Below are 114,427 nucleotides of genomic sequence, written 5' to 3'. Positions count from 1 at the left end.
AATTTCTTCCAGCGATACACCGGCTCGTTCAGCTAAAGCTGCACCGTTTACCACCTCTGCAGTGGTTTGTTCCATTGAGACTACCGCCTCATTGGTATCGTTCTGAATGGTCTTTACCAGACCCTCAATCTGCTTCGTTGCGTTTGCTGAACGTTCTGCTAGTCGCTGAACCTCATCCGCAACAACCGCGAAGCCTCGACCGGCTTCACCCGCCATCGATGCCTGAATAGCAGCGTTCAAAGCCAGAATGTTCGTCTGATCGGCAATGTCGTTAATCAAGGATACGATATCACCAATTTCCTGCGACGATTCACCAAGGCGCTTAATACGCTTCGATGATTCCTGAATCTGCTCACGAATGTTATCCATCCCGGAGATAGTACTCTGTACAACCTCAGCACCGTTCGCTGCGATCGATACCGATCGCTCCGCTACACCAGCAGACTCTGCCGCGTTCGCAGATACCTGATCAATGGTAACGGCCATCTCATTTACCGCCGCAGATGCACCCGCAATCTCTTGGGCCTGGTGGTCCGATGCCTCGGCTAGCGTCAAGGCGGTAGCTCGAGTGGTCTGCGCCGCACTGGTTACTCGGGTTGCCGTGTTGTTAATCCGCGTGACAAGTTCGCGTAATTGGTCAATGGTATAGTTGATCGAGTCCGCAATGGTACCGGTAAAATCCTCCGTTACCGTTGCTGTAGTGGTCAAATCACCTTCTGCCAAATCCGCAAGCTCATCAAGTAAACGCAGAATCGCGTTCTGGTTTCGCTCGTTTTCACGCTCCACGGTTGCGGTGCGATCCGCGCTTCGGCGGTTATAGAGCAAGGCGATCAGCATCATCAAACCAACTGCAACGGCTGCAGCGATGGTAACCATCTGCTGGTTGATGGCTCGCATACCACCTAACTCATTAATCGTAGCGTTCAACTCATCGAGCTGGGTCTGGAAAGTTGGCGATGTATTCAATACGTCAGTGCCTGCTGCTCTCGATTCAAGCAGTGCAGGTGTTGCGGCAAAGATCTCATCAACTGATTCATCTACGAATGAGAACAAGCTAAGAATCTCAACCAATGACTCGCGTGCGAACTCATCTTCGATAGGCGCAATACCCAAGGCGATACTACCATCTAGCTGGGCGTTAAGAACCTCTCCAAACAAGCTGGCATCGTAGTTAAATACATCAGCTGCCTCATCGGCATCGGCGGTACCCGCGAGCATTTTATCAACGTTACGAGCAATACGCTCCGCACGCCAAGACTGCATCTGAGCCAGAGCAACCTGTTGAGCGTCATTTCCCTCTTCAAGCAGAGACTCAACGACGTTGTTGTACTCTTGCTGAAGAAGCGGGATTGTTTCATTCAAGCGCGAAGCAACCTGATGAAGGAACAAAATAGTGTCCCGGTTAGCATCCAAGGATGTGGCCGCAGAATAAATTGTATCGGAATTCTGTGACACTAACGCTAACTGCTCGGCATCCACTCGCTGTGCTGCCAATTTATCTCGCAAGCCCTGCCAGTTACGATTAAGCGACTGAGAGGAGCCAGACAAACGCAAAAATGCATCTTCCTGACCCGCCAATGAGTCCTGAGACGCCACAACCAGTGCCAAAGAGTCAGCGCGTAAATCCGCTAACTGCTGACGCGCTGCAGCATCTTGACGTTCATACTCACTCAGCATGAAGAAGCCAAAGCCTACCCCACCTAAGACAATCACTAGCAGGAAGCTTACTAAGCCAATTAATTGACCCTTACCTGCTCCAGTACTCTGTTTCCTCATTTTTAAGCTCCTGGCTTCGCCTCGCCTTTACTTAACACCTTGCACGCCTATTACGACGGCTCGTTATTATTAATGGTTAACATAGAGCGCTGATCAGCACTCATAAAATTGGACTTACTGAGAATCTCTCTCATTGAACACACCGACCAAACATTGTCTTTTGCCGCATAAGCACCAATTACGTAGGGTTTTAGATGCTCATTCTCACATGCTTCGCCGAGGATCTCGTCCTCCGGAAAATGCTGAATGCCAAACACATCATCCACTAACAGCCCTGCAAACAACTCGCCTTGCTCGACGACCAACACTCGATTCTTCGCACCTTTTCTGCGCTCGCCACCCAACAATTTTGCAATATCAGTAATTGGTAGCAAGCGACCGCGAACGTTAGCTACACCGCGAACCCAAGGCTGAACGCCTGGTAGGCGCGTAAGTGTAGGTAACTCAAGCGTTTCAACCACGTCATCCAAGGCCACGACAACTCGCTCACCCATTAGCTCAAAGCCAACCCCACTCCAGTAGGTTCGACGCTCAATCTGAGCGGGCAAACCTGCTGCGTGCCGGAGGCTGTGCTGCGCTACAGCGAGAAGATTATCGAAAGCGATAGTGTCTGTGCTCATTAGGTGACCTTATACCAGCACTTCGCCAGAAAGCACGCGCTCGACGGCTTTGAGTAACACGGTATCGGTAACAGGCTTAGTTAAGTAACCCACCGCGCCTTGGCGTTTGCCCCAGACGCGATCCGTTTCTTGATCCTTGGTGGTCACAATAATTACCGGCACCTCAGAAGTCGCCGCATCCTTTGATAGTTGACGAGTAGCCTGAAAGCCATTTAAACCAGGCATTACAACATCCATAAGAACCAAGTCTACGAAGTTCGCCTTGGTCATCTTCACGCCATCTTCGCCGGAATGAGCTTCGAGCACTTCATGCCCAGCCTTCTCCAAGATCTGACGGAACTTGTAAGTTTCTGTTGGTGAGTCATCTACAATTAAAATCTTAGCCACAATGCAATTCTCTTATCGGTAAAACAGGTCAACTTAAGCTGACTTCTCGGTTGGGTTGATGTGCGATTGTATCGCATTCATCAATTCACTCTTGCCAAATGGCTTGGTCAAATATTCGTCCGAGCCAACAATCCTGCCTTTGGCTTTATCGAACAGGCCATCTTTGGATGACAACATAATCACAGGCGTTCCTTTGAACTCACTGTTATTTTTGATCAAGGCACAGGTTTGATAGCCGTCTAAACGCGGCATCATAATATCGACAAAAATGATATCGGGGCGGCTATCGGCAATCTTGGCAAGTGCGTCAAAGCCATCGACCGCAGTAATCACCTCACACCCAGCTTTAGCAAGCAGGGTCTCCGCGGTACGGCGAATGGTTTTACTATCATCGATGACCATGACCTTAACGTTTTCTAAACTTACGCTCATGGTAAGATCCTTGTTTTCTATAATGCTAGAACTGAGGGTTTTTACTAACCTCTTATGATTACCTATCTTTTAACAGATTTTTCCGTGTTAATCTAGAAACAAGCTACTCAATTACTAAACAGCACCAAGATTGCCTCACTTTTCAGCATGAAAGTGAGCACTACTTAACAGTGAGGACCGCATGAGTCTAAATATCGCCATCGTCATGGACCCAATTGAAAGCATCAATTACAAGAAAGATACCAGCCTGGCAATGCTCTGGTCAGCGCAAGCGCGCGGCCACAACCTCTGGTACCTTACACCCGAAGACCTGTTTCTAGCCGACGGCCGCGCCATGGCAACCATGCAGCCACTCGAAGTATTCAAAGACCCTAATCACTTCTACGAGCTGGGGAATGAAGTCACCCGCCCACTGGCAGAGGTGGACGCGGTGCTGATGCGCAAAGACCCACCGTTCGATATGAACTTCATCTATGCCACCTACCTGCTCGAAATGGCCGAGCGAGAAGGAACGCTCATTGTGAACCGACCGCAGAGCCTAAGGGACTGCAACGAAAAACTCTTCGCCACCTGGTTCCCGCAGTGTTGCCCGCCGGTAATGGTGGCTTCTAGCGCCAAACAGCTCCGCGCCTTCCACCAGCAACACGGCGACACTATTTTCAAGCCCCTCGACGGCATGGGTGGCAGCGGCATCTTCCGGATCAAAGAGGGTGATTCTAACATTGGCGTGGTACTTGAAACCCTCACCGAACATGGCAAAACTCCGATTATGGCGCAACGCTACCTGCCGGAGATCAAGCAGGGCGACAAACGCATTCTCATTGTTAACGGCGAGGTTATTCCATATGCTTTGGCTCGACTACCCAGCCAAGGCGAATTGCGGGGCAACTTAGCCGCCGGCGGAACCGGCGTAGCACAACCACTTTCGGAAAGAGATCTCTGGATTGCGAGCCAGGTCGCGTCGTCGCTTGTTGAAAAAGGGTTATTATTTGTTGGCTTGGACGTGATCGGCGATTACCTCACCGAGATCAACGTGACCAGCCCAACTTGCTTACGCGAAATCGAAGCCAGCTATGACATCGATATTGCTGAAAAGCTGATCATTGCAATTGAACAAGACCGAGACAACTAGGAGCAAGATGGCAGCAACAGCCCCTCAAATTGGTGCCGGCGACCGCCTGGGATTTACCGTTTTTATCGCTGCGATCATCCACGCTGCACTGATCTTCGGTATCCACATTAGCGCTCCAGAACACTCACTTGAGACCAGCCAAATGCGCGTTACCGTGGCCGTCAGAAACGAGGAAAACCCTGACGAGGCGGATTTTCTCGCTCAGTCCTCGCAACAGGGTGCCGGTTCCGAAGACGAGGCCCTAGAGCTGAATGCGGCGCAATTGCAACAAATTGCCGAGCAAGGCCGTGCGAACGACCAACAGCTGGGACAACGGGCCAACGACTCCGCACAACTCGCTAATGCTTGGCGGCAGAGCAGTAGCTTCGTTATGCTGCTGCCAGCTCAAGCACCCACTCCCCTTAGCGCTGAGCGCATTCAAATTGGTGAAGGTTCACTATCTCCGCAAATAGCCATCCTCGAGGCTCGCGTTCACGAGCTCCAACAGCTTTACGCTCAACGCCCGCGCGTCAGGACCCTGACTTCGGTCTCCACCAAAGCGGCGGCCGATGCGGCGTACCTTGAACGCTGGCGCCAGCAGGTGGAAGATTACGGAAACGCCAACTACCCTCCAGAAGCAAGGGCAAGAAGACTGTTCGGTAATCTACGCTTAAAAGTGAGCGTATTAGCCAATGGCTCACTACAAAAAGTCGAACTATTACAGTCCTCCGGAGTCCAAGTGTTAGACCGAGCAGCCATGGATATCGTTCGCGAGGCAGCTCCTTATCCACCATTCCCGGATTCAATTCGCAGTTCAACGGACCAACTTGATATTATTCGAACTTGGCGTTTTGAACCCTCAGGACGTTTGGGGACACAGTAAGTTTTAGTAGGTAAATTTGTGAGAAACTCATTTGCACAACAGTTTTTAGTTGCGACACCCAAAATTAGCGACGGTATCTTCCACAATGCCGTCGTCCTAGTTTGTGAACATAATGACGATGGGGCATTCGGTTTGATTATCAACAAACCGTCGAATCATACTTTAGGCGAATTATTGGTCGACCTTGATTTATCGGCCGACAATACCAGCGCCGAAAAGCCCGTCTATCAGGGCGGGCCGCTCGGTCTTGAGCGAGGCTTTATCCTTCATTCTGGCGGCAAAAACTGGGAACATACTATCGACTTGGGAAAGGAGGTTTTTCTCACCACCAGCCAAACCATTCTCGACGATATTTCTCGCGACCTTGGCCCGCGACAGACTCTCGTCATTCTTGGCTATGCCAGCTGGGAATCGGGGCAACTCGAAGCGGAAATCCTTGCCGATGACTGGATGTGCCTACCGCTCAATCGACAACTACTGTTCAACACCCGTTCAAGTGAACGACGCAAACGAGCTGAAACATTGCTCGGAATCGATATGAATCTGTTAACTAGCAACAAGCCACTTCAATGACTAACAAACTGGTTCTCGCCTTTGATTTCGGCATGCGCTCTATCGGCTGCGCCGTAGGTCAGACAATTTCCGGGACCGCTAATGAGCTGAAACCCATTAATGCCGTAAACGGCGCGCCACAGTGGGCCGAAATGCAAGCGCTTATTGAGGAGTGGAAACCCCACGCGTTAATTGTAGGGCTACCTCTGAACATGGATGGCTCAGAGTCGGAGATGTGCCAATCGGCAAGACGCTTCGGCAACCGCCTCAACGGAAGATTTAAACTCCCGGTTGAAATGGCTGACGAACGACTCACGACACGCGAAGCCAAGCATGAAGCCCACTTACGAGGTCGGCGAGGTAGCTACAAAGACAACCCCGTCGACTCCATCGCCGCCCGAATGATTCTTGAGGGCTGGCTGGCTCAGCAACAGTAATCAGAACTGATTGTTCGTGTCATCGGTGTGAAGCAGGCTGAATTCGCTCGCAGCGGAGTTAAGATCTTCGGCACTAGATTCCGACTTCAGCTTGATCAACAGACGAAGATCGTTCGGACTATCCGCGCAGGCGAGTGCATCTTCGTAGCTAATCTCACCTTCATCGTAGAGATCGAACAGCGCCTGATCAAAGGTCTGCATACCCAGCTCGCGAGATTTACCCATTACAGGCTTGAGCTCAGCAACTTCTCCCTTGCGGATAAGATCCGCAACAAGCGGTGTATTCAACAACACTTCAAGTGCTGCTCGACGTCCCGTACCATCAGGTGTTGGCACCAATTGCTGCGCAACGATACCGCGAAGATTTAGACTTAGATCCATCCACAATTGGCTGTGACGATCAGCGGGGAAAAAGTGCAAAATTCGATCTAACGCTTGGTTGGCGTTGTTGGCGTGCAACGTGGCCAAACAGAGGTGCCCCGTTTCGGCAAACGCAATAGCATGATCCATCGTCTCGCGTGAGCGAATCTCACCAATCATAATCACGTCAGGCGCTTGCCGGAGCGTGTTCTTCAGCGCCACTTCATAGGACTCAGTATCAATACCAACTTCACGCTGGGTCACGATACAACCTTTGTGTGGATGGACAAACTCAATAGGATCCTCAATAGAGATAATGTGGCCATAGGAGTTTTCGTTTCGATGGCCAATCATTGCTGCCAACGACGTTGACTTACCCGTGCCGGTAGCACCAACAAAGATAACCAGACCTCGCTTGGTCATCGCCAGATCTTTGATGACTGACGGTAGATTGAGCCCGGCCACCGAGGGAATCTCAGTTTCGATACGCCGCAGCACCATCCCTACGTCGTTGCGCTGATAAAAGGCGCTGACGCGAAAACGACCGATATCCTCTCTTGCTATGGCGAAGTTCAACTCCCGGTGCTCAAGGAACTCCTCGCGCTGCTCTTGGTTCATCACACTGAGCACCAACGCCTTCGACTGTTCAGCTGTTAAGATCTGCTTGGCAATGGGTGATAACTTACCGTTGAGTTTCACTGACGGCGCACACCCTGAGGTAATAAATAGATCTGAGGCCTTTTTCTGTGTCATGTAGGCCAACATGCGATCAAATTCTGTCATACGTCTACCTTAGAAGTTTTCAGGCACTTTCGCTTTTTCGCGCGCGTTTTCACGGGTGATCAGATTACGCGCAACTAGGTCCTGCAAGCCTTGATCTAAAGTCTGCATGCCAATTGATCCGCCCGTTTGAATCGCCGAGTACATCTGTGCAATTTTATCTTCACGAATTAGATTTCGAATAGCCGGTGTGCCGCGCATGATCTCATGACAAGCCACTCGACCACCGCCCACTTTTTTCAACAGCGTTTGCGAAATGACCGCCTGCAATGACTCGGATAGCATTGAGCGAACCATCGATTTTTCTTCGGCCGGGAATACATCAACAATTCGGTCAATTGTTTTCGCCGCCGAACTAGTGTGGAGCGTCCCGAAAACCATGTGCCCGGTCTCAGCCGCCGTCAAGGCCAAACGGATAGTTTCTAGATCTCGCATCTCACCAACCAGAATGATATCAGGGTCTTCTCGCAACGCCGATCGAAGCGCTTCGTTAAAGCCGAGAGTATCTCGATGAACTTCACGCTGGTTTACCAGACACTTTTTAGATTGATGAACGAATTCGATGGGATCTTCGATAGTGAGAATGTGCTCGTATTTGTTGTCATTAATGTAATCCAACATCGCCGCGAGTGTGGTTGACTTACCTGAGCCAGTAGGGCCTGTCACCAAGCAGATGCCACGAGGAATCATTGAGATATCGCGGAACACTTGGCCCATCCCAAGGTCTTCCATGGTGAGTACCTTCGATGGAATAGTACGAAACACCGCACCGGCACCACGATTGTGGTTAAAGGCGTTAACACGGAATCGCGCCACACCTGGAACCTCGAAGGAGAAGTCGGTCTCGAGAAACTCCTCGAAGTCCTTGCGCTGCTTGTCATTCATTATTTCATAGATCAAACTATGAACTGCTTTGTGATCCATTGGCGGAAGATTAATACGGCGAACATCGCCGTCTACGCGGATCATCGGCGGCAAACCCGCCGACAGGTGTAAATCAGATGCCCCTTGCTTGTTGGAAAAGGCGAGGAGTTCAGTAATGTCCATTGATAAAGACGCCCTAAATTATGACTATGATTGCCACCAATATAGCCACTGTGAGGCATCGAGTACAACTTGCATCACAAAATAGCGGTCGAAAAGACGACTCAGTCCTCATTCTCGCGGTCAGCAAGACCAAACCTCAAAGTGCTATTCGCGAGGCCGCGCGGTGTGGCTTGACGCATTTCGGCGAAAACTATGTGCAAGAGTTCGTGGAGAAGGTGGATGCGTTATCGTCACTGCAGCTGTGTTGGCACTTCATTGGCCCGCTTCAAAGTAACAAGACCCGTCCGGTTGCCGAGCGGGCAGACTGGGTGCACACCGTAGATCGGCTGAAGATTGCCACGCGACTGAACGATCAGCGCCCGAATGAGCTCCCACCACTCAATGTTTGCATTCAGGTTAACATTGACAGCGAAACCACCAAGGCGGGCGTAGATGTAGCCGATATCGAGGCCTTAGCCGAATTGATCATCTCCATGAAACAACTAACACTTCGTGGGCTTATGGCCATCCCCTCTGTCAAGGCGAGTCAGGACCAGACCTTAGCTAGCTTTACTCAACTGCGTGATCAGCTAGCGCGGCTTCGACAGCGCTTCCCCAGCGAAGCCCACCACCTAGATACTCTTTCAATGGGCATGTCCGCCGACCTAGAGGTGGCAATTAGTGCGGGGAGTAGTATGGTTCGAATTGGTACCGATATTTTCGGTGCGCGTAATTACCCTGAGGTGACACCATGAACAAAATTGTATTTATCGGCGCCGGCAACATGAGCGGTGCCATTATTGACGGTATGCTCTCTGCAGGAACCCCTCCGGCCTCACTTTGGACCACGAATCGAAGCGAAGACGCACGCGCAGCTTGGGCGGCCAAAGGCGTCAATGCTAGCGCCGACAACGTTCAGGCTGTGGCAGAGGCAGACGTCGTTATTCTGGGCGTTAAGCCTGTGCACATCAACGAGCTGTTGGCTTCGCTCGCCTCACACATCCCTAAAGACGCGCTAGTGATCACCGTTGCGGCTGGTGTCCCACTTGAAAACTACCAATACTTTCTCCCGGAAAATGCAATTTGCCGGGTGATGCCAAATACCCCCTGCCTGGTGAAGACAGGTGTTTCCGGAGTCTTCTTTAGTGATCATTGCGGTCCCGCGGACCACGAGACGGTAACGGAACTATTCCAACCGCTTGGTCTTGTCCACCATTGCCAAACCGAGGCGGAGATTGACTTAGTGATTGCCGCGGCAGGTTCCGCTCCCGCCTACTTCTTTTTGTTTATGGAAGCCATGATTGCTGCCGCCATAGCACAAGGACTCGATCCGAGTGACGCCGCGGCGATGGTAAAACAAACTGCGCTGGGGGCGGCCCGAATGGCTAACGATAGCGAACATGAACCAGCCGAGTTACGCCGCCGTGTGACCAGCCCTGGCGGCACAACCGCCCAAGCAATTGAACGATTTACTTCGGAAAATCTGCACGGTATCGTTGCCTCAGCCATGGTAGACTGCACCGAACGCGCCCAAGAGATGGCCGCGTTGTTTAAACTTAAGCACGGAGAATAATCATGTCCTTCGCAGACATCATCACGTTAATTGTTCATACCCTTGGCACACTGTTTATCGGCCTAGTTGTCGTTCGTCTGCTAATGCAATTAGCGAAGGCGGACTACTACAATCCGCTGGCACAAACGGTGATGACGGCCACCAGCCCCTTGCTCACGCCACTGCGCCGACTAATCCCACCGGTTGGCCCAATTGATTCTGCCTCAGTGGTTCTAGCGTTGCTGTTAACCTTGGCAATGGCTTGCGTCGTTAGCTTAGTCAACGGCTTCGGCTTAGATATTGCGCAGCAGATAGCCTGGTCCGCCGTTGCGCTGCCACTGCTTATTGTGAAGCTGCTCTGGTGGATTCTACTCATCACTGTCATTCTCAGTTGGATTCCTGCCGCCCACAGCCACCCTGCCGCGCAGCTTGTTATGCAGATTGGCCATGGCCTCACGGCGCCTATTCGTCGCTTTATGCCCGCTACAGGAGGGCTAGATCTTAGCCCCATCATCGCCTTTCTAATTATCATTATTAGTGAAGGCCTGCTGTATAACGTGGCAGCTGGTGTAGGCATGATCGGCGGCGTTTTTGGCTGGATTCGTTAAATATCAATCTAGATTGAATTAATTAGGGTTAAGCTTTGACAACTCAAACGCTTATTGTTCACGACCAGTTCTTCGAGCATCGGGATACGCTCACGCTTGCCAATGGCGGCGAGCTTGCGGGTTATCGCCTTGCCGTTCAGACGTATGGCGAACTCAACGAATCCGCGACTAACGCAATTTTGATCTGCCATGCTCTAACTGGCAATCAGCATGTTACCGGGAAGTATTCGGCAGACGATAAAAAGTCCGGTTGGTGGAGTGATTACGTGGGCCCTGGGAAAGCCATCGACACGAATCATTTCTTTGTTGTGGGCGTTAATAATATTGGCGGCTGCAACGGCAGCACTGGCCCAGAAAGCGAAAACCCGGACACAGGCGAACCGTGGGCTGAGCAATTCCCCAGTCTTCGCGTTCGCGACTGGGTTAAATGTCAGCACTGGCTAATGGGTGAACTAGGGGTTCGTCAATGGGCCGCCGTGGTGGGCGGAAGCTTAGGCGGAATGCAAGCCATGCGCTGGTGTGTCGACTACCCTGAGGCGCTGCGCCATTGCATCGTCATCGCGTCGGCGAGCCACCTCACGGCCCAGAATATCGCTTTTAATGAACTGGCTCGACAAGCCATCAAAGCTGATCCGGCGTTTCATCAAGGTCAGTTTAAAGCGAAGGGGACCATTCCTGAGACCGGTGTGGCCCTCGCTCGGATGATTGGTCATGTCACCTACCTTTCGGGCGACGGCATGAATGAACGCTTCGGCCGCGAACTTCGTAAGGGTAGTTTCGCCCTGGGGCAGGGGGATGACATCCAATTTCAAGTTGAAAGCTATCTCCAACACCAAGGAAGCGGCTTCGCCAATCGCTTCGACGCTAACAGCTACGTACTGCTAACCCGCGTTCTCGATTTCTTCGATCTAGCACGAGATTTTAACAATCAGTTGGAACTCGCTTTCGCCGAAACGCGCGCAAAGTTTCTAGTATTGGCATTTTCTACGGACTGGCGGTTCTCGCCACAGCGCTCCGAGGAAATTGTCGACGCCTTGATCAAAGCAGGTCGCGAAGTCAGCTATGCCGAGATTCAATCGGACAAGGGGCATGACGCTTTCCTTATACCGAATTCGCGTTATGAAGCCATTTTATCTGCCTATATGTCGAGGGTTTTACATGACTAATATCCGTCGTGATTTCGCCTTAGTTGGCGAATGGCTGAATAGCGGTGATCGAGTGCTGGATCTAGGTTGTGGGGACGGCGTATTACTTCACTACCTCAGTCAGCAGAAGCAAACTCGCGGGCTTGGCCTAGAAATTGATGAACAGAATATACAAGCGTGCGTCCAACGAGGAATGTCGGTAATCGAGCAGGATCTTAACAAAGGACTCGCGCGCTTTGATGACGAAAGCTTCGATGCGGTGGTGATGACTCAAGCACTTCAAGCCGTTAATCGCCCCGACAAGCTCGTGGCTGATATGCTGCGAGTAGGTAAGCGCTGCATCATCACTTTCCCGAACTTCGGCCATTGGCGACCTAGACTATACTTAGCGTTGAAGGGAAGGATGCCTGTATCAGATTATATGCCTTACTCGTGGTACGACACACCGAACATTCACTTTTTCACGGTCCGTGACTTCGAGGACTTTTGTCAGCAAAACGGTTATCGCATCTCCGCCAAAGCGATGATTGCAGGTGATGGGACAACTAAGACCGGAGGCATTCTTTCTCGGCTCTGGCCTAATCTTTTCGCTGAAACGGCGCTTTACCAACTAGAACGTTGAGATAACTATGACTCGAATTTTTGTACTTTTACTGTGCTTTCTTGCCGCGCCTGCGTTGGCCCAAAACAATCTCTACAGTGATGGTAATGGCATTCGCATTTACCACACCCTGTTCAATTCTCAGATGATGGATGTCAGCGCGGCGCGAGCGCTAGGCTTAGTTCGCGCGCCGAATATGGCTACACTGACCGTTGCGCTAACGAAACCAGAAGGGGTTGATCAATTCTCACTGGGTAAGCCTGGACTGCTTCGTGCCCACATTCTCAATATCCTAGGGCAGCGAACCGAGCTCGAGTTCACCCCCGTCAACGAGGGCGACGTTACCTATTATATTGCCCAAATTCGCTACACCGATCGCGAGACGCTGCGCGTGTTCATCTTGGCCGGTTTCGAAGATGGCAGTCGTGGCGAAGCAACCTTCCATCAACAGATGTATATCGAAGATGAGTAAACTCGTTCTCGCCAGCAGTAACGCTGGCAAACTGGCCGAACTCAACCGTCAACTTGAACATCGCGGTATCACTGTCATCTCTCAGGGCGAACTTAATATCCCTGACGCAGTGGAAGACGGCCTTAGTTTCGTGGAAAACGCCATCAAGAAAGCCCGCCACGCTGCAAAGCTCAGCGGGCTCCCCACGCTTGCCGATGACTCGGGCATTGCGGTTGACGCCCTAGGGGGCCGCCCGGGCATCTATTCGGCACGTTACGCCGGCTCGTTTGGCGACGCGGCCAACAATCAAAAGTTACTGACCGAGATGGACGGTGTGGTACATCGGCAGGCACGATTCCACTGCTGTTTGGTACTCATGCGTCATGCTGAAGACCCTACCCCCGTGATCTGCAATGGCGTTTGGGAGGGGAGTATTTTAGCTGCCCCCCAGGGAGAGAATGGCTTTGGCTACGACCCAGTTTTTCTGCCCACTGGCGCCGACCGCGCCGCCGCTCAGTTCAGTCCTGCGGAAAAGATGGCTGTGAGTCACCGTGCTCAGGCACTGAGCCTGTTACATGATTTTCTGAGCACCAACCCGGAGTGGCTGGCGAGTGACTAGTGCTAGCCGGGCTATCTACGTCCACCTGCCCTGGTGTGTTCGCAAGTGCCCCTATTGCGACTTTAACTCGCACCAACGAGACCCTAATGCCATTCCTGAAGCAGACTACATTGCTGCACTCATCCAGGATATCCGGACCGAAAGGTCACTGCTTGGCGAGATAGCTGCGCATTCAGTCTTCTTCGGTGGCGGCACGCCGAGCCTATTTTCCGCCGACGGCATCGCTCGGATTCTAGCGGCATTGAATGACGCCTTTCCATTTACCCTGGATGCAGAAATTACGCTGGAGGCCAATCCAGGCACCTTCGAGCAAGCTAAGTTTCGGGGGTATGCTCAGGCGGGTGTTAACCGGCTATCGCTGGGCATTCAATCCTTCGATGATGAAAAGTTAACGGCGCTCGGTCGAATTCACGGCTCCCTTGAGGCTAAGCGGGCAATAGGCTCCGCTCGCGAGGTTGGCTTCGATAATTTCAACATTGATATAATGCATGGCTTGCCGCAGCAGAGTGTTGAAGAAGCCCTTGCCGATTTAGCGTGTGCCGCCGAGTTCGCCCCCACACATTTATCCTGGTATCAACTAACGATAGAAACGAATACTGCCTTCTATTCAAACCCGCCTGAACTGCCCGACATCGACGCCCTTGATGATATTGAGGTAGCCGGTTTCGAACTGCTGCGTTCGCATGGCTTTGAGCAATATGAGGTGTCAGCGTGGGCGCGCAATGGTGCTGTTTCAAGGCATAATTTAAGCTACTGGAATTACGAAGACTACATCGGCGTGGGCGCCGGCGCTCATGGCAAATATACTCAGGGTAATGAAATTAGACGCCGACAGAAGACTCGCCGCCCAGAAGACTATATGGCGGGCCCAAAGCTTAAGGACGTTATCGTTCCCAACGAAGATCGTATTTTCGAATTCTTTTTAAATCGCTTGCGGCTCTTTTCTCCAGTCAGTCAAACTCAGTTTGAGCAATCGACCGGTGCCGCCTACGAGTCCATCAACCACAAGCTAATTCAGCTCAGGGACCAAGGTTTAGTCACACTAAGCCCAGGCGGATTTGAATTAAGCTATCGAGGCCAGCGCTTCCTCAATCACGTCCAATCACTATTTCTTCCTAGTGAGGAATAGCCCTAGTGCAATTAGGTATAAATATCTTGAAACAGGGGGTTGAAAAAGCCCCGCCCAACCCTCACATTTAAGCTAAATGAATTCGGGAGTTACCCTCCCTCTATTGGAGACTATTTCATGAGCGAGCACATTGTTAACGTCAGCGATGCATCATTTGAGAATGATGTACTAAATTCTTCAGCGCCAGTATTGGTTGACTACTGGGCGGAGTGGTGCGGTCCATGCAAGATGATAGCTCCTGTATTGAACGAAATCGCCGATGAATTTGTCGGCCGTGTTACCGTTGCTAAAGTGGATATCGAAGCAAACCCTGAAACACCAGCAAAGTTCGGCATCCGCGGTATTCCTACCCTGATGATCTTTAAGAATGGTGAAATTGCGGCTACCAAAGTCGGCGCCGTTTCTAAGGCTCAGCTAGCGCAGTTTATCGAAGAAAACCTATAACACCGAAAAGCCGGCTCCTCATCGAGCCGGCTTTTTTATTGGCATAGAGTAGCCTAGGCTGCACTCGCCTCCAGCGTATCGAAGCATCGATACAACAACAATAATCCGATGGTGATAAGATTTTTTCGCTTTGACCTTTCATATTTGCCATTGCGTGTTTATACTGAAGTTCAGCATTTAGATGTAGCAGTGCTGTTAACCATCCCATCGGGATTCCAAAACCACCTTTTTAACGCTTCCTTTGTTTTCGACACACCTGTCGATGTTAGCCGTTTCTAACAACTCAATAAAAAAATAGTAAGCCTATGAATCTAACTGAAATGAAACAAAAGCCGATTGCCGAGCTTTTAGAGATCGCCGCAGAAATGGGGCTCGATCATCTTGCTCGCTCTCGCAAACAGGACATTATCTTCTCAATCCTCAAACGCCATGCCAAGGGCGGTGAAGACATCTACGGTGACGGAGTATTAGAAATCCTCCAAGATGGTTTTGGTTTTTTACGCTCAGCAGAAGGATCGTATCTCTCGGGCCCAGATGACATTTACGTCTCCCCAAGTCAGATTCGACGCTTCAATCTGCGTACCGGCGATGCGGTAGCAGGTAAGATTCGCCCACCAAAAGACGGTGAGCGCTATTTCGCGCTGTTGAAAGTTGCGGAAATCAACTTCGACAAACCCGAAAATTCTCGTAACAAGATTCTGTTTGAAAACCTCACTCCCTTATTCCCTGATGACCGTCTCACCCTAGAAGCGGGTAACGGCTCTTCGGAGGATTTAACGGGCCGAATCATTGATCTTGTGAGTCCTATCGGTAAGGGTCAGCGTGGTCTAATCGTCGCGCCGCCAAAGGCCGGTAAGACCATTATGATGCAGAATATCGCGCAGTCGATCATCCGCAATAATCCTGAAACGCATATCATGGTATTGCTGATCGACGAGCGTCCAGAGGAAGTAACGGAAATGCAGCGCTCGGTGCGCGGCGAAGTTATTGCGTCAACCTTTGATGAGCCGCCTGCGCGTCACGTACAGGTCGCCGAGATGGTCATTGAGCGCGCCAAGCGTTTGGTGGAACACAAAAAAGACGTGGTCATCCTGCTGGACTCCATTACTCGCCTAGCTCGTGCTTACAACACTATCGTGCCGAGTTCAGGTAAGGTGTTAACGGGTGGTGTTGATGCCCATGCACTGGAACGTCCAAAGCGCTTCTTTGGTGCAGCTCGTAACATCGAACACGGTGGCTCATTAACCATTATTGCTACGGCCCTAGTTGATACCGGCTCGAAGATGGATGAAGTGATCTTCGAAGAGTTCAAAGGCACCGGCAACATGGAACTTCACCTCGATCGTAAGATCGCTGAGAAGCGCGTTTACCCAGCTATCAATATCCGCCGCTCCGGCACTCGCCGTGAAGACCTTCTCATGAAGGAAGACGAGCTACAGCGGGTTTGGATTTTGCGTAAGCTACTCCACGACATGGAAGATCTCCCGGCGGCTGAGTTCTTAATCAGCAGGCTCAAAGACTTCAAAACGAACGATGAGTTCTTTATGTCAATGAAGCGAAAGTAGACACGATAATCAACGGAGCCTAATGGCTCCGTTTTTCCCTCTGCAAAACAATCCAATTAGCATCCACTCAGCGTAGAAAAGCCATGTATAAAGACTTACGTGAATTCATCGATTACCTCGAATCCTGCGGCCAGCTAAAGCGTATTAGCCACCCCGTTGATCCCGTTTTAGAAATGACCGAGATCTGCGATCGCACTCTTAAAGCGAAGGGTCCAGCTCTGCTGTTTGAAAACCCAGTTGGCTATGACACTCCCGTACTAGGAAATCTATTCGGAACCCCCCAACGTGTCGCGATGGGCATGGGTACCGACGATACCTCGAAGCTTCGGGAGATCGGCGAGATCCTCGCTTACCTCCGCCAACCGGAGCCACCCAAGGGTTTCAAAGATCTGGTAGATAAAGCGCCGCTGCTCAAAAAATTAATGAACATGGGGCCAAAAACAGTGCGCAAACCCGCCTGTCAGCAGGTGGTGGTTGATGAGGTTGATTTAGACCAACTCCCCATCCAAACCTGTTGGCCTGGCGATGCTGGCCCACTGGTAACATGGCCGCTGGTCATTACCCGAGGGCCCAATAAAGAGCGACAGAATCTCGGCATCTATCGAATGCAAAAGATTGGCAAGAATAAGCTGATCATGCGTTGGCTCGCCCACCGCGGCGGGGCGCTGGATTATCAAGAATTCCAACGTCTAAATCCGGGCCAACCGTACCCAGTTGCGGTAGCACTCGGCGCAGATCCGGCGACGATTCTCGGCGCGGTAACTCCCGTCCCCGACTCACTATCCGAGTATGCCTTTGCCGGACTGCTGCGCAATGCCAAGACTGAAGTCGCCAACGCCCTGCTATCGGACTTATCAGTTCCAGCCAGCGCTGAGTTTGTCCTTGAAGGCTTCCTCTATCCCGATGAAATGGCCGACGAAGGGCCCTTTGGCGACCATACGGGCTATTATAATGAAGTTGAATCGTTCCCTGTGTTCACGGTTGAGAAGATTACCCACCGTAAAGACCCCATCTACCACAGTACATACACTGGGCGTCCACCAGATGAACCCGCCATTTTAGGCGTGGCGCTGAACGAAGTTTTCGTACCCTTATTCCAAAAGCAATTCCCAGAGGTGGTTGATTTCTACCTGCCTCCGGAGGGTTGTTCCTACCGCATGGCAGTGGTCAGCATTAAGAAAGGCTATGCTGGGCACGCCAAACGTGTGATGTTGGGAGTATGGAGTTATCTACGTCAGTTTATGTACACCAAGTTCATCATCGTTGTCGATGACGATATTGATGCGCGCAATTGGGAGGATGTCGTCTGGGCGATGACCACTCGAATGGACCCTGCTCGAGATATGACGGTCATCGAGAACACCCCCATTGACTATCTCGATTTTGCATCACCCGTGTCCGGGCTCGGCTCAAAGGTCGGCTTCGACGCCACCAATAAATGGCCCGGTGAGACCACGCGGGAGTGGGGAGAGCCCATTGAAATGGACCAGCAAATCAAACAGCGCGTTGATGAAATCTGGGCTGACTTAGGGATTGATGACGAGTAGAGCGCTAGTTATGAGCAAGCGCCACTAGCGCGCTTCGCTCAACCTCAAGGGCGCCAGTCTCGTCCTTTAGTTTACGTAGAACGGAAGCTAATTCCAGTGCGACCTTAGCACTCATTGTTAGCCCTATCGCGCGCTGGTAGTAATCCTTCGCCTGACCCCACAGCTCGGCTCCACAACTCAAACGAGCGAGAGCGATCAGCGCAGTGCGATCAGTGCGATCAAGCCCTTGCAGTTTCTTTAGCTGCTTCATGGCATCACTACCCTTAAGCTGCCCGTACATCTCAATGAGTACATCGGGAGACTGCCGTTCAAGTAGCGGCCGAAGAAGTTTCTCCGCATCACTTTCCGCTGCACGCTGTTTTAATATCGAAGCGTAGTGAGCTGCCAAGCTCGCGTTACGACGATCTTGTTTAGCCAGCGAGCCCCAAATAGCCGCTAACGAACTGTTGTCCGCATGGCCCTTCTCAATATCATTCATGGCTCTATCTAACTGGCCGGTGGCGGCCGCAAGATGTAACGCGCTAAGCTTTTCTGCGTCGAATACGCGATATTTTTCTAACTTCGGCAGTAGTTGGTAGAGCGACGCGAAATCCTTCAGTTCCTCGTACGCCATCGCCAGCAGCCTTAGTGCGGAATTATTGTCGGTATTCTCAAGGCGCTGCAATATGGCAATACTCTGCTCCCAGTGTCCCTGCTGCTGATAGATCTCGGCCTGTACCATTATGATGGCCGCCTGAGCGTTTTCGTCGGCTAGCTGTGCTTCTTCCAACAATTCTAGCGCGCGATCATTCTCCCCTAGATACTGTGAAGATCTGGCAGCAAGCAGGTAGTTCAGCATCGGCGAATCAACATTGCCCACGGAGGCCAGCAACTGCTGTCGAGCTTTCGCAAAATCACCCATCAGATAGGCAATGAAACCGCGATTGGTTCGTCTCGTCGCCCGAGTTTTCGATCCAGCTAGTAACTGTTGCCTTGCCCATCGCCCTGGCATCCACAGGATTGCCACTAAGCGAATCATCACCAGCACAGCGGCGATAGTTAGTACCAGTAAGCCTATGGCCGTGACCATTGACATTTGCACCATCACTTCGCCGCGCGCCAGCGCGACATAACCAGGGTCTTCTAGTGCCCACATTGCTAAGAGCGTGCCGGCAACCGCGGCAACCATCAACCAGATAATCATTCGCTTCACGGCGTCTGCTCCTCCGAGACATTCTGCTCACCTAAACGAAACCGCTGGAGCGCCTCCTCGGCGGCACCGATATCTAACTGACTGATGGAAATGGCCTGCTGTTGAAGGCTGATCAGTTCCGCACTGAAAGCACTCCTTTCTGGACCTTCCGCGAAGTGAGTCTGCAGCCAGCTATCGGCACGCTCAAGATTGGCCACCCAAAGGGTCTCATTTTGCTGCAATAAGGCGAGTAATGACTCTTCGAGCATTAGTTCGAGATTTCGCGTGACGAAATAGCGCTCCTCAGGGGCGAGTACCGGCGAGACGGAACGATCAAATTCTCGTATATCCACCAGCGCAATAAGGCGATCGAAGGTGCTCATTTCCTCCGAAGGAAGCGCTGTGGGCTGCTCAGCCAGCAAAATATCTGGGCGCAACGCTAGCTGTTCAATTAAGTTTGCCAGCGCCCGAATTCTGGCAAACACACCCGCTGTATCGATTTCAGCCGCCGCGTTCACGGCGATAAGATCACGAGCTAGCGCAGCTCGGATGGGCTGAAGATCCAGATTATTCATTTCCTGGAGTTGGCGATCTGCCGAGCCGAGTAGCGCCCGTGCTCCCTGCACGTCGTTACTTAGCAAGATTCGCTCCCGCGCCATCCGTAGGAGAAATTCCAACTCCTCTAGCTGCCAAACCAATCGGTCAGCACTACTAACTCCCTTCAAGTCAGACTCAACGCGGTTAATCTGATCTTGCAGCACTGTTAGATCACCCAGCGCACGCTCCAGCTGGGCCTGTCTTTCAGCGAGTATGTCCAACGTATTTTCGGCACCTTGGAGTTGCGAATGGAGCACCTCATTGGCAGCTTCGACCTGATGAATCTCCGCGATGATAGCCTGATGCTCAACAAACCGCTGTTGCCACACCCAGAAGACAAAAAGAGCCACGACAATAATCATCAACAAGTTGAAACGAGCAAGCAGCGAACCGCGCGTGGCTGATTTACCACGTTTAGCCTGCTTCGGCTTTTTAGCTTCAGCGGATTCCTTTTGAGGCGCCTCGGATTGAGCCTCTACGGTGATTGCTTTGTCCGACATTCCCTTACCCCTTTGCGCCACACCAAGCGGCGACCAAATCATTTTCGGCAGCCGATGCCGCCTCTATTACACTGCGAAAACCAAGCGACAGGGCCTTTAAGGCAGCACGCTCACCTGGGACCACCAGAGTGGGGGCCTGTGCTCGCTTAGTTTGAAATAGCTCAGCAACCACATTTAAGGCCTGAGTACTTGATATAAAGATACCATCCAATGGCGAATTAATCAGCCGTTGAATCTCAATGTCGAATGCTCGGCTTTCGCGTTGATAAAGCTCCAAGTACTCCACCCGCGCTCCGCGAGTTTGAAGCGCTTCGCGCAATAGCTCCCGGCCACCCTCGCCGCGCACAATAAGCCAGCGTTGATCCGCTACGTCCTGCAGTGCCCGCTGAGTTAGCAAGCCCTCGGTCGTGGGCGGGGTTGCGGTGACAACTTCGTGATCCACAGCCCTGATCAGCTCCGCAGAACCCTTGCCCATCGCACACCAATGCTGACGGGTAGGCCATTGCGGCCAAAACTGTTCGAAATACGGAAGGGCAAACTGAATAGCCGTTTGGCTCACGAAGACCACGCCGGCGTATTCATCAAGCGCCATAATCTGCGTGCGCCCCTGAGGCGTTAGCGGTAGCTTGGTGATTTCAAAGAGTGGTTCATGAATCCAATCGGCGGAAACGGCACGCCGAGCAGAGTCACTGAATTCAGTGAGCTTGGTATTCCACAGCCGCGGCGGCTTAGTCACCATAAACTGCCGCCAGGATCTCGCCAGCACCCTGCTCAAGTAACGCCTCAGCCACCTGAACACCCAGTGCTTCGGGGTCCGTCCCACGGCCCTCAGCACGCAGGAGTACGCTACCATCTAGACTGCCAACTCGGCCACGCAGCCATATTTGCTCGTCTTCCCAAATGGCATAGCAAGCAATGGGAACTTGGCAGCCGCCCTCGAGATGCCGATTCAGCGAACGTTCGGCTAAAACACATGGCGCCGTTACGGCACAATTCAATACGGCTAAATGCGCTCGTGTTGTCGTGTCATCAGTTCGCAATTCAATGCCCACTGCGCCCTGACCACCCGCTGGGAGGCTCATTTCAATATCAATGTGCTCGGCAATTCGATCATCAAAGCCCAACCGTTTTAGTCCTGCCGCAGCAAGAATAATGGCGTCAAAATCACCTGCGTCCAACTTTGCGAGACGAGTATTCACGTTTCCTCTTAGGTCTTTGATGACTAAGTCAGGACGCGCGAACTTTAGCTGGCAGCTGCGACGAAGCGAGCTGGTTCCCACCGTTGCTCCCTCTGGAAGATCATCTAACGAAGCGTAGGTATTGGAGACAAAGGCGTCGCGTGGATCTTCGCGCTCACAGATGACACCCAGTTCCAACCCCTCCGGAAAGTGCATGGGAACATCTTTCATGGAGTGCACCGCAATGTCTGCTCGATGCTCCATCATGGCGACTTCCAGTTCCTTCACAAAGAGGCCCTTTCCGCCAATTTTGGCCAGCGGGGTATCAAGGATTTGATCACCCTTGGTAGTCATACCAAGAAGCTCTACGGAAAGATCAGAGTGAGCCTTTAATAGGGCACCCTGAACATAGTTTGCCTGCCAGAGCGCAAGCGCACTCTCACGGGTAGCAATGACGATGGCATGATTGGGCATGATGATTCCACATTCAAAAATTTAGTGTGGCGATTATAGTAACACGAGGATATGAACTTCTACATGGAAGAGAGGCGCTTTCGCACTTCACTGAGATGACGCCGTGAAACAACTGGTCCGCCGTCAATCCCCTGCAGCTCTACCTGGTATTGTCCGGAACCTAAACGTTTCAAGCCCATTACATGCTCTATGGTCACCAGCGCATTACGGTGAACGCGCAGGAGTGCGTCACTGTATTCGGTTTCGAGATGTCGCAGCGCTTCATCAAGCACTCGCTCACCCTCCTCAGTCACCGCCATGACGTACTTCTGATCAGCGTAAAAGTAGCGGACATCTTCAATAGGTAATACGGTTAAGCCTCGCCGGCTCTTAATGGTCAGAAAGCGACGCTCACCGTTGGGCACAGACCCCGATCGCAAGGCTCGACTGCCCTTGGAGACCTTAGCTAATGCATCACGAAGAAGATCTGGGCGAACCGGTTTCAGCAGATACCCATCGCCACCCGAACGAAAGGCTTCGAGCGCATGAGACTCATAGGCACTCGAGAAGATAACCGCAGGCGGGCACGGCAACTCACGCAATTCCTTAGACCAATCCAAACCACTGGTGCCGGGCAAGCGTATATCGAGAATAATGACTTCCGGTTGTAAGCGCTCATATAACTCTCTTGCTTCCACCACATTTGCGGCTTCACCAACGAGCAACATCCCGCCAACTTGCTCAGCGATATGCTTAAAATGCTTGCGACTCAACGCTTCATCATCAACGATGATCGTTCGCAACATAGGCTTTCCTTTCCTAAATTTGTCCAACTACAGTCTAAATGACCGCTCATAGCACTAAAACGTGCCGACTAGTACTCTTAGACTAGTAAAGCTGCCGTGCTTTGCACAATTTATTTACTGAATTTCGCTGCTACTATGCCGAAACAGATCGTGTTCTATTCCGTACGTGGATTGCAGGGGAGGCCCGCGCCACCTAATATACCATCAGAATTTTCTATTTTCGGTTAGGGCAGGCATTCAGATGAGTCAAAACAAGCTTTGGGGCGGACGTTTTCAAGAACCTACGGATGAATTTGTAGAGCGATTCACCGCATCAATTACCTTCGATCAGCGCTTTTATAAACAAGACATACGCGGCAGCTTGGCGCATGCAGCGATGCTGGAAAAAGCGGGGATTCTGAACGCCAGCGAGCTCGCTGATATTCAACGCGGTCTGCAGGAAATCGAAGCCGAAATCGAAGCAGGTGACTTCGCGTGGTCAATAGGCCTCGAAGATGTGCACATGAATATTGAAGCCGCGCTGACTGAGCGTATTGGCATCACTGGGAAGAAGCTCCATACCGGGCGCTCACGAAATGACCAGGTGGCTACCGATATCCGCCTGTGGCTGCGTGATGAGATAGACCGCATTGAACAGCAGTGCATCAGAGCACAGGCTGGCATCGTAAAGCTGGCGCAGCAAGAAGCCGAGACCATTATGCCGGGCTTCACCCATTTACAGACTGCCCAGCCTGTCACCTTTGGTCATCATCTTCTCGCTTGGTACGAAATGCTCAAGCGTGATCACTCGCGTTTGATTGACTGTCGCAAGCGTTTAAATGAATCACCGCTGGGCGCCGCCGCCTTAGCGGGCACTACTTACCCTATTCAGCGTGAGTTGACGAGCGACATGTTGGGCTTTGATCGCCCCACCGCTAATAGCCTAGATTCCGTTTCCGATCGCGACTTTGCGATTGAATTCTGTGCAGCCGCTGCGCTGTGCTTAACCCACCTTTCTAGAATGTCCGAAGAGTTGGTTATTTGGACTTCGGCGCAATTTAACTTCATTAAGCTACCCGACCGCTTTTGTACGGGCTCGTCCATCATGCCGCAAAAGAAAAACCCAGACGTTCCAGAGCTCATTCGCGGTAAAACCGGACGGATGAATGGGCACCTTATTGCGCTACTGACGCTAATGAAGAGCCAACCATTAGCTTACAACAAAGACAACCAGGAAGATAAAGAGCCGCTCTTTGACGCCGTAGACACCTTACATGACTGCCTTCGCGCCTTCGCTGATATGGTCCCCGCTATTCAAGCAAACAAGGACGAGATGCGAAATGCCGCGCTCAAGGGCTTTGCTACCGCAACCGACCTTGCGGATTACTTGGTGGTGAAGGGAATGCCGTTCCGTGACGCACATGAAGTGGTCGGCAAGGCCGTCGCGTTTGGCGTGGATGAGCAACGAGACCTTAGTGAAATGAGCTTGGCAGAGCTGCAACGCTTCAGCGACATTATCGGCGCAGACGTTTTTGATGTGCTGACGCTAGAGGGTTCGGTGGCTGCAAGAGACCACTTGGGCGGCACTGCGCCAAATCAAGTTCGCGCCGCAACTGAGCGCGCACTCACCCACTTACAGTCATTCTCAGCTTAGGAGCAAGCTATTATGTTTAGCCGCCGTAACATTACTATGTTCATTCTCCTCGGTCTTTTGGCTGCTTGTGGTCAAAAGGGGCCGCTGTACCTTCCCGAAGAAGATGCTAGCCATATTACAATTGAGGATTGATCGAGCATTATGTCTCCCATCAACACAAACTTCTCGTCAACGGTAATCCGAGAAGCTGCGAACACCTTTGGTACGCCGCTGTATCTCTACGATGAGGCGGCGATTCGCCACGCTTTTTTAGCCTGGCATGAGGCGCCCTCGCATCACTCAGTACTGACTTGTTATGCGGTCAAAGCTAACTCTAATATTGCGGTACTTCAGCTGCTAAGCCGTTTAGGCGCTGGCTTTGATATTGTTTCCCAAGGTGAACTTGAACGCGTGCTTCACGCCGGCGGACTACCCGAACGCATTGTTTTCTCAGGAGTAGGCAAATCAACCGCGGCCATCGCTAGAGCACTAGAAGTAGGCATTAAATGCTTCAATGTAGAGTCGATTCGTGAGCTAGAACACATCAACAGTGTGGCCGCTGAGCGCGGCTTAAGCGCCAAGGTTTCATTGCGTGTAAACCCGGACGTAGACGCCAATACCCACCCTTATATTTCCACTGGCTTAAAGTCCAATAAATTTGGTATTAGTCACGAGGAGGCGGTTAGCGCCTATCGCTATGCAAGCTCGTTAGCGCACTTAGACGTAGTGGGTATAGACTGCCACATTGGATCACAAATTACCGAGCTAGAGCCATTTTTAGCCTCCTTGGATAGACTCCTTGAGCTAATTGACCAACTCGCTGAGGATGGCATTCACCTTAGACACTTGGATTTGGGCGGTGGATTAGGCATCTGCTACACCGACGAGCAAGTGCCATCGGCGCAGAGCTATATTGCCGCGGTCAGCGAAAAGCTAGGAAGCCGATCATTAGAGCTGGTGTTTGAGCCAGGAAGATCCATCGTGGCCAATGCCGGAATTTTGATTACCGAGGTTATCCTGAGCAAAGAAAACACCGGTAAACATTTCGCCATTGTCGACGCCGCCATGAATGATTTAATGCGCCCGGCGCTTTACCAAGGCCATCACCATATTGATGTGGTTGCCGGCCCTCGCATTTTGGCTGCAACAGAGCAAAGCTGGGATATCGTTGGACCCGTTTGTGAAACCGGCGATTTTTTGGGGCTAAATCGACAGCTGAGCATTGCCGAACGAGATTTACTTGTAATTCATTCGGCAGGTGCTTATGGTTTTACCATGTCAAGCAACTACAACAGCCGCCCTAGGTGTGCCGAAGTTCTGTTGCGCAAAGATCAGCTCGTTGAAATACGTAGCCGCGAAGTGATCACGGATCTCTTTGCCCACGAGCAACTATTGGCGGAGTAAGTATGCTATTGAAATTTACCAAGATGCACGGCCTTGGCAACGACTTCATCGTTGTCGACGCAGTGAGCCAACGAGTGCGCCTAACTAACCAACAAATTGCTCAACTTGGTGACCGTCACTTTGGCATCGGCTGCGACCAGCTACTCATCGTGGAAGCCCCAACTCGTCCCGAGATGGACTTTAAGTATCGAATATTTAATGGCGACGGCTCAGAAGTTGAGCACTGCGGTAATGGCGCACGCTGCTTCGCCAAGTTTGTTCGCGACCAACGCCTAATTCACCGTGACACCATCCACGTAGAAACGAAGTCTCGTGATCTAACCCTCCACATTCGGGACGACGGTCAGATTCGCGTTGATATGGGCGCGCCGTCATTCGAGCCTACGGAGCTAAAGTTTGATCGGGACAAAGCGGACGTCTACTCACTCAAAGCCGGCGATAGACACTTCAAGGTTTCCGCTGTCTCAATGGGCAATCCGCACATCGTGACGCGAGTCAGCCAAGCCGAACGCTACCCGGTAGAAAAATATGGGCGATTACTCACTAAGCATCGCGCCTTCGCCGAAGGCGTGAATGTCAGCTTCGCAGAATTCGTTGACCGTAACACCGTGCGTTTAAGAGTCTACGAGCGCGGCGCTGGCGAAACGCTTGCCTGCGGAACGGGTGCCTGTGCCACTGCGGTAACAGCAATTCGTAATGACTGGTGCGACACAAAGGTGAATTTATTGCTAAAAGGTGGCACACTCGAAGTTGAGTGGGACGGTCAGGATGGCTCTGTATTCATGACTGGACCAGCAACTACCGTATTTAGTGGGCAAATAAGAATATGACCATCGAAAAGGTCGAGGATTCACCGTTAACTCCCGAAGCCGTGCGCAATTACTTGCGCAGTAATCCAGAGTTTTTTATCGAAAACTCGGAGCTATTGAATACCTTGAAGGTGCCCCATCAAAGTGGCGGCGCTATTTCTTTACTCGAACATCAAGTCCATGTGCTCCGAGACCGAAACAAAGAGTTTCATACCCGCTTAGATCGCTTACTTGAACACGCCCGTGATAATGATCACAAGTTCCAACAAACCCGTCGTTTTGTCCTTAGTGCGCTGGAGTCACAAGACCTCGCTGAACTCAGTGACGCCGTAGAGCGGAGCCTTTACGATGACTTCGGGGTAGAAGCCTGCTCTCTGATTCTGTTTTCTGAGACGCCCATTGATGGTTGTCGTGCCGAGCGAGTTATCGATGCTAACCGATACATTGGCACCATCCTTACCAGTCAAAAGGCGATCTGCGGCGAGTTTCCCGCCAACGAGATGAACTGGCTATTCCAGCGCAATGGTATTCGCTCGGCGGCAATTGCGCCGTTACAGCAGCTGCAGTTACTCGGCGTATTAGCCGTTGGGCATAGTGACGCCAACTTCTACCGCAGTGGTATGGGAACCCTGTTCCTAAATTACGTGAGTGAAGTACTACAGCGACTCATTCCCGACTTAGCGAATCGCGGTGCATAGCGCCGTTGCTCGTTGGCTTGAGCACCTGACGGTTGAGCGTCGTCTCAGCTCGCACACCGTTCAAAGTTATCGCCGAGATATCCAACGCTTCGTTGATGACAGTGCCTCACCGTTAACAGAAAGCCTCTCCGTAAGCGCCCTGCGTACGCAAATTGCCACGATGTCGAAGTCCGGTCTTGCGACCCGCTCCATTTCGCGGGCACTTTCGAGTTTACAAACCTTCGTAAAGTGGGCTCGCCAGCACAATGAGCTACCGGAGGAATTTGCACTGCCAGCGCTGAAGCGTCCCAAACAAGCTAAGCCCCTGCCTAAAGTTCTCGACGTGGACGCCACTGTTGCGGCGGTTGTGGTCAAGGGCGATGAGGATGCCGACCTCCGCGATAGAGCACTGCTGGAATTATTGTACAGTAGTGGCCTTCGCCTGGCAGAACTCGCCAGTTTAAACGTTAGTGATCTCGACCTCGGGCAACAGCAAGTGAGGGTGATGGGTAAGGGCGCTAAGGAGCGAATCATCCCCATCGGTGCACACGCCAAACAGGCGCTGATACGTTGGCTTGAACGTCTTCAGCTCACACCTTCCTCGGCGCTATTTATCAACCTTAAGTCGAACGCTAGGTTAAGCCATCGCGGCATCCAGTATATTGTCAACAAACGTGGTCAACAGGCTGGGCTCGATGTTCGACTACACCCCCATCTTTTGCGCCACGCGTTTGCCTCACACCTCCTTGAAGGCTCCGGAGATCTGCGCGCCGTTCAGGAGCTTTTGGGGCACGAAAACATCAGTACAACTCAGGTCTATACTCACTTAAACTTTCAACATTTAACCGCGGTGTACGATAAAGCACATCCGAGGGCCAAGAAGAAATGAATAGCATTAAACTCGTCGCCTTTGACCTCGACGATACTCTATGGGATGGCGCAGCAGTGCTCGCTCACGCCGAAACAAAGACCTTCGAGTGGATGCAAACGCACCACCCCGACGTGGCGAGCTGCTGGTCTATTGAGTCGCTCAAGTCGCTACGCAAATCGATGATTAGCCCACAACTCGATTACGCCTTGCAACTCACCGAATCTCGGCAACGGAGCTTCGCTTCAGCGGCCGCGCAAGTGGGTTACAATCAAGGCGATGCAACCGATTTTGCCGCCATGGCGATTGAGGTGTTTTTGCAGGCCCGCAGCGAGGTCGAGCTGTTTTCGGGGGTGGAGGAGCTATTAAACGATCTGTCCACTTCCTTCACGCTAGCGAGTATCAGCAACGGCAATTGCCGTGTTCATACTACGCCTATTGGCAAATATTTTGACCTGAGCGTTAGCGCTGAAGAAATCGGCGCGGCAAAGCCGGATAGTGGCATGTTAAGTCACTGTCAACAATCCCTTAACTTAAGCCCTAGCGAATGCATTTTAGTGGGCGACAGTGATTTTTATGATGGACAAGCAGCACGCGCGGCGGGGTGGCACTTCATTCATTATGATGTAAACGGCTTGCCACTAGAGCGAACCATCAACAACTTGGCGCAATTACCCGAGGCCATCGGGACATTTTGTCATTCAGACGAAACCCGTTGATACCACACCCGCGTACTCGAGCTAGCTTATTCGGCCATGGGCTCGAGTGCCGCGAATGTCAACGAGATAACTATCCTAGATTGGTCTACTACCGTAGTTAGAGGCTGGCTTTCGTGGTGGGTCTGCCATGAGGTTTTTCTCAACTTCGACAATCTCGCCACCACTTTGGAGAAATTTAGCAACGTCGTCACTCAGCTGATCTCGCACCGAGCGGTTAGATGTCATAGTGCGAAGTTCACCGCCACCATCATATGTTGCATCATTAGCGCTTTTATCTTCAGTAACCTTTGACTTCTTTTTAGCCATCAGAGACTCCTTTATTTAGCAAATTACTCAACCGTCTCTATTAAAATGGTTGCTTATTCCATAATTTGCCAATTTTTTTTCAAAAAAGTCCCACCAGAAACAGACTAATCAGCGCAGGCTCGCCGATTCACACCACTCAACCACGGCGTTGAAGTCACCGCGAAACTCCACTTCACCCTCGCGCTTACTCTGCTGCCAGTTGTACATAGGGTCATAGTATTCGGTCAAAATCGTAGCGATCCACGCGCGGTGCTCGGACGGGTCACGACTCAACTCATAGGCATCAAAGGCCGCCTCAATTTGCGTTTGCAACTCACTATGTCTTAGCCCACCTAAGCGCTTTTTGATCCGTGCAAACTGCGCCAGAACTCGCTCTCGGTATGGCGTGACATAATCTTCACCGTAACAAGCCTGATAATCACTGACGCGATCAACCACATAATCTCTCAACAAACGATCAATTCGTTCATCTTCAGTGGCCACAATTTCCACTCGGGGATAGTGCTGCATAGCCTGTTGAAGCGTTGCCGGGACGCAGCATTTACCAATAAGCCGACCCTCATCTTCCAGCCAGTAGCGAACATCGACTTCACGCTGTAATAACTTAAGTGATACCGCGTTCTCAAAGCTTGTCTGTGCCGGTTGCTCGGCAATACCCTGACCGAATACCGAACCCTTATGGCGTGCAAGACCCTCTAGATCGATAGCATGCGACAATTTGAGTAGTACATCTGTTTTTCCAGAACCTGTTGCTCCACTCACTACCGCTAGGTTGGCGGTGGGCGTTTCTTCCATTTGCTGCAAAAGGACATGGCGCAGCGCTTTATAGCCGCCCTCAACGCGAGGGACCGAATGGCCCAGCGAGGAAAGAGCTGCTTGAGTCAGCCTTGAGCGAAGTCCTCCGCGCCAGCAATAGAGCACGCCTTGCGGATTCTCCTTGGCCCATAGGTCCCATGCCGCCATCCGCTGCGCCTTGATCTCACCCGATATCAGTTGATCGCCAAGCGCCAGCGCCGCCTCTTCGCCCTGTTGCTTATAGCAGGTACCCACCTGGGCTCGTTGCGCATCGTCCAGCAGCGCGATATTGGTGGAATTGGGCAATGCCGACACCGCCACTTCCCCGGGCGACCGAAGATCGAGTAACGGCGTCCCCGCGCGAAGCAGCGCAGGCAGGTCCTTCATGACCGCAAAATCCTTCATATACCCGCCTCGCTAGCGTTAACATTGAGTTGAAGACGTTGCTGAGTTTGTAGAGCCAAATAAATCGCGGCGATCGCTCGCCCCTCACTAAAGTCTTCGCAGGCTAAAAGTTGGTCTAGCTCGGCAATTGGCCAGGCAACAACCTCTAACGGCTCAGGCTCATCACCTTCAAGCGAAGCAGGGTAAAGATCCCAACAGAGATAGCAGTCAATAGCATATTGCATATATCCAGGAGCCAAAGTCATCCGCTTTAAGTGCTTCAGCTTTCGCGCATCAACGCCTACTTCCTCGCGAAGTTCACGGTGCACCGCGTCTTCCGATGACTCACCTTCATCTACAGCGCCTTTAGGCAGCGAGAGCTGATAACTGTTTGTTCCCGCGCTATACTCTCTGATTAGCAGCAGCTTATCGTCGGCGGTGATGGGGACCATCATCACTGCAGGCGGCCCACCCGAGGTGATGAGCCGTTCATAGGTTCGCTTCGTACCATTTGAAAACTCGAGCTCAAGCTGCTCTACCGAAAATAGCGTTGACTGAGCAACTCGCTGTCGAGCTAAAATTTTTGGCGCTGATGGCATATCACAAACCTTTGTAGTGGATAACCTATGATACCCGACTGGGACAAGATCGACACCGTTTTACTGGACATGGACGGCACCTTACTCGACCTAAGCTTCGATATGTATTTTTGGGGACAGTTAATCCCCGAAGCCTACGCTGACAAGCATGGCATAAGCTTCGAGGACGCTTACCGCCATCTAGAGCCCATCTTCATGGGCGAGCAGGGTAATCTAGCCTGGTACTGTTTAGATTATTGGACCAATGCGTTGGATATGCCAGTCGCGGAAATGAAGCGGGCCGTGAAAGATCGCATTGGCGAACGCCCCGGCACACAGGCATTCCTCTCTTGGCTCAAAGAACAAGGTAAAACCATCGTGATGGCAACCAACGCTCATCGTGAAACGCTGTCAATTAAGCTGGCCGAAGTGGACATTGAGCACTACTTTGATGCGCTGGTGAGCTCCCACGACTTCGGCCATCCCAAAGAAGACCAAGCGTTCTGGGAAGCCCTCATCAAACAGCAAGGCTTTAACCGGGAGCGTACACTTTTCGTGGATGACTCCTTCGCCGTACTCACTTCGGCCGAGCAATTCGGAATTGGCCACCTATTGTGTATCACCCAACCATCTAGTGAGCATCCGGCTCGAGACGTCACTCAATGGCCGGCCGTGAATTATCTCGACGAGGCGCTGCCAAATGGGTAGCCCATTAACTGCGGTACGCGCAGACAAATGGTTGTGGTCGGTGCGGCTTTTCAAGACCCGCTCACTAGCAAAGTCAGCGATTGAGAGCGGTAAGGTGCTAGTAGGGGGTCAGCGTATCAAACCAAGCAGAGACCTACACCTGGGCGACGAACTGAAGGTCACCTTAGGTTATGACGATCGGATCATTATCGTTCGAGGTCTTATTGAAAAGCGGGTTGGCGCGCCTATTGCTGCCGAGCAATATGAAGAAACAGAAGCTAGTATCAAAGCAAGAGAGAAGGCGGCGGAGCTTCGTAAAGCGCATCGCGGCGCGGATATCTTGAGCGAGCACCGGCCAACCAAGAAACAGCGCCGTCAAATTCATCGCTTTAAACGAATTGATACGGCCGATGGTTGAGTTTTGTAAGATCGACCCCATTTAAGGGCTAAGCCCCAAGACTAGGTAACGCAACTATGAGCACCCAAGACCAAATTCAACGTTTTTTGTTTGATGAGGCGGACATTCGCGGCCAATTCGTGCAAATAGACGATGCCCTAAACGCCGCCCTCAAGAGCCACTCGTACCCAGAACCAATCAAAGCACTCTTAGCTGAGTTCCTGTGTGCAACGGCAATCCTTTCAACCACGCTCAAGTTTGAGGGGGTGGTAACGCTTCAGGTGCGTTCGAATGGCCCACTCAAGACCATTATGGCTGAGTGTAGCAATCACACTGACCTGCGTTGTATCGCACAATATGATGAAGCGGCTGACCCAGCGGTATTTGATCAACCGCTAAGTGAACTACTCAATGACAGCGCGCTGACTATCACCATTGACCCAACCGTTGGCAATCGCTATCAGGGAATTGTTGCCTTTGAGAAGGAAGATTTGGCTGGTGCGCTAGCCGATTACTTTGAGCAGTCAGAACAACTACGTACGAAATACTGGATGCATTACGGCAATAATCGCGCCGCTGCATTGATGTTGCAGATCCTTCCCGGTGAAAATGTACTACCAAAAGATGACAACGAAGCCTTTTTTGACCGTTTGAGTGTTTTCGGCGATACCGTCACTACCAACGAGGCAACGCAGTTGGAAGCAAGCGAACTTCTACACCGTTTATTCCACGAAGAGCAGGTCAGTATTTATGACCCCCGCGCGGTCCGTTTTAAGTGTACCTGTTCATTCGAAAAGATCGCCCGAGCATTAAGCTCTGTCCCTAGAGCCGAGATAGAACAGGCGATTGACGAAGAGGGCGGCGCCATTGATGTGGATTGTCAGTTCTGCCGAGAGCGTTATCAATTTGATCGAAACAGCTTAGATTTCGTATACGAAAAGAGCGAACAACAGCTTCACTAAACACTAGAAAACGGGCCTCGAAAGAGGCCTTTTTTATCCCTATACAGCCCGCCAAAAACAACCCTGAAAGCCGCATAAAACCTGTAGTTTTACTACAAAATTGGTGAAAAAAAATACTGTTTTCAGGTAGCGCTTTAGCTACAATAATCGTTGTGAAAAAAACGTTCCCCGCCGTCCATCGAGCACACTTTTTGTACTCGATTTTTCGTATAGGAAGCAGCGTTTTTCACTGGCAGTATCGCTGCCCTAACACTCCACACGTTTTTCGCCAAGGGCGACTAGGAATTTACATGACACAAATGATTGATACCCAAAAGGCTCACATCGATCTTACATCGGCTCAATTCATTCAGCACGCTGTTCGTCGTGGTGAGGGTGAGCTCGCAGCCACTGGCGCACTATCGGTAATTACAGGCAAACGCACAGGTCGTTCACCTGCCGATCGTTTTATCGTTGAAGAGCCCTCTACTAAGAGCGCTATCAACTGGGGCCCAGTCAACCGTCCGTTCCCGCAGGACAAATTCAACGCACTCTGGCAGCGCGTTGAGGATTACCTAGTACAGAAGGATGAGTTCTTTGTTTCTAGCCTCCACATTGGCGAGCACGCTGAGCACTACCTGCCAGCAAAAGTCATCACTGAAACGGCGTGGCAAGGTCTCTTCGGCCTAAACATGTTCATTCGCGCCGATGAATTCAACCCAATCAATAAAGAAGAGTGGCAGATCCTTAACGTTGCCTCTTTCCAGTGTGACCCAGAGCGTGACGGCGTTAACTCTGATGGCACGGTTATCATCAACTTCGCACAGCGCAAGGTGCTGCTTGCTGGCATGCGTTACGCCGGTGAGATGAAGAAAGCCATGTTCTCAGTGCAGAACTTCCTGCTTCCTGAGAAGGACGTGATGCCAATGCACTGTGCTGCTAACGTAGGCGAAGAGGGCGACGTGTGCCTATTCTTCGGCCTTTCTGGCACCGGTAAAACCACACTTTCAGCTGATCCCGAGCGTTACCTGATTGGTGATGACGAGCACGGTTGGGGCAAAGGTTCAGTCTTCAACATCGAAGGTGGTTGTTACGCGAAGACCATCAACCTATCGCAGAAGAACGAACCGGTGATCTGGGACGCTATCCGCTTTGGCGCGATCATCGAGAACGTCAAACTCGATGACGCTGGCGTAGCCGATTACGATGACACCTCATTAACAGAGAACGGTCGTTGTTCGTACCCACGCAGCCACGTAGAAATGCGCGCACCAACTAATAACGGTGGTGAGCCAAAGGCGGTAATTTTCCTAACCTGCGATGTATCGGGCGTTCTTCCTCCAGTATCAATGCTGAGTAAAGAAGCCGCTGCCTATCACTTCCTAAGTGGTTACACTGCCCGTGTTGGCTCTACCGAGCTAGGTGCTGCAGCAGGAATTAACCCCGCTTTCTCAACCTGTTTCGGCGCGCCGTTCATGCCACGTCCAGCGGGTGATTATGCTGAGTTGCTTATGAAGCGCATTGAAGACTTCGATTCCCGTGTTTACCTCGTTAACACGGGCTGGACCGGCGGTTCAGGTGCACCAGGTGGTGAAGGCAAGCGCTTCCCAATCCCAGTCACCCGTGCAGTGATTGCAGCCATCCAAAGTGGTGCGCTGGAGAATGTCGCGACAACTCAAATCGACTCGCTAAACCTCACTATCCCGAACGAAGTGCCTGGTGTTGATGGTGTTTACTTGAACCCACGTAATACTTGGAGCGATCAAGCCGCCTATGACGAGCAAGCAAATAAGCTAGCTAAGTTGTTTGTTGAGAACTTCAAGCAGTTCGACGTGAAGGACGAGATTATCGCGGCTGGTCCGAAGGGTTAAACGGTAAAATACGTTATAAAAGAGCGCTCTGGCGCTCTTTTTTTTGCCCGCAAGTTAGCTATTCTGCCTTGGATCATGGCTACGACCTTAAGGTGCAAAGTAGGGCAAAAAAAACCCCAGTTAACTCAGTAGCCTGGGGTTTTCTGAAGCATCAGGCTTGCGGCACTAAGACCGGCCCAACGATAATGCTTCGGCTATCGCTTTACCTCAGCCTCATCATATTCTTCGCTATTTAACCAAGCTCCGGCCTTGGCCTTCGCCTGCTTGGTTCTTGCCAATACAATGTAGAGGCTTGGCGTTAACAGCAAAGTCACCACGGTAGCGCTAAGAACACCAAACGCCAGTGAGACTACCATTGGCTTTAGGAACTGCGCCTGAGGCGAGTGTTCAAAGAGTAGGATAGGAGCCAAACCAACAAAGGTGGTAATGGAGGTTAGGACAATAGGTCGAAAGCGATCAACACCCGCTTGCATAACACTTTCATACAAGTCTCCGCCTTGGCGATAGAGCTGGTTAATTCGGTCCACCAATACCAAGTTATCGTTCACAACAATACCTGCCACTGCCAGGATTCCCAATGCCGAGAACATGGTCATATTAATACCAAAGACAATATGGCCAATAAGCGCTCCAACAAAACCGAAGGGGATAGCCGAGGCAATCAAAAGCGGCTGACTGTAGCTCTTAAATGCAATCGCCATTAGCATTAGGTTGATCAAAATTGCCATGGTAATCAGGCTTACAAAGCTGCTAAAGAACTCTTGCTGTTCACGCATATTACCTGAGCGATCAATAGAAGCCGCTGGATTGGACGCTTGCCACTGCGGAGCATAGTTATCCAAGATATCCTGAACAATGATATTTGGATCGCTGGTGCCTTCCAGCACCTTGGCCGTCACCGTAGCCGCTCGGCGACGATCAATACGCTGAATCATGTTATAACCCGGCACTATCACCGCTTCCGCAACGGAGCTGAACGGCACTTCTGCGCCGGACGGGGTACGGACGAACATGGTATCAAGGGTGTCAACCGTTCGACGTGCTTCCTCTGGGTAGCGAATCATCACTCGGACATCTTCGTTACCGCGTGGGATTCGCTGCGCTTCCTCACCATAGAAACTCTGGCGCACCTGACGGGCTACCGTCCTTAGCGTTAAGCCAAGGTGCTCGGCCTGAGGCTTGAGGCGAATCTCGATTTCATCGCGCGACGCCTCCATCGAGTCTTCGATATCAATCACACCGGGATACGTTGCCAACTGATTGCGAACATTGCGTAACATATTGTCAAACTGCACGGGATCGGTGCCCGAAATATTCACACTGACGTCAGGGGTATCGCCGCCAAAGGAACAATCGAGTCTAAACTCTTTCACCGGTGGCATATCAGTAATACTACGGCGCCATTCATCAGCCAAAGAACAGGTATCTACACTGTAGGTGGGGTCATCAATTTCAATGACGACCACCGAATTATTTCGCCACGACCAACGCATGGTTCTACCTAAGACGTTGTCACCATTCTCATTCAGCACCACGTCAGTGAGTTCCATTCGGTCTAAGCCAGCGCGAATACTGTCCGATACTTCTCGGGTTTGCGAGAAGGGCGCGCCTGACTCAAGTGTTGCTCGCGCAACGAGTGTGTCCGAATTAATTTCGGGGAAGAAGGAGGTACGCACGTAACCAAACGCATAGACCGAGGTCAGTACCAAGAAGGTGATCAAGAAACTCGGAATGGTTACCCGTTTAGCATTGATACTCTTCTTTAGCAGCGGGAGATAAACCTTATTCGCGAAGGTCATCAGGCTTTCAGCGGTGGCATTACGCCATCTACCCACAAACGTTCTAGGGGGTTTCTCAGGCCCAATATGTGCCAAGTGAGCTGGCAGAATAAGCAGAGACTCAATGAGCGAGAAAGTTAGCGTAATGATAACTACCATCGCAATCGGACGCTGGAAGGCCGCACTGTTCCCTGGCAGGAACAACATTGCCGCAAAGAACACCATGGTGGAAAGCACCGCAAAGATGACTGGACCTGCAACACGCGAAGCACCTGCGATAGCACCGGCCGTCCCCTTCATACCTGCTTTCTGCTCCGTGTAGATGGATTCACCACTAATGATGGCATCATCTACTACGATTCCCAGAATCATGAGGTAGGCGAACATCGACACCATGTTGAGCGTGGTATCGGTGATGGGCATGAACCAAATAGCCCCCATAAACGAGACACCAATACCCGCAGCAACCCAGAAGGCTAGGATGGGGCGCAAGAACAGCATCAGAATGATAAATACGAGAATGAGACCTTGGAACGCGTTACTTAAAAGGAGGTTCATTCGGCCTTCGAAAGCTTCTGAACGATCACGCCAGGTCATAATAGTGAGGCCACTCGGCAGCGTCTGTTGCGCCTGCACAACATATTCCTTCACTGCAGCCGTTACCGCAGGTAAATCAGGATCCGCCCCAGTAGCTACTTCAATGGATGCACCTCGGACACCGTCGACGTCAGCGTAGAGGTCAAATTCCTCGAAGCCGTCGGTAACTATGGCGACATCTCGAACTCGAACCATCGTCCCATCGGGTAGCGCTCGGACTACGAGCTCTTCAAAATCAATGGCAGTGTAGGCTTGGCCTCGCGTTTGCACCTGAATGTCACCACTCGCTGATCGAATGGTGCCGGCTGGCAAGTTCAGCGAGGAGCTGCGAACCGCGTTGACGACGTCATCAAAGCTCAATCCAAAACGACGAAGCTGCGCATCAGAAATTTCGATACTCATCTCGTTCGAGCGGATTGCCTCAAGATTCACTTTGCTCACACCAGGAAGCAGCGATAAATCGTCGCGAACTCGCTCTGAATAAAGTTTTAGTGTTTGCTCTGGAACGTCACCTACTACCAGCACGTCAATCACGTCAATGTTAAACGTCATCTCACGAACAAGTGGGCGCTCTGCTTCAACCGGCAAGGTGATGACACTGTCCACTGCACCCTTGACGTCCGCCAGCAAACGCTGAATGTCATAGCCAGCGGTTCCTTCAATTTGTACTCGGCTGCGAGACTGCTGAGAGAATGACTGAATCTCCTTCACACCTTCGACGTTGCTGACCGCATCTTCAAGTCGGCGGGTGACGAGCTCCTCAACCTCTACGGGCCCCGCACCTGGGTAGGAGGTCTCTATCACTACCACATTTAACGGGATAGACGGAAATACCTCTTTGCCAAGCTTTCCGACAGAGAAGAGGCCGCCGACGATGATTAAAATCATCAACAGGTTGGCAGCAACACTATTTTCAGCGAACCAGCGAATAATTGGGCGCATGACTTAAAATCCTTCTCTTGCTGCAATATCCATTCCTGGAACCGCATAAGGCATTTGCGCGGTAATCACCTGCTCACCTTCATTCAGTTGCGCTATCACCAAAGCACCATCGCTATTTGACTGCAGTAGCTGTGCTTCTACAAACTCTAGCTTTCCGTCGCGAATGACGTAAATGACGTTACCAGGCTTAAGCGCTTCGCGTGGCAAGAGCACTGCGTTATCGATGACTGAGCCTTGAATGTGAGCTTCAACGAACAGCCCCACTGGAAGGGGCGTTTTTCCTTCGTCCACGACTGAATAGGGATCTTCAACCTCTACCACCGCGAAAACTGTCTGTGATGCAACGTTAATAGACGCCTCAATACGGCGAATCTGGCCCGTCCAAGCGTGCTCGACACCACCGAACACCCCTCTAACTTCAGCCTCAATATTGCCACCTCGATCACCAATCATTGGCAAGTTCACTAGGCGGACCTGGCGATCCGTCAGAGGTACCCTAACCTCAACGGATTCGGTAGAGTAGATATGTGCTACTGGCTGCCCTGCACTAATAAACTGACCAACCTCAACCTTTTTATCGGCAATGACTGCGTTAAACGGGACGATAATAGTGGTGCGCTCGAGGTCTAGCTGAGCCTGCTCAACTTCCCCCTGCGCGGCACGAAGGGCCGCTTCCGCAGCTTCCAGCTGAGGCTTACGTAGCGCCAGAGCATTGGCGTCATCGTCACCTAAATCACGCCATTCGCGTTGCGCTTGGCGAGCCTGACCACGCTCTTGAGCAACCGCTCGCTGCGCTTCCGACAGCCTTGATTGAGCTCGCACTAGGGCGAGTTCATAGTCGCTCTTCTCAATCTGAATCATCATATCACCGGAAGAGAAGAAGCCACCGGCGTCGAAATGGTCGGAAACCGCTAAGATCTGCCCAGACACCCGCGAGATCACATCAATCTTCTTAGACGGCTGAACGGTGCCTTGGGCGATGATAGTGGCCGCTCTAGGTTCTGTGCTGACCGTTACTACCTCCACAAGTGGCACGGGCGCTTTAATATCGTCTCGCTGCTCTGGAACAGGTTTGCCCATAACTAACGCGATGAACAACGCTGGCGTCACAATAAAAAGAAGGATTAAAAGAATAATAGATTTGGGTTTCATTCAGCAGGCTCTTTAAGGTAATTTAGCAGCAACCTAGTAACGGTTTGGCCACAATCGCTGGAATCTTAACCTAAGCGAAAGCAATCGCCATCCGTCATTACCGAAGGTCCGAAAAGACGACTAATTTATTCTCTGTTGGCGGAAGTTAAGCATGATTATCAACCAAGTATCGAAAACTATCGCCGCTGAACTCGCGGTTCGCCCTGAGCAGGTTCACGCCGCTGTCACTTTACTAGACCAAGGTGACACCGTACCGTTTATCTCTCGCTATCGAAAAGAAGTGACAGGCGGCCTTGATGATAGCCAGATGCGCCAGCTCGAAGAACGTCTTCGCTACCTACGCGAACTTAACGATCGCCGTGCGAGTATTATTAAATCCATCGATGAGCAGGGGAAATTAAGTCCCCAGCTGGAGAAAGCCCTACTCGACGCCGATACCAAATCGCGGTTAGAGGACCTCTACCTCCCGTTCAAGAAAAAACGAAGAACCAAAGGACAGATCGCGATTGAAGCGGGCTTAGCGCCGCTTGCTGATCAGCTGTTGGAAGACCAGAGTGCCTTTCCAGAGGACGCAGCCGCCGCATTTCTATCTGCAGAACACGGCATTAACTCGGCGAAGGACGCCCTCGACGGAGCGAAGTTCATTCTAATGGAGCGCTGGGCCGAACAGGCCGGCTTAATTGATAGCGCGCGACAATTCATGCGCAAGAATGCCATTATCCGCAGTCTAGTGGTTCCCGGACAGGAACATACCGGGGCTAAGTTCAGTGATTACTTTGATCACCACGAACTACTTGAGAAAACGCCATCCCATCGTGCCCTCGCCATGTTGCGCGGTCGTAACGAAGGTATTCTCGCACTGACCTTAGTGCTTCAGGATGAGTTAGATGACACGCCGAAAGCGGCGCATCCCTGTGAGGCACTGATTCGACAATTTGCCTCCGTGCACGAGCATAGCAACGCGGCAAAATGGCTGGGCGAAGTGGTTCGCTGGTGTTGGCGTATCAAACTGGCGCCACATATCGAAACTGACCTCATGAATACTCTGCGTGAACGCGCTGAACTCGACGCTATTGGGGTCTTCGCCAACAACCTTAAAGATCTGCTGCTAGCTGCTCCAGCTGGACCAAGGGCCACACTGGGTCTTGATCCAGGCCTGCGCACCGGAGTCAAATGTGCAGTGATTGATACCACCGGAAAGGTCCTCGATCACGGCGCTATTTTCCCCAATGCACCACAGAATCGCATCGCAGATGCCGCCGCGCAGCTTACCCGGTGGATTAAGCAACATGGCGTTGAACTCATCGCGATTGGCAACGGTACCGCTAGTCGTGAAACTGAGCGCTTTGTTCGCCAGCTACTTAAAGCCGCTCCAGAGTTAAATGCCACACCTGTTATCGTGAACGAATCGGGCGCCTCTATTTACTCTGCCTCCGAGTTTGCTTCCCGGGAACTACCGGATTTGGACGTCACTATTCGTGGCGCGGTGAGCATCGCTCGACGTTTACAGGATCCCCTTGCCGAGCTTGTGAAGATTGATCCGAAGTCCATTGGTGTAGGTCAGTATCAACATGACGTTAGCCAGCTACAACTCGCTCGCCAGCTTGATGCTGTAGTAGAAGATTGCGTAAACAGCGTGGGCGTTGATTTGAATACGGCCTCTGAAGCACTCCTCGCCAGGGTTGCTGGACTAAATACCACCATTGCCGCCAATATTGTGACGTATCGCCACGAAAACGGCTCGTTTGATCAACGCAATCAGCTCAAGAAGATAGCTCGCCTTGGGCCCAAGGCCTTCGAGCAGGCGGCTGGCTTCCTACGGGTAAACGGCGGCAAGAATCCACTAGATCGTTCTGGGGTTCACCCTGAATCCTACGGTGTGGTTAAAGCAATGGCCGCAGCAAATGACACCGCTATTGAAACTTTGATAGGTAATGCAGCCCTATTGCGCAGTATCGCTCTGGATCAATTTGTCTCGGAGGGCGCCGGTTTAGTAACGCTAAAGGATATCGTCAGTGAATTGGAGAAACCCGGCCGCGATCCACGCCCTGAGTTTCGTACCGCGGCACTCAACGATAGCGTAGAGACGATGAAGGACTTAAAAGCTGGTCAGCGATTGGAAGGAACCGTTACTAACGTGACTAATTTCGGCGCGTTCGTTGATATTGGTGTTCACCAAGATGGCCTCGTCCACATTTCGGCGTTGGCCGATAAATTTGTTAGTGACCCTCGCGAAGTTGTGAAGGCCGGAGATATCGTCACTGTCAAAGTGATTGAGGTGGATATTGATCGCAAGCGCATCGCGCTCTCAATGAAGATGGGGGATAGTGCCACTAAGCCAGCCACGTCGGCTCAACGCCCAGCATCCAGCGCCGCCAAGCCCAAGCAACACGTTCGAAATAATAGCCAGCGCGGGAGCAACACACCGCAGGGCAACAACGCCATGGCTGCTGCACTAGCCAAGGCCATGAACAAGCGTTAATCTAAGTCTAGGAGACCTGCTATGAGCTACTCGCGATTTACCATTGAAGAACAGGATCATATCGCCATCGTTCGCTTCAGTCGTACCGATAAACGCAACGCGATGGACGCTGAAACTTGGCACGAGCTAAAGCGCGTGTTTGAGCAGCTATCGAATGAGGGGAAGGTTCGCTGCGCCGTGCTAGCCAGCGAAGGGAAACACTTCTGCACCGGTATGGACCTCGCGGTTTTTCAGGACACCTCTAAGCTATTTGCAACGGAAGAGCCGGGTCGTCAAGGCGAGTATTTTCGCCACTTAGTAGCCTATCTCCAAGCGTGCATATCCGCCGTTGAAGCGGCACGATTCCCGGTCATTGCCGCCGTTCAGGGTGGTTGTATCGGTGCGGGCTTTGATCTTATTAGCGCCTGTGATATTCGTCTAGCCACCAGTGACGCTTGGTTCCAAATTGCCGAAACCAATATTGGCATGACCGCTGACGTGGGCACGCTGCAACGAGTAGGAAGTATCATGCCAGCTGGCCTAGCCCGTGAACTCTGTTATACCGGGCGACGCCTAACAGCCGTCGAGGCCACTACCAGTGGTTACTTAAACCGAACCTTTGAATCGCATGAGGCGCTGCTCGAAGGGGCGGTTGAAATGGCTCGTGAAATTGCAACCAAGAGCCCAATGTCGGTTGCCGGCTGCAAGCATTTACTTAACTACAGCCGAGATCACAGCGTGGCCGACTCACTGCACTACCAAACCGTCTGGCAAGCCGCTCACTTTCACTACCGCGACATGACCGAAGCTGCTTTCGCCGCCTTCGAAAAGCGCGAGGCAAATTTCGAAGCACTACCCGTAATTAACCCGCAAAAGGATTTTAACTAGGAGCTCTCTATGGAATACGCACTCCCAATGCTGGCGTTACTGACCTGGACCACCATTATTTGGTGGGCCTTGTTGTTGGTAAGACTAAGCGAGATCAAGGCAAAGAAATTACTACCACACCAACTCAATACGCCCGAAGATGCCAAAGAGTTGTTGTCACTTCGACAAAATATGCTGGCTCGAAACTTTGCCAACCTGCTTGAGCTGCCGCTGCTATTTTACATATTGGGCGCACTGTCTATTATTCTGAAGGTGGAAAGTGAATTTTCGGTGCTGTTAGCGTGGTTATTTGTTGGCTCCCGAGTAGCTCATTCTCTTATACATACCGGCTACAACACGGTTTTGCATCGTTTTTACGCCTATGTCCTTGGCGGCCTAGTACTCACTACTTGGGTAATTACGATGTTGCTGAACACAGTATTACTTTAAACTTCGCGCAACTGACGATGGTAGACGAATATGCAGACGGTTTATTGCATTCAACGCGGTGATGGTCTCTTTTACGCTAAACAACAATGGCTTGCGCTGGCTCAGCTAAAACAAGCCTTTCACTCGTCTGACTACGACGTTGTGCTTAATGAGCTCATTGAGTACAACAGCAAACATATCAATGAGCGTCTGGCTGTCGTGGCCTGCCGCACTGACGAAAAAGGGCGGCCAACGGCGCTTGCCTCGGGAGAAATTGCCTAGTGTCCACTGTTTTTAACGCTTTGCAGCGTGCCATTGCCAGCAAGCCTGATATCCTGCAAGGCGCCAAGCGTGGTATAGAAAGAGAATGCCTACGCATCAGCCGCGACGGGCATCTTGCCATGACTCCCCATCCAACCGCCTTGGGTTCAGCGCTCACGCACGGTTCAATCACCACCGATTACTCAGAAGCCTTGCTAGAGTTTATTACTCAGCCGCACGATGATATCGCCAGCACCCTGGCACAGCTTGATGAGATTCATCGCTACACCACTTTCGTGCTGGAACAACAGGGAGAAATGCTTTGGCCAGCTTCTATGCCCTGTATTATGGCGGAAGACGACGCCATTCCGGTGGCCCAATACGGTAGCTCGAATTCGGCGCAGTTAAAGACCACGTATCGTCACGGTTTGGGCAATCGCTACGGCCGCCTTATGCAAACCATCGCCGGTATTCACTACAATTACTCAATCAGTGATAGCTTCTGGCAATTCAAACAGCAACAGCTACAGAACAATCAATCGCTACAAGACTTCAAAACTGACCAATACTTTGGTGTCATTCGCAACTTTCGCCGTAACTTTTGGCTGCTAATGTACCTGTTTGGCGCCTCACCATTACTGTGCCAGAGCTTTGTAAAGAACAACCCGCACCACCAGCTGAAACAATTCACTCACTGTACCTATGGCGGCGATCAGGCTACGTCCCTTAGAATGGGCGATCTGGGTTATCAAAGTAATGCGCAAGCGTCGCTGACCGTCAGTTACAACGAGCTACCTAGCTACCTAAAAACCCTAAAACACGCCATCGTCGCGCCCCATCCCGAGTATCAGCACATTGGCGTAAAGGTAGAAGGCGAATATCGACAGCTGTCCGATGCGCTGCTGCAGATTGAAAACGAATTCTATTCAACCATTCGTCCAAAACGTACAGCACAGCGCGGCGAAACAGCACTCCATGCGCTGCAGAGCCAAGGCGTGGAATATATTGAGGTCCGTTGTTTGGATATTAATCCTTACGACGCCCGCGGGATCAGCTCGGAGCAATGCCACTTTGTGGAAGTATTCATGACTTGGTGTGCAATGACCGACAGCCCGCTAACCACCCAAGAAGAATACGATGGCATTGCCGAAAACCAAAAGCGTGTGGTCAATCAGGGTCGAGAGCTTTCCTTATCGCTCTATCATCGCGATGGTGATCGGATTTTGGGTGAGTGGGCTAGCGCAACACTGAGCGAACTCGAGGACGTGGCTGCATTGCTGGATGCCGCTGAGGGCGGCAGCGCGTATAGTCAGGCGGTCTTAGCACAGTACTCAAAAGTGACGGACAGCAACAACACACTATCTGCTCAGTTCGCCAAGGAGTGCTTAACCGATCGTCGTGGCTTTGCGGCAACGGCAAGAATCATGGCTAAGCAGCATCACGAATACTGGCTATCACAACCATTGTCGGCGGAACTGCACGGGCACTATCAGCACTTAGCGGCCACTTCCCTGGATGCTCAAGACAAGCTCGAAGCGGCAGATAGCATGAGTTTTGATGATTATCTGGCCCAGTTCATGAGCCAGTATCGTGATCTTAAGGTCTAAATACGCCTACCACCTGTGAAGGTGCGCCGCGCAAACCTGCAACGTCAAACGTTGGTTTGCGCTTTGGCGACCGAGGCCGCCTGCATTTAGCGCGTTAAAAGTTCTTTACGCGGTCTCGCTTCGCTCCGGCCCACCGAACGCAGCAAGCAGATCATCTAGAAAGCCGCGATAAACCACTACCATTGAGGCAAACTCATGGTCCAATTGCGCTGCTATGGAATCCCCATCTACTGTATCCAGACTTTCCTGGAAAGCGTCAGTGAGCTTGAGGCGCTTAATGGCTAGGTCTTCGTCAACGATCACTGAGATCTGATCTCGCCAGAGTAGCTCAAGACGCTTTACTCGCTTACCCGATTCCAGCATGAGCTTGACTTCATCGCCCAATAAATCCTGCTCTTTGAGGCGCGCAACACCACCTTCAACCTGACGACTCACCAACTCCGCTTCTTCACCTACCACGAAATTTTGCGGTGCACGAGATTCCAGCCATAACGTTAGGGTATCCGAAGGCAGCTGTTGAGTTGACCAGGGAACTAATGCAAAACTACCGATACTATCGCGCACTAAGTTAATAAGCTCTTCGGCGCGCGCCGCGCTGCTACTATTTACCACGAACCACCCGCGCTTGAGGTCCAAGTAGCCACTAATCAGGCTAGACTTAGTAAAGGCTCGGGGAAGCAGCTCCACGAGTAGCTCATCTTTCATTTGGGCTTTTTCTTTCTTGTAAACTTTGCGAGCCTGATCGGCTTCAATGTCCGCAATGCGTTCAGCTAACAGCTCATTAATCACACTTGCTGGCAGTACCTTTTCCTGCTTCTTGGCGGTTAGCCAAAGACCGTCGGCGGCCTCGTGAACCAGTGCCGTGCCATGTCGACCAAAGGGTGAAATCCAGCCCAATTTACTGGCATCTTGACTGCCACACTCAACAAAGGCGTTGGACTGTAACTTTTCCTCTAATAACATCCCAGTGAGATCGAAGGGCTGGGTTAACTGATACAAACGCAAATTCTTAAACCACATACTACTAATACTCGATAATATCTTAGTGGGCTATGGTAACATTAGCGCCAATGAAAAACCCATCTGACAAGCCACCAAATTTAAGTGATTAAACGGGTTTTTAAGCTAAGGTAATAATTGGGAATTACAGCAAAAGCTGATCAATTTGGAACATCACATATGAAATGGCTAACCTTGATTCACTATCGCATCGCGACCATCATCCGCCTTTGGATTCGGCCGACAGTGCTACCAAGCGAACTAGAGAGTATTCAGGCTGAGCTTGAGGGTGATGTGTATTATGTGCTCCACGATCGATCTTTTACCGATCTCGTGGCGGCGCAACAGGCTATCAAGTCCTGCTCATTGCCAGCCCCGGCATCGCGCGATCATTGGTATCCGCTCACGGAAAAGACCGGCTCGTTCTTTGCGAGGCGCCAAGTTTATGACGCCCACCAAGCCGGCCAGCTCATTCAGCGTGCCCGCGCCGGTGAGATCATTCAATTCGTGCCGCTATCCATTTTCTGGGGCCGAGCTCCTAAGCGCGAACAATCATTCTGGCGGCTACTGTTCTCCTACAACAACTACGAACTCGGCGGCGGTTTACGCAAGTTTCTTGCGACCATCGCGGCGCGCAAAGACTTGGAGATCCATGTTAGCAAACCGCTTTCACTAAATGAGTTGGTTAGCCACGATCAAAATGATGAGATTTCTGCACGTAAACTTCACAGAGTACTTCGCGTTCACTATCGCCATGTAAAGACGGCGGTGGTTGGCCCTGATCTGTCGCACCGACGAACCGTGGTCAGAGATTTGGTAAAGAGTCGTGCGGTTCAGCAAGTTATTGACGAAAAAATCAAAGCTGGTGAGTCGTCACGGGAACAGCTTGAGGCACAAGCGCAGAAATATGGTAATGAGATTGCCTCCAACTACAACACACGTTCCATCCGAATTTTAGACATCTTTCTGACCCGCTTCTGGAATAAAGTCTACGACGGGGTAGAGGTTGAGGGTATTCAACGGGTGCGAGCGCTGGCAGGGACCCATGCTGTGGTCTATCTGCCGTGTCACCGCTCACACATTGACTACCTATTGTTGAGTTACGCGCTCTTTAAGCAAGGGCTTGCGGCACCCCATATTGCGGCCGGTATTAATCTTAACCTACCAATCGTTGGCCGTTTGTTACGCGGTGCAGGGGCGTTCTTTATTCGCCGCAGCTTCCGGGGCAAACCGCTTTATACAGCGGTCTTCAACGAGTACCTGCACACGCTGTTACGCCGCGGATTTCCGGTAGAATTTTTTATCGAAGGTGGCCGCTCAAGAACCGGCAGATCACTGCCGCCAAAGACCGGCATGATGGCGCTAATGCTGCGCTCCTATCTCCGAGACCATACCAAGCCTATTGCCATCGTGCCGATTTATGTTGGCTACGAAAAGGTCCTTGAGGGCAACACCTACCTGGGCGAACTGCGCGGAAAGAGCAAGAAGTCGGAATCGATCTTCGGCCTCGTGAAAGTGGTTAAGACGCTCAAAGGCGAGTTCGGTAAAGTCCGCGCAAACTTCGGCGAACCACTATTTCTGAACAGCTTTTTAGATGCTCAGCAACCTGATTGGCGTGAAGTCAGTTCGGACAAACCAGAGTGGTTACCAACTGTTACCAATCAACTTGCCGACGAGGCCATTACTCGCATCAATGAGGCTGCACACGTCAACCGTGTTAGCTTGGTGGCTGCAGCCATTCTCTGCGCGCCTCGCCAAGCGCTAGGTGATACCACCTTACTCGCACAAATTGATTTCTATAAGGAACTGTTACAAGCCGTACCCTATAGTCAAGAAACAACCTTTGACGATCACGACCCAGCGGCGATGGTTGAGCACTGTGAAAAGCTAGGCTTCGTTGAAAAACGAGAAGATTCTATGGGGGCGGTATACCACCTTTCCGAGGTGAATAGTGTTCTACTGACCTATTACAGGAATAATATTCAACACCTACTAGTCATTCCTTCTTTGCTTGCCTATGCACTCAATAACAAGCGCGGCATTGGCCGTAAAGCGCTGATTCAGTTAGTAAGCAGCGTTTACCCCTATCTTAAGAAAGAGCTGTACCTAAACCTTGAGCTAAGTGACGTTGAGACAGCCATCGAAACACATTTGGCGTTCCTCCTTGAGCGCGGCATTCTAACAACCGAAGGTAAGATTATTCGCGGCGCAAAACCAGGCTCTAATCAACAGCTTATTCAACGCCTATTGGCCGCGCATTGCCAACCGATGCTCGAACGTTTCTATATTGTACTAAGCTTAATACGTGCGGCAGACCAGCAACCTCTGTCCACAAAACTACTTGAGCAAAAGAGTGTTGATGTAGCCCAGCGTTTGAGTATGATTCACGGCATTCACTCTCCTGAGTTCTTTGATAAACGTTTATTTGCTGGATTCATTGATCAGCTCTATCAAAGGAAGGTTATTCAATGTGATGAAGGCTTTATTCGCTTCGACAAGCCACTAACTGACATTCTCTATCTCGCCGAGCGCGTAATGAGTGCAGAGGTTGTCCAAAATCTTCGCCTGGCAAAACCTCAGGCTGAGCAATCCTAAGCGCAGGACTAAACAAGAACGCTATGACTATTTTTACCACCCCAGTGATTCGAACACTGTTCCGCTGGTTATTTCAGATTGGCCTATTTATTAGCGGCTGGCGAGTGGAAGACAAACCACTACCGGACACGAGAAAGGGCGTGATTGTCGCTGTGCCCCACACATCAAACTGGGATTTCCCCGTCATGATGGCTATCGCATTCAAACTTAATTACGACCTTCACTGGATTGGCAAGGCCAGTTTGTTTAAGGGGCCGTTAGGACCTTTAGCACGATGGTTGGGCGGTATTCCTGTAGACCGAAATGCGAGTCGCAACCTTGTTGAGCAAGTGGCAACTCGCTTTAAGACATCACAGGACTTGTTCATTGTGATAGCACCAGAGGGCACTCGGGGGCAGGTTGATCAATGGCGATCTGGCTTTTATCATATGGCTGATCAGGGCGGTGTTCCGCTGATTCTGGCGCATATCGATGGACCATCGAAAGTCGCCGGGGTGAAATCCGAAGCCTTCTATACTACCGGCAATTACGATGAAGACATCAAGAAGATTCGTCAGTTCTACAAATCATTCGTTGGCATTAAGGCGCAGCGACACTCAGAGATCGAAGACGAATAAGCGCTGGTAGAAAATGGGCGGTAAAAAAAGGCCATGCTAATTGATAGCATGGCCTTTTTTAATAGCAGTAGCGCTCAAGGTACTAGATTAGTTAGCACGCTCCGTGCGCTCTTTATCAATAAGATAGCTAACAACTTCTAACATTTGCTCAAAAGTTAGCGGGTTCTCACGAGTTGAACCCACTACATACTTTCCTGCAACCATTAGCTGCGGGGTGCCTGTTACGCCTGCATTGCGTTGACGGCTATCAGCCATACGTACCTGAGAGTCAACGGGGAAGCTGGTGATCAGTGAACGGAAACGGTTAGCGTCAAGACCCATGCTCTCCACAAGATCGGCCATTTCATCGACTTCAGTCAGACGCTTACGCTCTACCAAAATCTTGGTAAACACTTGCATATGCTGCTCGTTGGTAGCCTGCATAGCTTTTAATGCGTAGTAGAGCTTAGCATGCTCACGCATAGCACCTTGCCACATTGCCGGTGACTTGGTAACGCGAACATCGCTAGGCGCTGTGGCTTCGAAGCGCTGAAAATATGGCTCAAAATTGTAGCAGTGTCCACATCCGTACCAGAAGAACTCGGTCACTTCGATAGACGTTGAGCTAGTACGTAACGGGGTTTCTAGTACACGGTAATCTTTACCGGCTTCATATTGAGCGAAACTGAATTGCGCTGTCGTCAGTGCGAGGATCGCGATGGCACAAAGGCGAAGAAACTTCATATAAACTCCGAAGGCAAATATAGATAAAAAATCTTGTTATATAGGGTAGGTTTTAGCCTAAAGAAAAAGGGTGGCCTTAGCCACCCCTCTCTTGTGCGAATTCTACTTAAGCGAACCAGTCTTTGACTTAGTTAACACCCGCAATGTAGTTCGCCAATGCGCGGATCTGACGATCACTTAGCATTCCAGCCACGTCACGCATAATGCGCGAATCGCCATCATTGGTACGTGCAGAGCTATTGGTTGGGTCATCAGCACCGGTTCGGAAGGCATGCAACTGCGTAGCAACATAGTCAGCATGCTGGCCCGACAAACGCGGGAAACCTGCCGGGGCATTGCCTAAACCGGTTGGACTGTGACAACCGATACACGCCGCAACACCACGCTCAAGATCGCCACCGCGGAACAGTGCTTCACCTTCGGCTAGTAGTTCGGCATCATCTGCGCTCGCACCGGACAACTGCATAGTACCTGCCGCATAATAGGCAGCGAGATCTTGGAAGTCTTGGTCAGTCATATTGGCAACAATGCCGGTCATCTCTGGGATGTTACGTTCGCCAGACTTTACGTCACGAAGCTGCTTAAGCAAGTACTTCTCGCCCTGACCAGCAATTTTAGGCCATGCTGGATTAACTGAATTACCGTCTGCGCCATGGCAAGCTGCACACACAGCTGACTTAGATTCTCCGGCGCTTGCATCACCAGCCGCCATTGCTGGAGACATAGCTACAAGACCTAACGATAAAAGCATACCCTTGAAAAGCTTATTCATTACGATTTACCCAATAGTGATGTTATCCGACGAGCAATATGATGTACTCGCTATTCCGTTGTAGTCAATTTAGGTCGCCATCACCGCAAATGCAACGGTTTACGCTAAAATTAACTAGATTCCCTACCTATTGTATGGATGATCGGCATTATATACTATCGCTTTCTTTTCGTCAGCGACTAACGAGGCAATATTACATGGTAGATTTTCGACAGGCGAGTTTCGTCACAAGTGCGGCCAAATTGTCTCAGTGTCCTGAGGATATAGGCGCTGAAGTTGCCTTTGCAGGCCGATCAAATGCCGGTAAGTCGTCGGCAATTAATACCCTCTGTGATCAGAAAGCACTCGCGAGAACGTCCAAGACCCCTGGTCGTACTCAGCTTATTAACTTTTTTGCCATGAACGAAGAACAGCGCCTCGTTGATTTGCCGGGCTACGGCTATGCGAAAGTCCCTGTTGCGGTAAAAGAACATTGGCAGAAACATCTCTCAGATTACCTAGAGCGTCGTCTTTGTCTGCGCGGCGTAATTTTGCTTTCCGATATTAGGCACCCCTTAAAGGAGTTCGATATCCACATGCTGGACTGGGCCGCTAAGGCACAAATGCCTGTCCATATCTTGCTCACCAAAGCGGATAAGCTTAAGCGCGGTCCAGCACAGTCCACGTTGCTTGGCGTACAGAAAGCGGTCAGTTCATACGGCCCGCAAGTAACGGCTCAAGTTTTTTCGGCCACCAAGCGAACTGGCTTGGACCAACTACGCGGCCACCTGAATGCTTGGCTTGATCTAAGTGATTTTGAAGACGAAGGCGAATTCGAAGTCTTAGACTAAACTACACACAGCATTGGCGCTGTACGGTTATCGTTTAGCGCCGTCACAATCTAAGCTTCTTCTCCATTGGAAGCCTTCCAACACGGCAATCCCTATGACCTCCAATATAGATTACAAAGCCAACCCTCTTCATGGCTTAAAGCTCGAGACCCTCGTTGGCGAAATTGTTGCGCACTACGGCTTCGAAATTCTCTACGCTTACCTGAACATCAATTGCTTCAAAACTAACCCTAGTATCGAATCGAGCATTAAGTTCCTTAAAAAGACTCAATGGGCAAGGGAGAAGGTAGAGGCGTTTTATCTCTACGAGTATAAGAGCCTACCTAGAGCCACCGATGATCAATTTCAGCTCCCCCCGCGTGATCGCATCGTGCCCTCGCATCAGAAGCCTGGGGAACCGGCTGAATTAAGCTTAGAGGACGCTGAGCGATTGCAGCGAGAGCGAGAACGTAAAGCAGCCGAATTCTCGTCTCGGGGGCGCCGATGGTAAATCGCCGTAAAAAGGCCAAGCAGTTATTCTTAGCAAAAAAGAAGAAGGCTAACGCCAAACTTTCTCCCGCTTCAAAGCCGAAGTATGTAAGCAAAGCAGAGCGAGCAAAGTTAGCCGCGACAACGAGCGAGATTGAAGCAGCGCAAACGAATACTGAGCAACCTTGAGTAACCGCTCGCTAAGCGTGCTTATTCGCCTACACTTCAGCACGCTACACTACTATTAACTGTAGGGGTAAAAGCTTACCCATTCTGACGCAAATACGGCAGCAAATAGGCGCGTCTTACACCAGAAGTGTTAGAATGCGCGCCAATAGATACTTCATTCTTGCATAGCGCTTAATGCCTCGCATTAGGTCACTACTCTTAAGGATTCCCATGAAAAAGACGTTTAAGCTGGAGCACCCCAAAATTAAAGTGCCTCGGGTTGTAGACTCGGTAAAACACGAGATCAAAAAATTCCTCAAGCGAGAGCGTGCTAAAGCGCTACCTGCAGGCGCTAATTACTGGCGTTTTGATTGCAAGTTCGGACAGTCCGAGGAGACCGCGGTAGCCATTACACTTCCAACGTTGAATAGCCACATCGATGAGCTTGTTGATAACAATATTCTCACTATCTATGTGGAACTGACAGCACAACCGGTTTACGCAGACTAAGCACTCAAATTAGGGAGCTACGCTTATCATTACCAACGATATCTTGCGCCGCGTGCGCTACATGTTCGATTTTAGCGATCCAATAACACTCGAGATCTTCAAGCTTGGCGGCCATGAATCCACCAAAGAAGAACTGCACACCTGGCTGGCTCGCGAAGAGGAAGATAATTTTGTGCGCTGCCCCGATGAAATTTTGGCTCGCTTTCTGAACGGCTTAATTATTAAGAATCGCGGTGCGCGGGAAGACGGTATTCCGGAGCCTGAGTCGAAGATGAGTAATAATATTGTCCTTCGCAAGCTAAAGATTGCCCTCAATCTCCAGGCTGATGACCTACTAGCGATGCTGAAGCTAGCGGATTTGAAGGTCAGCAAGCACGAACTCAGCGCATTGTTTCGTCGCCCTGGCCACAAAAATTATCGCGCCTGCCTCGATCAGTTTTTACGCAGTGTGTTAGATGGCATGACTAAGCATTACCGCCCCACGAAAGCAAAACCAAGCAAATAGTCTCGGCTCCTCTACTCGCAATAAGTAGAGGAACGACGACATCTTCGCCAGATCGGATCTAGTTATTTATAACGGTACCGAAATATATTTTCTCGCGTACCCTACGCACAGACTGTCCAATAGGGCACTAGTGATTGCTTTAAATTCAGAGGGTACAACTATGAAGAAGATTCTTATTCCAGTTACCAACCACGCAACGCTGGGTTCAACTGACGAAGCCAACGGCACTTTCGCGCCAGAGCTTACCCATGCGCTCAAGGTTTTTCTCGATGCCGGTTTTGACTACGACATCGCCTCTATCGGCGGCGGCAAAGTACCCGTTTATGGCACCGACATGCCCGATGATGCCGTAAACACCCAGTTGCTAGCTGATGCGACACTTCAGGAAAAGTTAGCTAACTCAATTCCCGTTGGTGAAGTTGATGGCGATGCCTATGATGCGGTTTTCTACCCTGGCGGCTTCGGACTACTCTCTGACTTGGCGGAAGATAAAGACTTTGCCGCCATCAGTGCAAAGCACTATGAAGACGGCGGCATTGTGGCAGCTGTGTGTCATGGTCCTGCAGCGTTACTTCCTATCACGCTCAGTAACGGCGAGAAATTGCTCGCACACACTTCAGTAACAGGTTTCACTCGTGAAGAAGAAGTCGATTACGGGACCATAGATAACATCCCATTCCTATTGGAAGAAGCATTAGCACGTAACGCAGCGCGCTACAGCAAGGTTCAGCCTTGGGGAAGTTTTGTGGTAGAAGACGAGCGTGTCATTACCGGCCAAAATCCAGCCAGCGCTCACGCTGTGGGCGAAGCGGTAGCTAAACTGCTCGCTCAGTAACGCGGTCTTAAACACTGAGCGCCACGACGTTCAGTGCCGCCCCCTGTTAACAAGTGGCCCACTGGCTTGAGCATGGATGGCCACCACTTTCCAACAGGCAAAAAAAACCCTAGCAAAGGCTAGGGTTAAATATCTGGGGACGTAAACATTAGGGATTAATGAATAACTGTTTATAAGACAGCGTCCCAGTTAAAAAAGTTCAAAACTTTTTGAAAAAAAATTTAATGCGCCTCATCCCAGTTGGTTCCGATGCCATAATCAGCCACTAGAGGAACGTCCAAATCGGCCGCTTTTGACATAATCTTACACAACGAAATCGCCACCTGTTGGGCCTGATCCTCTTTGACCTCAAGGACCAGTTCATCGTGAACCTGCATCACCACTCTCGCGTCAACCTGATCTTCAACCAGCCATTTATCTACGGCTATCATGGCCCGCTTGATGATGTCTGCCGCGGTTCCCTGCATGGGCGCGTTAATAGCGGTTCGCTCCGCGGCTTGGCGACGCATGCCATTGGTGCTGTTGATGTCAGGTAGATACAGTCTGCGCCCATACAAAGTTTCTACATATCCTTGATCGGCAGCTTGAGCGCGAATTCGCTCCATGTAGTTCGCTACACCAGGGTAGCGTTCAAAGTAGCGCTCAATGTATGCCTGGGCATCCTTACGGCCGACATTGATCTGTTTCGCTAGCCCGAAAGCACCCATACCATAAATGAGGCCAAAGTTAATGGCCTTAGCCTTACGGCGACTTTCGGCATCAACTTCCATGGGTAATAGGCCAAATACTTCTGCCGCCGTTGCCCGGTGAATATCTTCGCCAGCCGAGAAGGCGGCAATCAGGCCTTTGTCGCCCGAGAGGTGCGCCATGATCCGCAGCTCAACCTGCGAATAATCCGCCGCCAACATTACATAACCAGGAGGTGCTACGAAGGCCTGTCGAATTCTGCGTCCTTCAGCGGTTCGAATTGGGATATTTTGGAGGTTTGGGTCAGAACTTGATAGCCGACCCGTTGCCGTAACGGCTTGATGATAACTCGTGTGTACACGCTGAGTGGTAGGGTTAATGAGTTGTGGCAACTTATCCACGTACGTAGATTTTAACTTTGTGGCGCTACGGTACTGCAGAATGACCTGCGGCAATTCGTATTCTTCAGCTAACTCAATCAAGGCCGGCTCAGCGGTTGACGGAGCCCCCTTAGGAGTCTTCTTTTTAACCGGAATACCAAGCTTGTTGTAGAGAATCTCACCGAGTTGCTTAGTTGAACCAAGATTAAAGCTTTCACCGGCAATCTCGTGGGCTTGATTCTCCAACTGCGTGATGGTTGCCGCTAACTCAACACTTTGCTTCGCTAACTGCGCCGGGTCGATCATCACTCCGGTTCGCTCAATCCGTGACAAGACATCAATCAGTGGACGTTCAACACGATTATAAAGCGAAAGCAACGCCGGCTGCGTCAACAATTGTCCGAAGAGCTGCTGGTGCAATCGTAACGTGATATCGGCATCCTCCGCGGCGTAGGGCGCAGCGGTAGCAATGTCAATTTGATTGAAGCTGAGTTGCTTTGCACCCTTTCCAGCAATCTCCTCGAAAGATATGGTTTTTACGCCAAGGTGTCTGTCTGCCAACGTATCCATATCATGTTTTGAGCCAACACTATTAAGAACGTAGCTCTCCAGCATGGTATCGAAGCAGATGTTCGCTATCTGGATATCGTAATGCGCGAGAACGCTCTGATCATACTTGAGGTTTTGACCTACGATCTGCTTAGTTGGATCTTCCAAAATTGGCTTCAGTGCCTGCAGCACCGTATCTCTATCAAGCTGTTGGGGCGCGTCTAGATAGTCGTGGGCGAGCGGGACGTAGGCTGCCTTACCGGCTTCCACCGAGAAGGACACGCCTACTATCTTGGCATCCATATAGTTAAGGCTTGTGGTCTCGGTGTCAAAAGCGATCAGTACGGACTCATGTAACAAGCTTAACCACTCATCCAAAGCCGACTGGGTCAGAATTGTTTCGTACTCTACATTAGTTGGCGCTGGAGCCACTGGGGCTGCAGGTTCCGCAGCGGCCGCTGTCACGGTTCCGCCTAGCTCTCGTATCCAAGTTTTAAATTCCATGGCTTCGTACAATTCAGCCAATCGCTCGTTATCTGGGTCCTTAACGGCGAGGTCTTCGGCACCTACCGCTAGCTCGCAGTCAACTTTGATGGTGGCCAACCAATAGGACATTTCTGCCGCTTCACGATTTGCTTCCAGCTTTGGCGCCATGGTCTTGGCGCCACGAAAGCTTAGTGTTGCCACTTCGTCGAGTCGCTCATAGATCTGAGCGATACTACCGAGGCCTTGTATCAACCCCAGCGCCGTTTTTGCGCCAACGCCAGGAACGCCCGGAATGTTATCGGCCTTGTCGCCCATGAGCGCCAATAAATCAATAATTAACTCAGGCCCAACGCCGAACTTCTCAACCACACCTGCCGGGTCCAACTTAGTTTCGGTCATGGTGTTCTCGAGCGTCACGAACTCGTTGACCAACTGTGCCATGTCCTTATCTCCGGTGGAGATAATAGTATGAATGCCTTTTTCCGTCGCTTCGCGTGCGAGCGTGCCGATCACATCGTCCGCTTCTACACCCTCCACAACAATGCGCGGGAGGCCCATCGCATCAATAATGTCATGGATAGGCTGAATTTGGGAACGCAGATCGTCCGGCATAGGTGGACGCTGTGCCTTATATTCACTATAGCGTTCGTCGCGGAAGGTCTTGCCCTTCGCATCAAAAACTACCGCTACGGGGCTACCAGGGTAATCCTTGAGCAACCGGCGCATCATATTGATAACACCTTTAACGGCGCCAGTGGGCTGGCCCTTTGAATTATTCAATGGCGGCATCGCGTGGAAGGCGCGATAGAGGTACGAGGAACCGTCAACGAGAACGAGGGGCGTTGTGGCCTGAGTCATAGATTTCACTACCGATAAAATTTAAGCTAAAGAATAACGCGATTTACAATGATTATCAGCCACTTCGAAGGCTATTTTCACTAATCGCTTGGTGGTACTATCGCTCTATCAGATCGAAGCTTGGAGACCTTTCATGGCCGTTTACACTCAACTCACCACCGCACAACTGCAGACACTGTGCGAACCGTTTAAACTTGGTGAGGTGGTCTCGTTTCGTGGAATCGAAGATGGCATTGAAAATACCACCTACTTCGTAGACTTCAGCCGTGACGGAAAGATTGAGGAAGCCGTTCTCACCATTTTCGAATACCTCAAGTCAGAGGACTTGCCGTTCTTTATTGAGCTGACCACCAAACTCGCGGACCGCGGCCTTGCGGTTCCCTGTCCATATCGGACCGGCGACGGCGAAGCAGTGGTGCATTTTGAGTCTAAAGCTGCGCTGCTATTCCCTCGAGCGGAAGGTGGCCACGTAACTCAACCCACCGCTGACCAATGTGGTCAAGCTGGTGAATTTCTCGCGGCTATGCACCTTAGTCACGTCCGACCGCCCGCATTGCACCAGGTTAACACTCGGGGCCTCGACTGGATGCAGCGTACGGCAGAATCTATCTACCAAGGCCTAGAAACGGCTGAACAGGAGCTTGTAGATCAACAGTTCGCTGATCACCTGCAGCACCTCGATACCTTAAGTTCACTACCCAGCGGTATTGTTCATGCCGACCTCTTCCACGACAACGCGCTGTTTCACGATGGTCAGCTTTCGGCGGTCATTGACTTCTATTTCTCGGCAACGGACGTTTTTCTTCTCGACGTAGCCATTGTGGCAAATGACTGGTGTTGGGATGAGCAGAATAACAACTATGATAGCCACAAGCTGCAACAGCTTATCGCCCGTTATAATGCTATTAGGCCAATCACCACCCAAGAGCTATCGCTCTGGTGGTTAGTTTCTAGGGTGGCCATGATGCGCTTCTGGCTATCGCGTCGTGAAGATGAATTACAGCAGACTGGCCGGCGTTTAAAGTCGGCCTACCAGCTACGCCGACGATTAGCGCAATTAATTGCACATCCTAGCGATATTGCACAATACTGTTGATATACTCCGTGCAAATTCATTAATCATCGCGAAGAGATTCTTTCATGGATCACACCTTAATGTTGATCGGTTTTTCAATACTGATATTCATCGTCACTTGGCTGGCAGGCATGCCGCCATTCCGACATCAACATCGCAAGCGTATCGGCGTAGATTACTCAACGGGCGAAGCGCTGGCCTGCGGTATCTTTCTGGGTGCGGCACTGCTGCATATGCTCCCTGAAGCAAACGAAGCCTTCCATGATTTAGGCTACCACTACCCGTTTGCCTTTGTAGGTGCGGGCGTCGTGTTCTTGCTGCTACTTTGGTTGGAACATCTTGGCACCCACCTCGCTGATCATCATCATGCCAATAGCCCTGCCTACGCATGGTTATCCACTGCTGTGCTCTCTATTCATTCGGTTCTTGCTGGCGCCGCGCTGGGCTCCACTGATCACCTGAGTACGGCCATTATCATTATGGTCGCCGTTCTTGCACACAAGTGGGCTGCCAGTTTCGCCCTAGCCGTGAAACTAGTTCAAAGCGGCAAGTCATTGCAAAGCAATCTAGTGGCATTTGGGCTATTCGCCTTTGCCTTTCCGCTGGGTATTGTTGCCGGTGTGATCACTGCCGACGCCAGTGCAAGTACTACGGCGCAGCTTTTAGAGCCTTCTTTTAATGCCTTCGCGGCAGGTACCTTCTTATATTTAGGTACACTTCACGGTCTAACGCGCGCCACCTTAATCAATCGCTGCTGTAACCGTAGAGATTTCAATTTCGTGATTATTGGCTTCGTACTGATGGCCGTCGTGGCTAGCGTTCACTAGCCACGAGTTCGGTGTTAGCCACGCCAAGATTGACGAATAGAGTTGAACGTCAAGACGAGCTGGCTGGGAAGAAAGGGGGGCTTGAAGAAGCCCTGATAGTGCCCATAAGGATTAATCAGCGCTATATTGCCGCTGTGATCCACCGAGTAATAGCTTTCATCGGCGTAGACTTTATTAAACGCCACATTGAAATCGGCGGCTAATTGCTTCACCTGTAGATACTCCCCCGTCAAACCGCGGAAATCTTCATCAAAAAAGCGCACATAGGGGCCTAAGATCTCAGCACTATCTCGGTCTGGATCCACACTTACCAGCATAAACTGCACGTTTTCGGCTCGACCTTGATTCTCCAGCATTGCTTTCATATCACGCATTTGCGCCATTGCCGAGGGGCAAATATCTGGGCAATTAACGAAACCGAAGAACGCCAGCGTCCACTTACCTTCGAAGATACTATTGTCAGCCGGCGCACCGGATTCATCGAGGAGTTGAAATGGGCGTGGAATTCTTGCGGTCTCAAATACAAACGCATTATTCGCACGTAGTTCAGGAGTCGAAAGTACTCGGGGCTGAGTAAACTTCCAAAGAAAGCCAATTAGCATCAACAATGAAAACCCAACCGTTAGCGCTAAGGTCCATTTAATGCCCTTTGACTGTTGTGAGGTAACTGCTGCGGTCATACTAAAGCTCCAGTAGCTTGAATGCTGAAGGTGGGTGTCATGAGGTAATGATCTAGAATCATCGCCACGAACAACACGAGTAAATAGACGATGGAATATTTGAAGGTTTCCATTCCGGCATTGGGATGCTTATCGAAATAGAGAATCAAGCTCCAGTAGAGGAAACCGGCGCCTAGGATCACTGCTGCGGCCAAGTAGAGTAGCCCAAACATTCCTGTCAGCCAGGGTAGCACCGTTACCAGCAGAAGAATTACGGTATAAAGCAGCACGTGCAACTTAGTGTAAGGAATGCCATGGGTGACCGGCAGCATTGGAATGTCTGCCTTGGCATAGTCGTCACGGCGATGAATGGCCAACGCCCAAAAGTGTGGTGGTGTCCAGATATAAATGACCAGCACTAAGAGCAATGCGTGAGGATGAATTTCGCCGGTGACGGCTACCCAACCTAACAGCGGCGGAGCCGCTCCCGCCAGACCACCTATCACAATGTTTTGTGGTGTGGCACGTTTTAAATAGAGTGTGTAGACCACAGCGTAACCCAACAGCGATGCGAAGGTTAACCAAGCGGTCAAGGCGTTAATAAAGGCGAACAAAATCCCCATACCCAACCCGCCTGTCACGAGGGCGAACAACACACCTTGTGTGGTGCTAAGACGGCCGGTAGCGACCGGCCGATTTTGCGTGCGCGCCATTTGCGTATCAATGCGTTGATCAACGAGATGATTGACCGCCGCAGCCGACCCGGCGCAAAGGGCAATACCTAAGTTACCCAACACGAACACATCCAAGGGGATTAAGCCAGGTGTGGACAACACCATGCCGATAGCAGAGGTAACGATCATCAATGCCACAACATTGGGCTTACTCAACTCCAGGTAGTCACGCCATATAGGACGTTCGGAAATACTCGTTGTTTGCGTCATACTCGTTGCTCCACGGCAGCGTGCTGCGCGTTTGTTGCCATGGTAAATAGGCGATGGTTTAAAGTGACCAGACATAGCAACAGGGCAGCGCCGCCAGCGTTGTGTAATACCGCCACGCTAAGTGGCAAGGCGAAGATGATGTTACTTAAGCCCAGTAAGATCTGCGCAGTTAAAATGAACGTCGTTAGGATGGCCCAGCGACGGGCGAAGTAATCGCCAGCTCGCCAAACTTTTAATAGCAGCGTTAATAGAATCAAGGTAACGACAATGGCACCAACACGATGGCTGAAGTGAATCGCAATTCGGGCGTCATTATCAAGCTGACCGCCCAAGTAGTTGGGGCCAATCTCTTGAAATATATCAAAACCCTCTTGGTAATCAGCGGTGGGCAGCCAATAGCCGTGGCAGGTGGGTAAATCAGTACATGCCAACGCAGCATAATTTGAGGATGTCCAACCTCCTAAAGCAACCTGCATAACCACCGCAATAGTTGCCACAATGGCCAAGCGCTTCACAGCAAGCAGACCGCTATTCTCTGGCCACTTAAACTGCCAGAGCCGCTGAAAGAGTAACCAAAGCAGTGCCAAAGTCGTGAAGCCGCCCAGCAAATGAAGCGTCACAACCTGCGGCCAGAGCTTGAGTGTTACCGTCCACGCTCCAAATGCGCCTTGAAGTAGCACCATGAATAGCAGGCCAATTGACAGCTTTCGAGGCCCGTTGCGCCAACACAACAAGACCAAACCAATAATGAATAAACCAACGGTAGAGGCGAAATAACGGTGAACCATTTCTGGCCAAGTCTTATCAGCTTCTACGGGCGTATCGGGAAACGCTTGGTTGGCCGCAGCCACTTCGTGGACTTCGTTTGGCCACAGGGCATGACCATAACATCCTGGCCAGTCAGGGCAGCCCAAGCCAGCGTCAACCAAGCGAGTAAAGGCTCCCAGATTAACCGCTAATGCAGTAATCACGAGCGCAGCGATGACCACTTTCCGAGCGAGCACTATTCTATTGTTCATAGTGCCTCCTCAGCGAATCAGCTTTTTCAGGTCGAACAACAGATCTTCGCCCGTATGCTCGCTGCGATATGCCATCATCAGCCAGCCGCGTGGATCCACCAGGAAGTAGTCGCCATCGGCGGCTTGTGTTGGGCCGGTTACCAGAGCCCATTGGGCTTGGTTGGCAATCACGATAGCTGTGCGAGGATGCTCAGCCTCCATGTATGCCACAAACTCGGAGGAAGGCGGGCTAGTTAGGACCGCAATTCGGTCTATGTCGATGGCCCGCTTGCCCTGTCGCAAATGAACCTGGCGTGTGGTGTATAACGTCTCTCTACAGGTAACACTGCAGTCTCCCATCACCGGGATAACCATGTGCCAGAGCGGCTCAGGCGTGTATAAACTGCCATCGAGTTGGTTGTAAACAAAGTCTTCCGTGGCGATAGGGGGCTGAACTAGCTCGCCCTTATTAGTTGTACCAGTTGGGACACCTACACCCGTATAAAAGACAGCATAAGCTATCGCAAGAACCACCAGGGGAATGATCAGTAGAACAGCAAGCTTGCGCTTGTTAGATCGTATCGTTGCCTCGGTGAGGGAATCTTCAGCGTACATCTGCATGAACCTCTCCATTATTATTATTTTTTTTACTTCTTATGAATACCACAACCCAGAGAATTAGCAAAGCAAAGCTCATGCAAAACCATTGCACGGCGTAGCCGATATGTTTTTCTGGGCCAATTCGATTGAACTGCCAATTGGTAGCCAGTGCATCGGGATGCTCCGCCACTAACCGGACTTCGCTCACTATCGGCGCCCCGAGACGTGTTGATAACACGGCTAAGTCTCGTGTTTGAACGAGGGGATTATCAGCGCTATCTACGTTAGCTAACACTGGGTTTTCGTCCACTGGGGCAATTCGCCCAAGTATCTCTAAACTAGTAGCTGGATTGACCGAAGGCAATACGGCGCCATAGTTCCAGGCAACGAATCCTCGGTTAACCAGCACTAAACCCTGAGTGGTTTGGAAGGGAACCAACACTTCTACCCCAGCCTGGCCATCATAGGTTCGATTTTGCAGCAATAGAGCCTCTTGATTCAGCCACCGACCCTGCGCCGTCACCAGCCTATGGGCTGGGAAAGCTCCTGCCGAGTTCAAACTGATCGCCGGCTGCTGTAACTGCTGTTCCATTGCTTGCCACTGATCCGCTCGCCAAGCTGCTCGATCTAGCTGCCAAAAGCCCAGGTTTATCAACAGAATCAGCAACGCCAAGCATAGCAAATGAAAGGAGCCATGCAGGCGACGATTTGTTGCAGGATTTTGACTAAGCATGTGCTTTAATACCTCATCACACATTTTTATGGGAGCGGAACTCGTGCTTAAAATTCTTATCGCAGTCTTGTTTATCGCTATGGTTATTTCGCTGACCAGCGGCTTCGTCTTTCTGATGAAAGATCACGCAGCGAGCAATAAAAGGCGGCTAATGTGGGCGCTAGGGGTTCGAATTGCCCTAGCGACCGCACTGATAGGCACCATTGCTTATGGTATTTGGAGCGGCCAGCTTCAGGTGGGTGCACCTTGGTCCAACCGCTACTAAACAAGCGGAGGGCCAATAAACACGGCCCTCTTATTTGCTCACACCAAGACGTAGACGAAGATAAACAAACCTACCCAAACTACATCAACAAAATGCCAATACCAGCTTGAGGCTTCAAAGCCGAAATGATCATCCGCCTTGAAGTGACCCCTATAACTACGCACCAACTGTACGAATAGCATGAAGGTACCCAAGGTAACGTGAAGACCGTGGAAGCCGGTAAGCAAGAAGAACGTTGATCCATAAATACCCGAATCAAGTGTCAAACCCAACTGCGTATAAGCTACCCAATATTCTTCAGCTTGGAAGAATAGGAAAGCAACACCCAAAATAAGCGTGGCAATGAGCCAGTTATGGAACTTCTTACGCTGATCATGCTTTAGCGCATGATGCGCGAAGTGAACCGTTACACTGGAGAGCAGCAGAAGGATGGTGTTCAGGAGCGGTAAGCCGTTCCAAGGAATAACTTCACCCGGGCCTTTGAAAATTGCGCTGTCACCGTTAGCCGCTTGGTCAGGAGTTACCATTAGTGGCCAGGTGGCCTGAAACCCATTCCAAAGCTCGTTAGTAACCGCTTTATCACCTTCGCCACCTAACCACGGTAGCGCGAAAGCACGAACATAAAACAGCGCACCGAAGAAGGCTGCGAAGAACATCACTTCCGAGAAGATAAACCAACCCATACCCCAAACATAGGAGCGTTTGAGCTGAGCAGAGTTCATACCCGCTAAGTTTTCGCGTGCAGCGGTGGCAAACCAGCTATACAAAACGCCGGAAAAAAAGAGGCCGCCAAAGGCGAACACCCATGGGCCGTTACTAGATCCATTTAGCCATAAACCAGCGCCAAACACAGTTAAGAACAATGCGAGGGATGCCAAAATTGGCAGCTTGCTTTGCTCCGGTACGTAATACGTTCCTTCAGCAGACATAATAAGTCTCCTCTATTTTGCGCCCACCGACGCGCGCGCCGGTGAAACGTCAAATATTGTGTACGACAGGGTAATGGTACTCACGTTGTCTGGTACTTCAGGGTCAACGATAAATACCAACGGCATCTCAATGCTTTCGCCGGCAGCCAACGTTTGTTGGTTGAAGCAAAAGCACTCAGTTTTATGGAAGTAACTACTTGCCCTAAATGGCAGTACGCTAGGCACCGCTTGCGCGACCATCTCGTTACCCGTTGGATTAGTAGCGAAGTAATTCACTTGCACTTGCTCTCCTGGGTGAACAAAGACTTCCTCAACTTCGGGGCCAAACTGCCAGGGCATTTCCTCGTTGTTCATCGAAATCATCTGAACCCTAATGGTTCTGGTTTCATCAACAACAATCTGCTCAGCTTGATAAGGCCCGCCTGTCTTTCCGTTGAGCCCCGTAACCTCACAAAAGAGGTTGTACAGGGGCACCATTACAACAAAAACGAAAGCGAACATGGCAACCACAACAATGGACAGTTTGGCCACCTGACGTTGAATTTGCTTGTTTTGCTTATCGCTCATATCGTCCTCTCCTAAACCTTAGGTGGCGTAGTGAAGGTGTGGTAAGGGGCTGGGCTATCAACCGTCCACTCAAGACCTTCAGCACTATCCCAAACTTTGGCGCTAGCTTTCTTACCATTGCGGATAGTCTTCACCACCACAAATAGGAAGAACACTTGCGAGAAGCCGAAGATAAAGGCACCGATGGTCGAAATCTGGTTGAAGTCCGCAAACTGTAGGGCGTAGTCAGGAATACGGCGAGGCATACCTGCTAAACCTACGAAATGCATTGGGAAGAACGTGATGTTCAGACCAATGAAACTCAACCAGAAGTGCGTCTTACCCAAGGCTTCATCTACATAGTGACCACACCACTTTGGCAACCAGTAATACACGGCTGCAAAGATTGAGAAAATAGCGCCGGGCACGAGTACGTAGTGGAAGTGAGCAACAACAAAGTAGGTATCGTGGTACTGGAAGTCTGCGGGGGCAATCGCCAACATTAAGCCAGAGAAGCCACCGATGGTGAACAGAATCACAAAAGCGATTGAGAACAACATGGGTGTTTCAAAGGTGATAGACCCGCGGAACATCGTGGTGATCCAGTTGAAAACCTTCACGCCCGTTGGCACCGCAATCAACATAGTTGCGTACATGAAAAATAGCTCGCCCGCGACAGGGATCCCCACGGTGAACATGTGGTGAGCCCAAACGATAAAGCTAAGAATTGCGATGGACGCCGTGGCATAGACCATGGACGCATAGCCAAACAACGGCTTGCGCGCAAAGGTTGGAATGATTGCCGAAACGATACCAAAGGCCGGTAGAATCATGATGTAAACTTCAGGGTGCCCGAAGAACCAGAATACATGCTGGAACAAGACGGGGTCACCACCACCACGCGCGTCGAAGAACGCTGTACCGAAGTGGATATCGAATAGCATCATGGTTACCACGCCCGCAAGGACCGGCATTACCGCAATCAATAGGTATGCAGTAATTAACCAAGTCCACACAAACAGCGGCATCTTCATCAACGTCATACCCGGGGCACGCATGTTCAGAATGGTCGCGATGATGTTAATCGCACCCATAATTGACGAAGCTCCCATGATATGGACGGCAAAAATGAAGAAGGTAACGCTTGGTGGCGCGTAAGTTGTTGATAATGGCGCATAGAAGGTCCAACCGAAGTTAGGGCCACCGCCATCCATGAAGAGTGTGGCAACCATCATTGCAAACGCAAAGGGTAGAATCCAAAAACTCCAGTTGTTCATGCGTGGTAGTGCCATATCTGGCGCACCAACCATCATGGGAATGAGCCAGTTTGCCAAGCCTACGAAGGCTGGCATAACTGCACCAAACACCATGACGAGACCATGCATGGTTGTCATTTGGTTGAAAAAGCCCGGATCGACGAGCTGTAAACCTGGCTGAAATAGCTCTGCTCGAATTACCAGCGCGAACATGCCGCCCAGTAAAAACATAGCAAAACTAAACCAGAGATACATCGAACCGATGTCTTTGTGGTTGGTTGTATACAACCAACGCGTGATGCCTTTAGCAGGCCCGTGATGTTCTCCCATCATATCCTCCCGCTACTGCGCTGCTTTGTATTGATAAACGTCTACGGCTTGCATGCTGTCACCCATATTGTTACCGAAAGCACTTCGGGTATAGGTCAGCACAGCGGCCATATCAAGATCATTAAGTTGGTTGCCAAAGGCCTGCATCGCCGTTCCCGGCACACCATTGACCAGCAAATCGAGCTGGGCATTGATATCCCCACGAACAATGGGGCTAGCTGCAATGGCTTTACCCACTCCACCTTCGCCGTTAGGACCATGACAGGCAGCACAGTTGCGCTGGTACACGGCTTCGCCGCGCTCCATAAGCTCTTCAAAGCTAAAGTTCTGCGCCATCAACTCGCGTAAGGTCTCTGCCTCTTGGCGCTTTTCTTCAAGCCAAGCGTCATAATCAGCCTGATCTAGCGCTTGCACCACAATCGGCATAAAGCCGTGATCACGACCACAGAGCTCCGCACATTGACCGCGGTAAATACCCGGCTCATCAATGACAGTCCACGCTTCGTTGTTGTAGCCAGGAATCGCATCTTTTTTCACCGCCAATGCAGGTACCCACCATGCGTGGATCACATCGTTGGCTGTGATAATGAAGCGAATTTTCTTACCGGTTGGCACCACAAGCGGCTCGTCTACTTCTAGTAGGTAGTGTTCGCCCTTCTGGGCTACGCCCTGAATCTCATTCTGCGAAGTTCGCATATTCGAGAAAAAGCTAACATCTTGACCTACATAGTCGTAACGCCACTTCCATTGATAACCGGTAATCTGAATATCGATTTCCGAATCGGAGGTATCGTAGATATCAACTAAGGTTTTCGTTGCAGGTAACGCCATAATGACGAGAATGATGACCGGAATCACCGTCCAAGCAATTTCTAGCGTAGTACTTTCATGGAATTGTGAAGCTTCCTTTCGAACGCTTCTTCGGTGAGCAATCATGCTGTAGAACATTACGCCGAAAACAACGACGCCAATGCCAACACACCACCAGAATATATCCATGTGCAAACCGTAGATCTCACGACTTGTATCCGTGACCCCTTCGGTCATATTTAAACCCCAGCGAGCACCTTCTTCGGCCATCGCAGAACACGATGCAAAAGCGGCGACCACTAAGGAATAGAGGCCCTTCTTGTCCTTTTTGAACATTCCCTCTGTCTCCATGCACTTATTTTTATGACTATTGCGTTATAACTTTGGGTAGTTTCGAGCACAGTCCTGCACGGAATGAGGGCGATTGTAGTTTGGTTTGAGCCGCATACGTCAACACCACCTCGTGCGGGGACTAACGCCAATCCTATTACAGCTCGGAAAGGAGAAAGTTTTCTACTGTGATAGAAAACAGTTCGAGTATAACGAACAAAAAATAATTAAACTAGAGATCAATTTCGCTTTTTATTTGATCAAAGTGTTTGATTTTTATGCGTATTGTTTAAATTTCATCCATATCTTGGGGGTTTTGTGATCACAAATACACATCGGAGCGTTTTGGCCTTGGCGGGCCCAATGCTGGTTACAAACCTCTCAATTCCGCTTTTGGGTTTTGTGGATACCGCCGTTTTAGGACATCTTGATGGTCCCACGGACCTCGCCGCGGTCGCCATCGCCACGGCCATTTTGTCCTTTGTGTATTGGGGATTTGGTTTTCTCCGCATGGGCACCACTGGATTAACAGCTAACGCCTACGGGAGTAATGATCAAGAGCAGCTATCAAGACTCATTATTCAAGGGCTGATGTTAGCAGGCGCTATTTCACTGATCATTTTGGCGTCCCAATGGCTCTGGCGCTCGCCGGCTATTTCAGCTATGGGGGCCAACTCAGCCACCAGCGCTATTGCTAACAACTACCTCGCCATTCGACTGTTCAGCATGCCAGCCGTGTTGGCGACTTACGTTGCCGTAGGCTGGCTATTAGGTATCGGTAACGCCAAGGCCACACTAGTTATTGCCGTGGCAACTAATCTACTCAACATAGCAGGTGATCTGATCTTTGTACTGTTGTTTGGCTGGGGCGCAGAGGGCGCCGCATTGGCAAGTGTTATCGCGGAGTACGTTGGGGCATTTATTGCTGTGGCTTATCTACTGCACTACCGGCGCAAATTCCAACTAACTAAGCCTAAAGAGTGGATGGCGGGATGGCGCCACCTCATTCAGGCCAACAGCGCGCTATTTGTTCGCACCTTGGCTTTGCTCTTTGCAATTGCCTTCTTCACCTCACAGGGTGCACGTTTAGGCGAACTAACACTCGCCGCCAACGCCATTCTTTATCAGCTTGTGGCGGCCAGTGCTTTCGCCTTGGACGCCTTCGCGCACGCTACCGAGAGTTTGGCTGGACGCTTTATTGGTAGCAAAGATCGCAAGGCCTTTCGGGCCCATACTGGTGCGGCGTTAATTTGGGCGCTAGTGTGTGCGCTATTCATTAGCCTAATGTATTACTTAGCGGGTAGTGAAATTCTAAACCTCTTCACCCAACAGACGGATATTCTGCAAGTGGCGAATGCGGCGCTGCCCTGGGTTATTTTAATACCGCTGGTATCAATCCTGAGCTATCAGCTTGATGGCCTCTATATTGGGGCGGGCGAATACGCGGCGATGCGCAATATTATGGTAGTTAGCGTGATCATATACCTCAGCGTTTGGTACGTCAGCCAAAGCTGGGGTAATGATGGGCTTTGGTTGGCATTTATCGCACTAAACTCCAGCAGAAGCGTGCTGATGACCGGGCACTGGCTTCGGGCTAGGCAGCGGTGGTTTGTTACGAAGGCGTAGTGTGGGTAGTTGGAGCCGAAACCAATTTGGATGAAGCGCTCTATTTAAAACCGCTGTCTTTTTTCGGGGGGGGTTACATGGCTTGTTCGCTGTTAATGAGACCGCCACTGGCGTTGCCCATTTTCACCGCTGAGCCCAAGTGATCGAAGTACGGATAGCGCACGGTATCGTTGCTTCCAACCCGCTCGACTTCAGCCACGGTAGTATTTGCGATTGCGATGTAATCGGTGGCGGTGTTGGTCGTTGCGTTTAAGCGGTGAAGTAATTGGCCTTGGATTTCGTAGACCGAGTAAATTGTTGTGCCGTTCACCGTTTGCTTTACGCGACGATGATGCCCGTCGTAAACATAGCTCGCATTAACACTCTGACCGTTGCGATTGGTGCCGATAATCGCGGTGGGTTGATTCGCGTAATCGTTAGTAAAGCTGAGAGACCACAGTTCGGTAAAGTTATTTTCGCGATCGATGGTATTTTGGGAAAGCTGTCTATTTTTCAAACAATCGTATGATGAATAATTTGGGAAAAAGTATGATGGTAAAAAAGTAGCCTACAACCCCCTCCATGGGGCTTGCTCCTACAAAATCTGAGCTACAGACAAGACTCAACCATGACGCTAAGAAGAGTTGTTCTATAGTTCTCAAAGAAGTCATCTGTATAAGTGTCACGAACGACAAACAACCCCTCTCTGTAAAAGTCGTCAGATTTCTCTACGACGATAAACTCTAGGGGATCCGTTATTATTGTTGTTGGATAGCGAGTATGGTCTTGATCTAGAAGCGACCAAGGGTTACTCGAGCTAAACATTTGAGTCTGCGCATTACATTCGAATGGATCTGAATGTCGTGGCGAATAATACGTGATAGAAATAAAGTCTTTTCCGGAAACAACAAACCCCCAAAACCCCGACTTTTCCAGCACAATAAAGTAGTTATCCTCGTCATCGACCGATTGAAGTATTTCGGTAAAACTAGTTTCCCACCCCCAGAGCTTGATCGCCGAATCAAAGCTCCTAGTAGCAGACTCAGGTAATCCCGCATCTTCTCTATCAAATTGGTCATCTGATTCAGACACAGTTTTTATGCAAAGGGTGGACACCGCGATTAGCATCACCCAAGTTAAGTGTTTACATAAAGTCATTGGTTGTAATATTCCCTTATCTTCATGTCTTTAGCGGCTCGAACTTCGTTTTCGTTTCTTAGCGAACCCACCTCATCTTTCGGCGTTGTCTGACCGTTCGGACCTATTCTAATTAAAGTGTCGGGATCTCTTGGATATACGCCTGAATCTAAGTCCTGAGCATGGCCAATTTCATGAGCAGCAGTTGTAGCAGGGTCAGCTCGTTTAGTGCCATCAAGCGGGTCCGCTTCATAACCAATTGTTATGTATGACCCCGACCCGACACCTGCCGTGCCATCCGGGTTGACCAACGACCCACCCCCTGCTGCGATAGTTTTCGAGCGGTGAGTGTTGTAAGGGCGGCCTTGAATTACATGAACGTGGTGAGATGCCTCTAAAGCTTCAAGGTCTCGATTGGTATTTTTAGAGAGTCTCCTAGCCTCTTCCACTGCGCTTCTAGCATATTCAATCTCGTCTTCTGTACCTACCCAGACTACCTCACGTCCACCCGGATCCACATACGAGTACGGATTATTATTCGCATACGCGTAGCGATTAAATCCTTGAATATTGCCATTCTGCAGGTGTCCTAGCGTACCTACCGGATCATTCGCATAGAATCGACCAATCACCGGATCGTAATAGCGCGCCTGCATGTAAGTTAGGCCAAGCTCGGTATCATCAACATGCCCGGTAAATCCACGACCATTCGCCGCTTGATTTGTTGTACCCCATCGCTCCCCAAAAGGCAAAAAGATGGCTTGTTCGCTATTAATGAGACCGCCACTGGCATTGCCCATTTTCACCGCTGAGCCCAACTGATCGAAGTAGGGGTAGCGCACGGAATCGTTGCTTCCAACCCGCTCGACTTCAGCCACGGTAGTATTTGCGATTGCGATGTAATCGGTGGCGGTGTTGGTCGTTGCGTTTAAGCGGTGAAGTAATTGGCCTTGGCTTCCGTACACTGAGTAAATTGTTGTGCCGTTCACCGTTTGCTTTACGCGACGATGATGCCCGTCGTAAACATAGCTCGCATTAACACTCTGACCGTTGCGATTGGTGCCGCTAATCGCGGTGGGTTGATTCGCGTAATCGTTAGTAAAGCTGAGTAAAAACGAATATGCCTCTCCTATTTAGTTTTTATTTCTCAATTGTAAGAGCATTATGGACTTTCGAACCAACGACTCCACGAATCTATTTTGGATACTTTATTGTTTTCGAAAATGATTCTGATGGACTTTAGATACGAACCGTTATCTGATTTTGTAAGAATCCAAATATCAGAATTAAACCATTCATCCATGTTTCCTTTAGAAATGGGAAATATCATTACACAGCTGTCTTTTTCTAAAGTAATAAATGAGTAGCCATCAATGCCTTTTTCTATCAAAAGATTCGCAACCGATTGCTTGCTATCACCTATAGCGACTCCTTTATATTCGCCATGCAAATATTCTACTGAGTAATTTTCTGATCGCCAAAAAATTATGCAACCAATAATAATTACAACTAAACTGAGGTATCTTAAGCCTTTCATATCTATTGCTCATTAAAATGAATCTTATTGGCATTCTCTGCCCCCGGATATCCAAATGCTCCCGGAGACTTAGGTTGAGCAACTGTTTGTCCAGCCGCTCGGTTTGCCACAGCTTGCGCCGCACTATTACTGTTTACCCCAGTCATTGTCACGGATGGAGGTGTTACTGGGCGTACAGGTATTCCTATAGCTATGGTCCCACTGTCTTCTAAGGATACATTGGGTAAATCATAGGGTTGATCGGCTACTAAGGAGTCAGCTATGGAATCGACAACATCGTCACTTGCATTAATTAACGAAGCAGAGTTGCTATCTCTAGACAACCCTCCCGAAAAAGCTTTATCTGTTACAGTAGTACCTTTTGAAAGGTCACCTTCATTACTAGAACTTAGCAGGCCTAAATTACCGTCTGAATTTTGACCGTATGGATAGAACTTAACATTTGGCCCTGTATCCCCAACAAATTTTGCTCCTGTAACAATAAACATATGGCCAGCAAAATTACCGAGTGGTTGTTTCAGTGGCCTCCCAACTAGAAACGGATCCATCCCATCAGGATCAGTGTATTTATACGGATTATTATTGGCATAAGCGTGACGATTAAATCCTTGAATATTGCCATTCTGAAAATGTCCCAGCGTACCCACCGGATCATTCGAATAAAACCGCCCAATAACCGGATCGTAATAGCGCGCCTGCATATAGGTTAGGCCTAGCTCGGTATCATCAACATGACCGGTAAAGCCACGCCCATTCGCCGCTTGATTTGTTGTGCCCCATCGCTCACCAAAAGGCAAAAAGATAGCTTGTTCGCTGGATATGAGCCCACCACTGGCATTGCCCATTTTCACCGCTGAGCCCAAGTGATCGAAGTACGGATAGCGCACGGTATCGTTGCTTCCAACCCGCTCGACTTCAGCCACGGTAGTATTTGCGATTGCGATGTAATCGGTGGCGGTGTTGGTCGTTGCGTTTAAGCGGTGAAGTAATTGGCCTTGGCTTCCGTACACTGAGTAAATTGTTGTGCCGTTCACCGTTTGCTTTACGCGACGATGATGCCCGTCGTAAACATAGCTCGCATTAACACTCTGACCGTTGCGATTGGTGCCGCTAATCGCGGTGGGTTGATTCGCGTAATCGTTAAAGTGTGAGGTCTGTCGGCCTAACGCATCTATCACTCAAGCGATTGCTCCACGGGTAGTGTCGCCAAAGGTTCGCCACGTTTCTCCAAAACGTTGATAGCTAGGAGGTCTATTAACCTAGCAGCATCAATCCAGCAAACGCAAAAATGCCCAATACCGCTGCCAGCAGCGCGCGCTTGGTTGTGAAGGCCACGACTGCTGTGACGAGCGCACCTACGAGGTAAGGATTGAAGAGCGAAACCACTAGCTGCTGTTGTTGAATAAAAACAATAGGCGCCCAAATAGCCGTCATAACAGCCGGAGCGGTGAAGGATAGGAAACGCTGAGTTCTGGTTCCTAGTCGGATTGGTAGCCGTGGTTCCAGAAAGATATATCTACTGGCAAAAACAATCGCGAACATAGCCGCTATAGTCAACCAAATCATTGGGCACGCTCCACACTGTCCACGAAGTATGCGCAGGTCATAGCCACTAAGCTAGCTAGTACAATGGCTGCCGGTATTTCAAATAGACTAAAGACAACTGAGAGTAGTAGCGCCACCCCCACTGCCGTTGCGGCGGCCCAGGTCTTAACGCCTGGCGCAACCATGGCGATAAAAATGGCTGCGATCGCGAACTCCAAGCCGTACTCGGAGAGCTCCGGCACTTGAGAGGCCAATAAAATGCCTCCGATAGTGGAAAGATTCCACGCAACATAGAAGCTCAATCCAGCGCCGAGGGCAAACCAAAGATTGAAGTCTTCATCGCGTTGCATGCCGCAGACAGCAAACAGCTCATCGGTAAGGAGAAAACCCAGAGAGAGACGCCAATTTAACGGCCTACTGGAAATTTTTGATCGCATGGCGACGCCGTAGAGAAAGTGCCTAGAGGTGATGAACAGGGTAGTGAGAAGGATGGTAAAAATCCCTGCGCCGGCCTTTATTAACCCCAAGGCTACCAATTGTGCAGCACCCGCGAACACCAATAGACTCATCGCTACGGCACTCAGCTCACCCAACCCAGCATCCATTGCTAATGAGCCGGTGAGAACTCCCCAAGGCAGCACAATGAGGCTTAGCGGCATCATTGCGAGCGAGCCGCGCTTAAACTGTTGCGAATTGCTTTGCATTGATTCCCCGTTCGCCCCTAGTCTTAGTCTTAATTTTGCTGTGGTTAATGGTGAATTGCGTTAGCCGCTATTTTTTCAGACCAGAGAGGTCAATAATCTGCACCGCCGACTTCTTCTCTTCTTCGGTACGATTAACCCGTGTCTCTAGCTCGCCACCGGCGGAATGTATATGCATTTCATCCTTAAAACCACACTCTATGCACTCGCGATAGTTGGTTTCATCCTCGCGATACATCACCAGCCGATCCTGCGCCTTACATTTAGGGCACACCGCACCGGCAATGAAACGCTTATTTGACTTAAACATGAGCTTCCTCAATTCCGCTATGGCGAAGTAGGGCATCGATGGTTGCATCGCGACCTCTAAATTCTCGATAGAGATCCGCTGCAGGCTCAGAACCACCCCGACTTAAAATACAATTGAACAATTTAGCTGCGGCTGCCTCGCTAAAGATCCCCAGCTCCTCGAAAAGCGAATAGGCGTCTGCTGACAAGACTTCTGCCCATTTATAACTGTAGTAACCCGCCGCATAACCGCCGGCGAAAATATGCGCAAACGATAGCGGAAAAGCGTTTTCAGCAACAGCTGGCACAATGGATAAGCGGGCACGGATTTCCGCCAACTTTTCCAGCGCACTCGGTGTTGCGGCAGCACGCGTTTCTGCGTGTAGCTCAAAATCGTAAATAGCAAACTCTAGCTGACGCACCATGAAAAGAGCGGACTGGAAGTTCTTCGCCGCTAGCAATTTTTCTAGCAATGCCTGAGGCAGGGCTTCGCCAGTTTCGTAGTGCGCTGAGATTAGCGGAATGACCTCTGGCTCCCAGCACCAGTTTTCAAGCAGCTGAGAAGGTAGTTCCACCGCATCCCAGGCCACGCCATTAATACCTGATACGGCCGGCACGTCAATTTCGGTCAACATATGATGTAAACCATGCCCAAACTCGTGAAACAGTGTGGTGACTTCATCGTGCGATAACAGGCTTGGAATCTCATCACTGGGCGGGGTGAAGTTACAGGTTAAGTAGGCCACCGGGAGCTGTGTACCGCTTTCGTCCACACGACGCACTCGGCAATCGTCCATCCAGGCACCACCGCGCTTACCTTCACGCGCAAAGAGATCAAAGTAGAAGCTAGCAATGGGCTGCCCCTGTTTTAGTAAGTGGTAGTAACCCACATCCTTATGCCAAGTCGCTACGGTGTCGTCTCGCTGGATGTCAACATTGAACAAGCGCTTCACGACTTCGAACAGGCCGCCTACAACACGGTCCACTGGGAAGTAGGGACGAAGTTCTTCCTGTGACAATTGGTAGTTCTGTTGGCGAATCTTCTCCGAAACATAGGCCACATCCCACGGTTGAACAGGGGCCAAACCGAGCTCTGAAGCGAAACTCTCCACCTCAGCGAATTCGGCCTTCGCCTGCGCAGAAGAACGCTGTGCAAGATCGTTTAGTAGGTTGAGTACCTGCTCTTCACTTTCGGCCATTTTGGTGGCCAGGCTGAGTTGCGCATAGTTGTCAAAACCTAACAATTCAGCCAGCTCTCCACGCGCAGTTAGAATCTGCTGTACGTTGTGGCTGTTATCGGTTTTAGCATCATGGTGTGGCGCACTCGAAGCACGGGAAACGAAGGCTCTGTGCAACCTTTCGCGCAGCGCGCGATTGTCAGCAAACATCATTACTGCCATATATTGCGGGGCATCTAGGGTAAGTAGGTAGCCAGCTAATGATTTGGCGGTAGCTGCTGCCTTAGCTACCGCTAGGTTGGCCGCGGGCAAGCCCGCTAGTTGACTAGCGTCCTCATGGTGTTCGGTCCAAGCTTGGGTACAATCGAGCAAGTTGTTGGAGAAGTCATTGCTGAGTTGAGCCAAGTTTTGCTTCAATTCGGCAATGCGCTGCTGTTGTTCAGCCGGTAGGCCAATTCCCGAAAGTTTGAAGCCACGTATCGCGTGCTCAACCGCGGTGCGCTGAGCTACCGTTCCATCTGATCGTGCCGCCAACTGTTGATAACACTTAAACAGTTTTTCATTTTGACCGCGTTCGGTGTGCCAAGCTGTTAATGCCTGAATGCAGTGATCGTGAGCGCTACGTAGCTCATCCGTAGAGCAGACATTATTGAGGTGAGAGACTGGCGACCAAGCTCTGCTGAGTTCGTCATCGAGCGCCTCAATACGCGCTAACCAATGCCAATCAATGGTGTCCTCCACTTCAAACTTCGCTATCTGCGCACGCGCATCGCTGAGCATTGCGTTAATAGTCGTCTCTACCTGCTCAATCGGAAAGTGATGGAAGGGAGGTGTAGCTTGCGGACCAATGAGTGGATTCGTCATAAACAGCCTTTTCAGTTTTTTGTCGTTTGCTTACAGGTTATTATGGGGGCAATTAGTCAGCTTACAATGGGTGCAGAATGAAAGAAGCCATATCTAGCTATAAAGGTAGCCAACCAGTATTGGGCGCACGTGTATTGGTTGATGATAGCTCACGAATTATTGGTGATGTCACACTCGGTGACGATTCATCGGTTTGGCCAATGGCCGTTATTCGCGGCGATATGCATCGCATTCGGATTGGCGAAAGAACCTCGATACAAGACGGCGCTATTTTGCACATCACTCACGCTGGCCCCTTCAACCCAGACGGTTACCCGCTGACTATTGGCAATGATGTGACCATTGGCCATCAAGCTTGTTTACATGGCTGTACTGTAGGCAACGAGGTGCTAATAGGCATTGGCGCTAAAGTGTTAGATGGCGCCGTGATTGAGGATCAAGTGGTCATTGGTGCCGGCACCCTCGTACCACCAGGGAAACGCCTTGAATCAGGCTACGTGTATATGGGAAGCCCCGCCAAACAGGCACGCCCCCTAACAGACAAGGAGCGTAAATTCTTTAAGTACACGGCTGGAAACTACGTCAAACTTAAAGATGACTACCTAAGCGAAAACTAAGCCAACAGCTAGAGGTTTAGCTGCTGGCGGATAGTATCAAAAACTGGGCGAGTATCAGGTGACTGGCTGTGCCAGATATTAAATGACAGCGCAGCCTGCTCCACTAACATTCCTAGGCCACTACTCATTTCACTCGCACCTAGGCTCTTCGCCCACGCCATGAATGGCGTCTCAGCTACCTGGTACAGCATGTCATAGCACTGTGTTTGTGCGGTAACAATAGTTGCCGCTAATTCGATATCCGAACCATCTAAACCAGCGCTAGTGGCGTTAATTATCATGTCGAAGCTACCTTCGATGGCATTGATTGGCTGGGCGTAGACGCCAAATTCAGCGGCTAGTTTCTGCGCCTTTTCGAAGGTTCGATTAACAATCACTACTTCTTCTGGGCTCGCAGAGAGCAATGGCTGAAGTATCCCTCTCACGGCGCCGCCCGCGCCAACTATTAGTATGCGTTTACCGCGAACCGACCACCCCAAACGATGGGTAATATCCTGAAGCATACCGCGACCATCTGTGTTGTAGGCATGTAGCTCGCCATTCTTCATTTTTAAGGTGTTCGCCGCCCGAGCCGCCTTGGCGCTGGGGCTGACAACATCTGCTAATGCAAAGGCTTGCTCCTTGAAAGGCAAGGTAACATTCAATCCTTCACCTCCCTCCGCAAAGAATGTTCTCACAAAGTTGGCGAAATCATCGAGCGGGACTTCGGCTTTGTCATAACTGATCTCTAACCCTAGTTGTTGTGCGAACTGGCGATGAATAACCGGCGATTGAGAGTGTTTAATTGGGTTTCCAAGAACAAGAAATTTTTTCATGACACCTTTAACCAATTTTGTGGTTTTAAGAAATATTCAGTTAGCTGTGCTTCGGCGGAATCAGCTTCGGGTTGGTAGTTATACTCCCAACGTGCGAGCGGCGGTAGTGACATCAAGATAGACTCAGTCCTTCCGCCAGACTGCAGGCCAAACAAAGTACCACGATCGAACACCAAATTAAATTCCACGTAGCGGCCTCGGCGATAGAGCTGGAAATCGCGCTGTGCTTGGGTAAATGGCATAGGTGCTCGCTTGGCGAGGATTGGAACAATAGCAGGGAGATAAGCTTCGCCCACCGACTGGGTGAACGCAAAGGCCTGTTCGAATCCACCTCGTGTCCAATCATCAAAAAACAACCCTCCAATTCCCCGGGTTTCGTCGCGATGTTTTAGATAGAAATAGTTGTCACACCAGGTTTTCAGCTCGGAGTAGATTTCCGCGCCGAAGGGGTCACAGGCATCTTTAGCCACCTGGTGCCAATGAATACAGTCTTCCTCAAAGCCGTAGGTTGGCGTGAGATCAAAACCACCGCCAAACCACCAAACTGGTTCTTCACCTTCCTTCTCTGCTACAAAGAAGCGAACGTTCGCATGCGAGGTGGGCGCTTTAGGATTATGTGGGTGAATAACTAAGGAAACACCCATAGCCTGGAACGAGCGTCCGGCTAACTCTGGGCGCGCTGCGGAAGCTGATGGCGGAAGATTGTCACCAAATACGTGGGAAAAATTAACGCCGCCTTTCTCAATAATATTACCCTGGGTAATGACCCGAGTACGACCACCTCCACCTGAGGGCTTTGTCCAAGCATCTTCTTGGAAGGTTGCTTTTTGGTCGCAAGCCTCAAGGCCTTCACAAATAGCATCCTGCAGGGAAAGCAGCCACTGTTTAACCGATTCAATGTTGATTGAGTTGCTCATAGGTCTCCTAACTCAGCTGCGTAAAATCGCGCCGGATTGACTATCAATAATCTGTGAAGGGCGGGGATCATCACCCAAGCTGCCACGAACATAGCAATCTACACCGTCACCGAAATAGGCTCTTGTCTCGGCTTCGCTTAATGCTTCCGACAAACCTGCCGGGTTCGCAGAGGTTGAGATGATTGGGCCTGCCACGCTTTCGCACAGCAGCTTTACAAGCGGATGGTTACTAAAGCGAACAGCCAGCTGGGTATGAGTGCCGCGAACCCAGCTTGGCATAGACTCAGGGCAGGGCACTAACCAGGTTGTTGATCTCGACTGCGGTGTGGTGATGCGGGCGATAATTTCTGGGGTTAATTCCAGGTGCGCCTCAAGTTGAGATAAATCAGCCGCCACGACAATCAAACCCTTATCTTCTGGACGTTTTTTTAGCGCAAGAATCCGCTCCACCGCCGTGCGATTGAAGGGGTTACAACCCAACCCCCAAACCGCTTCGGTTGGATAGGCGAAGACGCCATTTGATTGGTATAGCGCGATAATTCTTGCCCGATCAGAGGCGCTTAGTAAGTTGCTACTCATACTTGCTGGTGTCCGTCATGCTGGTGCTCAAGCTTTACTAGTATGCGATTGTAACACCTGTTTCGCGTTTTTGGGTGTTGGCGATTTTGAGTGACCTTAAAGCAGGGCACATTGTGCTAGGCAAGTTAACGCTGGGCTTGCGCTTGGCCGAGCTAGCTTATCAGGCCATATGAGTTGGAAACCACAAACCGCTTCGGTGCTCCACCTTACCCTCAGCCTCCAGCGTGGCCAATTCCGCAATAACATCGGGCATCGTTAATGTTGTGTGGTGGGCGAGCTCATCGCTTGAAACTCCGCCTGAAGCTAAGGCAAGCAACAGTTGCTGCGTTGGTTGATGGTCCCATTGGTGTTGCGCCAAAACGCTTTCAATCAGGCAATCTGGTGATAATGCTGGGCGGGCACCGTTACGGATGAGTTCAAGACAGCCTAGCGCGGCGGCATCGAGCGGGCTGGCGCTCACCGCTAGCACCTCTCGCCCGAAACGCGCCGCTAAATCGGCGGTGATTAAGCTTCCTGATCGAAGTCTTGCCTCTACCACTAACGTACTGGCAGCTAGACCAGCGATGATGCGATTGCGACGCGGGAAGTCAAAGTGTCGTGGTGGAACCTTACCAAGGCGCTCACTCACGATACAACCGTACTGCATGATCCGCTGGTAGAGCGCTTGATGCTGGGGAGGATAGCAGTAGTCAATGCCCGATCCCATTACCGCAACGGTCTGCCCTCCAGCCGCTAGCGCTGCCTCGTGGGCAAGCCCATCAACGCCTAAGGCCATGCCGCTGGTAATAACGATGTTTGCATGACAGACCGCAGGCAACCAGCGCCTACACACCGCCGCTGCATGGGCACTGCAACGCCTGCTTCCTACAACCGCCAACTGTGGCTGGTTGAGTGCCTCAGCATTGCCTCGCACGAACAACGCTACAGGCGCATCGCTCAAACGAGTGAGCTGCGCGGGGTATCCTGGCTCACCCAAAAATAGCGCCACAAGGGTTTTGCTGGCTACTTGTTCAGCGGCTTCCGTTAACAGTGAGTAGAGTGGATCTTTTTCGGGTGCCTGCTGCCAGCCTATATAACGTGCTTTGAAGGCGAGCGGGACATAGGGTAAATAGCCCAGGCGAAAAAAATCCCGACGCAGTGCATCGGGAATTTTGGGTACGCTAGTAATCCAGAGTTTCGTTAGTAATAAGTGGCTCATAATCTCTCCGAGCCACCTCTCACTAACGACTAAGGCGTGCGGACAAAATCACCTACTTTAAGTGGTCGATCCGCCTCTAAGACGAGTGCGTAGCTCATTTTATCAAAGGGTTTAAAGATCATTAATACGCCCGCATATTGCTCTGGAAGCTGAATAGCATCACCTGTGACAGGGTCTCGCACTACCTCACCCGCTTTCCAAATAGCTAATACATGACCCGGCTCTAGGCCTTCACGTGCACCTTTATTAACCGTCACGACACTCATGTTACCCACCTGACTAACGCCGCCATCAACGGCTAAGATCAAGGCATCAATCTCCGCATTAGGTGCGGCAGGGTAATAAAGCGGCGTTAAGTCTTCTTGGTTCAACTCAACCACACGATCCGCTGGGCGCATTTCCATTCGACTGCGCGTGACTTCTAAGCGCGCAATGTCATCACCTTCATCTAATACGCTTAGCGCGCCAATCTCTACTGCCTCAAAGCCTAGGATTTCCTCGGTAATAGGGTCAACCAAGGTATTGCCGCCGCGATAAACACCGTAATGTTGCGCTGCTGCCGCCCAACCTGACTCTCCGCGGGCAAAGACTTGCTGTCCCTGACCAACAATTAAGTTCTGCTGCGCACCCTGAATCATATATGGGTTGGCCAAGAAGCTTTCTTCATCCTGAAAGATCTGTGCACCCTGAAGGAACGCCTCAATGTGCTCCAATGGAATGGTTGTAACAGGTGCTGCGGACTGAACCACACGAACCTCGGGGCTCATTTTAATGGTTCGAACCACTTCCAAAACGGGTTTACCGTCACGATAAACTAAGCGTAAGACATCGCCAGGGTAAATGAGGTGGGGGTTTTCAATCTGATCGTTGGCTACCCAAATTTCCGGCCATTGCCACGGTTGATCGAGGAAAATTCCGGCAATATCCCAGAGCGTATCGCCCTTCACCACCGTGTAGGTGTCTGGGTGGTTATCAGCTAGATCTAACGCTGCGGCGTTAGCTCCTAGGAAGAAACCTGCTGCCAATGCTAATGCTTTCGCTTTCATTCAATCATCCTGTTATGCAGTAGTCCGCGATGGTTTGGATTAGTGTATAATGCGGTAGAGACAATTAATGTCGTTTAATTCGCAATTCGCCAACTACATCTTGGCTTAATTAATACTATGTTAGCAACGCCAACGGCGTATTTACTAGGAGTTTGTCACACAGTTTATGGCTATCTTAGATATTTTAACGTTCCCAGACCCGCGTTTGAGGACCATCGCAGCGCCCGTTGAAGTGTTTGACGAGGCATTAGAAACACTCGTTCAAGACATGATTGAGACCATGTATGAGGCCTCAGGTGTTGGTCTTGCCGCAACCCAGGTTGATGTACATCAACGCGTGGTAGTGATTGACGTCTCCGATGAAAGAGATTCCCCCCTAGTCTTTATCAATCCTACCATTGAAGTGCTCGATGGCCCAGAGGCTCCGTACGACGAGGGCTGCCTATCTGTGCCCGGCTTCTATGAACAGGTCGATCGGCCAGAAAACATTGTGGTTAGAGCTTACGACGCCAAGGGTGAATCGTTTGAACTTAAACCGGATGGCTTGTTGGCGGTATGTATCCAACACGAGCTAGACCACCTCAATGGCAAGCTCTTTGTTGATTATGTTTCTGCCATGAAGCGCAATCGAATTCGCAAAAAACTTGAAAAGCAGCAACGTTTGGAAGCCAAGTAATCATGCGTATTATTTTCGCGGGCACGCCTGACTTTTCTGCTGCGCACCTTCAAGCGCTCCTTGATCTTGCTAATATTGAGGTAGTTGCCGTTTACACTCAGCCCGATCGACGTGCAGGAAGAGGCAAGAAGCTGGTTCCCAGCCCCGTTAAAGCGCTAGCGCTGGAAGCGGGTCTACCGGTAGAGCAACCGCTTAATTTTAAGCTTGATGAAGACGTAGCAAAACTCTCGGCCTACCAAGCGGACCTGATGGTGGTAGTTGCCTACGGGCTATTGCTACCGCAGCGCGTGCTAGACACGCCAAGAATGGGTTGTATTAATGTCCACGCCTCGCTTTTACCTCGGTGGCGCGGCGCCGCGCCGATCCAACGCTGCATTGAAGCCGGTGACCAACAAACTGGCGTCACCATCATGCAAATGGAAGCGGGGCTAGATACCGGCCCTATGTTAAGCAAGTTGACGGTAGCTATTAGTCCTTCGGAAACCGCTGGCAGCCTGCACGATAAGCTTATTGCAGCGGGAACCATTGAGCTGCAAGAAGTGGTAGAGAAGCTACGTAACGGGCCAATTCAAGGTGAAATCCAGGACGACTCGCTCGCGAACTACGCGCACAAACTCAGCAAAGAGGAAGGCAAGATTGACTGGACGCTTAACGTTGTTGAGATTGAACGTAAAATTCGCGCCTTTAATCCATTTCCCATTGCGTGGACGCTATTTAATGACGAAGTGATTCGCGTTCATACCGCCGCCATCATCAGCCAGGAAGCCGTGTCAGCTAATGCTGCCGAGGGCGCCGTAATTAGCGCTGACAAATCTGGCTTAGTGGTTAACACCGGAAAGGGCACACTGCAGCTTACTCAGCTGCAGCGGTCCGGCAAGCGGGTCATGGCAGTGAGTGACATCGTCAATGGATCTCCCGAGTTATTCACAGCAGGTAAACACTTTGGCTAAATCCTCGGTTCGGCTTCGTGCGGCACGCATCATCAGCTCCATCTACCAGCATAAAGGCTCCCTCACGGGCTTGTTAAGCAATGCTACCGGAGACTTAGAGGGGCGTGACGCGGCACTGTTGAAAGCGCTGTGTTACGGTACGCTTAGACACTATCGTGAGCTGAGCTATCTGATTGATCAACGCCTTGATAAACCGCTTAAACCGAAGGACTCAGATGTCCAAGCGCTGTTAATGTTGGGCGTTTTTCAGCTACGCCATACGGATGTACCAGCGCACGCCGCCATTGGGGAAACCGCCGGTGCTGCTAAAGCGTTGAAGAAACCGTGGGCGACAGGACTCATCAATGGTGTGCTTCGAGGCATGCAGCGTAATCCGGTCAGCCCACCCAGCCAAGATAGAATGCCAGGTTTCTACCATAACCATCCCAATTGGTTGGCTCAAGCTATCGAGGCCGATTGGCCAGAGCAGGCAGAAGATATCTTTGCCGCGAATAATGGTAGGGCGCCCATGACACTGAGGGTGAACCTGCGCCGTTGCCGTCGTGATGAATACCTTGGGCTGCTTACTGCTAGCGATATTGCCGCGGCACCGGCTGCGCATTCGCCCGAGGGCATTTATTTGCAAAGTCCCATTGGGGTAGAACAACTACCTCATTGGCAGGATGGCTGGGTATCCGTTCAAGATGAAGCGGCACAATTGAGCGCGTCGCTGCTTTCTATTCCCGAGAACGCCCGTGTACTCGATGCCTGTGCCGCCCCGGGCGGGAAGACTTGTCATCTCTTAGAGCGCCAAGCAAAACAACGCCTCCAAGCTATTGAGCTGGAGCCACATCGAGCTGTTCGTATCACTGAAAACTTGCAACGCCTTGGCTTGCACGCCGAGCTAAGCATTGCTGACGCTGGCGATCTGAACGCGTGGTGGGATGGAGAACCCTTTGACCGCATCCTCCTCGATGCCCCGTGTTCAGCAACGGGTGTTCTTCGTCGCCACCCCGATATCCGAATCCTGCGCCGCAAAGCCGATATAAAAACTCTCAGTGAGCTTCAGTTAAACATCCTAGAAAAAGTCTGGGGCACGCTAAAGCCTGGCGGCAAACTTCTCTACGCAACATGCTCGGTACTCAAAGCCGAGAACGAGCAAACTATTGCAACTTTCCTAAAGAAGGCGGATGATGCTGTTGAAGAGGCAATTAACGCCTCGTGGGGAGCGCCAGCGCTGCATGGAAGACAACTGTTTCCGAGTGACGGCGGCCACGATGGGTTTTACTACTGCCTGTTACAAAAGCGTGCTCAGTAGGCTAGGCTACTAAATAATGAAAATTATCATTCTAGGCGGCGGTCAGGTTGGCGGTACATTAGCTGAAACCTTGGCAAACGAACAAAACGATATCACCATTGTTGACACTAATGAGAAGCGGCTCCGCGAACTGCAGGAGCGTTTCGATATTGGTGTAGTCATCGGTTGCGGCTCCCATCCTGATATTTTGCAGGCTGCCGGCGGCGCTGATGCCGAAATGTTGATTGCGGTAACCAACAGTGACGAAGTGAATATGGTTGCCTGTCAGATCGCTCACGCACTCTACAGAACACCCACCAAAATTGCTCGAATTCGGAGCACCGCCTACACGCTAAAAGACGAAATATTCTCCGATACCAACATTCCTATTGATGTTCGTATCGCGCCGGAAGACCTGGTCACTCAAGCCATCCATCGCCTGCTAATTAATCCCGGGGCCCTTCAGGTGCTCGATTTTGCCGACGGCATGGTCTCGCTGGTTGCAGTGAAGGCCTATTATGGTGGCCCATTAGTGGATCAAAAATTGCGCAGTATTCGCGATCATATGCCGTCGGTTGACACTCGTGTTGCCGCTATTTTTCGCCGCGGTGAGGCCATTATGCCCGAGGGCGACACGATCATCGAAGCCGATGACGAAGTCTTTTTCATTGCCGACGCCAAAGACATTACGGCGGTAATGAGTGAGTTGCGGCGCCTAGATAAACCTTATCGACGGATTACTATTGCTGGCGGCGGTAACATTGGTAAGCGTTTGGCGGAGCTCATCGAGAAGGACTTTCACGTAAAACTCATTGAGTTTAATCCAGATCAGGCTTATACCCTCTCAGAGGACCTGTCGAAAACGGTCGTCCTCGCTGGCAGTGCAACAGACGAAAAGCTACTTAAGGAAGAGCATATTCAAGACACAGATGTGTTCTGCGCTCTGACTAATGATGACGAAGCAAACATTATGTCTTCAATGCTTGCGAAGCGATTAGGTGCTACGAAGACCATCACCCTAATTTCTAATCCATCCTATGTAGATCTTGTTCAGGGTGGCGAAATTGATATCGCCATCTCACCTCAGTTGATCACTATTGGTAAATTGCTGCGCTACGTTCGCCGTGGACACTTTGTTAACGTGCACAGTTTGCGCCGCGGGGCGGCTGAAGCAATCGAAGTGGTAGCGCACGGCGATAAGCACTCCTCTAAAGTCGTAGGCCGAAAGCTTTCTGAGCTGAAGCTACCGCCGGGCACAACCATTGGTGCGCTGGTTCGCGAAATAGACGGCAAGAAAGAGGTGCTCATTGCCCATGACCACATCAGGGTTCAGTCTGAAGATCACGTAATCATGTTCTTGGTTAACAAGAAGAATGTGGCTGATATTGAAAAGCTCTTCCAGGTGAGCTTTAGCTTCTTTTAGGTGTATACATGCGATTTGCGGTAATAGGACGAGTTCTAGGATTAATGATATGGCTGTTTTCAGCCGTGGCTTTTCTCCCCGCCATCGTGGTTTCAGAGTGGTATGGCGAAAGCCATACCTCGTTATCCACCAGTTTCTACATCTCTATCTTTGTTGGAGGCATACTCTTTGGAACGGCCTCAACGATACGCTGGGCAATGCGAAAACAAGCTCAACGTTATGAGTTACGAGTCCGCGATGGTTTCATTATAACTGTCCTGTTCTGGACCACCTTGAGTTTATTGGGAACCCTGCCATTCGCGCTATCTGAAGAATTAAATATCTCCTGGGTGGACGCGATCTTCGAATCTTTTTCCGGGCTAACTACCACCGGGGCTACCGTCATATCTGGCCTCGACACCATGGAACGAGGACTATTGATCTACCGTCAGCTGCTACAGTGGATTGGCGGAATAGGTATCATTGTCATCGCGGTTGCTGTTCTCCCAGCCTTGGGAGTAGGGGGGCTTCAGCTCTATAAAAGCGAAACGCCCGGTCCGGTTAAGGATTCCAAACTTACACCGCGCATTGCCGAGACGGCCAAGTCAATGGCATCCATCTACATCGCGCTAACGGTGGCCTGTGCAATATCACTGTATGTGTCGGGAATGTCGAGTTTCGATGCCATCGCTCACGCACTCAGCACCACGTCGATAGGCGGGTTCTCAACCCATGACGCGAGTATTGGCTTTTATGATTCGAACACGATCCTGTGGGTGACGACAATTTTTATGGCGCTATCCGGTATTAACTTTGCCTTACACTTTGTCACTTGGCAGCAGAATAGCCTTCGCCATTATTTTCAGGATAGCGAATGTAAGTTCTATTTGTGGCTACTAGCAGTAGGCATTGCAATTACCGTTTGGTACCTCTGGCTCACCGAGACCTTACCGCTGGAAGATGCCTTTTATCACGGCGCGTTTATGTTGGTATCTATCGCCACCACTACCGGCTTCGCGACACAAGATTTCACTAGTTGGCCACTCTTTCTACCATTCTTACTTTTCTTCATGGCATTTGTTGGGGGGAGTTCTGGATCCACCGGCGGCGGAATGAAAGCGATGCGTTGGGTGTTATTGGTACGCCAGGGCCAGCGTGAGCTATACCGATTGGTGCACCCTAACGCCATTCGCCATATTAAGTTAAACCAGAAGGTTGTTCCCTCGCGAGTGTTAGAATCAGTCTGGGGTTTCATCGCTATCTATATGCTGACCTTCGTCATGACTTGGCTGGTATTGATGGCAATGGGTTATGACTTCCTAACCGCTTTCAGCGCCGTTGCTGCCTGTATTAACAACCTTGGGCCTGGAATGGGAGACGTCGCCGCCAACTATCAATCCCTTGGCGATGGCGCTAAATTACTCCTATCTTTCACCATGCTCATGGGCCGACTTGAGGTATTCACACTGCTCGTTCTGTTCACACCCACATTCTGGCGTGACTAGACTAAAAGCGGTAATAGTGGATAGATGGATCTTGAAGTTTGCGGAAGCGCTTGTATTCCCACTGGTATTGCTCTGGGTGGTAACTAACTAGCTTTTCAACTGAACGATTCATCGCTGCAACCGAAGTGTGGACATCCTCACTATATATTTCAGGGTCAGCCTCTTCCAAAACAATATTCCACCCATCAGCGCTCTGAAAGCCTGCCGCCATAACAACTTTGCAGCCCGTTCGGCTTATTAAACCGGCAGCTAGCTTCATGGTGAAGGCGTTAACATTAAAAAATGGCGCATGAATACCACCCGTACCATCGGGAACTTGGTCGGGAAGAATAAAGACACTTTCGTTTTTCTTTAGGGCTCGGGTTAGACCGATAACCCCTTTTGCTGTTGCCGGAACCATATTCACACCAAAGCGCTCGCGAGCGCTGCGGACGATGGGTTCAAGAAAGGCCTGCTTGGGTGGTGCGTACATGGCCGTCATTGCCACCTTCGTAGCGATAATTTGCCCCATCGCCTCCCAATTCCCCAAGTGGGGAGCAAGGATGATTACGCCTTTTCCCTCTGGGCACGCCAGCAATGCTTCCCCCTGGATTGATTGCACCTGGTTTTGCAGCCAATCACTGCTGGCATTCCAGGTGATTGCAAATTCGGGCAGCAAGCTGAACATATGCTGCAGAGAGCGCTTCGCCAACAAATCTCTATCTGCTTGATTCATATCAGGGTAGGCAAGTTCCAAATTGCGTAGGGTGGACTTCTTTGGGCCGCTATCAGTTCGCCAAACTATTGAACCCAAGACTCGCCCCAGCCACCTTGCTTGTCGCAAATTAAGCTTCGAAAGAAGCTTTAGAAGAGTATTTACCACTATTTTTTGGAATTTCATCTGTCTCAAGCCGATAATGAGTCAATTATTAGGCAGTAGCTGCGATCCTAAGTATAATGGCAGCACTTTTTTTAACACTATTTAACTAGGAGGCGGCGAAGTCTGTGTCTGCCAACAACCGCGTCGATATTAACACGTTTCAGGGTTTAATCCTTGCCCTTCAACAATACTGGGCTCAGCATGGCTGTGTCATTATGCAACCGCTTGATATGGAAGTAGGCGCGGGTACATTCCACCCAGCAACTTTCCTTCGAGCCATTGGTCCCGAGTCATGGAATGCAGCCTACGTGCAACCGTGTCGCCGGCCAACGGACGGACGTTACGGTGAAAACCCTAATCGGCTCCAGCACTATTACCAATTTCAAGTTGTCATGAAACCATCACCTGACAACATTCAAGAGCTATACCTTGGTTCATTGGAAGCGCTGGGCGTGGACTTGACTGAGCACGATATTCGCTTTGTTGAGGATAACTGGGAATCGCCAACGCTTGGCGCCTGGGGACTTGGTTGGGAAGTATGGATGAATGGGATGGAAGTGACCCAGTTTACCTACTTCCAACAGGTCGGTGGTCTTGAGTGCTATCCAGTTTTGGGCGAAATCACTTACGGCTTAGAGCGGATCGCAATGTATCTACAAGGCGTGGACAGCGTCTACGATTTGGTTTGGACTGAAAGTGCCGAAGGTGTTGTCACCTATGGCGATGTCTTCCTCCAAAACGAAGTTGAAATGTCCACCTACAACTTCGAACATGCAACCGTAGAGACACTCTTCCAGCATTTCGATGACTATGAAGCCGAAAGCGCGAAGCTCATTGAGGCGTCACTGCCGCTGCCCGCCTACGAATGTGTCATGAAAGCCTCGCACGCATTCAACCTGTTAGATGCTCGCCATGCAATTTCTGTTACCGAGCGCCAACGTTATATTCTGCGCGTTAGAACACTTGCCCGAGCCTGCGCCGAAGCCTATTTTGAGGCACGTAGAAAGGCAGGTTTCCCACTTGCTCGTCCAGATATCCGTGAAGAAGTGCTCGCCGCGTTAGGGGAGAACAAATAATGACAACCCAGAATATTCTTATCGAACTTGGCACTGAAGAGCTACCACCGAAGTCATTAAAGGCGCTCTCAGATGCCTTTAGCCAAAGCATCAAAGATAGCTTAGTGGCCGCAGAACTTAACTTTGAGCAGGTTGAAAGCTTTGCCGCACCGCGTCGCCTTGGTGTGCTCGTTCATAATGTGCAAGCTTGCCAAGCCGATACCGACGTTGAAAAGCTCGGCCCAAATGTTAAAGCCGCCTTTGACAAAGAGGGTAATCCCTCCAAGGCAGCTGAGGGCTTTGCTCGCTCATGTGGCACAGAGTTTAATCAGCTAATCGAAGTAGAAACGCCAAAGGGTACTCGTCTGGCTTTTCGCAGCACTCAGCAGGGGCAATCCACAACTGCTTTACTACAGGGTTTCGTTGAAAAGGCCCTACAGCAACTACCCATCCCTAAGCGCATGCGCTGGGGTGCTAGCCGCGCCGAATTTGTTCGCCCAGTAAAGTGGCTACTTGCGCTAGCCGATGACGCTATCGTACCTATGACTGTGCTGGGTATTGAAAGTAGTAACGTCACGCGTGGTCACCGCTTCCACTCGCAGGGCGACTTGATTGTTCCCTCTGCGCTAGCCTATGAACAAGTTCTACTTGATGACGGGCAGGTCGTCGCGAGCTTCGAAAAGCGCCGCCAACTAATTCGTGACGGGGCGGCCGAAGTAGGTGCCGCCGCTAACGGTAACACCGTTATTGGTGCCGAGTTGCTAGATGAAGTTACCGGCCTTGTAGAGTGGCCTGTGCCCATGGCAGGGTCGTTCGAGGCGAAGTTCCTGGAGGTTCCAGCCGAGGCACTCATCTCAAGCATGAGAGAACACCAAAAGTACTTCCATGTGGTTGATGACGCAGGCGCGTTATTACCCTTGTTCGTATTCGTTTCGAATATCGTATCCTCTAAGCCTTCGTCGGTGATTGAAGGGAACGAAAAAGTAATTCGTCCACGCCTTGCGGACGCAGACTTCTTTTACAAGACAGACCTTAAAACTTCATTAGAATCTAAGGCCGAAAAGCTTGAGAAGATTGTTTTTCAAAAGCAGCTTGGAACGATTGCAGAGAAGTGTGATCGTATTGCCGCGCTATCAACGTCAATATCAACAATTGTTGGTGCCAAAGCGGCCGACGTACAACGCGCCGCCAAACTTTGTAAAGCAGATTTAAGCTCTGAGTTAGTCTTAGAGTTTGATGATCTACAGGGGCTTGCTGGCGAATACTATGCCCGCCACGATGGCGAGAGTGCAGAAGTTGCTAGCGCTATGAACGAGCATTACATGCCGCGCTTCGCGGGCGATTCGCTTCCTAGTACCGCTACGGGGACAGCTATCGCCATTGCGGACAGAATGGACACGCTAGCCGGTATCTTTGCAATTGGTCAGATTCCAAGCGGCTCGAAGGATCCCTTCGCACTCCGCAGAGCCTCAATTGGGCTGCTTCGTTTAATTGTTGAGAACAACCTCAACTTAGATCTAGCGGAGCTCACCGATTTGGCGCTTAAGTCTCTACAACACGTTGAATTCGACCACTCTCAGGTCCGAGCGCAAATAGTGGACTATGTCTTCGAGCGCTTTAAGGCTAGGTATGTTGAAGAGGGTATTAGTGCTGATGCCGTCAACGCGGTACTTGAGAAGTCACTCACTAGCCCTGTGGATTTCAACGCCCGCGTATTGGCGGTGACAGACTTCGCTAAAATTGACGCCGCTGAAGCGCTCGCTGCGGCGAATAAGCGCGTTGGTAACATTCTCGCTAAGGTAGATGCTGTTAGTGACGATATCGACCCCTCGTTGATTTCTGAAGCTCCTGAGCAAGCACTTTACAACGAGTTACTCAGTGTAGAGCCTATCGTCCAACCGCTACTTGCGGAGAAGCGCTATACGGAATCCATGCTTGCCCTCGCTGAACTTCGTGGTCCGGTTGATGCCTTCTTTGACGGCGTAATGGTGAACGCTGAAGACGATGCAGTTCGTGCGAACCGGTTGGCGATCTTAAAGCGACTCTCCAATCTCTTCGGTGCCGTTGCTGACATTTCACGCTTGGTTTAACAAAGTACGAAAGGGGGTTTAATCCCCCTTTATTTTCCCTTGGCTCTTCTTGGAAAAGGTGGCATTCTATGCTCATCCAGAACCGGTCAGTCACATAAATAACGCCCGGTTTGTAAGTACCTACATACCTCCAAAGGATTATTAATGCTGTTTCGTTCCACTATTTTCTATATTGGCCTTGCGCTTATCACCATTATCTATGGGACTATTGCACCAATCTCAGCACCGCTAATGAGCTATAGGATGAGACTTCGTGTTGGCTGCCTATGGTGTTGGGCTGTGGTGGGTTGGTTACGATTATCGTGTGGCGTAAAGCTCGTCATTGAGGGCAGGGAGAATATCCCTAAAGATGGTAGTACGGTACTGGTCATGGCTAACCACCAGAGCAGCCCAGAAACCTTCGTCCTCCAGTCACTCTTTTTTCCCGCCGTGCCTATCCTTAAGAAAGAGTTGCTTAAAATTCCATTCTTTGGATGGGGAGCTTGGGTAAGTAAGCCCATTGGTATTGATCGAGGAAAGCCCCGTCAGGCCCTGGCACAGATGATGGAGAAGGGTGAAAAGCGATTGACCTCGGGAACGAGCGTTATTATTTATCCTGAGGGAACGCGAAACGATTATCCTACAATTGGCAAGTTTGCCCGAGGCGGCGCTCAACTCGCTAAGCGTGCAGGTGTTAAGGCGATTCCCGTTGCGCACAACGCCGGCGCGGTCTGGCCCGCTCGCACCTTTAAGAAGTCGCCGGGAATCTTCAAAGTAGTCATTGGCGAAGCCATTGATACATCGGAGTCTTCCGTAGCAGAAATCACTCAATCTGCGCGAGACTGGATTGTAGAGCAGAACCTCTAGCGCTTAGTACTACACCTATAAAAAAACCACCCCCTGCTTAGGGAGTGGTCCTTCGGTTATAACGGGCTGGTTTCACCAGCCACATCCTTTACATTAACCGCTCTTAGCCGTTATACGTCTAAGTTCTCAACCATTAGCGCATTAGACTCAATGAACGCGCGGCGTGGCTCTACATGGTCACCCATCAAAGTATTAAACATTTGATCAGCGCCAATGGCATCGTCAATGGTAACTCGTAGCATTCTGCGAGTACCCGGATCCATTGTCGTTTCCCACAGCTGCTCAGGGTTCATCTCACCTAGACCCTTGTATCGCTGGATATAAAGGCCCTTACGCGAATCACCTAGAAGCCAGTCATAGACGTCACTAATGTGCTGGACATCCCTGCGGCGCTCACCGCGCTTCACAAAAGCACCCTCTTCAATTAAACCCGTAAGTTTCTCTTGGAGCGCTACCATCTCGCGATAGTCCTTCCCGGAGATGAACTCTCGAGTAATGACGTACTCGCGATTAACCCCATGCTCAAGCAGATCAATAAGAATTAGGTGTTCACCACGTTCTTCATCGAGCTTCGTGGAGATGCTCCAACGAACATTTTCAGTGTTAGCTGACAGCGCCTTTTCAAGCGATGCTGCCCACTCTGACATGAAGTTTTGGTCCTTAAGCGACTCAATTGTTAATGGCGCCTGATCTATCAGTTCCATTAACATTTGCTCAGGATACAAACGGCTAAGCTTTTCTACACGACCTAAGTTGTTGCGGTAGGCCTTAACCAAATCCTCAAGCGCTTCGCCCGCAATCGCTGGGGCATCAGCGTTAACGAATAGCTCTGCACCCTCAAGTGAGTTTTGCGTTAAGTAGTCAGTGAGCGCTTCGTCATCCTTTAGGTATTGCTCTTGCTTACCCTTACCCACTTTATAGAGTGGTGGTTGTGCAATAAAGATATGTCCGCGCTCAATGAGCTCAGGCATCTGACGGAAGAAGAAAGTTAACAGCAGCGTACGAATGTGCGCACCATCCACGTCGGCATCGGTCATGATGATAATTGAGTGATAGCGAAGCTTTTCAATGTTGTAGTCGTCTTTACCAATCCCAGCGCCGAGCGCGGTAATTAGCGTACCAACCTCTACGGATGAAAGCATCTTGTCGAATCGCGCTTTCTCCACGTTCAAGATCTTACCCTTAAGCGGAAGAATCGCCTGAGTCTTGCGCGCTCGTCCTTGCTTGGCTGAACCACCCGCCGAGTCACCCTCCACAATGTAGAGTTCAGACAATGCAGGGTCTTTTTCTTGGCAATCAGCAAGTTTACCGGGTAGGCCGGCGATATCTAACGCACCCTTTCGACGGGTCATTTCTCGTGCTTTACGAGCCGCCTCACGTGCTCTAGCCGCTTCAATCATCTTGTTAATGATCTGTTTGGCCTCGGCTGGATTCTCAAGGAGGTGATCAGCTAAAGCCCGCCCCATCTCTTGTTCAACAGCAGATTTAACCTCAGAAGAGACCAATTTATCTTTAGTCTGTGACGAGAATTTTGGATCCGGCACTTTAACGGAGATGATGGCAGTCAAACCTTCACGTGCATCATCACCGGTAGCGGAGGTTACTTTCGCGTTTTTACCAAAACCTTCATTTTGAATGTACTGATTGAGGGTTCGTGTAAGTGCAGCTCTAAAACCAGCTAGATGGGTGCCGCCATCGCGCTGTGGAATATTATTGGTATAGCAAAGAATATTCTCCGCATAACCATCATTCCACTGCAGTGCAACCTCAACGCCTACGCCATCTTCGTGATCGGACTTAATGTGGATAATACGATCATTAATTGTTGTTTTATTTTGGTTCAGATACTCAACGAAGGCCTCTACGCCACCTTGGTACTCATACGCTTCTTCTTTTCCAGTCCGCTCATCATGGAGAACAATTCGTACTCCAGAGTTAAGGAAGCTTAGCTCTCGCAAACGCTTGGCTAGAATATCGTAGTGGTATTCAATGTTCGTAAAGGTATCTTCTGAAGGCTCAAAGTGTACCTTTGTGCCGCTATCTGTGCAGTCACCAATTACCGCTAACGGCGCCTGAGGCACGCCATGGTGATAGACCTGTTCGTGAATCTTATTGTGGCGCCTTACTGTTAGTGTAAGCTTCTTAGAAAGTGCATTCACTACAGAAACACCAACACCGTGAAGCCCGCCAGACACCTTGTAGGTGTTATCGTCAAACTTACCACCCGCGTGAAGAACGGTCATGATGACCTCTGCCGCAGAAACACCTTCGTCATGGATATCTACTGGTATCCCGCGGCCATTATCTGATACTGAAACGCTATTATCCGGATGAATTGTTACGCGAATCTCTGAGCAATGCCCAGCTAACGCCTCATCAATCGAGTTATCGACGATTTCAAAAACCATGTGGTGAAGGCCTGTGCCATCATCGGTATCACCAATGTACATACCCGGACGCTTACGTACAGCATCCAAGCCTTTTAGTACTTTAATACTCGACCCATCATATTCTTGTTCGCTCATAGGAACCTCAATGTCGGTGCTTTCTCAGAAGCATTTAATTTATTATTTAATACTACCATGTTCCACGTGGAACACAGCTAAGTTTGAATCAATATTACCAGCCTGAAGGGCATCAGAGACCGTTTCCTCTAATGAGGTATCTACTCCAGTCAAAAACACCTGCTCGCCGAGTTCGGCAAGCAGCGGAATAAGTAGCTTAAAATTACCGGCGTCGAGCTCACTCGACAAATCATCTAGGAGGAAAACCACCTTTTGATTGTGCGTTTTAAAATAGACGCTCGCTTGCGAAAGCTTCAACGCGATAATAAGCATCTTCTGTTGGCCACGTGACAATACTTTTTCGGCACCAAACCGTCCACTTCGAAGCCTAATATCTGCTCGGTGCGGACCTGCCGACGTGTAGCCTAGCTGGCTATCCTTAGTACGATTGTCTGCCAACGCTGTAGCTAACTCACCGCTAAAACCAGGAGAAAAGGTGATACTTGGTAGATCCCAATCACTAAAACCGCTAACCAAGCTCTCGAACTCTTCGAAAAGCCGCTGGAAGTACTGCTCACGAAAGCCCGTGATAGCAGCGCCACAATCAGCCATTTCGGCCTCCCAAGGGGCCAACTCCTGCTCGGATAGTATACCACTTTTAAGTAGCTTATTCCGCTGATTTAACGCCCGCTGGTAACGCTGCCATAGTTTTAAAAAAGAATGTTCCACGTGGAACACTCCCCAATCTATAAAGCTACGGCGGACAACTGGTCCGCCATCCATCAACACGAAGAGTGCCGGCTCTATCAGCAGCACAGGGAGTATTCGAGCCATTTCTGACGGGTTTCTAAAGTTTGTATCGTCGATACGGTAAACTGATTCGTCAGAACGTGTCTTCTTGACTGCAATCTTGCGCGCTACAGCCCCTTCAGTTGAAACTTCAGCAAAGCAAACTGCCTCGGGAAGATCGGTTGAAATGACGGGCTTGATCTGCCGACTACGAAAGCTTCGCCCCGTAGATAAAAGATGACAAGCCTCCAAGAACGAAGACTTACCCGATCCGTTGGGACCGATGATTAGATTAAAACGAGAGAAGCCCCGAATATCTGCGTGAGAGATATTACGGAGCCCCTGAATGATGATTCTGTTAAGGCGCATTAAAAGCGGAGCTTATAGGCGCATTGGCATTACAACATACTGTGCGTCAGTAGAGTCACCAGCCTGGATAAGCACACTTGAAGTAGAGTCCGCCATAATTAGCTTAGCTTCGTCACTACCCAGCACACCTAGAACATCAAGAACGTAATTAACGTTGAAGCCGATTTCAATGAAGTCGCCATCGAAACTAACCTCTTCCTGAACCTCTGCTTCCTCTTGCTCAGGGTTGTTTGCAACTACCGTCATGAGGTTATCTTTTACGCTGACACGTACGCCTCGGTACTTCTCGTTAGAGAGAATGGCTGCGCGCGAAAATACTGATCGCAAAGACTCTCGGTCACCCAACACAATATTAGTTCCGCCCTTCGGTAGTACGCGGTTGTAATCGGGGAACTTTCCATCAACTAACTTAGAAGTAAACGAGTACTGCTCTGAGACCATATGCATGTGCGATGCACTTAAGTATAACTCTACCGTATCATCCGAGTGCTCTACTAAGCGCACCAACTCCATGACACCTTTTCGAGGCAGAATGCATTGAGAGTCTTCACTCATACCGGTTGACATAGGCTCGGTGGCTACCGCCAAACGATGACCGTCTGTGGCTACGGTTCGAATAAAGGTTGGGGTTAACTCGAACAGCATGCCATTTAGGTAGTAACGAACATCCTGTTGTGCCATCGAAAACCCTGTGGCATCAATCAACCTCCGCAGCACACGCTGCGCGATCACCAACTTACTACCATCCTCGCCTGTCTCAACCTTAGGAAACTCTGACGCTGGTAACGTAGAAAGCGTGAAACGACTGCGACCACAACGGACCACCACCTTGGCATCATCTTCAGCAAAGTGAATAGGCTGGTCATCAGGTAATGCCTTACAGATGTCGAGTAGCTTCTTAGCCGGTACCGTCACAGCGCCAGCGGCCTCACAACTCTCAATCTCGACACGGCCACTCATTTCAACTTCGAGATCTGTACCCGTGAGCGACAATGAAGTGCCTTCAGCCGATAGCAATACATTTGCTAGAATCGGCAATGTCTGGCGTTTCTCAACAACGCTCGCAACCTGCTGGAGCGGCTTAAGTAATGCATCACGCTGAACTGTAAATTTCATCTAAATGAACTCCCTTATGCACTTATTTATGCTTATGGTTTTAACTGGTTAAACTGCGATGTAACGTCTCGTAGTCATCACGAACGTCTGAATCTGACAACTTGAGCTCTTTAATCTTCTTGCAAGCATGAAGCACCGTTGTGTGGTCGCGACCACCGAAGTATTCCCCAATCTCAGGGAAACTATGACTGGTAAGCTCTTTAGCTAACGCCATTGCCAACTGCCGGGGCCTAGCGATTGAACGGGTACGGCGCTTTGACAACAGTTCCGACAGCTTCAATTTGTAATAGTCGGCCACTGTGCGCTGAATGTTATCTACGCTAACCTGCTTGTCTTGAATTGCCAACAAATCCCTAAGTGCGTCTCTGATCAGCGCAATGGAAATTGGCTGACCTACGAAACGAGCGTGCGCCACCACCCTCGTCAACGCTCCCTCTAACTCTCGGACATGCGAGCGTATCCGCTGTGCGATAAAAAACGCCGCGTCATCGGGAAGCACCATCTTCTGCAGTGCCGCCTTCTTCATCAAGATAGCTACCCGTGTTTCAAGCTCTGGCGGCTCAACCGCAACCGTTAGGCCCCACTCAAAGCGGCTCTTTAGGCGAGCCTCTAAGCCACTAATCTCTTTAGGGTAGCGATCACTGGTAACGATAATCTGCTGACCACCTTCAAGCAGCGCATTGAAGGTGTGAAAAAACTCCTCTTGGGTACGATCTTTTCCAGCAAAAAACTGAATGTCGTCTATCAATAACGCATCCATTGAACGGTAATAGCGCTTGAACTCAGACATTGCGTTGAGTTGTAACGCCTTTACCATATCTGCCACAAAGCGCTCCGAGCGAAGATAAAGAACCTTAGCATCTGGCTTTTGGCGAACAATTTCGTTACCAACAGCCTGCATCAAGTGGGTTTTCCCCAAGCCTACACCACCATAGATAAAGAGGGGATTATATTGGCCTGCGGCACCCGGATTTTCTGCAACCTGGCGAGCCGCAGCAGCTGCCAACTGGTTAGACTTACCAATAACAAAACTTTCGAAGTCGAACATAGGGTTCAGCAATGAATTATGAGCATCGGGCGTTGTTTTAGGTGGCGGTATCGTCACTGAAGCAGATGGAGCTAGCTTGAAAACCTCCGCCGTAGCGGTCGTGTCAATTGACCTGTTTGCCTCACCAAGCTCTAGTAAACCGCCACCAATTGGCGCGACGTCCAAATCAGTACTCGTTGGCGCCTGACTTAAGCGCGAAGGAGAGGCGTCTCGCTTAGCTGGACTCGGCGCTTCATCTTGTTTGTGAGTGCTAACTACTGAGCCAACCTTACTACTGAGTGCACCTCGCTTTCGGTTCCTCTTAAATACCGGGCGCTTACTACCCGAATTTTCACTCGCGGCCACCGTAAAAATAACCTTCCGAGGTTGACCTAAAGCGCTTAATACCGACTCAACTTGATTGCTAAATTGCTGTGCAGCCCAATCCTGAATAAAGCGATTAGGTGCTGAAAGCGTCAAGGTATCATCCGTCAGCGAGACGAAAACTAGCGGAGCAAGCCATGTTGAGTATTGCTGCTTAGGTATCTGCTGCTGTAATTGTTCGAGGCACGATGCCCACAGGGAAGAACTCACGTAACAACGCCTTAATTATTATTGGTATAACTTACCCACAATTGTGCCACAAGCTAAGTAATTTATACACATCTAATAGTGCAAAAAATACGCGCAAGTAAGGGGTTTGCGCTACTGTTATCCACAGCTCGTTGTGCGTATACTGTGGGCATTCTGTGCACTAGCTGTGCGCGAAATATTTGCTGTTTTTTTCAACAAAGTCGTTGCGTCAGGTAGTGATCTGCCATACAATGCGCGCTCAATTTTTTGAGCTTCGCGTGATTCGCAACTATAGGAATCTATTATGAAACGCACATTTCAACCAAGCGTTCTGAAGCGCAAGCGTACTCACGGTTTCCGTGCTCGCATGGCAACAGCCAACGGTCGTCAGGTTATTAACCGTCGCCGTGCGAAGGGTCGCAAGCGTCTCACTGTCTAATTTCTTTAGACATTTTAATCGCTAATTGAGTAGGTAGAACAGTGGCCGAATTAAACTTTGGTAAGCAGCTCCGTCTACTCAATTCAGCCGATTATCAATCCGTTTTCGATGCTGTGAAATACAAAGCCTTTACTAAAGAGGTGATGTTGCTTGCAGCCGAAAGCGGCTTTGATACCCCCCGTCTGGGCATAATCATCTCTCGAAAAGTTTCTAAGCGCGCCGTTGATCGAAACCGCATCAAGCGTCAGATTCGAGAACACTTCCGCTTAAAGCAGCACGAATTACCCGCAATGGATGTCATTGCTCTGGTTAAGCCACCTGCTAAAGGTGCGGATAACGCCTTTCTACAGCAGCAACTCAACTATCTTTGGCGAAAGTTGAACAAAAATGTGCAAAAAGAAGTCAAAACACCGCATAATTAAGCGCTTGTTCGCACTCTATCGCTATCTATTTAGCCCTTGGGTTGGGAACAGCTGTCGATTCTATCCAACCTGTTCTGCTTATACTGAGCTGGCGATAGACCGCCACGGCCTAATAAAAGGCTGTTACTTAGGATTCATACGAATCCTTAAATGTAACCCTTGGCACCCTGGTGGATTCGACGATGTACCAGATAACAAAAAACTCACTAACAAAGAGCAGTAGTATTTTATGGATTGGTTACGTAATACTTTACTAATCGGCATGGTTGGCGTCGTGATGGCGCTGGTTTTTCAGTGGTCAAATTTCACACCACCTGAATCAGCCGTAGCGCAGTCGACTTCACGTGCAGCAATGCCGCTCGACACTCCGGCGACTGATAGCGTCAGCGATGTGCCAAGTGCCATTAGCAATGACCAACAACCCGAGATCCAAATATCAACCGATCTCATCAAGGTAACCACTCCTCAACTCTACGTTGAAATCAATCCTGTTGGCGGTGATATTGAGACAGTTTCCCTCATTGATCACACGTTAGATCAAGAAAGCGGCGACCCACTTCCACTGCTACTCAATCGCCCAGGTAATGTTTACATCGCACAAAGCGGCTTGATTGGACCAAACGGCACCGATGGCAGTGGCTCACGACCAACCTTTAATAGTGAAGCGCGAAGCTATCAGCTTAGCGGCGAATCACTCTCCGTTGACCTGACGCTCGAACAAGCACCTGGCGTGACGATTACCAAGCGATTCACCTTTACTGAAGGTGAGCACACTATTGACGTTAACTATCTTATTGATAACCAAACGGCAACGGAGTGGCGCGGATACTTCTACGGCCAAATTAAGCGCGATACCAGCGCGCCGCTAATTGATAATGATGGTGCTATGCAGCCATTCCTTGGGATGGCGACCACCAAGCAGGATGAAAATTTCGTTAAACGCGACTTTGAAGACCTGAGCGAAACAAAATACAGTGCCAACGTAAACGGCGGCTGGGTTGCAATGGTTCAGCACTATTTCATCAGCGCCTGGGTGCCAACCACTGAAGGGACTAACCGTTTCTATGGCGAACCAATGGCCAACGGCTTCTATCGTTTTGGCTTTACAAGTGATCAGCAGATTATCGCGGCCGGTGAATCGGCTCGCTTTGGCGCAACTTTCTATGCAGGTCCTAAGGATCAGGAAAAGCTTTCTGAGCTTGGCGAATACCTTGACCTAACCGTTGATTACGGCTGGCTATGGTGGATTGCAAAGCCACTTTTCGTTGCTTTGGACCTTTTCCATGACTTACTCGGAAATTGGGGCTTCGCTATTATTGCCCTAACGATTTTGATCAAAGGCCTATTCTACTATCCATCAGCCATCAGCTACCGCTCCATGGCAACGATGCGCAAGTTTACTCCGCGCATTCAAGAGATTCGTGAGCGCTATTCCGATGATCGCCAGCAACAGCAAAAAGCTATGATGGAGCTATATAAGCAGGAAAAGATCAACCCAATGGCCGGTTGTTTACCTATCTTGCTACAAATGCCAGTTTTCATTGCGTTGTACTGGATGCTTGCGGAAAGTGTCGAGCTTAGGCATGCACCGTTTGTGCTTTGGATACAGGATCTATCGGTGAAAGATCCGTACTTTGTGCTACCTATAGCGATGGGCGTGGTAATGTTTTTACAGCAACGTTTAAACCCGACACCTCCAGACCCAATGCAGGCGAAGATCATGCAGTTTATGCCAATCATCTTCACCTTCTTCTTTATGTTCTTCCCAGCCGGTTTGGTACTTTACTGGTTGTTCAATAGTTTGATTTCGATGCTACAGCAGATTTATGTCTACCGTGGAATTGAAAAGGATGCAGCGAAGAAGTAGTGCAATCAGCTACACTTATTGAATAAACATAAAGCCGCTTCATGAGCGGCTTTTTTACACAGGTACGAAAGCTCACTATGAACTTAGATAACGACACTATTTGCGCAATCGCCACCCCTCCGGGTCGAGGTGGGGTAGGCATTGTTCGGCTGTCAGGGCCGCTAGCTAAAGAAATTGCTGCTGAGCTCGTTGCTCACGAACTTAAACCTCGTTATGCCCACTATGGTCACTTTGAAGATGGCGAGGTTCTAGATACAGGCATTTGCATTTACTTTCCCGGCCCAAACTCCTTTACCGGCGAGGACGTTGTTGAGTTCCAAGGTCATGGCGGTCCAATTCTCCTAGATCGAATTGTTAGAGCGCTTGTTAAGCGCAATGCTCGCCTTGCTCGACCGGGTGAATTCAGTGAGCGAGCTTTCTTGAACGGCAAGCTCGACCTTGCGCAGGCAGAGGCCGTTGCGGACCTTATAAATGCCTCAACCGAACAAGCTGCTCGCGGGGCACTTCAATCGCTGGACGGTGTCTTCTCTAATCGAATTAATGCACTCGTTGCACAACTTACCTACCTTCGCGTTTATGTTGAAGCTGCGATAGATTTCCCCGACGAGGAAATTGACTTCCTCAGCGATGGCAAGATCCAGGCGATGGCCGAAGCGTTACGCGATGAATTTAACAGTGTGTTGGCAACGGCTAGACAGGGAGCGTTATTACGAGATGGCATGACGGTTGTGATAGCCGGTAGACCGAACGCCGGAAAGTCGAGCCTTCTCAACGCCTTAACCGGCAAAGATAGCGCCATCGTTACTAATATAGCCGGCACTACTCGCGATGTCCTCCGCGAGGTCATCGATCTCGATGGCTTGCCCGTGCACATTGTGGATACCGCGGGATTGCGCGATGCGCCGGACGTTGTTGAACGAGAGGGCATCAAGCGAGCCTATGATGAAATTGAACGCGCCGATCACATTCTTCTCGTCCGCGACCTCAGTTCGCCGAGTGATGAAGCGGACTGGCCAAGTGATATCCCTCAGCCTGATCACATCCCACTCACTACCGTACTTAACAAGTGCGACCTAGCCGGTGTAGAGGCAGGCATCCATAGTCACAGCGGACAGGCAACGATTACCCTTTCTGCCGAGCACGGGGACGGTGTAGCCCTGTTGCGCGAACACCTAAAGGACGCGGTGGGCTTTCAGACTGCTGGAGAGGGTGCCTTCATGGCACGACGTCGTCATATTGATGCGCTGGAGAGAGCGCTTAAGAGTGTGGAAGATGGACTGTTCCAATTATTTGAAGCTCATGCCGGCGAGCTACTGGCTGAAGACCTACGCTTAGCCCAAAAGTCGCTGGGGGAAATTACCGGTCAGGTAACAAGTGACGATCTATTGGGGCATATTTTCGGATCCTTTTGCATCGGAAAATGAGGGGATAAGCGCGGTATAACCGCGCCCCTTAGCTGTGAATTAAGTAAGGATATAAATGTGCACAACTTAACGGTTTACTACGGTTGTGTATAACTGCCACTTTAGCCCCCAACTTGTACCAGCTTGTTACCAGTATCTTAGCCTCATTAGTAACACCCAAAATCGAGCTAGAGATCAGTATATTAGGGGGGATACTAAAGTTTTACACAGGCAAAGGGGCCCTTAATAACAAATAACAATAAAAACTAATCAATAATCCTTAAAAATAATCTTACTTAATAGTGTATTTACAGATTATGAGCATCTTCTCGATTCGCGTATAATGAAATCCCCAAAACTCATGGATTGATATTGTGATACATCCCAAATCATTTGACGTCATTGTTATCGGCGGTGGCCACGCTGGTACCGAAGCCGCATTAGCAGCCGCCCGTATGGGGTGTGCAACCTTGTTATTGACTCACAACATTGAAACGTTGGGTCAGATGTCCTGTAATCCGGCAATTGGTGGTATCGGTAAGTCTCACCTTGTCAAAGAGGTTGATGCCTTAGACGGAGCAATGGCACTCGCCACGGACAAGGCTGGGATTCAGTTTCGCGTCTTGAATTCGCGCAAAGGTCCAGCTGTTCGAGCAACCCGTGCTCAAGCTGACCGAACCCTCTACCGCAATGCGATTCGAGTTCATCTGGAAAACCAAGAAAATCTTACGATTTTTCAGCAAGCTGTTACTGACCTCCGAATGGATGGAAACAGAGTGACTGGTGTTGAAACTCAAATGGGGCTGAGTTTTAACGGTAAGACCGTGGTATTAACGGCCGGGACATTTCTAGGCGGAACCATTCACATTGGCTTGCAGAATCAATCTGGGGGACGTGCGGGAGATCCGCCGTCAATCGCGCTCGCTGAGCGACTACGAGCGATGCCGTTGCGAGTTGATCGCCTTAAGACAGGAACACCGCCACGAATTGATGCTAAAACTGTCGATTTCTCAAAGATGGCAGAACAATGGGGCGACACACCAACCCCGCTAATGAGTTACATGGGTAATCGTTCTATGCAGCCCGAACAAATTTGCTGCTATATCACTCATACCAATGAGCGAACCCATGAAATTATTCGTAAAGGTTTAGATCGATCACCCATGTATACGGGGGTGATCGAAGGTGTTGGACCGCGTTATTGCCCGTCAATCGAAGATAAGATTATGCGATTTGCCGATAAAGACTCGCATCAAGTGTTCGTTGAGCCAGAAGGTTTAACTACCCATGAACTCTACCCTAACGGTATATCAACTAGCCTCCCTTTTGATATCCAGCTTGCCGCGGTTCAGAGCATGGTTGGCTTTGAACAGGCGCATATTACACGTCCTGGCTACGCCATTGAGTACGACTTCTTTAATCCTCAGGATTTAAAACCTACGCTAGAGACGCGGTGTATCGATGGCCTCTTCTTCGCGGGACAAATCAATGGTACTACAGGGTATGAGGAAGCGGCCGCGCAAGGGCTTCTTGCAGGGGCTAATGCGGCCGGCCAAGTTAAAGGGCTTCAGCCATTAATCTTCCGTCGCGACCAAGCTTATACGGGCGTTTTGGTTGATGATTTGATCACCCAAGGAACGCGAGAACCCTATCGTATGTTTACCTCGCGCGCCGAATACCGGTTGCTCCTCCGAGAAGATAACGCCGACCAGCGTCTTACCGATATGGGAAGGCAGTACGGCTTGATTAGTGATGAGCGTTGGGATGCGTTCTCTCGCAAGCGAGACGCCGTTGCCAACGAGATGGAGCGCCTACGCACCACTTACGTTCATCCGAATACGCCAGCCGCCGCCAGTCTCGCCGATAAAGGTGAGGTGATTCAACGCGAACAAAGCTTACTAGACTTGCTCAAGCGGCCTCAGCTTAACTATGCTGCGGTGGGGCATTTAAGTGGTCTGGCAGTTAGCGAAGAGCAGGTTGCTGAACAGGTTGAGATTGGTGCTAAGTACGCGGGATACATCGCTAGACAGCAAGAAGAAATCGATCGTTTACATCGCTCGGAAGATATCAAAATTCCCGCTGAGTTTAATTACGAAACGGTAGATGGCTTGTCCAATGAAATTCGCCAAAAACTCAATGATGTGAAGCCGCTAACGCTAGGTCAAGCTGGCCGGATATCGGGCGTAACTCCCGCTGCAGTCGGGCTCTTGTTAATCTATATCAAACGTGGAGCAAAGCGCAGTGCTTGATGTTATTCAGCGTCAAATTGAAAGTGGGCTTAAGGATTTAGACTTGAATGTTGAGGCCACGGATAAACTGGCCCGCTTCGTCATGCTAATGGATAAGTGGAACAAAGCCTACAATCTGACCTCAGTTCGCAATGCCGAGGATATGGTGCCAAGGCATATCCTCGATTCGATTGTGGTGATGCCCCACCTTGAGGGAACGCGCTTCATTGATGTCGGCACGGGCCCGGGTCTGCCTGGATTACCCCTTGCTATCGCAATGCCTCACTGCCATTTCACATTGCTAGATAGTAACGGCAAGCGCACTCGCTTTATGTTCCAAGCTGCTTTGGAGTTGGGCTTAGATAACATCGAGATTATTAATTCTCGCGTAGAGGCTTATCAACCTGCTCAACCCTATGATGGGGTGCTGAGTAGGGCTTTCGCTAGCCTGAGCGATATGCTGCGGTGGTGTGCACACTTGCCCGGTCCAAACGGTAAGTTTTTCGCGCTCAAAGCACATTTAAGCGAAGATGAGTTGAGTGAAGTTCCGAAAAGCTTTAAGGTCAATAAACAAATTCAATTGTCAGATTACGATACCGACCGCACCCGTCAGATGGTGGTGCTAGAGTCGCTTTAGGGAGTAGTACTTGGCTAGATTATTTGCGATCACCAATCAGAAGGGCGGTGTTGGCAAGACGACCACCAGTATCAACTTGGCAGCGTCGCTTGCAGCTACCAAAAAACGTGTGCTGCTGGTAGATATGGACCCACAGGGTAACGCCACAATGGGTGTTGGCGTGGATAAGTATGATCTATTTCTTTCCGTCCTCGATGTGTTGGTTGGCGAGTGCGATGTGAAAGAAGCGATTCAGCGCGACGGTTCGAAACAGTTTGACGTACTGCCGGCTAACGCCGACCTTACCGCCGCGGAAGTTGAATTGCTGGACCTTGATTACAAGGAAACACGCTTAGCTAAAGCCTTGGCTGGTATTCAGGCAGACTACGACTTCATTGTCATCGATTGCCCGCCATCGTTAAATATGCTGACGGTAAACGCCCTGGCGGCCGCTGATTCCGTATTGGTGCCTATGCAGTGTGAATACTATGCATTAGAGGGGCTCTCATCCCTGGTTGATACCATCAACAAAATTCAGCGGGTGATCAATCCGAACCTTCATCTTGAGGGGATTCTGCGCACCATGTACGACCCTCGCAACTCGCTTACCAATGAAGTCTCCCAGCAGCTGAAAGATTACTTTGGTGACCGATTATATCTAACGGTTGTTCCTAGGAATGTTCGTCTGGCTGAAGCGCCAAGCTATGGCCTACCTGTGTTGAATTACGATCGGCAGTCAAAAGGGGCGATAGCTTACCTCGCGTTAGCGGGCGAAGTTATTCGAAGAGCTGAACAAATAGCGATGAGTGCTTAGGATATGGTGCAAAAAAAAGCAAAGTTAGGACGCGGCTTGGACGCGCTGTTGGCGGTTAAATCTGCGGTAGAGAATTCGGTTGAAGCCAATACTGAGTCGCCCGAGGCGAGTGAGTTGAAGTTACTTCCCATTGAGATGATTTCGCGCTCACCCTACCAACCACGTAAAGAATTTGATGAGCAAGCGCTTGAAGAGCTTGCTATGTCTATTCGAGAGCAGGGGCTCATGCAGCCAATTGTCGTTCGTAAAACGGCAACACAGTATGAACTTATTGCTGGGGAGCGGAGATGGCGTGCCTGTCAGGCACTCCAGATGGCATCAATACCAGCGCTCGTTCGAAACATTGATGACAACCAAGCCGCGGCGATGGCGCTGATTGAGAATATCCAACGGGAAGATCTCAATGCTATGGAGCAGGCCATTGCTTTTAATCGCTTAAAGGACACCTTTGACTTAACGCACGCTGAAGTGGCTGAGGCAGTCGGTAAAAATCGCGCTACCGTCACTAACTTGCTTCGCCTGCTAACATTGGCTGGCGACGTCCAAACGTTTTTGGAGAACGGTGATTTGGAAATGGGGCATGCACGAGCACTACTTGCTCTTGATGTCGACAAGCAGCGCGCTGCGGCGGAATGGGTAATTGCTAAGCGGTTATCGGTTCGCCAGACAGAAGATCACGTACGCGGGCTGCTCGCAGGCAAGTCTTTGAAGTCGGCTACTGCAAAGCAAGACCCGGATGTTGAGCGTTTAATGGAGTCATTATCCGAGCGAATTGGCGTTCCAGTGAAGATTACTCAACGCAAGGGCGGCAAGGGCAAGCTCGAGCTGAGTTACGCTAGTTTAGACGAGCTCGATGGTATTCTCGCTCGCATAAAATAGTCCGTTGGTCGAAAAGCAGACGAAAACAGTAGCCAAGGGTCGCATTACGGTTGAATAGCATTAGCTACTCACCTATAATTTGCGCGCTTTGAGCGCAATTACCCACACAGACTAGGCTCGATTTACGTGGCATTTACAAACGGCAAGAAAATCCGCGAGTTCCCTTGGCGACAATGGCTCGTAATGCAATTTGTAATAATCACACTTGTAGCTACTGTGAGTATCGCACTCTTTTCGGTTGGTCACATGTTGGCCGTCTTATCAGGACTTTTAATTGCGTTGGTTCCCAATGCTATTTTTATCTGGTTTGGTTACCGATTTCAGGGAGCGAAGAACGCCCAGCAGATTGTTGGTTCGTTCTACAAGGGTGAAAGCATAAAGTTCATCTTAACCGCGTTACTTTTTGCGGTGGCATTCATGGCGGTAGACGGCATGTATGCGGTACACATCATCGTTGGTTTTATAATCGGCGTTGTAGTGGGATGGGTTGGTTCTATTCGGCTGTAACCCAGCTGAATAGGTAAATAACGGTGTGAGAGAGTACAACATGGCTGGTGAAAACCAAACTCCGCAAGAGTATATACAACACCACTTGCAAAATATGACCTACGGTTTGTTAGAGCCGGGTGCATGTGAGGAAACCTCAGTAAGTTGTGTTGACGGTGTCGAGCCTTATGTTCGCGCTGATGGCACGGTGATTACTGAGCCTACCTGGACGATGGCGCATAGCGCGCAAGAGGCCAAAGACATGGGCTTTAATGCCATTCATGTCGATTCAATGGCTTGGTCTTGGGTGTTGGGATTGTTGTTCATTTTCGCATTTCGAAGCGTTGCTAAGAAAGCAACCACGGGTGTACCCACGGGCTTTGTTAACTTCGTAGAGATGTGTGTAGAGTTTATTGACTCAACCGTGAAAGATACCTTCCATTATCGCAATCCTTGGATTGCTCCAATGGCATTAACGGTGTTTTTCTGGATATTGTTGATGAACACAATGGACTTGGTTCCTGTTGACTGGTTGCCTGGCTTAGCTATGGCTATCGGTGGTGAACATACCTTCTTCAAGGTAGTTCCAACAACAGATCCAAACGTAACACTTGGTATGGCACTGGCAGTATTCGCTATGGTGATTTACTACAGTATCAAGGAGAAGGGCATTCTTGGCTTTGCTAAGGAATTGGGCCTGCATCCGTTCAACCATATCTTGATGATCCCAGTAAACCTAGTACTCGAGCTAGTGAACTTAATAGCAAAGCCTATTTCTTTGGGCTTGCGTTTGTTCGGTAACCTCTATGCAGGTGAAATGATCTTTATTCTTATTGCTATTATGTTTGGTGCAGGCCTATTTATGGGTATCTTTGCCGGCGTATTGCAGTGGGCGTGGGCGGTTTTCCACATCCTAGTTATTGTGCTTCAAGCGTTTGTATTCACGGTATTGGCCGTGGTTTACCTCGCGATGGCGCACGACAACGAAGAACACTAATTTTTTTAACGACAACCTAGCGTAATAAACACGCTTAACACTCTACGGGAGTTTTTTTATGGGTCTTCTATACATTGCAGCAGCACTAATGATCGGTTTGGGTGCACTAGGTACCGCAATCGGTTTTGGTATCTTGGGCGGCAAGCTACTTGAAGGTGCTGCGCGTCAGCCAGAAATGACACCAATGCTACAGGGTAAGATGTTCCTTATCGCTGGTCTGCTTGATGCGGTACCAATGATCGGTGTAGGTCTTGCTATGTACTTGATGTTCGCGGTTCAGATTTAATCTTTGTTAGCAATGAGTAAATCTGTCACCAATTTAATGAGAAATGGGGTGGCCCTGTGAATATCAATTATACAATTATCGGTCAGACGATTACTTTCTTCATCTTTGTGGCGTTCGTATTTAAATACGTATGGCCGCCGATTATGCAGGCGATGAAAGAGCGTTCTGAAAAAATTGCCAATGGCCTTGAAGCTGCAGATCGCGCCGAGCGTGATTTGGAGTTGGCAAAAGAAGAAGCTGGTAAGAAGTTGCGTGCTGCTAAGCAGGAAGCGCAAACAATTATCGACTCTGCGAACAAGCGCGCTAACCAGATCCTCGATGAGGCGAAGGAAAACGCACTAGCTGAAGGTGCTCGCCTTAAGGCAGCAGCGGCAGCAGAAGTAGAGCAGGAAGTGAATCGTGCACGTGAAGAGCTACGCGCTCAAGTGGCTACTCTAGTCATGCAAGGTGCCGAAGCAGTTCTTGGGTCTTCAATTGACGCCAAGGCTCATAACGAGCTTGTCAACAAATTGGCTGGTGAGCTGTAAGCGAGGGACAACATGGCAGAACTAAGTACCCTAGCACGCCCATACGCCCGCGCCGCTTTCGAGTTTGCGCAGGAACAGGGTGATTTGGCTGGTTGGGAAGCCATGCTTAACCAAGCGGCCGCGGTTGCTCAAGAAGATGTGGTGGTGAAGCTCTTCAGCTCGCCATCACTTCCGAGTGATCAAATTGCCAAGCAGTTTATCGAGCTATTAGATAGTGAGCTCAGCGACAAAGGTCAGAATTTCGTTTCGACACTTGCCGCCAATAAGCGTCTTGGTTTGCTACCTGAAATTGCTGCGCTATTTGCAGTGATGAAGGCGAATATCGAGCGTGCAGTAGATGTTAATGTTAAGTCAGCTTTTGAGTTAACTGATGACATCACCGCTAAGCTTGAAAGTGCGTTGGCAACGAATTTAGACCGCCAGGTTCGAGTAACATCTGAAGTTGATCAATCTTTGATCGGCGGTGTTGTTATTAGAGCTGGCGATACCATTATTGACGGTTCCGTGCGTGGGCGTTTAGCTAAGCTCGCCGAAGCGATGAACTCCTGAAGCGTTTAGGACTGAGGGAAAGAGCATGCAGCAACTGAATCCATCTGAGATCAGCGAAATTATTAAGAAGCGCATCGATAGTCTTGATGTTGCAACAGAAGCCCAAAACGAGGGCACAATTGTCTCGGTATCTGACGGTATCGTACGTATTCACGGTCTACAGGACGTGATGTACGGTGAGATGATTGAATTTGAAGGCGGTATCTACGGTATGGCACTTAACTTGGAGCGTGACTCCGTTGGTGCAGTAATCCTAGGTAGTGCAATGAGCTTGGCCGAAGGCCAGCGAGCTCTTTGTACTCGCCGTATTTTAGAAGTGCCTGTTGGTACCGAGTTGCTTGGTCGTGTTGTTGACACGCTAGGTAATGCTATCGACGGCAAAGGTCCAATCGATGCTAAACAGACATCACCTGTTGAAAAAGTTGCTCCGGGCGTTATTGCACGAGAGCCAGTAGATCAACCTCTACAGACAGGTTTGAAAGCTGTTGATGCCATGGTTCCAATTGGTCGTGGTCAGCGTGAGCTTATCATTGGTGACCGTCAGATTGGTAAATCAGCGGTAGCTATCGATGCGATCATTAACCAAAAAGGAACCGGCGTTAAGTGTATCTACGTTGCGATTGGCCAGAAGCAGTCTTCGATTGCTGCGGTAGTTCGTAAGCTAGAAGAGCACGGCGCTATGGACCACACTATCATCGTAGCAGCGGGTGCTGCGGATCCTGCAGCAATGCAGTATCTTGCGCCATACGCTGGTTGTGCGATGGGTGAGTACTTCCGTGATCGCGGTGAAGATGCTCTGATTGTATATGATGATTTGACTAAGCAGGCTTGGGCCTACCGTCAGATTTCATTGCTATTGAAGCGCCCACCTGGTCGTGAAGCCTACCCTGGTGACGTATTCTACCTTCACTCACGTCTACTTGAGCGTGCAGCTCGTGTAAACGCTGACTACGTAGAGCAGCTCACCAATGGTGAAGTTAAGGGTCAAACGGGATCACTGACAGCACTACCGATTATTGAAACACAGGGTGGTGACGTTTCGGCGTTCGTACCAACCAACGTGATTTCGATTACCGATGGTCAGATCTTCCTTGAGACAAGCTTGTTTAACTCAGGTATTCGTCCTGCAATTAACCCAGGTATCTCGGTATCTCGAGTGGGTGGTGCAGCACAGACCAAGATTGTTAAGAAGCTGTCTGGTGGTATCCGTACCGCTCTAGCACAGTACAACGAACTTGCAGCGTTCTCTCAGTTCGCGTCTGACCTCGATGAGGCGACACGCGCGCAGCTTGAGCACGGTGAGCGAGTTACTGAGCTAATGAAGCAAAACCAGTACTCTCCAATGTCAATTGCAGATATGGCTGTATCGCTATTTGCGGCCGATAAAGGCTACTTGAAAGACGTACCTGTAAACAAGGTATTGGCTTTCGAAGCAGCACTTCTATCGTACATGGGTACTGAGCATGGCGAGCTAATGGCTCAGATCAACCAGAAGGGTGATTACAACGGCGAGATCGAAGCGCAGTTTAACGCGGCGATCGAGAAGTTTAAGGCTACCCAAACCTGGTAATGTGATAGGGGCGTAAGCCTCTATCCCTGATTAAGGAGCAAGGTAACGACATGGCAGGCGCGAAAGAGATTCGTGGTAAAATTGCTAGTATCCAAAGTACGCAAAAAATTACGAGCGCAATGGAAAAAGTTGCTGCGAGTAAGATGCGTAAGTCGCAAGACTTAATGGAACGAAGCAAGCCCTACGCAGAGCGTATTCGAGCTGTAATTGGTCACTTGGCCAATGCAAACCCCGAATATAAACATGTTTATATGCATGAACGTGAAGTGAAGCGTGTCGGTTACATTGTGGTATCTTCGGATCGCGGTTTATGTGGTGGCTTAAACGCTAACGCATTCAAACAGGCGATCAAATCGATGCAATCTTGGTCTAGCCAAGAAGTCGAAGTAGATATCTGTGTAGTTGGCGCGAAAGCACAGGCGTTCTTTAAAAGCGTTGGTGGCAATACTGTTGCCTCCGTACGCGACCTGGGTGATGAGCCAGACGCGGCCAACTTAGTTGGTAGTGTTAAGGTGATGTTAGATGCTTACAAAGACGAGAAAATTGACCGTCTATTTATAGTTTCTAACCGTTTCATCAACACAATGACGCAGCAGCCTTACGTTGCGCAGTTAGTTCCGCTTCAGAAGCAAGAATCGGATCAAATGGCGCACCACTGGGATTATCTTTATGAGCCAGACGCACGTTCGTTGCTTGATGGCCTATTGATTCGCTACGTTGAGTCTCAGGTTTACCAGAGTGTTGTCGAAAACAAAGCGTGTGAGCAGGCATCTCGTATGTTAGCTATGAAGAACGCAACCGACAACGCCGGTGGATTAATTGATGATTTGCAGCTGGTGTATAACAAAGCCCGTCAGGCTTCGATTACCCAAGAGCTTTCAGAAATTGTTGGTGGAGCGGCTGCGGTTTAATCTGCAGCAGCATTAAGAATTCAGGTTTTGATAAGAGGAAACGGATAATGAGCAGCGGACGTATCGTTCAGATTATCGGTGCCGTGATCGACGTGGAATTCCCGCGTGATTCCGTACCGAAGGTCTACGACGCATTGTTAGTCGAAGAAACTCAACTAACAATTGAAGTTCAGCAGCAGCTTGGTGACGGTGTTGTACGTGGTATTGCCATGGGATCGTCAGAAGGTTTGCGTCGCGGACTAGTAGTTACAAACACAGGTGAGCCGGTATCGGTACCTGTTGGTTCGGCCACACTTGGTCGTATTATGGATGTTTTAGGTAATCCAATCGATGAGAAAGGACCTATTGGCGAAGAGGAGCGTTGGGCAATTCACCGTGACGCACCTTCTTATGCTGATCAGTCTTCTTCTGCTGAGCTATTGGAAACCGGTATCAAGGTAATTGACTTGGTTTGCCCATTCGCTAAGGGTGGTAAAGTTGGTCTATTCGGTGGTGCTGGTGTTGGTAAGACCGTTAACATGATGGAGCTTATCCGTAACATCGCAGCTGAGCACAGTGGTTACTCTGTATTCGCTGGTGTTGGTGAGCGTACTCGTGAAGGTAACGATTTCTACCACGAGATGACTGAATCTAACGTTATCGACAAAGTATCGTTGGTTTACGGTCAGATGAACGAGCCACCAGGTAACCGTCTACGTGTTGCACTAACTGGTTTGACCATGGCTGAGAAGTTCCGTGACGAAGGTCGTGACGTACTGTTGTTCGTTGACAACATCTACCGTTACACCCTAGCGGGAACCGAAGTATCAGCACTATTGGGTCGTATGCCATCAGCGGTAGGTTACCAGCCTACGCTAGCTGAGGAGATGGGTGTTCTTCAGGAACGTATTACGTCAACGAAGACAGGCTCTATTACGTCTGTACAGGCGGTATACGTACCTGCAGATGACTTGACGGATCCATCGCCAGCAACAACCTTCTCGCACTTGGATGCAACGGTAGTACTTAGCCGTAACATTGCGTCTCTGGGTATCTACCCAGCGGTTGATCCTTTGGACTCAACTTCGCGTCAGCTTGATCCACAGATCGTTGGTAACGAGCACTATGAAGTTGCTCGCGGTGTTCAGCAAACTCTTCAGCGTTATAAAGAGTTGAAAGACATTATTGCGATTCTTGGTATGGACGAGCTGTCTGAAGAAGACAAGTTGGTTGTAGCCCGTGCACGTAAGATTGAGAAGTATCTCTCTCAGCCGTTCTTCGTTGCAGAAGTATTTACTGGTTCACCAGGCAAATATGTTCCGCTTAAAGAAACAATCCGTGGCTTTAAGGGCATTCTAGATGGCGATTTCGATCACCTTCCAGAAGGTTCTTTCTACATGGTTGGTTCAATTGACGAAGCTGTTGAGAAAGCAGCTAAAGCATAAGCCGATCGGAGGGCTGGAACATGGCAATGACAATCCACCTCGACATCGTCAGCTCGGGTGAAGGAATCTTCTCTGGACTGGTGGAATTGCTAGTTGCTACGGGTGAAGTTGGTGATTTGGGGGTGACTTATGGTCACGCTCCATTACTTACCAGCCTGAAACCCGGTCCGGTTCGTGTTGTTAAGCAGGGCGGTGAGGAGGAAGTTTTCTTCCTGACAGGTGGCTTCCTAGAAGTTCAGCCTAATACCGTAACCGTCCTCGCTGACGTAGCGACTCGTGCAGCAGATCTTGACGAATCAGAAGCGGAAAAAGCCCGTGATCTGGCTCGTGAAGAGATGTCCGGAACAGCATCTGGTGTTGATTATCATTTAGCGGCTAGCCGCTTAGCGAATGCAGCGGCGCAATTGCGCACAATCGAACAAATTCGACGCATGAAACGCTAAACACTGATCTTCAAGATCTCTATAAAGAAGGGTAGCTTAGCTGCCCTTTTTTTGTATTAGTGCAATAAACTAAAAACTATAATATCCTAGTCACAACTCTGTTTGAAATTACGAATAAAGGATTTATCGCTATGCCTCTCGATATCGTTGTACTCGCCGCTGGGAAGGGAACAAGAATGTACTCTGACCTTCCTAAAGTTCTCCACCCCATTGCCGGCAAACCCATGCTTGCACATGTGCTGGATGCGGTAGTTGATATGGCTGACGCTTCTACCACAGTGGTGATTGGCCATGGTGCTGAAACCGTGCGGGCAGCCTTCGGTGATCGAAAGGTCAACTGGGCGGA

Annotated in this window: 119 protein-coding genes (2 of these 119 cut by a window edge); 71 read left to right on the top strand and 48 right to left on the bottom strand. The window is 50.3% G+C overall.

What is annotated here, in order from left to right; genetic code table 11:
• The 4 genes in view from DFR27_RS00890 to pilG are tightly spaced (at most 50 nt apart) and all read right to left on the bottom strand, a layout consistent with a single transcriptional unit that may run on beyond the window.
• A protein-coding gene (locus DFR27_RS00890) for a methyl-accepting chemotaxis protein (RefSeq protein ID WP_121875574.1) crosses the window boundary here: on the bottom strand, positions 1-1,776 show its 5' portion. The gene continues 312 nt to the left of window position 1, outside the view; the window shows 1,776 of its 2,088 coding nt (coding positions 1-1,776); the start codon lies at positions 1,774-1,776; the stop codon falls past the left edge of the window.
• A gap of 50 nt (positions 1,777-1,826) precedes the next feature.
• Positions 1,827-2,396, bottom strand: coding sequence for a chemotaxis protein CheW (locus tag DFR27_RS00885; protein WP_121875573.1), 570 nt, complete (start codon positions 2,394-2,396; stop codon positions 1,827-1,829).
• 9 nt (positions 2,397-2,405) lie between these two features.
• Entirely contained in the window at positions 2,406-2,783 is a 378-nt protein-coding gene (gene pilH, locus DFR27_RS00880) for a twitching motility response regulator PilH (protein WP_121875572.1), read from the bottom strand.
• A gap of 33 nt (positions 2,784-2,816) precedes the next feature.
• Positions 2,817-3,215, bottom strand: coding sequence for a twitching motility response regulator PilG (gene pilG, locus DFR27_RS00875; RefSeq protein WP_121875571.1), 399 nt, complete (start codon positions 3,213-3,215; stop codon positions 2,817-2,819).
• A 181-nt stretch (positions 3,216-3,396) separates the two neighbouring features.
• Between pilG and gshB the strand changes: the two genes are divergently transcribed.
• The 4 genes from gshB to ruvX are packed head-to-tail and all read left to right on the top strand — an operon-like array spanning position 3,397 to position 6,198.
• On the top strand, positions 3,397-4,347 hold the full coding sequence (gshB, locus tag DFR27_RS00870; RefSeq protein WP_121875570.1) for a glutathione synthase: 951 nt from the start codon (positions 3,397-3,399) through the stop codon (positions 4,345-4,347).
• Between the two features lie 7 nt (positions 4,348-4,354).
• Complete coding sequence (locus DFR27_RS00865; RefSeq protein ID WP_121875569.1) at positions 4,355-5,209, top strand: energy transducer TonB; 855 nt, start codon at positions 4,355-4,357, stop codon at positions 5,207-5,209.
• 18 nt (positions 5,210-5,227) lie between these two features.
• Positions 5,228-5,782, top strand: a complete 555-nt coding sequence (locus tag DFR27_RS00860; RefSeq protein ID WP_121875568.1) for a YqgE/AlgH family protein — start codon at positions 5,228-5,230, stop codon at positions 5,780-5,782.
• On the top strand, positions 5,779-6,198 hold the full coding sequence (ruvX, locus tag DFR27_RS00855; RefSeq protein WP_121875567.1) for a Holliday junction resolvase RuvX: 420 nt from the start codon (positions 5,779-5,781) through the stop codon (positions 6,196-6,198). The genes DFR27_RS00860 and ruvX overlap by 4 nt, the downstream gene beginning before the upstream one ends.
• Here ruvX and DFR27_RS00850 read toward each other — a convergent pair whose 3' ends face one another.
• Positions 6,199-7,341, bottom strand: coding sequence for a PilT/PilU family type 4a pilus ATPase (locus DFR27_RS00850; RefSeq protein ID WP_121875566.1), 1,143 nt, complete (start codon positions 7,339-7,341; stop codon positions 6,199-6,201).
• Between the two features lie 9 nt (positions 7,342-7,350).
• Complete coding sequence (locus DFR27_RS00845) at positions 7,351-8,385, bottom strand: type IV pilus twitching motility protein PilT (RefSeq protein ID WP_121875565.1); 1,035 nt, start codon at positions 8,383-8,385, stop codon at positions 7,351-7,353.
• 20 nt (positions 8,386-8,405) lie between these two features.
• Between DFR27_RS00845 and DFR27_RS00840 the strand changes: the two genes are divergently transcribed.
• From DFR27_RS00840 to ubiD, 11 genes are all read left to right on the top strand, one after another.
• Positions 8,406-9,119 carry a YggS family pyridoxal phosphate-dependent enzyme gene (locus DFR27_RS00840; RefSeq protein ID WP_121875564.1) on the top strand — a complete coding sequence of 238 codons (714 nt, stop codon included), beginning with the start codon at positions 8,406-8,408 and terminating at the stop codon, positions 9,117-9,119.
• Entirely contained in the window at positions 9,116-9,937 is an 822-nt protein-coding gene (proC, locus tag DFR27_RS00835) for a pyrroline-5-carboxylate reductase (protein WP_121875563.1), read from the top strand. The genes DFR27_RS00840 and proC overlap by 4 nt, the downstream gene beginning before the upstream one ends.
• A 2-nt stretch (positions 9,938-9,939) precedes the next feature.
• A complete protein-coding gene (locus DFR27_RS00830) occupies positions 9,940-10,524 on the top strand; it encodes a YggT family protein (RefSeq protein ID WP_121875562.1) in 585 nt (194 codons plus the stop codon).
• Between the two features lie 35 nt (positions 10,525-10,559).
• Positions 10,560-11,690: a homoserine O-succinyltransferase MetX gene (gene metX / locus DFR27_RS00825; RefSeq protein ID WP_121875561.1), complete on the top strand. Its 1,131-nt coding sequence runs from the start codon at positions 10,560-10,562 to the stop codon at positions 11,688-11,690.
• Positions 11,683-12,291, top strand: coding sequence for a methionine biosynthesis protein MetW (gene metW / locus DFR27_RS00820; RefSeq protein ID WP_211327521.1), 609 nt, complete (start codon positions 11,683-11,685; stop codon positions 12,289-12,291). The genes metX and metW overlap by 8 nt, the downstream gene beginning before the upstream one ends.
• Positions 12,292-12,298: 7 nt before the next feature.
• A complete protein-coding gene (locus DFR27_RS00815; RefSeq protein WP_121875560.1) occupies positions 12,299-12,742 on the top strand; it encodes a DUF4426 domain-containing protein in 444 nt (147 codons plus the stop codon).
• Positions 12,735-13,340 carry an RdgB/HAM1 family non-canonical purine NTP pyrophosphatase gene (gene rdgB / locus DFR27_RS00810; RefSeq protein ID WP_121875559.1) on the top strand — a complete coding sequence of 202 codons (606 nt, stop codon included), beginning with the start codon at positions 12,735-12,737 and terminating at the stop codon, positions 13,338-13,340. The genes DFR27_RS00815 and rdgB overlap by 8 nt, the downstream gene beginning before the upstream one ends.
• Positions 13,333-14,469, top strand: coding sequence for a radical SAM family heme chaperone HemW (hemW, locus tag DFR27_RS00805; protein WP_121875558.1), 1,137 nt, complete (start codon positions 13,333-13,335; stop codon positions 14,467-14,469). Before rdgB ends, hemW begins: the two co-directional genes overlap by 8 nt.
• Positions 14,470-14,586: 117 nt before the next feature.
• On the top strand, positions 14,587-14,913 hold the full coding sequence (gene trxA, locus DFR27_RS00800; protein WP_121875557.1) for a thioredoxin TrxA: 327 nt from the start codon (positions 14,587-14,589) through the stop codon (positions 14,911-14,913).
• Positions 14,914-15,218: 305 nt separating this feature from the next.
• Positions 15,219-16,478 (top strand): transcription termination factor Rho, encoded by a 1,260-nt coding sequence (gene rho, locus DFR27_RS00795; RefSeq protein ID WP_121875556.1) that lies wholly within the window; start codon positions 15,219-15,221, stop codon positions 16,476-16,478.
• A gap of 83 nt (positions 16,479-16,561) precedes the next feature.
• Entirely contained in the window at positions 16,562-18,025 is a 1,464-nt protein-coding gene (ubiD, locus tag DFR27_RS00790) for a 4-hydroxy-3-polyprenylbenzoate decarboxylase (RefSeq protein ID WP_121875555.1), read from the top strand.
• A 4-nt stretch (positions 18,026-18,029) separates the two neighbouring features.
• On the opposite strand, the gene DFR27_RS00785 is transcribed toward ubiD, so the two are convergent.
• From DFR27_RS00785 to DFR27_RS00765, 5 genes are read right to left on the bottom strand one after another with little or no spacing between them, the layout of a single operon-like run.
• Entirely contained in the window at positions 18,030-19,208 is a 1,179-nt protein-coding gene (locus DFR27_RS00785; RefSeq protein ID WP_245962592.1) for a heme biosynthesis HemY N-terminal domain-containing protein, read from the bottom strand.
• Positions 19,209-19,213: 5 nt separating this feature from the next.
• Entirely contained in the window at positions 19,214-20,293 is a 1,080-nt protein-coding gene (locus DFR27_RS00780; protein WP_170150730.1) for a uroporphyrinogen-III C-methyltransferase, read from the bottom strand.
• A gap of 4 nt (positions 20,294-20,297) precedes the next feature.
• Entirely contained in the window at positions 20,298-21,032 is a 735-nt protein-coding gene (locus DFR27_RS00775) for a uroporphyrinogen-III synthase (protein ID WP_121875552.1), read from the bottom strand.
• The gene (gene hemC / locus DFR27_RS00770) at positions 21,022-21,945 is read right to left on the bottom strand and encodes a hydroxymethylbilane synthase (protein WP_121875551.1); all 924 of its coding nucleotides are present in this window, start codon (positions 21,943-21,945) and stop codon (positions 21,022-21,024) included. Before hemC ends, DFR27_RS00775 begins: the two co-directional genes overlap by 11 nt.
• A 59-nt stretch (positions 21,946-22,004) precedes the next feature.
• Positions 22,005-22,730, bottom strand: a complete 726-nt coding sequence (locus DFR27_RS00765; protein ID WP_121875550.1) for a LytR/AlgR family response regulator transcription factor — start codon at positions 22,728-22,730, stop codon at positions 22,005-22,007.
• A gap of 241 nt (positions 22,731-22,971) precedes the next feature.
• Here DFR27_RS00765 and argH point away from each other — a divergent pair, with 241 nt between their 5' ends.
• From argH to DFR27_RS00730, 7 genes are read left to right on the top strand one after another with little or no spacing between them, the layout of a single operon-like run.
• A complete protein-coding gene (argH, locus tag DFR27_RS00760; RefSeq protein ID WP_121875549.1) occupies positions 22,972-24,363 on the top strand; it encodes an argininosuccinate lyase in 1,392 nt (463 codons plus the stop codon).
• 12 nt (positions 24,364-24,375) lie between these two features.
• On the top strand, positions 24,376-24,495 hold the full coding sequence (gene lptM / locus DFR27_RS12750) for an LPS translocon maturation chaperone LptM (protein ID WP_211327520.1): 120 nt from the start codon (positions 24,376-24,378) through the stop codon (positions 24,493-24,495).
• 9 nt (positions 24,496-24,504) lie between these two features.
• Positions 24,505-25,746 carry a diaminopimelate decarboxylase gene (gene lysA / locus DFR27_RS00750; RefSeq protein WP_121875548.1) on the top strand — a complete coding sequence of 414 codons (1,242 nt, stop codon included), beginning with the start codon at positions 24,505-24,507 and terminating at the stop codon, positions 25,744-25,746.
• A gap of 2 nt (positions 25,747-25,748) precedes the next feature.
• Positions 25,749-26,576 carry a diaminopimelate epimerase gene (dapF, locus tag DFR27_RS00745; protein ID WP_121875547.1) on the top strand — a complete coding sequence of 276 codons (828 nt, stop codon included), beginning with the start codon at positions 25,749-25,751 and terminating at the stop codon, positions 26,574-26,576.
• A complete protein-coding gene (locus tag DFR27_RS00740; protein WP_121875546.1) occupies positions 26,573-27,253 on the top strand; it encodes a DUF484 family protein in 681 nt (226 codons plus the stop codon). Before dapF ends, DFR27_RS00740 begins: the two co-directional genes overlap by 4 nt.
• Complete coding sequence (locus tag DFR27_RS00735) at positions 27,246-28,121, top strand: tyrosine recombinase XerC (RefSeq protein WP_245962579.1); 876 nt, start codon at positions 27,246-27,248, stop codon at positions 28,119-28,121. Before DFR27_RS00740 ends, DFR27_RS00735 begins: the two co-directional genes overlap by 8 nt.
• Positions 28,118-28,819, top strand: a complete 702-nt coding sequence (locus tag DFR27_RS00730) for an HAD family hydrolase (RefSeq protein WP_121875544.1) — start codon at positions 28,118-28,120, stop codon at positions 28,817-28,819. The genes DFR27_RS00735 and DFR27_RS00730 overlap by 4 nt, the downstream gene beginning before the upstream one ends.
• 75 nt (positions 28,820-28,894) lie before the next feature.
• On the opposite strand, the gene DFR27_RS00725 is transcribed toward DFR27_RS00730, so the two are convergent.
• The 3 genes from DFR27_RS00725 to nudE form a co-directional block, all read right to left on the bottom strand.
• Positions 28,895-29,125 carry a hypothetical protein gene (locus DFR27_RS00725; RefSeq protein WP_121875543.1) on the bottom strand — a complete coding sequence of 77 codons (231 nt, stop codon included), beginning with the start codon at positions 29,123-29,125 and terminating at the stop codon, positions 28,895-28,897.
• A gap of 108 nt (positions 29,126-29,233) precedes the next feature.
• The gene (gene mnmH / locus DFR27_RS00720; protein WP_121875542.1) at positions 29,234-30,325 is read right to left on the bottom strand and encodes a tRNA 2-selenouridine(34) synthase MnmH; all 1,092 of its coding nucleotides are present in this window, start codon (positions 30,323-30,325) and stop codon (positions 29,234-29,236) included.
• Positions 30,322-30,903: an ADP compounds hydrolase NudE gene (gene nudE, locus DFR27_RS00715; RefSeq protein WP_121875541.1), complete on the bottom strand. Its 582-nt coding sequence runs from the start codon at positions 30,901-30,903 to the stop codon at positions 30,322-30,324. The genes mnmH and nudE overlap by 4 nt, the downstream gene beginning before the upstream one ends.
• 27 nt (positions 30,904-30,930) lie before the next feature.
• Between nudE and yrfG the strand changes: the two genes are divergently transcribed.
• From yrfG to DFR27_RS00695, 4 genes are all read left to right on the top strand, one after another.
• Positions 30,931-31,590, top strand: a complete 660-nt coding sequence (gene yrfG, locus DFR27_RS00710) for a GMP/IMP nucleotidase (RefSeq protein ID WP_121875540.1) — start codon at positions 30,931-30,933, stop codon at positions 31,588-31,590.
• On the top strand, positions 31,583-31,987 hold the full coding sequence (locus DFR27_RS00705; RefSeq protein WP_121875539.1) for an RNA-binding S4 domain-containing protein: 405 nt from the start codon (positions 31,583-31,585) through the stop codon (positions 31,985-31,987). The genes yrfG and DFR27_RS00705 overlap by 8 nt, the downstream gene beginning before the upstream one ends.
• Positions 31,988-32,043: 56 nt before the next feature.
• Positions 32,044-32,928 carry an Hsp33 family molecular chaperone HslO gene (gene hslO, locus DFR27_RS00700; protein WP_121875538.1) on the top strand — a complete coding sequence of 295 codons (885 nt, stop codon included), beginning with the start codon at positions 32,044-32,046 and terminating at the stop codon, positions 32,926-32,928.
• A gap of 290 nt (positions 32,929-33,218) precedes the next feature.
• Positions 33,219-34,778 carry a phosphoenolpyruvate carboxykinase gene (locus DFR27_RS00695; protein WP_121875537.1) on the top strand — a complete coding sequence of 520 codons (1,560 nt, stop codon included), beginning with the start codon at positions 33,219-33,221 and terminating at the stop codon, positions 34,776-34,778.
• A gap of 194 nt (positions 34,779-34,972) precedes the next feature.
• On the opposite strand, the gene DFR27_RS00690 is transcribed toward DFR27_RS00695, so the two are convergent.
• Positions 34,973-38,095, bottom strand: coding sequence for an efflux RND transporter permease subunit (locus DFR27_RS00690; RefSeq protein ID WP_121875536.1), 3,123 nt, complete (start codon positions 38,093-38,095; stop codon positions 34,973-34,975).
• A 3-nt stretch (positions 38,096-38,098) separates the two neighbouring features.
• Entirely contained in the window at positions 38,099-39,247 is a 1,149-nt protein-coding gene (locus tag DFR27_RS00685) for an efflux RND transporter periplasmic adaptor subunit (RefSeq protein WP_121875535.1), read from the bottom strand.
• Positions 39,248-39,404: 157 nt separating this feature from the next.
• On the opposite strand from DFR27_RS00685, the gene DFR27_RS00680 reads away from it, so the two are divergent.
• From DFR27_RS00680 to gshA, 5 genes are read left to right on the top strand one after another with little or no spacing between them, the layout of a single operon-like run.
• Positions 39,405-41,729 (top strand): Tex family protein, encoded by a 2,325-nt coding sequence (locus DFR27_RS00680; RefSeq protein ID WP_121876080.1) that lies wholly within the window; start codon positions 39,405-39,407, stop codon positions 41,727-41,729.
• Between the two features lie 21 nt (positions 41,730-41,750).
• Positions 41,751-42,596, top strand: a complete 846-nt coding sequence (locus DFR27_RS00675; RefSeq protein ID WP_121875534.1) for a crotonase/enoyl-CoA hydratase family protein — start codon at positions 41,751-41,753, stop codon at positions 42,594-42,596.
• A gap of 9 nt (positions 42,597-42,605) precedes the next feature.
• Positions 42,606-43,025: an MAPEG family protein gene (locus tag DFR27_RS00670; RefSeq protein ID WP_121875533.1), complete on the top strand. Its 420-nt coding sequence runs from the start codon at positions 42,606-42,608 to the stop codon at positions 43,023-43,025.
• Positions 43,026-43,055: 30 nt separating this feature from the next.
• Complete coding sequence (locus tag DFR27_RS00665; protein ID WP_121875532.1) at positions 43,056-43,286, top strand: hypothetical protein; 231 nt, start codon at positions 43,056-43,058, stop codon at positions 43,284-43,286.
• On the top strand, positions 43,286-44,872 hold the full coding sequence (gshA, locus tag DFR27_RS00660) for a glutamate--cysteine ligase (RefSeq protein WP_121875531.1): 1,587 nt from the start codon (positions 43,286-43,288) through the stop codon (positions 44,870-44,872). Before DFR27_RS00665 ends, gshA begins: the two co-directional genes overlap by 1 nt.
• A 105-nt stretch (positions 44,873-44,977) precedes the next feature.
• Here the strand turns inward: gshA and DFR27_RS00655 are convergent, their stop codons facing one another.
• The gene (locus tag DFR27_RS00655) at positions 44,978-45,892 is read right to left on the bottom strand and encodes a recombination-associated protein RdgC (protein WP_121875530.1); all 915 of its coding nucleotides are present in this window, start codon (positions 45,890-45,892) and stop codon (positions 44,978-44,980) included.
• A gap of 159 nt (positions 45,893-46,051) precedes the next feature.
• Here DFR27_RS00655 and plsB point away from each other — a divergent pair, with 159 nt between their 5' ends.
• Together plsB and DFR27_RS00645 are read left to right on the top strand one after the other, a co-directional pair.
• The gene (plsB, locus tag DFR27_RS00650; protein WP_121875529.1) at positions 46,052-48,466 is read left to right on the top strand and encodes a glycerol-3-phosphate 1-O-acyltransferase PlsB; all 2,415 of its coding nucleotides are present in this window, start codon (positions 46,052-46,054) and stop codon (positions 48,464-48,466) included.
• 23 nt (positions 48,467-48,489) lie between these two features.
• Positions 48,490-49,083, top strand: a complete 594-nt coding sequence (locus DFR27_RS00645) for a 1-acyl-sn-glycerol-3-phosphate acyltransferase (protein ID WP_121875528.1) — start codon at positions 48,490-48,492, stop codon at positions 49,081-49,083.
• Positions 49,084-49,170: 87 nt separating this feature from the next.
• On the opposite strand, the gene DFR27_RS00640 is transcribed toward DFR27_RS00645, so the two are convergent.
• Both DFR27_RS00640 and DFR27_RS00635 read right to left on the bottom strand, forming a co-directional pair.
• Complete coding sequence (locus tag DFR27_RS00640) at positions 49,171-49,806, bottom strand: thiol:disulfide interchange protein DsbA/DsbL (RefSeq protein WP_121875527.1); 636 nt, start codon at positions 49,804-49,806, stop codon at positions 49,171-49,173.
• Between the two features lie 127 nt (positions 49,807-49,933).
• Complete coding sequence (locus tag DFR27_RS00635) at positions 49,934-50,578, bottom strand: c-type cytochrome (RefSeq protein WP_121875526.1); 645 nt, start codon at positions 50,576-50,578, stop codon at positions 49,934-49,936.
• Between the two features lie 197 nt (positions 50,579-50,775).
• Between DFR27_RS00635 and yihA the strand changes: the two genes are divergently transcribed.
• The 6 genes from yihA to DFR27_RS00605 all read left to right on the top strand — a co-directional run bounded on the left by yihA (position 50,776) and on the right by DFR27_RS00605 (position 53,894).
• Complete coding sequence (yihA, locus tag DFR27_RS00630) at positions 50,776-51,408, top strand: ribosome biogenesis GTP-binding protein YihA/YsxC (RefSeq protein ID WP_121875525.1); 633 nt, start codon at positions 50,776-50,778, stop codon at positions 51,406-51,408.
• Between the two features lie 94 nt (positions 51,409-51,502).
• Positions 51,503-51,898, top strand: a complete 396-nt coding sequence (locus DFR27_RS00625; RefSeq protein ID WP_121875524.1) for a VF530 family protein — start codon at positions 51,503-51,505, stop codon at positions 51,896-51,898.
• Complete coding sequence (locus DFR27_RS00620) at positions 51,892-52,065, top strand: DUF2986 domain-containing protein (RefSeq protein ID WP_121875523.1); 174 nt, start codon at positions 51,892-51,894, stop codon at positions 52,063-52,065. Before DFR27_RS00625 ends, DFR27_RS00620 begins: the two co-directional genes overlap by 7 nt.
• Positions 52,066-52,275: 210 nt before the next feature.
• Positions 52,276-52,554, top strand: a complete 279-nt coding sequence (locus DFR27_RS00615; RefSeq protein WP_121875522.1) for a DUF6172 family protein — start codon at positions 52,276-52,278, stop codon at positions 52,552-52,554.
• 43 nt (positions 52,555-52,597) lie between these two features.
• On the top strand, positions 52,598-53,059 hold the full coding sequence (locus DFR27_RS00610; RefSeq protein WP_211327519.1) for a YehS family protein: 462 nt from the start codon (positions 52,598-52,600) through the stop codon (positions 53,057-53,059).
• A gap of 160 nt (positions 53,060-53,219) precedes the next feature.
• Positions 53,220-53,894, top strand: coding sequence for a type 1 glutamine amidotransferase domain-containing protein (locus DFR27_RS00605; protein WP_121875520.1), 675 nt, complete (start codon positions 53,220-53,222; stop codon positions 53,892-53,894).
• Positions 53,895-54,115: 221 nt separating this feature from the next.
• Here the strand turns inward: DFR27_RS00605 and polA are convergent, their stop codons facing one another.
• Entirely contained in the window at positions 54,116-56,854 is a 2,739-nt protein-coding gene (gene polA / locus DFR27_RS00600; RefSeq protein ID WP_121875519.1) for a DNA polymerase I, read from the bottom strand.
• Between the two features lie 133 nt (positions 56,855-56,987).
• Between polA and DFR27_RS00595 the strand changes: the two genes are divergently transcribed.
• Positions 56,988-57,950, top strand: a complete 963-nt coding sequence (locus DFR27_RS00595) for a homoserine kinase (protein ID WP_121875518.1) — start codon at positions 56,988-56,990, stop codon at positions 57,948-57,950.
• Between the two features lie 44 nt (positions 57,951-57,994).
• Entirely contained in the window at positions 57,995-58,756 is a 762-nt protein-coding gene (locus DFR27_RS00590) for a ZIP family metal transporter (protein ID WP_121875517.1), read from the top strand.
• Positions 58,757-58,770: 14 nt separating this feature from the next.
• Here DFR27_RS00590 and DFR27_RS00585 read toward each other — a convergent pair whose 3' ends face one another.
• From DFR27_RS00585 to DFR27_RS00565, 5 genes are read right to left on the bottom strand one after another with little or no spacing between them, the layout of a single operon-like run.
• The gene (locus tag DFR27_RS00585) at positions 58,771-59,436 is read right to left on the bottom strand and encodes an SCO family protein (protein ID WP_121875516.1); all 666 of its coding nucleotides are present in this window, start codon (positions 59,434-59,436) and stop codon (positions 58,771-58,773) included.
• Positions 59,433-60,359 carry a heme o synthase gene (gene cyoE / locus DFR27_RS00580; protein WP_121875515.1) on the bottom strand — a complete coding sequence of 309 codons (927 nt, stop codon included), beginning with the start codon at positions 60,357-60,359 and terminating at the stop codon, positions 59,433-59,435. The genes DFR27_RS00585 and cyoE overlap by 4 nt, the downstream gene beginning before the upstream one ends.
• On the bottom strand, positions 60,356-61,378 hold the full coding sequence (locus tag DFR27_RS00575) for a COX15/CtaA family protein (protein ID WP_121875514.1): 1,023 nt from the start codon (positions 61,376-61,378) through the stop codon (positions 60,356-60,358). Before DFR27_RS00575 ends, cyoE begins: the two co-directional genes overlap by 4 nt.
• 9 nt (positions 61,379-61,387) lie before the next feature.
• Positions 61,388-61,978 (bottom strand): hypothetical protein, encoded by a 591-nt coding sequence (locus DFR27_RS00570; RefSeq protein ID WP_121875513.1) that lies wholly within the window; start codon positions 61,976-61,978, stop codon positions 61,388-61,390.
• Positions 61,962-62,690 (bottom strand): SURF1 family protein, encoded by a 729-nt coding sequence (locus DFR27_RS00565; RefSeq protein WP_170150729.1) that lies wholly within the window; start codon positions 62,688-62,690, stop codon positions 61,962-61,964. The genes DFR27_RS00570 and DFR27_RS00565 overlap by 17 nt, the downstream gene beginning before the upstream one ends.
• A 43-nt stretch (positions 62,691-62,733) precedes the next feature.
• On the opposite strand from DFR27_RS00565, the gene DFR27_RS00560 reads away from it, so the two are divergent.
• Entirely contained in the window at positions 62,734-62,955 is a 222-nt protein-coding gene (locus DFR27_RS00560) for a DUF2909 domain-containing protein (protein ID WP_121875511.1), read from the top strand.
• A gap of 38 nt (positions 62,956-62,993) precedes the next feature.
• On the opposite strand, the gene DFR27_RS00555 is transcribed toward DFR27_RS00560, so the two are convergent.
• From DFR27_RS00555 to coxB, 4 genes are read right to left on the bottom strand one after another with little or no spacing between them, the layout of a single operon-like run.
• Positions 62,994-63,884: a cytochrome c oxidase subunit 3 gene (locus DFR27_RS00555; protein WP_121875510.1), complete on the bottom strand. Its 891-nt coding sequence runs from the start codon at positions 63,882-63,884 to the stop codon at positions 62,994-62,996.
• Positions 63,885-63,896: 12 nt separating this feature from the next.
• On the bottom strand, positions 63,897-64,451 hold the full coding sequence (locus tag DFR27_RS00550; protein WP_121875509.1) for a cytochrome c oxidase assembly protein: 555 nt from the start codon (positions 64,449-64,451) through the stop codon (positions 63,897-63,899).
• A gap of 11 nt (positions 64,452-64,462) precedes the next feature.
• Entirely contained in the window at positions 64,463-66,016 is a 1,554-nt protein-coding gene (gene ctaD / locus DFR27_RS00545) for a cytochrome c oxidase subunit I (protein WP_121875508.1), read from the bottom strand.
• Positions 66,017-66,028: 12 nt separating this feature from the next.
• The gene (gene coxB / locus DFR27_RS00540; protein ID WP_121875507.1) at positions 66,029-67,162 is read right to left on the bottom strand and encodes a cytochrome c oxidase subunit II; all 1,134 of its coding nucleotides are present in this window, start codon (positions 67,160-67,162) and stop codon (positions 66,029-66,031) included.
• Positions 67,163-67,519: 357 nt separating this feature from the next.
• Here coxB and DFR27_RS00530 point away from each other — a divergent pair, with 357 nt between their 5' ends.
• Positions 67,520-68,782 (top strand): MATE family efflux transporter, encoded by a 1,263-nt coding sequence (locus tag DFR27_RS00530; protein WP_121875505.1) that lies wholly within the window; start codon positions 67,520-67,522, stop codon positions 68,780-68,782.
• Between the two features lie 73 nt (positions 68,783-68,855).
• Here DFR27_RS00530 and DFR27_RS00525 read toward each other — a convergent pair whose 3' ends face one another.
• The 9 genes from DFR27_RS00525 to DFR27_RS00485 all read right to left on the bottom strand — a co-directional run bounded on the left by DFR27_RS00525 (position 68,856) and on the right by DFR27_RS00485 (position 76,011).
• Positions 68,856-69,278, bottom strand: coding sequence for a hypothetical protein (locus DFR27_RS00525; protein ID WP_121875504.1), 423 nt, complete (start codon positions 69,276-69,278; stop codon positions 68,856-68,858).
• A 92-nt stretch (positions 69,279-69,370) separates the two neighbouring features.
• On the bottom strand, positions 69,371-69,919 hold the full coding sequence (locus tag DFR27_RS00520; RefSeq protein ID WP_121875503.1) for a hypothetical protein: 549 nt from the start codon (positions 69,917-69,919) through the stop codon (positions 69,371-69,373).
• A complete protein-coding gene (locus DFR27_RS00515; RefSeq protein WP_211327518.1) occupies positions 69,916-70,887 on the bottom strand; it encodes an RHS repeat-associated core domain-containing protein in 972 nt (323 codons plus the stop codon). The genes DFR27_RS00520 and DFR27_RS00515 overlap by 4 nt, the downstream gene beginning before the upstream one ends.
• Before the next feature lie 173 nt (positions 70,888-71,060).
• Positions 71,061-71,435: a hypothetical protein gene (locus tag DFR27_RS00510; protein WP_121875502.1), complete on the bottom strand. Its 375-nt coding sequence runs from the start codon at positions 71,433-71,435 to the stop codon at positions 71,061-71,063.
• A 2-nt stretch (positions 71,436-71,437) separates the two neighbouring features.
• Entirely contained in the window at positions 71,438-72,613 is a 1,176-nt protein-coding gene (locus tag DFR27_RS12625) for an RHS repeat-associated core domain-containing protein (RefSeq protein ID WP_211327517.1), read from the bottom strand.
• A 76-nt stretch (positions 72,614-72,689) separates the two neighbouring features.
• On the bottom strand, positions 72,690-73,001 hold the full coding sequence (locus DFR27_RS00500; RefSeq protein WP_121875501.1) for an AzlD domain-containing protein: 312 nt from the start codon (positions 72,999-73,001) through the stop codon (positions 72,690-72,692).
• Positions 72,998-73,684 carry an AzlC family ABC transporter permease gene (locus tag DFR27_RS00495; protein ID WP_121875500.1) on the bottom strand — a complete coding sequence of 229 codons (687 nt, stop codon included), beginning with the start codon at positions 73,682-73,684 and terminating at the stop codon, positions 72,998-73,000. The genes DFR27_RS00500 and DFR27_RS00495 overlap by 4 nt, the downstream gene beginning before the upstream one ends.
• Positions 73,685-73,751: 67 nt before the next feature.
• Complete coding sequence (locus DFR27_RS00490) at positions 73,752-73,991, bottom strand: YheV family putative zinc ribbon protein (protein ID WP_121875499.1); 240 nt, start codon at positions 73,989-73,991, stop codon at positions 73,752-73,754.
• Complete coding sequence (locus DFR27_RS00485; protein ID WP_121875498.1) at positions 73,984-76,011, bottom strand: M3 family metallopeptidase; 2,028 nt, start codon at positions 76,009-76,011, stop codon at positions 73,984-73,986. Before DFR27_RS00485 ends, DFR27_RS00490 begins: the two co-directional genes overlap by 8 nt.
• Positions 76,012-76,088: 77 nt before the next feature.
• Here DFR27_RS00485 and DFR27_RS00480 point away from each other — a divergent pair, with 77 nt between their 5' ends.
• Complete coding sequence (locus tag DFR27_RS00480) at positions 76,089-76,628, top strand: gamma carbonic anhydrase family protein (RefSeq protein ID WP_121875497.1); 540 nt, start codon at positions 76,089-76,091, stop codon at positions 76,626-76,628.
• Positions 76,629-76,636: 8 nt separating this feature from the next.
• On the opposite strand, the gene aroE is transcribed toward DFR27_RS00480, so the two are convergent.
• The 5 genes from aroE to DFR27_RS00455 form a co-directional block, all read right to left on the bottom strand.
• Positions 76,637-77,443, bottom strand: coding sequence for a shikimate dehydrogenase (gene aroE, locus DFR27_RS00475; RefSeq protein WP_121875496.1), 807 nt, complete (start codon positions 77,441-77,443; stop codon positions 76,637-76,639).
• Positions 77,440-78,360, bottom strand: a complete 921-nt coding sequence (hemF, locus tag DFR27_RS00470) for an oxygen-dependent coproporphyrinogen oxidase (RefSeq protein ID WP_121875495.1) — start codon at positions 78,358-78,360, stop codon at positions 77,440-77,442. The genes aroE and hemF overlap by 4 nt, the downstream gene beginning before the upstream one ends.
• A 12-nt stretch (positions 78,361-78,372) precedes the next feature.
• The gene (locus DFR27_RS00465; RefSeq protein WP_121875494.1) at positions 78,373-78,939 is read right to left on the bottom strand and encodes an L-threonylcarbamoyladenylate synthase; all 567 of its coding nucleotides are present in this window, start codon (positions 78,937-78,939) and stop codon (positions 78,373-78,375) included.
• Between the two features lie 160 nt (positions 78,940-79,099).
• The gene (dprA, locus tag DFR27_RS00460) at positions 79,100-80,137 is read right to left on the bottom strand and encodes a DNA-processing protein DprA (RefSeq protein ID WP_121875493.1); all 1,038 of its coding nucleotides are present in this window, start codon (positions 80,135-80,137) and stop codon (positions 79,100-79,102) included.
• Between the two features lie 29 nt (positions 80,138-80,166).
• A complete protein-coding gene (locus tag DFR27_RS00455; protein WP_121875492.1) occupies positions 80,167-81,183 on the bottom strand; it encodes a LysM peptidoglycan-binding domain-containing protein in 1,017 nt (338 codons plus the stop codon).
• Positions 81,184-81,349: 166 nt separating this feature from the next.
• Here DFR27_RS00455 and def point away from each other — a divergent pair, with 166 nt between their 5' ends.
• From def to DFR27_RS00430, 5 genes are read left to right on the top strand one after another with little or no spacing between them, the layout of a single operon-like run.
• A complete protein-coding gene (def, locus tag DFR27_RS00450; protein ID WP_121875491.1) occupies positions 81,350-81,859 on the top strand; it encodes a peptide deformylase in 510 nt (169 codons plus the stop codon).
• A 2-nt stretch (positions 81,860-81,861) separates the two neighbouring features.
• Entirely contained in the window at positions 81,862-82,809 is a 948-nt protein-coding gene (fmt, locus tag DFR27_RS00445; protein ID WP_121875490.1) for a methionyl-tRNA formyltransferase, read from the top strand.
• Positions 82,802-84,106 (top strand): 16S rRNA (cytosine(967)-C(5))-methyltransferase RsmB, encoded by a 1,305-nt coding sequence (gene rsmB / locus DFR27_RS00440; protein ID WP_245962576.1) that lies wholly within the window; start codon positions 82,802-82,804, stop codon positions 84,104-84,106. Before fmt ends, rsmB begins: the two co-directional genes overlap by 8 nt.
• Positions 84,107-84,122: 16 nt before the next feature.
• Complete coding sequence (trkA, locus tag DFR27_RS00435) at positions 84,123-85,508, top strand: Trk system potassium transporter TrkA (RefSeq protein ID WP_121875488.1); 1,386 nt, start codon at positions 84,123-84,125, stop codon at positions 85,506-85,508.
• 8 nt (positions 85,509-85,516) lie between these two features.
• Positions 85,517-86,992: a TrkH family potassium uptake protein gene (locus DFR27_RS00430; RefSeq protein ID WP_121875487.1), complete on the top strand. Its 1,476-nt coding sequence runs from the start codon at positions 85,517-85,519 to the stop codon at positions 86,990-86,992.
• Position 86,993: 1 nt separating this feature from the next.
• Here the strand turns inward: DFR27_RS00430 and DFR27_RS00425 are convergent, their stop codons facing one another.
• Positions 86,994-87,872: a lysophospholipid acyltransferase family protein gene (locus tag DFR27_RS00425; protein ID WP_121875486.1), complete on the bottom strand. Its 879-nt coding sequence runs from the start codon at positions 87,870-87,872 to the stop codon at positions 86,994-86,996.
• 104 nt (positions 87,873-87,976) lie between these two features.
• Between DFR27_RS00425 and glyQ the strand changes: the two genes are divergently transcribed.
• The 3 genes from glyQ to DFR27_RS00410 all read left to right on the top strand — a co-directional run bounded on the left by glyQ (position 87,977) and on the right by DFR27_RS00410 (position 91,842).
• Positions 87,977-88,927 (top strand): glycine--tRNA ligase subunit alpha, encoded by a 951-nt coding sequence (gene glyQ, locus DFR27_RS00420; protein WP_121875485.1) that lies wholly within the window; start codon positions 87,977-87,979, stop codon positions 88,925-88,927.
• Positions 88,927-90,996 carry a glycine--tRNA ligase subunit beta gene (gene glyS / locus DFR27_RS00415; protein WP_121875484.1) on the top strand — a complete coding sequence of 690 codons (2,070 nt, stop codon included), beginning with the start codon at positions 88,927-88,929 and terminating at the stop codon, positions 90,994-90,996. Before glyQ ends, glyS begins: the two co-directional genes overlap by 1 nt.
• Positions 90,997-91,140: 144 nt before the next feature.
• Entirely contained in the window at positions 91,141-91,842 is a 702-nt protein-coding gene (locus tag DFR27_RS00410) for a lysophospholipid acyltransferase family protein (RefSeq protein ID WP_121875483.1), read from the top strand.
• A gap of 110 nt (positions 91,843-91,952) precedes the next feature.
• Here the strand turns inward: DFR27_RS00410 and gyrB are convergent, their stop codons facing one another.
• Genes gyrB through dnaA form a run of 4 tightly spaced genes read right to left on the bottom strand, consistent with a single transcriptional unit; the run spans position 91,953 to position 98,241 of the window.
• Positions 91,953-94,367, bottom strand: a complete 2,415-nt coding sequence (gyrB, locus tag DFR27_RS00405) for a DNA topoisomerase (ATP-hydrolyzing) subunit B (RefSeq protein ID WP_121875482.1) — start codon at positions 94,365-94,367, stop codon at positions 91,953-91,955.
• 42 nt (positions 94,368-94,409) lie between these two features.
• Positions 94,410-95,504, bottom strand: a complete 1,095-nt coding sequence (gene recF, locus DFR27_RS00400; RefSeq protein WP_121875481.1) for a DNA replication/repair protein RecF — start codon at positions 95,502-95,504, stop codon at positions 94,410-94,412.
• A 12-nt stretch (positions 95,505-95,516) separates the two neighbouring features.
• The gene (dnaN, locus tag DFR27_RS00395) at positions 95,517-96,620 is read right to left on the bottom strand and encodes a DNA polymerase III subunit beta (RefSeq protein ID WP_121875480.1); all 1,104 of its coding nucleotides are present in this window, start codon (positions 96,618-96,620) and stop codon (positions 95,517-95,519) included.
• Between the two features lie 40 nt (positions 96,621-96,660).
• Positions 96,661-98,241: a chromosomal replication initiator protein DnaA gene (dnaA, locus tag DFR27_RS00390; protein WP_121875479.1), complete on the bottom strand. Its 1,581-nt coding sequence runs from the start codon at positions 98,239-98,241 to the stop codon at positions 96,661-96,663.
• 283 nt (positions 98,242-98,524) lie between these two features.
• On the opposite strand from dnaA, the gene rpmH reads away from it, so the two are divergent.
• From rpmH to glmU, 19 genes are all read left to right on the top strand, one after another.
• Entirely contained in the window at positions 98,525-98,659 is a 135-nt protein-coding gene (rpmH, locus tag DFR27_RS00385) for a 50S ribosomal protein L34 (RefSeq protein ID WP_121875478.1), read from the top strand.
• A 41-nt stretch (positions 98,660-98,700) separates the two neighbouring features.
• Positions 98,701-99,081, top strand: a complete 381-nt coding sequence (rnpA, locus tag DFR27_RS00380) for a ribonuclease P protein component (protein ID WP_121875477.1) — start codon at positions 98,701-98,703, stop codon at positions 99,079-99,081.
• The gene (gene yidD, locus DFR27_RS00375) at positions 99,047-99,304 is read left to right on the top strand and encodes a membrane protein insertion efficiency factor YidD (RefSeq protein ID WP_121875476.1); all 258 of its coding nucleotides are present in this window, start codon (positions 99,047-99,049) and stop codon (positions 99,302-99,304) included. Before rnpA ends, yidD begins: the two co-directional genes overlap by 35 nt.
• Before the next feature lie 6 nt (positions 99,305-99,310).
• Complete coding sequence (gene yidC / locus DFR27_RS00370; protein WP_121875475.1) at positions 99,311-100,948, top strand: membrane protein insertase YidC; 1,638 nt, start codon at positions 99,311-99,313, stop codon at positions 100,946-100,948.
• A 77-nt stretch (positions 100,949-101,025) separates the two neighbouring features.
• Positions 101,026-102,372 (top strand): tRNA uridine-5-carboxymethylaminomethyl(34) synthesis GTPase MnmE, encoded by a 1,347-nt coding sequence (mnmE, locus tag DFR27_RS00365; protein WP_121875474.1) that lies wholly within the window; start codon positions 101,026-101,028, stop codon positions 102,370-102,372.
• A 353-nt stretch (positions 102,373-102,725) separates the two neighbouring features.
• The gene (gene mnmG, locus DFR27_RS00360) at positions 102,726-104,600 is read left to right on the top strand and encodes a tRNA uridine-5-carboxymethylaminomethyl(34) synthesis enzyme MnmG (protein WP_121875473.1); all 1,875 of its coding nucleotides are present in this window, start codon (positions 102,726-102,728) and stop codon (positions 104,598-104,600) included.
• A complete protein-coding gene (gene rsmG / locus DFR27_RS00355; protein WP_245962575.1) occupies positions 104,593-105,216 on the top strand; it encodes a 16S rRNA (guanine(527)-N(7))-methyltransferase RsmG in 624 nt (207 codons plus the stop codon). Before mnmG ends, rsmG begins: the two co-directional genes overlap by 8 nt.
• 10 nt (positions 105,217-105,226) lie before the next feature.
• Positions 105,227-106,009: a ParA family protein gene (locus DFR27_RS00350; protein ID WP_121875472.1), complete on the top strand. Its 783-nt coding sequence runs from the start codon at positions 105,227-105,229 to the stop codon at positions 106,007-106,009.
• A gap of 3 nt (positions 106,010-106,012) precedes the next feature.
• Positions 106,013-106,888, top strand: a complete 876-nt coding sequence (locus DFR27_RS00345; protein WP_121875471.1) for a ParB/RepB/Spo0J family partition protein — start codon at positions 106,013-106,015, stop codon at positions 106,886-106,888.
• Positions 106,889-107,071: 183 nt separating this feature from the next.
• The gene (locus DFR27_RS00340) at positions 107,072-107,395 is read left to right on the top strand and encodes an ATP synthase subunit I (RefSeq protein ID WP_147434491.1); all 324 of its coding nucleotides are present in this window, start codon (positions 107,072-107,074) and stop codon (positions 107,393-107,395) included.
• A 40-nt stretch (positions 107,396-107,435) separates the two neighbouring features.
• Positions 107,436-108,371: a F0F1 ATP synthase subunit A gene (gene atpB / locus DFR27_RS00335; protein WP_121875469.1), complete on the top strand. Its 936-nt coding sequence runs from the start codon at positions 107,436-107,438 to the stop codon at positions 108,369-108,371.
• A 58-nt stretch (positions 108,372-108,429) separates the two neighbouring features.
• The gene (gene atpE / locus DFR27_RS00330; protein WP_121875468.1) at positions 108,430-108,657 is read left to right on the top strand and encodes a F0F1 ATP synthase subunit C; all 228 of its coding nucleotides are present in this window, start codon (positions 108,430-108,432) and stop codon (positions 108,655-108,657) included.
• Between the two features lie 56 nt (positions 108,658-108,713).
• Positions 108,714-109,184, top strand: a complete 471-nt coding sequence (locus DFR27_RS00325) for a F0F1 ATP synthase subunit B (RefSeq protein ID WP_121875467.1) — start codon at positions 108,714-108,716, stop codon at positions 109,182-109,184.
• A gap of 12 nt (positions 109,185-109,196) precedes the next feature.
• On the top strand, positions 109,197-109,733 hold the full coding sequence (locus DFR27_RS00320; RefSeq protein ID WP_121875466.1) for a F0F1 ATP synthase subunit delta: 537 nt from the start codon (positions 109,197-109,199) through the stop codon (positions 109,731-109,733).
• Positions 109,734-109,758: 25 nt separating this feature from the next.
• Positions 109,759-111,303, top strand: coding sequence for a F0F1 ATP synthase subunit alpha (atpA, locus tag DFR27_RS00315; RefSeq protein ID WP_121875465.1), 1,545 nt, complete (start codon positions 109,759-109,761; stop codon positions 111,301-111,303).
• Between the two features lie 50 nt (positions 111,304-111,353).
• On the top strand, positions 111,354-112,214 hold the full coding sequence (gene atpG, locus DFR27_RS00310; protein WP_121875464.1) for a F0F1 ATP synthase subunit gamma: 861 nt from the start codon (positions 111,354-111,356) through the stop codon (positions 112,212-112,214).
• Positions 112,215-112,261: 47 nt separating this feature from the next.
• Positions 112,262-113,638, top strand: coding sequence for a F0F1 ATP synthase subunit beta (gene atpD / locus DFR27_RS00305; protein ID WP_121875463.1), 1,377 nt, complete (start codon positions 112,262-112,264; stop codon positions 113,636-113,638).
• A gap of 20 nt (positions 113,639-113,658) precedes the next feature.
• Positions 113,659-114,081, top strand: a complete 423-nt coding sequence (locus tag DFR27_RS00300) for a F0F1 ATP synthase subunit epsilon (RefSeq protein WP_121875462.1) — start codon at positions 113,659-113,661, stop codon at positions 114,079-114,081.
• A gap of 131 nt (positions 114,082-114,212) precedes the next feature.
• On the top strand, positions 114,213-114,427 hold the beginning of the coding sequence (gene glmU, locus DFR27_RS00295) for a bifunctional UDP-N-acetylglucosamine diphosphorylase/glucosamine-1-phosphate N-acetyltransferase GlmU (protein WP_121875461.1). The gene runs 1,150 nt beyond the window's last position; only the first 215 of its 1,365 coding nucleotides appear in the window; it begins with the start codon at positions 114,213-114,215; the stop codon falls past the right edge of the window.

The sequence above is a fragment of the Umboniibacter marinipuniceus genome (assembly GCF_003688415.1).
GTDB classification, from domain to species: Bacteria; Pseudomonadota; Gammaproteobacteria; order Pseudomonadales; family DSM-25080; genus Umboniibacter; species Umboniibacter marinipuniceus.
The sequence above is the reverse complement of the archived record's forward strand: the minus strand, read 5'-3'. Positions and strand labels throughout refer to the sequence as shown.

What these genes read in the sequence shown, in the direction of transcription:
- DFR27_RS00885 (WP_121875573.1), bottom strand. Translation starts at nt 2,396, where the DNA reads ATGAGCACAGACACTATCGCTTTCGATAATCTTCTCGCTGTAGCGCAG.
- pilG (WP_121875571.1), bottom strand. Translation starts at nt 3,215, where the DNA reads ATGAGCGTAAGTTTAGAAAACGTTAAGGTCATGGTCATCGATGATAGT.
- gshB (WP_121875570.1), top strand. Translation starts at nt 3,397, where the DNA reads ATGAGTCTAAATATCGCCATCGTCATGGACCCAATTGAAAGCATCAAT.
- DFR27_RS00865 (WP_121875569.1), top strand. Translation starts at nt 4,355, where the DNA reads ATGGCAGCAACAGCCCCTCAAATTGGTGCCGGCGACCGCCTGGGATTT.
- ruvX (WP_121875567.1), top strand. Translation starts at nt 5,779, where the DNA reads ATGACTAACAAACTGGTTCTCGCCTTTGATTTCGGCATGCGCTCTATC.
- DFR27_RS00850 (WP_121875566.1), bottom strand. Translation starts at nt 7,341, where the DNA reads ATGACAGAATTTGATCGCATGTTGGCCTACATGACACAGAAAAAGGCC.
- DFR27_RS00845 (WP_121875565.1), bottom strand. Translation starts at nt 8,385, where the DNA reads ATGGACATTACTGAACTCCTCGCCTTTTCCAACAAGCAAGGGGCATCT.
- DFR27_RS00840 (WP_121875564.1), top strand. Translation starts at nt 8,406, where the DNA reads ATGACTATGATTGCCACCAATATAGCCACTGTGAGGCATCGAGTACAA.
- proC (WP_121875563.1), top strand. Translation starts at nt 9,116, where the DNA reads ATGAACAAAATTGTATTTATCGGCGCCGGCAACATGAGCGGTGCCATT.
- DFR27_RS00830 (WP_121875562.1), top strand. Translation starts at nt 9,940, where the DNA reads ATGTCCTTCGCAGACATCATCACGTTAATTGTTCATACCCTTGGCACA.
- metW (WP_211327521.1), top strand. Translation starts at nt 11,683, where the DNA reads ATGACTAATATCCGTCGTGATTTCGCCTTAGTTGGCGAATGGCTGAAT.
- DFR27_RS00815 (WP_121875560.1), top strand. Translation starts at nt 12,299, where the DNA reads ATGACTCGAATTTTTGTACTTTTACTGTGCTTTCTTGCCGCGCCTGCG.
- rdgB (WP_121875559.1), top strand. Translation starts at nt 12,735, where the DNA reads ATGAGTAAACTCGTTCTCGCCAGCAGTAACGCTGGCAAACTGGCCGAA.
- trxA (WP_121875557.1), top strand. Translation starts at nt 14,587, where the DNA reads ATGAGCGAGCACATTGTTAACGTCAGCGATGCATCATTTGAGAATGAT.
- rho (WP_121875556.1), top strand. Translation starts at nt 15,219, where the DNA reads ATGAATCTAACTGAAATGAAACAAAAGCCGATTGCCGAGCTTTTAGAG.
- ubiD (WP_121875555.1), top strand. Translation starts at nt 16,562, where the DNA reads ATGTATAAAGACTTACGTGAATTCATCGATTACCTCGAATCCTGCGGC.
- DFR27_RS00785 (WP_245962592.1), bottom strand. Translation starts at nt 19,208, where the DNA reads ATGATTATCTGGTTGATGGTTGCCGCGGTTGCCGGCACGCTCTTAGCA.
- DFR27_RS00780 (WP_170150730.1), bottom strand. Translation starts at nt 20,293, where the DNA reads ATGTCGGACAAAGCAATCACCGTAGAGGCTCAATCCGAGGCGCCTCAA.
- DFR27_RS00775 (WP_121875552.1), bottom strand. Translation starts at nt 21,032, where the DNA reads ATGGTGACTAAGCCGCCGCGGCTGTGGAATACCAAGCTCACTGAATTC.
- hemC (WP_121875551.1), bottom strand. Translation starts at nt 21,945, where the DNA reads ATGCCCAATCATGCCATCGTCATTGCTACCCGTGAGAGTGCGCTTGCG.
- DFR27_RS00765 (WP_121875550.1), bottom strand. Translation starts at nt 22,730, where the DNA reads ATGTTGCGAACGATCATCGTTGATGATGAAGCGTTGAGTCGCAAGCAT.
- argH (WP_121875549.1), top strand. Translation starts at nt 22,972, where the DNA reads ATGAGTCAAAACAAGCTTTGGGGCGGACGTTTTCAAGAACCTACGGAT.
- lptM (WP_211327520.1), top strand. Translation starts at nt 24,376, where the DNA reads ATGTTTAGCCGCCGTAACATTACTATGTTCATTCTCCTCGGTCTTTTG.
- lysA (WP_121875548.1), top strand. Translation starts at nt 24,505, where the DNA reads ATGTCTCCCATCAACACAAACTTCTCGTCAACGGTAATCCGAGAAGCT.
- dapF (WP_121875547.1), top strand. Translation starts at nt 25,749, where the DNA reads ATGCTATTGAAATTTACCAAGATGCACGGCCTTGGCAACGACTTCATC.
- DFR27_RS00740 (WP_121875546.1), top strand. Translation starts at nt 26,573, where the DNA reads ATGACCATCGAAAAGGTCGAGGATTCACCGTTAACTCCCGAAGCCGTG.
- DFR27_RS00730 (WP_121875544.1), top strand. Translation starts at nt 28,118, where the DNA reads ATGAATAGCATTAAACTCGTCGCCTTTGACCTCGACGATACTCTATGG.
- DFR27_RS00725 (WP_121875543.1), bottom strand. Translation starts at nt 29,125, where the DNA reads ATGGCTAAAAAGAAGTCAAAGGTTACTGAAGATAAAAGCGCTAATGAT.
- mnmH (WP_121875542.1), bottom strand. Translation starts at nt 30,325, where the DNA reads ATGAAGGATTTTGCGGTCATGAAGGACCTGCCTGCGCTGCTTCGCGCG.
- nudE (WP_121875541.1), bottom strand. Translation starts at nt 30,903, where the DNA reads ATGCCATCAGCGCCAAAAATTTTAGCTCGACAGCGAGTTGCTCAGTCA.
- yrfG (WP_121875540.1), top strand. Translation starts at nt 30,931, where the DNA reads ATGATACCCGACTGGGACAAGATCGACACCGTTTTACTGGACATGGAC.
- DFR27_RS00705 (WP_121875539.1), top strand. Translation starts at nt 31,583, where the DNA reads ATGGGTAGCCCATTAACTGCGGTACGCGCAGACAAATGGTTGTGGTCG.
- hslO (WP_121875538.1), top strand. Translation starts at nt 32,044, where the DNA reads ATGAGCACCCAAGACCAAATTCAACGTTTTTTGTTTGATGAGGCGGAC.
- DFR27_RS00695 (WP_121875537.1), top strand. Translation starts at nt 33,219, where the DNA reads ATGACACAAATGATTGATACCCAAAAGGCTCACATCGATCTTACATCG.
- DFR27_RS00690 (WP_121875536.1), bottom strand. Translation starts at nt 38,095, where the DNA reads ATGCGCCCAATTATTCGCTGGTTCGCTGAAAATAGTGTTGCTGCCAAC.
- DFR27_RS00685 (WP_121875535.1), bottom strand. Translation starts at nt 39,247, where the DNA reads ATGAAACCCAAATCTATTATTCTTTTAATCCTTCTTTTTATTGTGACG.
- DFR27_RS00675 (WP_121875534.1), top strand. Translation starts at nt 41,751, where the DNA reads ATGAGCTACTCGCGATTTACCATTGAAGAACAGGATCATATCGCCATC.
- DFR27_RS00670 (WP_121875533.1), top strand. Translation starts at nt 42,606, where the DNA reads ATGGAATACGCACTCCCAATGCTGGCGTTACTGACCTGGACCACCATT.
- DFR27_RS00665 (WP_121875532.1), top strand. Translation starts at nt 43,056, where the DNA reads ATGCAGACGGTTTATTGCATTCAACGCGGTGATGGTCTCTTTTACGCT.
- DFR27_RS00655 (WP_121875530.1), bottom strand. Translation starts at nt 45,892, where the DNA reads ATGTGGTTTAAGAATTTGCGTTTGTATCAGTTAACCCAGCCCTTCGAT.
- plsB (WP_121875529.1), top strand. Translation starts at nt 46,052, where the DNA reads ATGAAATGGCTAACCTTGATTCACTATCGCATCGCGACCATCATCCGC.
- DFR27_RS00645 (WP_121875528.1), top strand. Translation starts at nt 48,490, where the DNA reads ATGACTATTTTTACCACCCCAGTGATTCGAACACTGTTCCGCTGGTTA.
- DFR27_RS00640 (WP_121875527.1), bottom strand. Translation starts at nt 49,806, where the DNA reads ATGAAGTTTCTTCGCCTTTGTGCCATCGCGATCCTCGCACTGACGACA.
- DFR27_RS00635 (WP_121875526.1), bottom strand. Translation starts at nt 50,578, where the DNA reads ATGAATAAGCTTTTCAAGGGTATGCTTTTATCGTTAGGTCTTGTAGCT.
- yihA (WP_121875525.1), top strand. Translation starts at nt 50,776, where the DNA reads ATGGTAGATTTTCGACAGGCGAGTTTCGTCACAAGTGCGGCCAAATTG.
- DFR27_RS00625 (WP_121875524.1), top strand. Translation starts at nt 51,503, where the DNA reads ATGACCTCCAATATAGATTACAAAGCCAACCCTCTTCATGGCTTAAAG.
- DFR27_RS00620 (WP_121875523.1), top strand. Translation starts at nt 51,892, where the DNA reads ATGGTAAATCGCCGTAAAAAGGCCAAGCAGTTATTCTTAGCAAAAAAG.
- DFR27_RS00615 (WP_121875522.1), top strand. Translation starts at nt 52,276, where the DNA reads ATGAAAAAGACGTTTAAGCTGGAGCACCCCAAAATTAAAGTGCCTCGG.
- DFR27_RS00605 (WP_121875520.1), top strand. Translation starts at nt 53,220, where the DNA reads ATGAAGAAGATTCTTATTCCAGTTACCAACCACGCAACGCTGGGTTCA.
- polA (WP_121875519.1), bottom strand. Translation starts at nt 56,854, where the DNA reads ATGACTCAGGCCACAACGCCCCTCGTTCTCGTTGACGGTTCCTCGTAC.
- DFR27_RS00595 (WP_121875518.1), top strand. Translation starts at nt 56,988, where the DNA reads ATGGCCGTTTACACTCAACTCACCACCGCACAACTGCAGACACTGTGC.
- DFR27_RS00590 (WP_121875517.1), top strand. Translation starts at nt 57,995, where the DNA reads ATGGATCACACCTTAATGTTGATCGGTTTTTCAATACTGATATTCATC.
- DFR27_RS00585 (WP_121875516.1), bottom strand. Translation starts at nt 59,436, where the DNA reads ATGACCGCAGCAGTTACCTCACAACAGTCAAAGGGCATTAAATGGACC.
- cyoE (WP_121875515.1), bottom strand. Translation starts at nt 60,359, where the DNA reads ATGACGCAAACAACGAGTATTTCCGAACGTCCTATATGGCGTGACTAC.
- DFR27_RS00575 (WP_121875514.1), bottom strand. Translation starts at nt 61,378, where the DNA reads ATGAACAATAGAATAGTGCTCGCTCGGAAAGTGGTCATCGCTGCGCTC.
- DFR27_RS00570 (WP_121875513.1), bottom strand. Translation starts at nt 61,978, where the DNA reads ATGCAGATGTACGCTGAAGATTCCCTCACCGAGGCAACGATACGATCT.
- DFR27_RS00565 (WP_170150729.1), bottom strand. Translation starts at nt 62,690, where the DNA reads ATGCTTAGTCAAAATCCTGCAACAAATCGTCGCCTGCATGGCTCCTTT.
- DFR27_RS00555 (WP_121875510.1), bottom strand. Translation starts at nt 63,884, where the DNA reads ATGTCTGCTGAAGGAACGTATTACGTACCGGAGCAAAGCAAGCTGCCA.
- DFR27_RS00550 (WP_121875509.1), bottom strand. Translation starts at nt 64,451, where the DNA reads ATGAGCGATAAGCAAAACAAGCAAATTCAACGTCAGGTGGCCAAACTG.
- ctaD (WP_121875508.1), bottom strand. Translation starts at nt 66,016, where the DNA reads ATGGGAGAACATCACGGGCCTGCTAAAGGCATCACGCGTTGGTTGTAT.
- coxB (WP_121875507.1), bottom strand. Translation starts at nt 67,162, where the DNA reads ATGTTCAAAAAGGACAAGAAGGGCCTCTATTCCTTAGTGGTCGCCGCT.
- DFR27_RS00530 (WP_121875505.1), top strand. Translation starts at nt 67,520, where the DNA reads ATGCTGGTTACAAACCTCTCAATTCCGCTTTTGGGTTTTGTGGATACC.
- DFR27_RS00520 (WP_121875503.1), bottom strand. Translation starts at nt 69,919, where the DNA reads ATGACTTTATGTAAACACTTAACTTGGGTGATGCTAATCGCGGTGTCC.
- DFR27_RS00510 (WP_121875502.1), bottom strand. Translation starts at nt 71,435, where the DNA reads ATGAAAGGCTTAAGATACCTCAGTTTAGTTGTAATTATTATTGGTTGC.
- DFR27_RS00500 (WP_121875501.1), bottom strand. Translation starts at nt 73,001, where the DNA reads ATGATTTGGTTGACTATAGCGGCTATGTTCGCGATTGTTTTTGCCAGT.
- DFR27_RS00495 (WP_121875500.1), bottom strand. Translation starts at nt 73,684, where the DNA reads ATGCAAAGCAATTCGCAACAGTTTAAGCGCGGCTCGCTCGCAATGATG.
- DFR27_RS00490 (WP_121875499.1), bottom strand. Translation starts at nt 73,991, where the DNA reads ATGTTTAAGTCAAATAAGCGTTTCATTGCCGGTGCGGTGTGCCCTAAA.
- DFR27_RS00485 (WP_121875498.1), bottom strand. Translation starts at nt 76,011, where the DNA reads ATGACGAATCCACTCATTGGTCCGCAAGCTACACCTCCCTTCCATCAC.
- DFR27_RS00480 (WP_121875497.1), top strand. Translation starts at nt 76,089, where the DNA reads ATGAAAGAAGCCATATCTAGCTATAAAGGTAGCCAACCAGTATTGGGC.
- aroE (WP_121875496.1), bottom strand. Translation starts at nt 77,443, where the DNA reads ATGAAAAAATTTCTTGTTCTTGGAAACCCAATTAAACACTCTCAATCG.
- hemF (WP_121875495.1), bottom strand. Translation starts at nt 78,360, where the DNA reads ATGAGCAACTCAATCAACATTGAATCGGTTAAACAGTGGCTGCTTTCC.
- DFR27_RS00465 (WP_121875494.1), bottom strand. Translation starts at nt 78,939, where the DNA reads ATGAGTAGCAACTTACTAAGCGCCTCTGATCGGGCAAGAATTATCGCG.
- dprA (WP_121875493.1), bottom strand. Translation starts at nt 80,137, where the DNA reads ATGAGCCACTTATTACTAACGAAACTCTGGATTACTAGCGTACCCAAA.
- DFR27_RS00455 (WP_121875492.1), bottom strand. Translation starts at nt 81,183, where the DNA reads ATGAAAGCGAAAGCATTAGCATTGGCAGCAGGTTTCTTCCTAGGAGCT.
- def (WP_121875491.1), top strand. Translation starts at nt 81,350, where the DNA reads ATGGCTATCTTAGATATTTTAACGTTCCCAGACCCGCGTTTGAGGACC.
- fmt (WP_121875490.1), top strand. Translation starts at nt 81,862, where the DNA reads ATGCGTATTATTTTCGCGGGCACGCCTGACTTTTCTGCTGCGCACCTT.
- trkA (WP_121875488.1), top strand. Translation starts at nt 84,123, where the DNA reads ATGAAAATTATCATTCTAGGCGGCGGTCAGGTTGGCGGTACATTAGCT.
- DFR27_RS00430 (WP_121875487.1), top strand. Translation starts at nt 85,517, where the DNA reads ATGCGATTTGCGGTAATAGGACGAGTTCTAGGATTAATGATATGGCTG.
- DFR27_RS00425 (WP_121875486.1), bottom strand. Translation starts at nt 87,872, where the DNA reads ATGAAATTCCAAAAAATAGTGGTAAATACTCTTCTAAAGCTTCTTTCG.
- glyS (WP_121875484.1), top strand. Translation starts at nt 88,927, where the DNA reads ATGACAACCCAGAATATTCTTATCGAACTTGGCACTGAAGAGCTACCA.
- DFR27_RS00410 (WP_121875483.1), top strand. Translation starts at nt 91,141, where the DNA reads ATGCTGTTTCGTTCCACTATTTTCTATATTGGCCTTGCGCTTATCACC.
- gyrB (WP_121875482.1), bottom strand. Translation starts at nt 94,367, where the DNA reads ATGAGCGAACAAGAATATGATGGGTCGAGTATTAAAGTACTAAAAGGC.
- recF (WP_121875481.1), bottom strand. Translation starts at nt 95,504, where the DNA reads ATGCGCCTTAACAGAATCATCATTCAGGGGCTCCGTAATATCTCTCAC.
- dnaN (WP_121875480.1), bottom strand. Translation starts at nt 96,620, where the DNA reads ATGAAATTTACAGTTCAGCGTGATGCATTACTTAAGCCGCTCCAGCAG.
- rpmH (WP_121875478.1), top strand. Translation starts at nt 98,525, where the DNA reads ATGAAACGCACATTTCAACCAAGCGTTCTGAAGCGCAAGCGTACTCAC.
- yidD (WP_121875476.1), top strand. Translation starts at nt 99,047, where the DNA reads ATGTGCAAAAAGAAGTCAAAACACCGCATAATTAAGCGCTTGTTCGCA.
- yidC (WP_121875475.1), top strand. Translation starts at nt 99,311, where the DNA reads ATGGATTGGTTACGTAATACTTTACTAATCGGCATGGTTGGCGTCGTG.
- mnmE (WP_121875474.1), top strand. Translation starts at nt 101,026, where the DNA reads ATGAACTTAGATAACGACACTATTTGCGCAATCGCCACCCCTCCGGGT.
- DFR27_RS00345 (WP_121875471.1), top strand. Translation starts at nt 106,013, where the DNA reads ATGGTGCAAAAAAAAGCAAAGTTAGGACGCGGCTTGGACGCGCTGTTG.
- DFR27_RS00340 (WP_147434491.1), top strand. Translation starts at nt 107,072, where the DNA reads ATGCAATTTGTAATAATCACACTTGTAGCTACTGTGAGTATCGCACTC.
- atpB (WP_121875469.1), top strand. Translation starts at nt 107,436, where the DNA reads ATGGCTGGTGAAAACCAAACTCCGCAAGAGTATATACAACACCACTTG.
- atpE (WP_121875468.1), top strand. Translation starts at nt 108,430, where the DNA reads ATGGGTCTTCTATACATTGCAGCAGCACTAATGATCGGTTTGGGTGCA.
- DFR27_RS00320 (WP_121875466.1), top strand. Translation starts at nt 109,197, where the DNA reads ATGGCAGAACTAAGTACCCTAGCACGCCCATACGCCCGCGCCGCTTTC.
- atpA (WP_121875465.1), top strand. Translation starts at nt 109,759, where the DNA reads ATGCAGCAACTGAATCCATCTGAGATCAGCGAAATTATTAAGAAGCGC.
- atpG (WP_121875464.1), top strand. Translation starts at nt 111,354, where the DNA reads ATGGCAGGCGCGAAAGAGATTCGTGGTAAAATTGCTAGTATCCAAAGT.
- atpD (WP_121875463.1), top strand. Translation starts at nt 112,262, where the DNA reads ATGAGCAGCGGACGTATCGTTCAGATTATCGGTGCCGTGATCGACGTG.
- DFR27_RS00300 (WP_121875462.1), top strand. Translation starts at nt 113,659, where the DNA reads ATGGCAATGACAATCCACCTCGACATCGTCAGCTCGGGTGAAGGAATC.